A 113,075-nucleotide genomic window follows, 5' to 3' on the forward strand; every position below is an offset into this window, starting at 1 on the left:
TCGCGCTGGCGCTCGCGCAGGAGGTGCCCCGCTCGCGGGTGCACGCCGTCGAACTCGACGAGTCGGCCCTTGAGTGGGCCCGCAGGAACGTCGAGGGGTCCCGGGTGTCGCTCCACCACGGGGACGCGCGCTCCGCGCTGCGCGAACTGGACGGCCAGGTCGACCTGGTCATCTCCAACCCGCCCTACATTCCGCTCACCGAGTGGGAGTACGTGGCGCCCGAGGCCCGCGACCACGACCCCCAGCTGGCGTTGTTCTCGGGTGAGGACGGCCTGGACGTCATCCGCGGCCTGGAGCGCGCCGCACACCGGCTGCTGCGCCCCGGCGGCGTGGTGGTCATCGAGCACGCCGACACCCAGGGCGGCCAGGTGCCCTGGATCTTCACCGAGGACCGCGGCTGGGCGGACGCCGCGGACCACCCCGACCTCAACAACCGGCCCCGTTTTGCCACAGCACGCAGGGAGGTGCCGTGATGGCACGGCGTTACGACTGCTCCGACGCGACCGATCGCGCGACTGGACTGCGCGAGGCGGCCTCGGCCGTCAAGCGCGGAGAACTCGTCGTGCTGCCGACGGACACCGTCTACGGGATCGGTGCTGACGCCTTCAGCGCCGACGCCGTCGGCGATCTGCTGGAGGCCAAGGGCCGCGGCCGCGGCATGCCCTCACCTGTGCTGGTGGGTTCCCCGAACACGCTGCACGGCCTGGTCACGGACTTCTCCGAGCAGGCGTGGGAACTGGTGGACGCCTACTGGCCGGGTGCGCTGACCCTGGTGGCCAAACACCAGCCGTCGCTGACCTGGGATCTGGGGGAGACCCACGGCACCGTCGCGGTCCGCATGCCGCTGCACCCGGTCGCCATCGAGCTGCTGACCGAGTTCGGCCCCATGGCCGTCTCCTCGGCGAACCTGACGGGGCACGCGGCGCCCGCCACCTGTGACGAGGCGCAGGACATGCTCGGCGAGTCGGTCGCCGTCTACCTCGACGGCGGGCCCACCCAGGACAACGTGCCCTCCTCCATCGTCGACGTCTCAGGGCCCGTGCCGCTGCTGCTGCGCGCCGGTGCCCTCGACGCCGACGAGCTGCGCAAGGTGGTTCCCGACCTGGAGGTGGCCGGGTAGTGACCGCCCCACCCGGGCGTGGTGCGGCCGAGTCCGGCGGCATAAACGGCGCCGCCGGCGCGTTCCGCATCCTCCACGTCTCCACAGGCAACGTGTGCCGCTCGCCGATCACCGAGCGGCTCACCCGGCATGCCCTAGCCGAACGGCTCGGTGCCAGCCGCACCGGCGGTCTCGTGGTCGAGAGCGCGGGCACCTGGGGGCACGAGGGCGCGCCCATGGAGGAGAACGCGCTCGCGGTCCTGCTGGAGTACGGGGCGGACGCCGAGGGCTTCACGGGACGCGAGCTGCTGGACGAACACGTGGTCCGCGCCGACCTGGTACTGACCGCCACCCGCGACCACCGGGCCCAGGTCGTCTCCATGGGCCACTCGGCGGGACTGCGCACCTTCACGCTCAAGGAGTTCACCCGCCTGGTGCGGGCCATAGACCCCGCGACGCTGCCCGCCGCGCGCAGCCGCGAGGAAGTGGTCGAGCGGGCGCACGCGCTGGTCCAGGCGGCCGCGGCGCTGCGCGGCTGGCTGCTGGCGCCCAGCCCGGAGGCGGACGAGATCCACGATCCGTACGGGGCGCCGATCCCGTACTTCCGCAGCGTCGGCGAGGAGATCAGCCAGGCGCTGGACCCGGTGGTCACCGCGCTGACGGGGGTGCCGGCGGCGGCGGGCGCGGCCGGGCACGGCCCGCTGTACCGGTGACGGCCTGGAACCTGCCGCAGCAGCACTGGCGGCGGCCGCGGAGGGTTCGAGGCCGTCACCATGTGTCATAGGCTGTGGTCCGAGCAGTTCGACTCGTTGACGTTGGCCTATGGTGTGGGCCCGAGCAACCCGCGAGACCTCTGGGGAGTCCGTGCGTGAGTATCTGCTGACGCTGTGCGTCACAGCCGCGGTCACCTATCTGCTGACCGGCCCGGTGCGCAAGTTCGCCATCGCGGCGGGCGCGATGCCGCCCGTGCGGGCGCGGGACGTGCACCGGGAGCCCACACCGCGGCTCGGCGGCATCGCCATGTTCGGCGGCTTGTGCGCGGGCCTGCTGGTGGCCTCGCAACTCACCAACATCGGTGAGCTGTTCACCCTGTCCGACGAGCCGAGGGCCCTGTTGTCGGGGGCCGGGCTGATCTGGCTGATCGGCGTCCTGGACGACAAGTGGGGTGTCGACGCGCTGGTGAAGCTCGGCGGGCAGATGATCGCCGCCGGTGTGATGGTGCTCCAGGGCCTGACGATCCTGTGGATCCCGGTCCCGGGTGTCGGCAACGTGGCGCTCACACCGCTCCAGGGCACGCTGTTGACGGTCGCGCTGGTGGTCATCACCATCAACGCGGTCAACTTCGTGGACGGTCTGGACGGGCTGGCCTCTGGCATGGTCTGCATCGCCGCGCTCGCGTTCTTCATGTACGCCTACCGCATCTGGTACGGCTACGGCATCGAGGCGGCGGCTCCGGCGACGCTGTTCGCGGCGGTCCTCATGGGCATGTGCCTGGGCTTCCTGCCGCACAACATGCACCCCGCCCGGATCTTCATGGGCGACTCGGGATCCATGCTGATCGGCCTGGTGCTGGCCGCGGGCGCCGTCTCGATCACCGGCCAGGTGGACCCGGACCTGATGGTCGAGCACACCGGTTCGGTCAAGAACGCGGTGCACACGATGGTGCCCCTCTACATGCCACTGCTGCTGCCGCTCAGCATCATCGCCATCCCCGTCGCCGACCTGGTGATGGCGATCGTGCGGCGCACCTGGAACGGGCGCTCCCCGTTCGCGGCGGACCGCGGCCACCTGCATCACCGGCTGCTGGAGATCGGGCACTCGCACAGTCGCGCGGTGCTGATCATGTACTTCTGGGCCGCGTTGATCGCCTTCGGCGCCGTGGCCTTCTCCGTGCGTTCCTCCAGCCTGGCGATCGTGCTGGCCATCGTGCTGCTCAGCGCCGTGGGGCTGATCGTGCTGCTGCTGCCGCGCTACACCCCGCGCGTGCCGGCCTGGTCCCAGCGGGTGCTGCCGCCCCGCTACCGGCGCTCGTCCCAGGCGCAGGGTGCGGCGGGGGTGGACCCGACGCCGCCCGGCCCCGGGGAGGATCCCGAGCCGGCCGGCGAGGGCGCCGAGGAGGGGGAGCGGGCGCCCGCGTTGGCGGGTCTGGAGGGTGCGACGGCGCTGGGGGAGCGCCGGCAGTTCACCCGCCCGAAGAAGATCAACACCAGGGACTGACCTGCCCTGTTGGCTGCCGCGCCGCCGCGGAATGCGTCAATACCAGACATAGCAGTCGGCGTCAGCCTGGTGCGCGAGACTCATGCCTCTGTGTGACCGGGGGCACACGAAGTAGGTAAAGACCTCATCAAATAGTTTGTGATACCGTTCACGAAACCCGGTGACAACCGAAGTGCCGCGCTCGCGCAGGCGCTTCTGCGGGAGGTCGGTCCGCCCTCCGGGCCGGGCTACTCTCGTCACCCGACGACTCACATTTCCCCGAGTTACCCCCGGAGCACACCACATGCAGTCGAACGACGCACGCATGCTGCTGCACTGCGCCGTCCCGACCGCCGTAGCCGGTGTCGTGGCCGCAGCGATCAGCGGCGTGTTCGCAGGAGGTAAGGGAGCCATCGGCGGCGCAGCCGGAGCACTCGTCGTGATCCTCTTCATGGGACTCGGCCTTTACGTCCTCCAGCGGACGGCGCGCTCGTTCCCGCACCTCTTTCAGGCGATGGGCCTCCTGCTCTATACGACGCAGATTCTCCTGCTGTTCGTGGTGCTGGTGGTCTTCCGGGATACGACTCTTTTCGACACCAAGACCTTCGCGTTCACTCTGCTCGGCTCCACCGTCGTGTGGGTGGCCGCACAGGGCAGGGCGCACATGAAGGCGAAGATCCTGTATGTCGAGCCCTCCTCAGGTGGCAGCGAGAAGGCCAGTGCCACGTAGGGGCGGGATAAGCGCTCGTTCGAGCAACTGCTATCGTCCGTTGCCAACTGCGGCGCAGCAGACGGCGGCGGCAGAGCTTCGCTCCGTTCCGGCCCCAACGCCACGAAACGGACGCTCTGACGCCCTGATCAGCCGCCGCCCCCGATTCGTACGACCCAGACCAGTGCCGTTCCGTGGCAGCAGGCCGCGCCGACACAACGAGGTAGCCGTTTTCATGCGCCATGCAGAAGGAGCCCGCGGTGAGTGCTGACCAGATGCTCGCCTTTGAGACCGACTGCCACCTTTTCAGTGGTTGCGGCTTCGAGGCTCCCGGGCTCCACTCGTTCGTCTTCGAGCCGATGTTCAGCATCGGCGGATTCGACTTCAACAAGCCGATCCTGCTCGCCCTCGTCGGCACGCTCGCCATCGTGTGGTTCTTCTGGGCGGCCTTCGCCAAGCCGAAGATCGTCCCCGGAAAGCTCCAGATGATCGCGGAGGCCGGTTACGACTTCATCCGCCGCGGCGTCGTCTACGAGACCATCGGCAAGAAGGAAGGCGAGAAGTACGTCCCCTTCGTGGTGGCGCTCTTCTTCTTCGTGTGGGTGATGAACCTGTGGGCGGTCATCCCGCTCGCCCAGTTCCCCGTCACGTCCATCTTCTCGATTCCGCTCGGCCTCGCCCTGATCGTCTACGTCGTCTGGGTCGGGCTCACCTTCAAGCGGCAGGGCTGGACCGGCGCCTGGAAGAACTTCACCGGCTACGACAAGTCCCTCGGCCCGGTGCTGCCGATGGTCATGGTCATCGAGTTCTTCTCGAACCTGCTGGTGCGCCCCTTCACGCACTCCGTCCGGCTGTTCGCGAACATGTTCTCGGGCCACATGCTGGTGGCGCTGTTCACGATCGCGACCTGGTACATGCTCAACGGTATCGGGATCGCCTACTCGGCCGTCTCCTTCATCATGACCATCGTCATGATCGCGTTCGAGCTGTTCATCCAGGTCATCCAGGCCTACGTGTTCGTCCTGCTGACCTGCTCCTACATCCAGGGCGCGCTCGTCAAGGAACACTGAGCCGGCCCGCTCCCCGCACAACCCCCAGCTGTCCGGCGGCCAACCCCCGCCGGTCCGTACAGAGAAGGAAGTAACGGCATGTCCGCTGCTCTCGACATGGTCAACATCGCCGCCTCCGAAGGCGTCACCGGCAACCTCGGCTCCATCGGCTACGGTCTCGCCGCCATCGGCCCCGGCATCGGCGTCGGCATCGTCTTCGGTAACGGCACCCAGGCGCTGGCCCGCCAGCCCGAGGCCGCCGGTCTGATCCGTCAGAACCAGATCCTCGGCTTCGCCTTCTGTGAGGCGCTGGCCCTCATCGGCATCGTCATGGGCTTCATCTTCCGCTCCTGACGGCCGAGCGAACGACCCCTTTTTCCGACGGAAGGCACTGACGTGAACGCCCTGGTACCCATGGCGGAGACCGAGGTTCCGCAGAACCCGCTCATCCCGCCGATTCCAGAGTTCGTCATCGGCCTGATCGCATTCGCCATCGTCTTCTTCTTCCTGTGGAAGAAGCTCCTTCCGAGCATCAACAAGGTGCTGGAAGAGCGTCGTGAAGCCATTGAGGGCGGCATCGAGAAGGCCGAGGCGGCTCAGCAGGAGGCTGCCGACGTACTCCAGCAGTACAAGGACCAGCTTTCCGAGGCCCGCCACGAGGCCGCCCGACTGCGTGCCGAGGCACAGGAGCAGGGCGCGGCGCTCATCGCCGAGATGCGCGCCGAGGGCCAGCGGCAGCGTGAGGAGATCATCGCCGCGGGTCACTCCCAGATCGACGCCGATCGCAAGCAGGCCGCGGCCACGCTCCGCCAGGACGTGGGCAAGCTCGCCACCGACCTGGCAGGCAAGCTCGTCGGCGAGTCCCTGGAGGACCACGCCCGGCAGAGCCGCGTGATCGACCGCTTCCTCGACGGCCTCGAAGAGACCGCCGAGGCGGAGGCGAATGTCAACGGAGCCGCCCGATGAATGGAGCGAGCCGTGAGGCGCTCGCCGCCGCACGCGAGAGCCTGACCGCGCTGACCGACTCCACGTCGGCCGACGCCGCGGCCCTCGCCGACGAGCTCGCCGCCGTCACCGCGCTGCTGCAGCGCGAGGTCTCGCTGCGCCGGGTCCTCACCGACCCGGCGCAGGACGGGGAGGCCAAGGCCTCGCTGGTCCAGCGCGTGCTGGGCGGTCAGGTCAGCGGCCCCGCCGCCGACGTGGTCTCCGGCATGGTCCGCTCCCGGTGGTCCAGCCCGCGCGACCTGGTCGACGCGGTCGAGGAGCTGGCCGACCTGGCCGACCTGGTGGCGGCGGAGCGCGACGGCTCGCTCGACGACGTCGAGGACGAGCTGTTCAGGTTCGCCAGGACGGCGGCCTCCGCGCCCGACCTGCGCTCGGCCCTGACCAGCAGGACAGCGGCTCCGGAGGCGAAGAGCGCCCTGGTCAACACGCTGCTCGCCGGCCGGGTGCGCCCGGCCACCGAGCGGCTGGTGACCCGCCTGGTGATTCAGCCGCGGGGACGTAGCCTGGAGGCAGGGCTGGAAGCCCTGTCCAAGCTGGCAGCCGAGCGCCGCAACCGTTCGGTGGCCGTGGTGACGTCCGCGGTGCCGCTCAGCGACGAGCAGAAGCGGCGTCTGGGCGCGTCGCTGGCCAAGCTGTACGGCCGCCAGGTTCACCTCAACCTGGACGTGGACCCTCAGATCCTCGGCGGGATCAGGGTCCAGGTGGGCGACGAGGTGATCAACGGCTCGGTCGCCGACCGGCTGGAGCGGGCGCAGCGGCGGATGGCGGGCTGACGGGCACACCGAGCCCCCAGAGCGTGGCAGGACCCGGCGCGTGTGCGCCAACCAACTCAACAAGCACGAACGCGGCCCGAGTTGGGCCGTACATGGGAGCCGGGGGAGACGCCCCCCGGTGCCCGCAGCAACTTACGGGCCCAACAAGGAGAGCAGGGAACCCAGATGGCGGAGCTCACGATCCGGCCGGATGAGATCCGGGACGCGCTGGAGAACTTTGTCCAGTCGTACACGCCGGACGCGGCCTCGCGGGAAGAGGTCGGTACGGTCAGCGCTGCCAGCGATGGCATCGCGAAGGTCGAGGGGCTGCCCTCGGCCATGGCGAACGAGCTGCTGAAGTTCGAGGACGGCACCCTCGGCCTCGCCCTCAACCTCGAGGAGCGGGAGATCGGTGCGGTCGTCCTCGGTGAGTTCAGCGGCATCGAGGAGGGTCAGTCGGTGCAGCGCACCGGCGAGGTCCTGTCGGTCCCGGTCGGCGACGGCTACCTGGGCCGCGTCGTCGACCCGCTGGGTGCCCCGGTCGACGGTCTCGGCGAGATCGATCCTGAGGCCCGCCGCGCCCTGGAGCTCCAGGCGCCCACGGTCATGGACCGCAAGTCCGTGCACGAGCCGATGGCGACCGGCTACAAGGCCGTCGACACCATGACCCCGATCGGCCGCGGCCAGCGCCAGCTGGTCATCGGCGACCGCCAGACCGGCAAGACCGCGCTGTGCGTCGACACGATCATCAACCAGCGCGACAACTGGCGCTCCGGCGACCCGGACAAGCAGGTCCGCTGCATCTACGTCGCCGTCGGCCAGAAGGGCTCCACCATCGCGTCCGTGCGCGGCGCGCTGGAGGAGGCCGGTGCGCTGGAGTACACGACGATCGTCGCGGCCCCCGCGTCGGACCCGGCCGGCTTCAAGTACATCGCCCCCTACACCGGCTCGGCCATCGGCCAGCACTGGATGTACCAGGGCAAGCACGTCCTCGTCGTCTTCGACGACCTGTCCAAGCAGGCCGACGCCTACCGCGCCGTGTCCCTGCTGCTGCGCCGCCCGCCGGGCCGCGAGGCCTACCCGGGCGACGTCTTCTACCTGCACTCCCGGCTGCTGGAGCGCTGCGCGAAGCTCTCCGACGACATGGGCAAGGGCTCGATGACGGGTCTGCCGATCGTCGAGACCAAGGCGAACGACGTCTCGGCGTTCATTCCGACCAACGTCATCTCCATCACCGACGGCCAGTGCTTCTTGGAGTCCGACCTGTTCAACGCGGGCCAGCGCCCGGCGCTGAACGTCGGTATCTCCGTCTCCCGCGTCGGTGGCTCGGCGCAGCACAAGGCGGTCCGGCAGATCACCGGCTCGCTCCGGGTGAACCTGGCGCAGTACCGCGAGCTGGAGGCGTTCGCCGCCTTCGGTTCCGACCTGGACGACGCCTCGAAGTCCGCGCTGGAGCGCGGTAAGCGCATGACCGAGCTGCTCAAGCAGGCGCAGTACGCGCCGTTCTCCACCGAGGACCAGGTCGTCTCCATCTGGTCCGGCACCAACGGCAAGATGGACGACGTGCCGGTCGAGGACGTCCGCCGGTTCGAGCGCGAGCTGCTGGACTACATGCACCGCGAGGAGTCGGGCCTGCTGACCAGCATCCGCGAGGGTGCCAAGATGTCGGACGACACCATCCAGACGCTCGGCGACGCGGTCGACAAGTTCAAGAGCCAGTTCGAGACCTCGGACGGCAAGCTGCTGGGCGAGGGCTGAGCATGGGTGCCCAGCTCAGGGTCTACAAGCGGCGGATCAAGTCCGTCACTGCGACCAAGAAGATCACCCGGGCGATGGAGATGATCGCCGCCTCGCGCATCATCAAGGCGCAGCGCAGGGTGGCCGCGTCCGAGCCGTACGCCACGGAGCTGACCCGCGCGGTCACCGCCGTGGCGGGCGGTTCCGCCACCTCGCACCCGCTGTTGACCGAGGCCGAGCAGCCCAAGCGGGCCGCGGTCCTGCTCATCACGAGCGACCGCGGGCTCGCGGGCGGCTACAACTCCAACGCCATCAAGGCGGCAGAGCAGCTCAACGAGCGGCTGACCGCCGAGGGCAAGGAGATCGTCAGCTTCATCGTCGGCTCCAAGGGTGTGGCCTACTACGGTTTCCGCGACCGTCCGGTCAAGGAGTCGTTCACCGGCTTCACGGACAACCCGACCTACGCCGACGCCAAGACGGTGGCCGCCTCGCTGATCGAGGCGGTGCAGCAGGAGACCGCCGAGGGCGGCGTGGACGAGCTGCACATCGTCTACACCGAGTTCGTCTCGATGATGACGCAGACGCCGGTCCGCGACCGGATGCTGCCGCTCACCCTCGACGGCGACCAGGCGACGGAGGCGGCCGGCGGCAAGGGCGTCCTTCCGCTGTACGACTTCGAGCCCTCGGCCGAGGACGTGCTGGACGCGCTGCTGCCGCGGTACGTCGAGTCCCGGGTCTACAACGCTCTGCTCCAGGCGGCTGCCTCCAAGCACGCCGCCACCCGCCGGGCGATGAAGTCCGCGACCGACAACGCCGAGGAACTCATCAAGTCGCTGACGCGGCTTGCCAACGCGGCCCGCCAGGCCGACATCACCCAGGAAATCAGCGAGATCGTCGGTGGGGCGAGCGCGCTGGCTGACGCTAACGCGGGGAGTGACCGCTAACCATGACCACCACTGTTGAGACGGCCACCGCCACGGGCCGTGTTGCCCGGGTCATCGGCCCGGTCGTCGACGTGGAGTTCCCCGTCGACGCCATGCCGGACATCTACCAGGCGCTGACGGTCGAGGTTCTCGACCCGGCCGAGGACGGCAAGCGCAAGACCCTGACTCTGGAGGTCGCACAGCACCTCGGTGAGGGCGTGGTCCGCGCCATCTCCATGGAGCCGACCGACGGCCTGGTCCGCCAGGCTCCGGTGACCGACACCGGCGCGGGCATCACCGTGCCCGTCGGCGACGTCACCAAGGGCCGGGTCTTCAACACGCTCGGCAAGATCCTGAACGAGCCGGAGGCCGAGTCCGAGGTCACCGAGCGGTGGTCCATCCACCGCAAGGCGCCCGCGTTCGACCAGCTCGAGTCGAAGACCGAGATGTTCGAGACCGGTCTGAAGGTCGTCGACCTGCTGACCCCGTACGTCAAGGGCGGCAAGATCGGCCTGTTCGGCGGTGCGGGCGTCGGCAAGACGGTCCTCATCCAGGAAATGATCATGCGTGTGGCCAAGCTGCACGAGGGCGTTTCCGTGTTCGCCGGCGTCGGCGAGCGCACCCGTGAGGGCAACGACCTGATCGAGGAGATGGACGAGTCCGGCGTCCTTCCGCAGACCGCGCTGGTCTTCGGCCAGATGGACGAGCCGCCGGGGACCCGTCTCCGCGTCGCGCTGGCCGGTCTGACCATGGCGGAGTACTTCCGCGATGTGCAGAAGCAGGACGTGCTGTTCTTCATCGACAACATCTTCCGCTTCACGCAGGCCGGTTCCGAGGTCTCCACCCTGCTGGGCCGCATGCCCTCCGCGGTGGGTTACCAGCCGAACCTGGCGGACGAGATGGGTGTGCTCCAGGAGCGCATCACCTCGACCCGCGGCCACTCCATCACCTCCATGCAGGCGATCTACGTGCCCGCCGACGACCTGACGGACCCGGCCCCGGCGACGACGTTCGCGCACCTGGACGCCACCACGGTGCTCTCGCGTCCGATCTCGGAGAAGGGCATCTACCCCGCGGTGGACCCGCTGGACTCCACCTCCCGGATCCTGGACCCGCGCTTCGTCACCCAGGAGCACTACACCTGCGCCGAGCGCGTCAAGGGGATCCTGCAGAAGTACAAGGACCTGCAGGACATCATCTCCATCCTCGGCATCGACGAGCTGTCCGAGGAGGACAAGCTCACGGTGTCCCGCGCCCGCCGCATCGAGCGCTTCCTGTCGCAGAACACCCACGCGGCGAAGCAGTTCACCGGCCTGGACGGTTCGGACGTGCCGCTGGACGAGTCGATCGCGGCCTTCAACGCGATCGCCGACGGCGAGTTCGACCACTTCCCGGAGCAGGCGTTCTTCATGTGCGGTGGCCTTGACGACCTCAAGGCCAAGGCGAAGGAGCTCGGCGTCTCCTGACGCCGCTCCTCTCCCGTCCGGTCGGCCCCCGGGCTCCGGACGGGAGAGGCTTCGGCGCTCCTGCGTGCTTCCGCGCGCGGTCTCACGCACAGGTGCGCCGGTCGTGCTCCGCGGCGGGGCGGGTGGGCGTACCCGTCCCCGCACCGCACCCCTTATCCTTTCCCCATCCCAAGCTGAGGAGCCACAGTGGCTGAGCTGCACGTCGAGTTGGTCGCCGCCGACCGCAAGGTCTGGTCCGGCGAGGCCAGCCTGGTCGTCGCGCGCACCTCCTCGGGTGATATCGGTGTCATGCCCGGCCACCAGCCGCTGCTCGGCGTGCTGGAGTCCGGCCCTGTCACCATCCGCACGAGTGGTGAGAGCGGCGGCGGTACCGTCGTCGCCGCCGTGCACGGCGGATTCATCTCCTTCGCCGACGACCAGCTCTCCCTGCTCGCAGAGATCGCGGAGCTGACCGACGAGATCGATGTCGAGCGGGCGGAGCGCGCGTTGGAGGAGGCCAAGTCCAAGGCCGACGAGGGCGCCGAGCGGCGTGCCGACGTGCGGCTGCGAGCGGTGACGGCCGCTCGCTGACGTACGCCGCCCCGCAGCGGCGCACGGTGCAGGACGACACTCAGCCGCGGGTGGTCCCGGAATTTCTCCGGGGCCGTCCGCGGCTGAAGCCATACAGAAGCGTTTGAGAGACTTGCCGGCGGCAGGTCCCGGAGAGTGCGAGGAGGTCGATGAAGATGGTCCTCGCTCTGCTGCTGTGCGGCGTGGTCGTTCTGCTGGTGATCGCGGGGCTTTTCGCCTTCGGGGTACGCAGGCGGCTGATCCAGCGGTCCGGCGGAACGTTCGACTGCAACCTGCGGTGGGCGGTATCCGAGGAGGAGGCCGCCGAGCCGAAGGGAAAAGGGTGGGCGTACGGAATCGCCCGCTACAACGGCGACCGCATCGAGTGGTTCCGCGTCTTCTCCTATGCCCCCAGGCCCCGCCGCCATCTGGTGCGCGGGGCCATCGACGTTCTCGAGCGCCGTTCGCCGCAGGGCGACGAGGAGCAGGCGCTGCTGTCCGACTCCGTCGTGCTGGCGTGCGCGGTGGGGCCCGAACGGGTACGGGTCGAGCTGGCGCTCAGCGAGGACGCGCTGACGGGGTTCCTCGCCTGGCTGGAGGCCGCCCCTCCGGGCCAGCGCGTCAACGTGGCCTGAGCGGGAGGTCTCAGCCTGTCAGGGGCGTCAGCCGGGCAGCGCCGCGACCGGGCAGGGCTGTCAGCCGAGCAGCGCCGCGATCGTGAAGAGCACGGGCACCGCCAGTACGGTCGAGACGAGTATGGATTCGCGGGCCAGCCGCGTGGCGACCCCGTAGCGGCTCGCGTAGGCGAACAGGTTCTGCGCGGAGGGCAGCGCGGCCGTCACGACGACGGTGAACAGCGCCCGGCCCCCCAGGCCGAATACGAAGGTCCCCAGGGCCCAGGCGACGAGCGGCTGGCCGAGCGATTTGAGCAGCACCGAGAGCACCAGCGGCCCGCGCTCTCCGTCCCGCCCCGGCAGGGCGCTGCCGTGCAGCGAGATGCCGAAGGCCAGCAGTACGGCGGGCACGGACATCGCGCCGATGAGGTGGAAGGGCTCCATGACCGGTTCCGGCACCCGCCACCCGGACGCGGCGACGGCGACCCCGGCGAGCGAGCCGACGACGATGGGGTTGCGCAGGGGGCTGGTGAGGCGCCGCGGCAGGCTGTCGCCGCCGCCCGAGGTGGTGACGTCGAGGACGGTGAGTCCGACGGGTGTCATCACCAGCAGTTGGAAGAGCAGCACGGGGGCGACCAGCGAGGCGTCCCCCAGCACGTAGGCGGCGACGGGGATGCCGAGGTTGCCCGCGTTGACGTATCCGGAGCACAGCGCGCCGACCGTCGTCGGTGCGGCGGGCCAGCGGCGTGCCGCGCCGACGAGGGCGTAGCCGCCTGCCATCGCCGCGGCGGACAGCGCGGTGATGGCCAGGGGTGCGGAGGCGAGGACCGTCAGGTCGGCCTGCGAGAGGGTCTCGAACATCAGCGCGGGGCTGGCGACGTGGAAGGCGAGCTTGGTGAGGACCTCGCGGCCACCGTCGCCGAGGAGGGCGAAGCGGCCCAGGACGTAGCCGGTGCCGATGACGGCGGCGATGACGGCGAAGCCGGTGAGCACGCCGGACACGGCGGACCTCCCCCTGCACGGATCGGGACTCGCTCAATTGTCCGGATGTCGTCGAGGGGGCCGACCAGCGGGTCCCCGCCGGTCGGCCGGACCGTCACGGGGCGGTGATCCCCACCTCCTGCGCGAGGACCGCCGCCTGCGTCCTGCTGCGCAGCTCCAGCTTGGCCAGCAGCCTGCTGACGTGGGTCTTGACGGTGGCCTCCGCCATGGCGAGGCGGTCGGCGATCTCGACGTTGGAGAGGCCTTCGCCGAGGCAGCCGAGGACCTCGCGCTCGCGGCGGGTCAGTCCGCTCAGGCCGGGCGGAGGCTCCTGCGCGGCGCGTGCGGCCCGCGACGGTGCGCTCGCGAACTCGGCGATCAGCCTGCGGGTCACGGCGGGGGCGATCATGCCGTCGCCGCGGGCGACGGTGCGGACGGCCTCGACGAGTGCGGCGGCCTCGCTGTCCTTGAGCAGGAATCCGGCCGCGCCCGCGCGCAGCGCCCCGAAGACGTAGCTGTCGTGGTCGAAGGTGGTCAGCACCAGCACGTCCCCGACCCCGGCCTCGACGATGCGGCGGGTGGCGCTCACCCCGTCGAGCCGCGGCATCTGGATGTCCATCAGCACGACATCGGGCTCCAGCGTGTGCGCGAGCCTCACCGCCTCCTCGCCGTCGCCGGCCTCCCCGACGACGTCGATGCCGGGGGCGTGCCGGAGGATGAGGACGATGCCGGCGCGTACGGCCTGCTGGTCCTCGGCGACGAGGACGCGGAGGCGCGGGGCAGCGCCTGCCGCCTCCCGCGGCCGGTCCCCGCCGTGCTCCGCCGGTGCGGACCGGTCCGCCCCGTTCCCGGCGCCGGGCTGCGTCATTCTTCCGTCTCCCTGCGCTCGTTGCGGCGGTTTCCGCGTGCGGTCCCCGGCGCGCGGTCCGTCTTGTCCTGTGCGGGCAGCACGGCGTGGACGTCCCAGACGTGCCGGCCCCCGGGCGCCGTGCAAGGGCCCGCGGTCAGGGTGCCGTTCAGCAGCTCGACGCGCTCCCGCATGCCGGTCAGACCCGCCCCGGCACCCGGAGCGCGCGGGGGACCGCCGGGCTCTTCCCGGTCCGCCAGCGGGCTGGTGACGCGCAGGCACAGCCCGACGTGCGAACCGTCGTCGCGGTGCGGTGCGACGGCGACGGTGACCTCGCCGGGCGCTGCGTGCTTGAGCGCGTTGGTGACCGCCTCCTGGACGACCCGGTAGGCGGCCAGCTCCACGGGTGTCGGCAGCGGCGGGTCGCCCGGCGCGCGCCGGTCGGTGAGGACGAAGGTGCGGTCGTCGCCCGCCCTCGCACGGGCCCGCTCCAGCAGGGCGTCGAGGCCGTCGAGAGACGGCGTCGCGGTGGGCTCGTCGGCGCCGGTCGCGTTGCGCAGCAGGCCGATGAGGCGGCGCATCTCCGCCAGGCCCTGCACACTGTTCTCGCGGATGACGCCCAGCGCCTCACGGTTGGCGTCCTGGCTGCTCGGGCCGCTCTCGCCGGCGGTGAGGGAGAGCGCGGCCGTGGAGTGGATGGCGATGGCCGACAGGTGGTTGGCGACGACGTCGTGCAGTTCGCGTGCCATGCGCGTCCGCTCGGCGTTGATGGCCTGCTTGCGGTCCAACTCGGCGAGCAGCGCCGTCTGCTCGGCCCGCTGCCGCTCGGCCGCCGCCTTGTCCCGGTGGTTGCGGATCATCTCGCCCGAGGTCGTGGGCACCAGCAGGATGCCCGCGCAGGCGGCGACGAGCAGCAGCATCTCCGCACGGTGGAAGGCGAGCAGCAGCCAGGCGGAGAAGAGCACGGTGACGGCCACCGAGCCGCGCAGCACCGCGCGGGAGAAGCGGGCCGAACCGTAGAGCACCCCGGCGTAGAGCAGGTCCGTGAACAGCACGAGGGTGGCCAGCAGCGAGCCCGTCAACAGGTCGGCCACCTGCGCGGGCAGTCCGACGAGCAGCGCATAGGGCTGTGCGGTGCGGCGCACCAGTGCGGCCAGGCACATCACGGCGAGCGGCACCAGCACCAGCCAGCGGGGGCCGCGCGCCACGATCGGGTCACTGGCCAGACCGAGGACCCACAGCAGCAGGCCGCCGACGGCACCGCAGACCGCGATGAGCACGTCGTCGCGGTGGGGACGCCACGGGCGCGGCGCGCGGGTCGGCGCGGTGGCCGCGGCGGTGGTCATGGCCCCATTGTCCCGTGAGCGCCCCGTGTCAGGGCCTCCTCCGCCGGGCCGAGTGCCGGCCGGGTGCGACTGCATCTTTCGATGCAGTCGCACCCGGCCGGAATCGTCACGCCCGACGACGCCGCGCCGCCACCGCGTGGGCCACCGTGGTGGAGCACGTCCGCGCCGTGACAGCCGACTGGAGGACCCACCGTGATCGTGACGCTGATCGTCGTGAGCGAAGTCGGCTTCTGGGTGCTGCTGGCAGCCGGCCTCGCGCTGCGCTACCTGGCCAGGATGGAGAAGACGGGCGCCGCGGTGCTGCTGTGCGAGCCGCTGCTGGAGGTCGTGCTGCTGGTCGTCACCGCGATCGACCTGAAGAACGGCGCGGAGCCCGACTGGAAGCACGGGCTGGCCGCCGTCTACATCGGCTTCACCGCGACCCACGGTCACTACCTGGTGAAGTGGGCCGACGGCCATGCCGCGCACCGGCTCGGCCGCGGGCCGCGCCCGGTGAAGCCGCCCCGGTACGGGACGCCGCGGGCCGTGCACGAGTGGAAGATGGCCGCGCGCGGTGTCGGTGCGGCGGCCATCGCCGCGGCACTCCTCCAGCTGGCGGTCTGGTACGTCGGCGGGGGCGAGCAGGCCGACCCCCTGCACGCGTGGCAGGCCCGCATGGGGCTGGTGGCGGGGATCAGCCTGGTCATCGGGGCGAGCTACACGGTGTGGCCCAAGCGGGCTCCCGAGCGCGTCACGGACGGCGCGTCACACTGAGGGCCTCGCGCCGCCGCGTCGAGGGGGCGCGGCGGCGGGCCCGACGGCGGGTTCAGGCGCCGGGATCGCGGCCCGGTGCCTCCTTGGAGTCCGGCTTCTTCAGGGCCGCGAGGGTGGCACGCGTATCCGTCTTCATCCAGCCGAGCACGGTCTGCTCGGGCGGCGGCTCGAAGTCGTCGTCGGGGCTCCCGCCGAACCAGCTCCAGCTCATCTCGTACGTCATCCAGCCGGCGCGTACCTCGAGTTTCAGGCTGCCCAGACTGTTGGCGCGCTGCTCCTTGATGAGGTAGGCCTCGTCGCCGATCCCCTTCACGGGGGTCACCTTGTACTGGTAGGTCTCCGACTTCCGGTCCAGCCACGTGCGCTGCTCGGAGGCGAACTCCTTGGAGGGGTCCGCCTTCTTGTGCCATTCGATGTGCGTGGTCACGTACGTGGTCGGCGGTGTCCGCGAGGTCTCGCCGCGTTCGGTCATGGTGCGGCTGCAACTGCTCACGTCGAGCCCCTTCCGCTGCGAGGAGTACCCGTCGGGGTCGTCCGTCGCGGACGTGCTGAGCTCGTACTCCGCGACGAACGACTTCAGTTCGGCCGTCGCGCACATGTCGTGGTGGAAGAGGTGGCCCCGGTAGTCCGGCGTCGCTTCGTCGCCCTTGTCGAGCGCGCCGGTGGCCATGAGCGTCGCGGCCCAGGTGGCGGACGCGATCACCACGCCGCCCAGCGCCCACAGCCAGCGCGGTGCGCCGCGGCGCGGCGGCGTCCCCGGCGGTGGCCCGGGTGGTCCGGGCGGCCCGGCGGGTGGAGTGTGCGGCTGCGCGTACGGGTTGAACTGGTACGCGGGCATCGCGGTGGAGGTGGGTTGCTGTGAGTACGGCTGCTGCGGCTGCGCCCCCGGTATGGCCATGCGCGCACGTTACTCGGTGCCGTCGCCCTGCGAACCGGTGGCCTGGGGCAGGCGGGAGGCGAACGCGTCGAGCGCGGCGAGCGTGCCGGCGGAGTCGGTGTGCAGATGTACGTCCATCCCCAGCGCCCGCGCCGCCTCGACGTTGCGGGCCACGTCGTCGACGAACAGTGCCTTCGAGGCCTCGGCGCCCAGCAGGTCCAGGGTGTGCGTGTAGATGCGCGGATCCGGTTTGGCGTACCCCACCTCGCAGGAGAGCACGGCCACTTCCGCGGCCGGCAGCACCGCGCCGAGGTGGGGGCGGGCGTCGGGCCAGGCGTTGCTGATGAACGCGGTGGCTGCCCTGCCACGCAGCGCCGCCACCGCGTCGAGCAGCGCCCGGTCGTACACGGGGTCGGCCGCCAGGTCGGCTCGCAGCTCGGTGACGGCCTCCGCGTCCAGGTCCAGACGGTCGCGCACCACGGACCACCACTGGGGCCCGTCCATCCGGCCGACGAGCACTTCCGTGTCGTTGCCCGCGTAGACGGAGGTCACGAAGTCCTCTTCACAGATGTCCAGCCGCACCGCCCACTTGGCGGCGGCGGCAGGGAGTTTGTCCTCGACCACCACGCCGCCCAGGTCCATCAGCAGCGCGGGCCGGCCGCCCGCTGCGGGGCTCACCGCTCGCCCCCCGGCACCCACAGCACGTCGCCGACGGACTTGTTGGCCGTACGGGCGAGGATGAACAGCAGGTCGGAGAGGCGGTTGAGGTAGGTCGCGGTGAGCGGGTTCATCGTCTCGCCGTGTTCTTCCATGGCGGCCCAGGTGGAGCGCTCGGCGCGGCGGACGACGGTGCACGCTTGGTGCAGCAGCGCGGCGCCCGCCGTACCGCCCGGGAGGATGAAGGAGCGCAGCTTCTCCAGGTCCTCCAGGAACCGGTCGCAGTCGGCCTCCAGCTTGTCGATGTAGGCCTGTTCCACGCGCAGCGGCGGGAACTCGGGGTTGTCCACGACGGGGGTGGACAGGTCGGCGCCCACGTCGAACAGGTCGTTCTGGACGCGCAGCAAGGCGGTGCGGACCTCCTCGTCGAGGCCGCCGAGGGCCAGCGCGGTCCCGAGCGCGGCGTTCGCCTCGTTGGCGTCCGCGTACGCCGCGATGCGGGTGTCGGTCTTGGCCGTACGGCTCATGTCGCCGAGCGCCGTCGTGCCCTTGTCGCCGGTACGGGTGTAGATCCGCGTCAGGTTCACCATGCTGCGAGCGTAGCCCGCGTACCCGCACGTGGGAGGGTGCCCTCCGGCCTGTCGCCCGCAGCCGCGAGGAAGCGCGGCGGCGGTCGACAGGCCGGAGGGGGGAGGGGCGGCTACGCTCCGGCTTTCCTGAAGACCCGGGTGCCCAGGCCCAGCGAGGCGGCGGCGAGGGCGAGGGCGACCAGGGCGCCGAGGGCGAGCGTTCCCCCGTAGTGCCCCATGAAGGCGTCGCGCACGGCGTCGACGACGTACCGGAACGGTACGAAGTGCGACACCGCGTCCAGCCAGTCGGGCGCCAGCGCCATCGGCAGCAGGATGCCCGAGAGCAGTACGGCCGGCAGGTTGAGCGAGTTGATGACCGGCGCGAACTCCTGGGGGGAGGTGACCCGCATGGCCAGCGCGTACGACAGGGAGGCGAGTGAGGCGGCCAGGACGCCGACGAGGACGAAGCCGATCGCCACCCCCGCCACCGGGGAGCGCAGTCCGAAGGCGACGCCCACCAGCACGAGCAGGAGCGACTGGGCGAACAGCTGGAGCACGTCGCGCACCAGGCGCCCCAGCAGCAGGGCGAGCCTGCTGACGGGGGTGACGCGCAGCCGTTCCACCACGCCGTGCTGTTTCTCGATCAGGAGGGTGAACCCGGCGAACGCCGAGGAGAACAGCCCGAGCTGGACGAGGAGTCCCGGCACCAGTGTCTGCCAGGAGTCGCCGGCGCCGCCCAGGTCGATGTCGCGCAGCAGGGGGCCGAAGAAGACCAGGAACAGCAGCGGTTGGAGGAGTCCGAACAGCACGCCAAGGCGGGAGGCCAGGGTCTGCCGGACGTAGCGTCCGGCGATGATGCCGGTGTCGGTGAGCAGGTGGGACATGGGGTGTCTGTTCCTTCGGGGAGGGGCGTCTGCCGGAGGGGGTTCCTTCGGGCCGGGGGCGGGGTCACACGGCCACGGGTGCGCGCTCGGTCTCGCGCTTGGCCTCGCGTCCGGTCAGGGCGAGGAAGGCGTCCTGGAGGCCGGCTCGGGCCGAGCCGCCGTACTCCTCCTTGAGCTGGGCTGAGGTGCCCTGCGCGGCGACGCGGCCGTCGTCCACGACCACCAGCCGGTCGGCGAGTGCGTCGGCCTCGTCCAGGTAGTGCGTGGTCAGGAAGACGGTCATCCCGCGCTGTTCCCTCAGGCGCCGCACGAGCTGCCACAGGTCGGCGCGGCTGCCGGGATCGAGGCCGGTCGTCGGCTCGTCGAGGAAGAGCAGGCTGGGCTCGTGGGTGAGCGCCATGGCGATGTCCAGGCGCCGCCGCTGGCCGCCGGAGAGCGCACGGCAGGGCCTCTCCAGCAGGTCGGTCAGGTCCAGGTCCTGTGCCAACTCCTCCGTGCGGCGGGCGGCTTCCGGCTTGGTGAGGCGGTAGAGGCGGGCCTGGGTGGTGAGCTCTTCGCGGACGCTGACGACGGGGTCGACGCCGCCGGCCTGTGCGACGTACCCGATGCGTTTCCGCACGCCCCGCGGGTCGGCGATCAGGTCGTGGCCCGCGACGGTCGCGGCGCCCGAGGTGGGCGCGAGCAGCGTGGTCAGCATGCGGAGCGTGGTGGTCTTGCCCGCGCCGTTCGGGCCGAGGAAGCCGAGGATCTCGCCTTGTTCGACGGTCAGGTCGATGCCGCGCACGGCTTCGACGGTGCGGTTTTTGGTGTGGAAGGTCCGGGTCAGTCCGGCGGTGCGGATGGCTGCTGGCATGCCCACAGAAAAACAGAGTCACTTAAATTTTGCAACGCCTCCAAAAATTAACCGACCCCACTGAGGCGGTACGATGAGGCCATGGCCAGCACTGCACCGAACGCCGGCGCCGCGTCCGCGTCAGGCGCTCCACCGGACGCCGGCACGGCACCGAAAGAGGGCCGCAGAGAGCGGAAGAAGCGGGAGACCCGGACGCGGATCTCCGACATCGCCACGGGCCTGTTCCTGGCGCGCGGCTTCGACGCGGTGACCATCGCCGAGATCGCCGAGGCCGCCGACGTCTCGGTCAACACGGTCTACAACTACTTCCCCGCCAAGGAGGACCTCTTCTTCGACCGCGAGGAGGAGATGGTGGAGCGCACCTCCGCGCTGGTACGGGACCGCGCCCCGGGCCAGTCCGCCGCCGCTGCGGTGCTGGGAAGGCTGCGCGAGGACATCGCCGAGCGGAACCTGTACGCGGGCATCAAGGAGGGCTTCGGCGACTTCATGAGCGTCGTGCGGGAGTCGCCCGCGCTGGTCGCGCGCCTGATGGTGCTGCACCACCGCACCGCCGACCGGCTGCGGCAGACGCTGGTGGAGGAGACCGGCGCGGACCCCGGGGACCCGATGCCCGAACTCGTCGCCTACGAACTGGTGAACCTGATCGACCTCGTGACCCGGCGTGCCACGGTCAGCGTCGCCGACGGCGTCTCACCCGAACAGACCGCCCGGGAAGCGCTCGCCAGGCTGGACGCCCACGCGTTCCTGGTCACCGGCGCACTGCTCAACTACGCGACGAAGCCCGCCCGCTGAGCCCCGCCCCCGCTCAGCGGTCCCGCGGTGTGATGTCCGCCATGTGAGACGTGATGCGTGTCTCTATCCGGCCCACCGCACCCGAAGAAGCGCTAATGTCCGCCCAACAGGCGGACATTCACGGGGCGCGAAGCGTACGCACCGGCGCGGGCCGGACGCCCGGCGGGACGAAGTGAGGGGAAGAACGTGGCGAAGAAGCTCGCCGTCATCGGGGCCGGCCTCATGGGCTCCGGAATCGCGCAGGTCTCCGCTCAGGCGGGCTGGGACGTGACGCTCCGCGATGTGACGGACGAGGCGCTCGCCCGCGGTACCGACGGGATCAAGGCGTCCTACGACAAGTTCGTCTCCAAGGGCAAGCTGGCGGCGGCCGACGCCGAGGCGGCGCTGGCCCGCATCATCACCACCACGGACCTGGACGCGGTGGCCGACGCGGACGTCGTGGTGGAGGCCGTCTTCGAGAAGATCGAGGTCAAGCGGGAGATCTTCGCGGCGCTCGACAAGCTCGCCGGTGAGCACGCCGTCCTCGCCTCGAACACCTCCGCCATTCCGATCACCAAGATCGCGGCAGCCACGGAACGCCCCGAGCGGGTGGTGGGCACCCACTTCTTCTCGCCGGTGCCGATGATGGCGCTGTGCGAGCTGGTGCGCGGCCACAAGACCAGCGACGAGACGCTCGCCCTCGCACGGGAGTTCGCCGAGTCCGTCGGCAAGACGTGCGTCGTCGTCAACCGGGACGTCGCCGGCTTCGTCACCACCCGGCTCATCTCGGCGCTCGTGGTCGAGGCCGCCAAGCTGCACGAGTCGGGCGTCGCCTCGGCGGAGGACATCGACACCGCGTGCAGGCTCGGCTTCGGCCACGCCATGGGCCCGCTGGCCACCGCGGACCTGACCGGCGTCGACATCCTGCTGCACGCCACGGAGAACATCTACACCGAGTCCAGGGACGGCAAGTTCGCCCCGCCCGAGTCGATGCGGCGGATGGTCGACGCGGGAGACCTCGGACGCAAGAGCGGACAGGGCTTCTACGAGCACTGAGGTCCGTCGGCTCCCGGCCGCCTCACCGGCCGGGAGCGCCCCGCGGCCGGGACGCGCTCGCCCGCAAGGGTGAAACTCCGTATCGGTCGGGAAACGAACGGCAACGCGGCCGCACCGTAACCCGTCATCTCCAGTGGGGCCGCCGCGGAAGCGGACTCCGGGGCCGCCCCGGGTCCGCCCGTCCGACGGCGCACCACCGGCTCGTCGGACACACCGGCTCGTCGGACACACCGGCTCGCCTGCCTACCGGCCCCCCGGGGCGAGCGGGGGACCACCGCCGCGGTCCACCCGGCAGCGCTCATGGCTCGCCGCAGCACAGTTGAAGGATTCACGCCACGGACACCACTCCGGGAGCACATATGCACATCAGGGGCGACCACGCCGAGCTGGTCGTCGGAGGTCGTCTCGACGTCCGCAGCGCCGCGGACGCCCGCACGGTCCTGCACGCCGCTGTCGACGGGGGTGACGGCGATCTCGTGCTCGACCTCGCCGGGCTCGACTCGTGGGACGCCACGGGGCTCGGCGTGATCATGGGAGCGCACCGCCGCGCCGGGCGTTGCGGCAGGAGACTCGTGCTGCGGAAGGTCCCGCCGCAGATGCAGCGCGTGCTGGTGGCCACCCGGCTGCACCGGATCCTGGCCATCGAGCCCCGGCCGGTGAGCGGCCGCGGCGCAGGTCCGGAGGGGTCCGCCAGTACCGGCGTCCTGGCGAACCCATGACAATCCCGTCGGTCCCGGCTCCGCATCGCTCCGCTTCCTGGAGAATGGAGAGCGCGCGCCGGACCGACCCCGCTCGGGTGGCCGGTCGCGACATCTGTTCTTGGGAGACATGACCATGGATCGGCACGCCAGCGATCGACCCCCGCACGGGGACCAGCACGAGCCCACCGGCGACGCGCCCGGACCGGCCCCCGACGCCGGCGGCCCCAGCGGTGAGGCGGCCAGGGCCGTGCGGCTCGTCGCCGAGCAGTACCTCGTCACGGTCAATCCCGTCGACGGCAGCGAGGTCGAGCCCTGCCCGCCCGGCACCCGGCAGGAGACGCCGCCCAAGCTCGCCGCGCCCGACCGGCCGGTGGCCGAGACCCCCACCGCCGCCGCGAAGCTGCCGCCCGGCAGCCTCGTCGAGCGGGACGAGGAGCGCGAGCGGCTGGTACGGCTGCTCTCGCGGGGCCGCTCCGTGCGGCTGACCGGGCCCGCCGGGTCGGGCCGCAGCGTCCTGCTCGACGTCGTCGCCGAGGACGTCGCCCACCTCGCCCCCGACGGCGTCGTCCGCCTCAGCGGCCACCGCCGCACTCCGAGCGACCTGCTGTACGACCTGTTCGCGGCCGTGCACAGCGCCCCTCTCCACCGGCCGGGCAAGACCGAACTGGTGCGCGCCCTGGCCGGGATCGGCGCCATCGTGCTCGTCGACGACCTGGAGTTCGGCGGCGCGGCCCTCGACGAACTGCTGCGGGCCACCCCCGAGTGCGCCTTCCTCTTCGCCGCCACCCCCGGGGTGACCGCGCCGACCGCGGACTCCTGCGTCGAGGAGGTCTTCCTGGCGGGGCTGAGCCGCACCGCCTGCCTCGACCTGCTGGAGCGGGCCATCCACCGGCAGCTCACCGACGAGGAGGCCGACTGGGCGGCCGGACTCTGGTTCGACGCGGAGGGCCTGGCGCTGCGCTTCGTCCAGGCCGGCGCGCTGCTGCGGTTGCAGGCCGACGGCGGTGTCGTGCCAGGACTCGCCGGCGACGCCGCCCTCGCGCCCCCGCTGGCCGCCGCGCTTCCCGAGTCGGGCCGTGAGGCGCTGCGCCTCGCCCTCGCGCTCGACGGCGAGGTCCCGCACCCCACCCACCTGCCCGCGCTCACCGGCGACCCGAACGCCGGCGACAGCATCACGGAACTGCTGGCCTTCGGCCTGATCAGCCCGGCGGGCGACCACTTCAAGCTGGCCGCGGGCGTCGCCGGGCAGCTCGCCGAGGCCGGCTACGGCGAAGGCCGCGACGCCCACGCGCTCGCCGCCGCACAGCACTACACCTGGTGGACGGGGCATCCCTCCGTCAGCGCCGACCGGGTCACCCAGGAGGCCGACGCGGCTCTGGCCGCCGCCCGCGGCGCCCACCAGGGCGGCTGCTCCAGCGCCGCCGTGCTGCTCGCCCGCACCGCCGCACCCGTCCTCGCGGCAGGGATGCGCTGGAGCGCCTGGGAGCGGATGCTGCGCTGCGGACAGGAGTCGGCCCGCGCCTCGGGCGAGCTCGCCGAAGAGGCCTACTTCCACCACGAGCTGGGCGTCCTCGCGCTGGCCGCGGGCAACCCGGAGCGGGCGCGTACCGAGCTGGAGGCCGCGATCGCGCTGCGGGGCACCCTCGCGGAGCAGCGCGGCATGGTCGCGGGCCGCCGGGCGCTCGCTCTGGTGAACGACCGGCTCGCCTCTCCGGCGGCCGGTGCCGCGGGCGCGGCGGGAGCGGCCTTCGGGGCCTGGACCCGGCCGACACCGGCAGGCGGGCAGGCACCGGTGGACACGTCGAAGACCCCGGCCGACGCCACCCCCGTGGCGCCGCAGCCGGGGGCGGCGGCCACGCCGCCCGGCTCCACCGGCGCGACCACCGCGGTCGTCTCTTCCGCCGACTCCGCGGACCAGGCACCGGGCGGCACGCTGATCTCCCCGTCCGACCAGGCGTTCCCCTCCTCGGGCGCGGCCGGCGGCGACCCCGCGGGCGGACCGGGCCGCAGCGGCCGGCACGGCGCCCCGCGCGGCTGGCGCGCCTTCACCAGCAGCAAGCGGAACGTGGCGGCGGCGGGCGCCGGCGCCCTGCTCGCCGCCGTGCTCGGCACCGTGGTCACCCTGGGCACCGTCTCCGACGACAGCACACCCGACACCGTGCGGCCCGGCTCCTCCCCCTCCCAGGACGACCAGGACAACGCACCCGGTGACGAGGCGCCCGGGGACAGCGGCGACACCGGTGCCCCCGACCGCCGCCAACCGGCCGCAGGCACCCCGTCGCGGGACACGAAGGCCCCGGGCTCCGGCGAGCGCAAGAGCCAGGCGCCCACGCACGAGACCAGCCCCGGCAAGCACACCCCCAGCTCTCCCGAGGAGTCCTCCAGCGACCCCGGAGGGGACGACCCGCCCTCCTCGCCCGAGGACCCGCCCTCCTCCCCGGACGACCCGCCGTCGTCGCCGGACGACCCGCCCACCTCCGACGACCCTTCGGACCCGCCCACCGACGACCCGACCACGCAGGACCCGCCGTCCTCGCCCTCGTCGAGCGGTAACGGCGGCGGCGACGGCGGCGGCGACGGCGGTTCCTCCAGCGGCACACCCACAGGCCGGGCCCCCAGCGGCGGCAGCACGCAGCCGGGCACGCCGAGCGGGTCGGACCGGTAGCGGGAGCCGGCAGCGGGAGACCGCGACCGGGTCGTAGTCCCGGCATCAGCCGATCGGTTGATGCCAGGACGAGAGCGTTGGGCGATGTGCGCACGGTGGCCGCTGCGGCACGCTCGTGCCATGCCACTCATCGAAGTCAGCGGGCTGCGCAAGGAGTACGAGGGGCGCCCGGTCGTGGACGGCGTGAGCTTCTGTGTCGAGGAGGGCGAGATCTTCGGCGTCCTCGGCCCGAACGGCGCGGGGAAGACCACCACGGTCGAGTGCGTGGAGGGGCTGCGCACCCCTGATGCGGGACGGGTCCGCGTCGCGGGCCTCGACCCCGTCGCCGACCACGACGACGTCGCGCAACTCCTCGGCGCCCAGCTCCAGGAGAGCCGGCTCCAGCCCAAGATCACGGTGCGCGAGGCGCTGCGGATGTACTCCGCGTTCTACCGGCAGCCGGCCGACTGGCGCGCTCTCGCCGCGAAGCTGGGGCTCCAGGACCGCCTCGACGTACGGTTCGGCACGCTGTCGGGCGGCCAGAAGCAGCGGCTGTTCATCGCGCTGGCCCTCGTCGGCAGCCCCAGGGCCGTGGTGCTGGACGAGCTGACGACCGGCCTGGACCCCCGGGCCCGCCGGACGGTGTGGGAACTGGTCGAGGACATCCGCGACTCCGGTGTGACGGTGCTGCTGGTCACCCACCTCATGGAGGAGGCGCAGCGGCTCTGCGACCGGGTCGCCGTCATCGACGGGGGCCGGCTGGCCGCGCTGGGCACCCCGGCCGAGCTGATCAGCCAGAAGGCCGACCCCACGGTCATCGCCTTCACCCCCTCGCAGCCGCTGCCGGAAGGGGAGCTGAGCGCGCTTCCCGGCGCCCGCTCGGTACGGACCCAAGGGCCCCGCGTCACCCTGCACGGCACGGACGAGACGGTCGACGCCCTTTTGACCACCCTGGCGCGGCGCCGCATCACCGCGGGCCAACTCCGCGTCAAGGACGCCTCGCTGGACGACGCCTTCCTCGACCTGACCGGCAACGAGTCCGCGGCGCCCCGCCCGGCACACGCCCACCAGGAGAACCTGACATGACGACCGCGCACCTGTCCGGCACGGCCGCGCCCCCGCACGGCGCCAAACCGGCGGGCCCGTCCGCCCTGCTGTCCGTCCTGCGTACCGAGTTCCGGCTCTTCCTGCGCGAGCCGGGCGCGCTCTTCTGGGTCGTCGTCTTCCCGCCCGCGCTGCTGACGATCCTCGGCTGCATCCCCTCCTTCCGCGAGGCGTCCGCCGATCTCGGCGGACGGCGGACGGTGGACCTGTACGTTCCGGTGGCCGTCCTGCTGTCGATGATCGTCTCCGGCGTGCAGACGATGCCGAGCATCCTGACGGGCTACCGCGAACGCGGCATCCTGCGCAGGCTCCGCGCCACCCCCGCCAGACCCCACCACCTGCTGACCGCCCAGATCGTGCTCCACGGCTGCGCCAGCGCCGCCTCGGTACTCCTCGTCCTCGCCATCGGGCGGCTCGCCTTCGACGTCTCACTGCCCGGGCAGCTCGCCGGATACCTGGTGGCCGCCGCGCTGACGGCGGGCGCGGCTCTCTCGCTCGGCGCCGTGCTCAGTGCGATCGCCAGGACCACCAAGATCGCGCAGACGGTCGGCACCCTCGCCTTCTTCCCCATGATGTTCACCGCCGGAGTGTGGCTCCCGGTCCAGGCGATGCCCGACACCCTCCGCCACCTCGTCGAGTTCACCCCGTTCGGCGCCGCCTCCCAGGCCCTCGACCAAGCGGCGACGGGCAGCTGGCCCGGCTGGACGCATCTGGGGGTGACGGCGCTGTGGACAGCGGTCTTCGTGTGGACAGCGGTGCGCCGGTTCCGCTGGGAGTAGCCGACGTCCGCACGGCGCCGCGCGCGGGCGAGACTGGTGCGATGACCGAAGCCGGCGCGGTGGAGCCCGCACATCAGGAGGCGGCGGCCCCGCTCAGGGGAGGGGATCGCTTCTTCCGGTGGGGGCCCTACGGGCTGCTCGCCCTGAGCGCGGCCCTGACGGCGGCGACCCGGAGCGAGCTGATGACCGGGGGCGAGGCGGTGGCCGCCGCCGTGCTCGGCGCGGCGGCGCTCGTCCTCCAGCTCTGGTGGGGCCGCGCGGTGCGCACCGCACCCGGGCCAGGACCGCTCGGTGCCGTCTACTACGTCACCCGCACGGTGCTCGCCGGAGTACTGACGCTGCTCAACCCGTTCTGCGCGCTCTACGCGGTGGCAGGCTACTTCGACGCCGCCCGCCGGCTGCCGGAGCGCTGGGTGCGCGCCGGGCTCCTCACCACCGCGGCCACCATGGCCGGATCCCAGTCCGGAGGCCTGCCGCCCGGAGCTCCGGTGGGCTGGCTGATCTTCGCCGCGCTCTTCCTGCTGAACGCCTGGATGGTGCTCTACTTCGCCCGGCTGGCGCAGAAGGAGGACGAGAACGCCCGCGCCAGAGAGGACACCATCGCCGAACTGGGCCGCACCAACGCCCGGCTGGAACAGGCGCTGGAGGAGAACGCGGGCCTGCACGCCCAACTGCTCCTCCAGGCACGCGAAGCCGGTATCAGCGACGAGCGGCGCAGGCTCGCGGCGGAGATCCACGACACGCTCGCCCAGGGGCTGACCGGGATCATCACCCAGCTGAGGGCCGCCTCCGACAGCGAGTCGCACGAGGCCGCCCGCTCCCACCTGGGCCTGGCCGGCGAACTGGCCCGCGAGAGCCTCGCGCAGGCCCGCCGCTCGGTACAGAACCTCGCCCCCAGGGAGCTCGAACACGACGCGCTCCCCGCGGCGCTGGAGAAGGCCACCGACGCGTGGGCACGCTCCGCCGGAGTGCGGGCCGACTTCACCGTTACCGGAGCCGCCGAGCCGCTGCACGCCGAGGTGGAGGCCACCTTGCTGCGCATCGCCCAGGAGGCGCTCACCAACGTCGGCCGGCACGCCTGCGCCACCCGCGCGGGCGTCACGCTCTCGTACATGGGCGACGAGGTCACCCTGGATGTCCGCGACGACGGCCGGGGCTTCGACGCGCACGCGGTCCGCGAGCGCCCGGGGACGCACGGAGGGTTCGGGCTGGGCGGCATGCGCGCCAGAGCCGAACGCCTCGCCGGCACGGTCGAGGTCGAGACGGAGCCGGGCGGCGGGACGGCCGTCTGCGCTCGCGTACCGTTGGTCCGCCATGACGACTGAACAACCGCCGCCCGGGCCAGAGCTGGTCTCCGTGCTGCTCGTCGACGACCATCCGGTGGTCCGCGACGGGCTGCGCGCCATGTTCGAGCGCGGGCCTGGCTTCCGGGTGCTGGGGGAGGCGGCGGACGGGCGGGAAGGCGTGCGGCTTGCGGCCGAGCTCCGTCCCGACGTGGTGCTGATGGACCTGCGGATGCCGGGCGGCGGGGGAGTGGAGGCCATCGCGGGGATCGTCGCACGCGGGCTGCCGTGCAAGGTGCTCGTCCTGACCACGTACGACACCGACGCCGACACCCTGCCGGCCATCGAGGCCGGGGCGAGTGGCTACCTGCTCAAGGACGCGCCGCCGCACGAACTGTTCGCCGCCGTGCGGGACGTGGCCGCGGGCCGGACCGTGCTGTCACCCGCTGTCGCCTCCCGCCTGGTCGACCGCGTCCGGGCCCCGCGCCCGGACGCCGCCCGTAACGCGCTGAGCACCCGCGAGCGCGAGGTCCTCACCCTGGTGGCCAAGGGGACACCGAACCGGGAGATCGCCCGGCTGCTGTTCATCAGCGAGGCCACCGTCAAGACGCACCTCACCCACCTGTACGCGAAGCTCGGTGTGAGCGACCGCGCGGCAGCGGTGGCCACCGCGTACGGGCGCGGGATCCTCGGCCCCGGCGAGGACTGAGGCAGCCCCGCCCCGCGCCGCCTCCGCCGCCCGGGCCGGGCGGCGCGGGGAGCGTCAGAAGAGCCGGAGTTTGTCGTCCTCGATGCCGCGCAGGGCGTCGTAGTCGAGGGTGACGCAGTCGATACCGCGGTCGGAGGCCAGCACCCTGGCCTGCGGCTTGATCTCCTGCGCCGCGAAGACGCCCTTGACCGGCGACAGGTGGGGGTCGCGGTTGAGGAGCTCCAGATAGCGGGTGAGCTGTTCGACGCCGTCGATCTCACCGCGGCGCTTGATCTCGATGGCGACGGTGGCCCCGTCGCCGTCCCGGCACAGGATGTCGACGGGGCCGATGGCGGTGGGGAACTCGCGCCGGATCAGCGTCCATCCGTCGCCCAGCGTCTCCATCCGGTCCGCGAGAAGTTCCTGGAGGTGTGCTTCCACGCCATCCTTGATCAGCCCGGGGTCGACCCCCAACTCGTGCGAGGAGTCGTGCAGGATCTCCTCCATCGTGATGATCAGCTTCTCGCCGGCCTTGTTCTCCACCGTCCAGCGCTGATCGTCCCCCTCCTTGAGGGTGCACGGCGGGGACATCCAGTTGAGGGGCTTGTAGGCACGGTCGTCGGCGTGCACGGAGACCGATCCGTCGGCCTTGATCAGGATGAGTCTGGGCGCGGACGGAAGGTGCGCGGTGAGCCTGCCGGCGTAGTCGACAGAGCAGCGGGCGATGACGAGACGCATGGTCGGTCACGCTACTTGACGGCCGGGCCCGCGCGCGATTCGCCCCCGGATGGGGTGTTCGGCAGTGGCGCGAGTATTCCCATTCTCGTGCTGATTCGCCCCAGGAGCCGTACGGTAAGGCTGGGCGTCGCCGTCCGAGGTTGCGCGACTACACGGTGATGTCCTTTCACCCCCAAGAGATCCGGCTCCACGGGCCGGGTCGCGAGAGGAGAACCCCATGTCGCTCGACGTCCCACCTGCGCTGTTGGAACAGGCAGAGCGTGGCGAGGTGGATGAGGCGGCGTTCGTCGACTGCGTCCGCACGTCCCTCCCGTACGCGTGGGAGATGGTCAGTTCGCTCGTCGCGCAGTTGAAGGTGGACGGCGGTGAGTTCGCCGACAACCAGACGCCGCCCCCGGACGAGCAGCACCGCGGTCAGCTGCTCCGCGCACTGGCGAGCGATGCGATACGCGGCGCGCTGGAACGCCACTTCGGGGTACGGCTCGCGTTCCAGAACTGCCACCGGGTCGCGGTCTTCCCCCTCGACCCGTCGGCGGACGAGCGCCTCACCCGCTTCACCTCCCTCCGCGGCCAGCTGCTCAACCAGTCCCCGGAGCTGCGCGACTGCTGACCGCGCGGTCCCCGGCGGCCGAGGTGGCCGACGCGTCCTGCGGGGCGTGCGCCGTTGCGGCGGTGGTGGACACCGCCGCAACGGCATGCGGGCCCTTGCGGCACTTTTCGGCCGTTCCGCGAGGCGCGCTCCCGCCCCTCCCTCAGACGACGAGGCGCCTCTCTCTCAGGCGACGAGGGGCAGCACCTCGCCGGCCAGCCTGCGGATGTTCCGCACGGTGCCGTCGCGGTCCCCCGTGCCTTCCACCAGCAGAGCGAAGCGGCTGATGCCGGTGCGCTCGGTGCTCGCCGCGAGCCGGTCGGCGCACTCCCGCGGCGAGCCCACCGGATGCAGCTCGCACAGCAGTTCCGTGTAGCCGAGCGGGTCGCGCATGCGGCGGGGCCGCCCGTCGACGGTCACATGCTGGCCAAGACCCTCGCGCAGCCACCCCGGCATGGCCTTGAGCAGTGTCTCCCGCGCCTCGCCGCGCGAGTCGCCGACCTGGACCACGCCGGCCGAGACGTGCCGGGCCGCGGCGGCCTCGATCTCCTCGTGCGGATGGCCGGCGGCGCGTGCCTCACGGCGCCACATGCGCGTCATCTCCGCCTTCTCCTCGTCGCCGCAGTGCATGCCCAGCAGCATGGGCAGCAGCCGCGCGGCGGCCAGCCGCAGCGTCCCCGGCGAGGTGCAGGCGACGACCAGACCCGGTGCTGCGGTCCCGCCGGCCCGGCCCTCCCGCTCGCGGGGGGCGATCGCGCAGTCCGGGCGCGGCACCACCGGCACCTCACGGAAGCGGTACCGCTCCCCGTCCGCCGAGACCCGCGGCTCGCGCAGCCACCGCAGCAGCAGGTCGAGCGCCTCGGGGAAGCCCTCCTCGAACGCCGGCAGCCCACCGCCGAACACCTCCAGGTCCACCCACGGGCCGCCCCGGCCCACACCGAGGGTGAAGCGTCCTTCGGACAGCAGGTGCAGCAGCGCCGTCTGCTCACCGAGGGCGACCGGATGCGCGGCGGGCAGCACGCTGACGGCCGTTCCGACGCCGATCCGCCGTGTGCGCCCCAGCAGCAGCGCCGCGAGGGTCACGGCCGAGGGGCATACGCCGTAGGACACGAAGTGGTGCTCGGCCAGCCAGACGTCGGCGAGTCCTGCCGCCTCGGCTTCCTCACCGGCCCGGACCGCGCGGTCCAACGCCTCGCCCTGCCCCTGACCCGGGAACTGTGCGCCCAGGACGAAAGCTCCAACTCGCATTTCCCACCGCCCTCAGTGGGCCCGCGACCGACGGCTGGGTCCGGGCCGCGTGTCCGCAGGACCGGACACCTCATCAGCACTAACGCCTGACACGTGCCAAAGGCACGGCCCGTGATCCGATTCGTGTGATGAACGGCAACCCGGGCCTGCCTGTGGACAACCGGCAGCGGTGCTCCACGGCGTGCGTAGGCTGGAATGCACACGGCCACCGCCGGCCCGTGGCTCAAGCGTGCGGCCCCGGAGCGGCGAGGGGCCGTCCGCCGTCCACCGTCGCCGACCCACCGAGGTGCCCCACGTGTCCCCGCGTCGAAACCGCTCCCGCAGCGGTGCCGCCAAACCAGCAAAGGCCGCCCGCACCGGCGCCGGGGCGCGTCGTGACGAGGACGAGCGCGAGGGCCGCGAGCGCTTCGGCCTGGAGCGCACCGAGGACTGGCGGGGGGAGGAGTGGGCGGTCCGCCGGATAAGCGGAGGCGCGGCCCTCAAGCGCTACCGGTGCCCCGGTTGCGACCAGGAGATCACCCCCGGCGTCCCGCACGTCGTCGCCTGGCCGCTGCTCGGCGATGTCGCCGACCGGCGCCACTGGCACGGAGCCTGCTGGAACGCGCGGGACCGCCGGAGCGCCAGGCTCCAGCGGTCCCGTAACGCCCCCCGGTACTGAACCCCGGTGCTGAATCCTCGGTACTGAGTTCGGTATGGGGCCCTCGGTACGGAAGGGGGACGTCGGTGTCCGGACGGGGCGTTGGTCCTACACGTCGCGCTTGTTCAGCAGCGCGCACGCCCCCGCGAAGACGACGAGGGTGACGACTGCGAGTCCGCCCAGCAGCGGCCAGCCCGTGGCGTCCTGGTCGGTGGTCATCGGGATGCGGTAGAGGGAGGCCAGCCCGTTGAGCGGGGAGTACTCGATGAGGAAGTCCCGTACGTCCTGCAGCGCCTCGCCTGCCATGAACATCGCCATCAGCAGCGGCAGCAGCACCACGCCCAGCATGGCGGTGATGGCGCCCGCGGAGTGCCGCAGCAGCGCGCCCACCGCCAGCGACAGCAGACCCAGCAGGGCCACGTACAGCCCGGCGCCCACCGTCGCACCCAGCCACTCGCTGCCGGAGGCGACGAGTTTCCCTCCTTCGAAGGAGTCGGCGAGTTCGCTGCCCCTCTCGTACGGGGGAAGCGTCTGGTCGCTCAGCAGCGCGGAGTTGATCAGCGCGGTGAGGGCGCAGGCGAGCGTCGTCATCACGAAGGCCAGCAGGAAGAAGACCGTGGCCTTGGCCAGCAGGACCCTGGCGCGCTGCGGGCAGGCGGTGAGGGTCGTACGGATCATGCCGGTGCCGTACTCGGAGGTGACGACCAGCACGCCGAGCGTGATCACGCAGATCTGCCCGAGCATCAGCCCGAACAGGCCGCTGGAGAGCAGCGGCATCCCGGTGTAGTCGCCGCTCAGCCCGACGGCGGACAGCAGGCCGATGCCGACGACGAGAGCGAACATCACGCCGAGTGTCCACACGGTGGAGCGGACGGTGCGGATCTTCGTCCATTCCGAGACCAGCGCGTGCCCGAGGTTGGTGCGCGCCATCGGGATGGGGGAGCTGTAGGGGGCGATGCCGCCCGGCCAGTGCCCCTGGCCCGGCTGCCCTTGCCCTGGCTGCTGCCCGGCGCCGACGCCGGCGCCGACGCCGGCGGGTGGGACCGTTCCCGCGGGGGCGGGTGCGGGCATGTGCGCGGCCGCCTGCTGGGCGGGGGCCGCCTGGCCGTTGTGCTGCTGGGTGCTCATCGGGCGTCCTCGCCTTCGTTCGTGGCGCCGCCTGGCATGCCCTCAGCCGCGCCCGGGGCCGCGGGGCCCGCCGGGGGAGCGGTGGGTGCTGCCGGGGCGGCGGCGTACGGGTCGGTGCCGGGCCGCGGCGCGCGCATCTGCAGCGTGCCGCCGCCGGGCACGCCCGGCTGCGGGGCGTCCTGCGGCCCTCCCGGATACGCGGCGGCGCCGTGGGCGGGCGCGGGGGCCGCCTGCTGCCCTGGCGGCATCTGGGGCGCGGCGGCCATGCCGGGCACGGCCGCCTGCTGCGGTGCGGCGCCGGGCACGGCGGGGGCGACGGCGCCCGCCGTGCCCGGCGCACCTGCCATGGCGGGGGCCCCCGCGGGCTGCTGGAGACCCGCGCGCATGTCGGTCGTGGAGCGGTAGTCGACGGAGCCCTGGGTCAGCCGCATGTAGGCCTCTTCCAGTGAGGCCTGATGCGGGGAGAGTTCCCACAGCCGCACGTCGGCGCCGTGCGCGAGGTCGCTGATGCGGGGCAGCTCCAGGCCGGTGACGCGGAGCGCGCCGTCCTCTTCCGGCTGGGTCCGCCCGCCTGCCTCGTGCAGCGCGGCGACCAGTTTCTCGCGCTGCTGCGGCTCGCTGTCGGGCGTACGGACGCGGGCGAAGCCGATGGAGTTGCGCGCGATGAACTCCGTCACCGACATGTCGGCCATCAGCTGTCCGCGGCCGATGACGATGAGGTGCTCGGCGGTCTGCGCCATCTCGCTCATCAGGTGGCTGGAGACGAAGACCGTGCGGCCCTCGCTCGCGAGGCGCTTCATCAGGTTGCGGACCCACAGGATGCCCTCGGGGTCGAGGCCGTTGACCGGCTCGTCGAAGAGCAGCACCTGCGGGTCACCGAGCAGCGCGGCGGCGATGCCGAGGCGCTGCCCCATGCCGAGCGAGAAGCCCTTGCAGCGCTTCTTGCCGACCTCCTGGAGCCCGACGACGCCGAGCACCTCGTCGACGCGGCGCGCCGGGATGCCGGACAGCTGCGCGAGGGAGAGCAGGTGGTTGCGCGCGCTGCGGCCGCCGTGCACGGCTTTGGCGTCGAGCAGGGCGCCGACCTGGCGTGGGGCGTTGGGGAGGCCTCTGAAGGCGTGCCCGCCCACGGTGACCTGCCCGGACGTCGGTGCGTCCAGCCCCAGGATCATGCGCATGGTGGTCGATTTCCCTGAGCCGTTCGGCCCCAGGAATCCGGTGACGGCCCCCGGCCGTACCTGGAAGGACAGGTTGTACACGGCCGTCTTGGCGCCGTAGCGCTTCGTCAGGCCGTATGCCTCGATCATCCTTTGCCCCTGGACGCAGTTCGGGGCTCACGTGCCCCCGGACATGGCCTAGGAGGTCACGAGAGGCCTGTTCGGTTCCATGCGGCGGCCCCTCGGTCGTGGGCGGGGGCCGGACGCCCGGCCGTGGGCGGGGTCAGGCGTCGCGCTTCTTGAGGACGATGAAGCCGGCGATCAGTGCGGCCGCCGTCCACGCGGCCATGATCAGGAGCCCTTCCCAGGGGCCGTAGGGGCGGTCCAGCGCCTCGGGGACCACGGACATCACGGTGGTGCCGGCCTGGTCGGGGAGGTACTGGCCGACCTTCTTGGTGGCCTCCACCGAGCCGAGGATGTTCGAGACGAGGAAGAAGAACGGCATCAGGATGGCGAACGCGAGCAGCGGGCTGCGCAGCACGAAGGTGATGCCGACGGCGAACAGGGCGATCAGCGCCATGTAGAGACCGCCGCCGACCACCGCGCGCAGCACCCCGGGGTCGCCGATGCCCACCCCGTGCTCGCCGAGGAGCGCCTGGCCGAGGAAGAAGGTGCAGAAGCTCGTGATCAGGCCGACGACCAGCACGAGTGGCCCGGCGACCAGCACTTTGCACCACAGGAACGTGCCGCGTTGCGGTACGGCGGCCAGCGAGTTGCGGATCATGCCGGTGCTGTATTCGGCGGAGACGACGAGGACGCCGAATGCGATCATCGCCAGCTGTCCGAGGCTCATGCCGGCGAAGCTGGTGAAGGTCGCGTCGAACGTGCGCCGGCTGACGGTCGACATGTCGTCGAAGGTCGAGGCGGTCACCGCGCAGATCAGCGCGCCGAGCCCGATGGAGACGACGACCGCCGCGGCGAGGGTCCAGATCGTGGAGTGGACCGAGCGGACCTTCGTCCACTCGGATTTGAGGACGCGCGTGGTGTGACTCATCAGCGGCGCCTCCTGCGCTGCCAGTCCTCGCCCCAGGCGGGACCCTCCGGGGGCGGGCCCTGCGTGCCTGCCGGGGGCGGTGCCTGCCCAGTTCCCGGCGGCGGTGCCTGTGGGATGCCCGGCGGGGCCTGTGCGCCTCCTGGCGGGGCCTGGAGGCCTTCCGGTGGGGCCTGGGGGCCTTCCGGTGGGGGTTGGGGGGCTCCGGGCGGGACCTGTGCGCCTTCCGGCGGAGCCTGGGCGCCGCCGGGGGCGTGTCCGTGGTACTCGACGCTCTGTGCCGTCAGCCGCATGAACGCCTCCTCCAGCGAGGCCCGTTGCGGACTGAGTTCGTGCAGCACGATGCGGTGGGCCGCGGCGAGTTCGCCGATGCGGGCGGCGTCACCGCCGTCCACCTCCAGTGCTCCCCGCGTCCCGGCCGCGGGCCGCAGCCCCTCGGTGGTCAGGACGTCCAGCAGCCGCTCGGGTTCGGGCGTACGGACACGAACGTGTGTGCGGGAATTCTCCGCGATGAACTGCGACATCGAGGTGTCCGCCAGCAGCTTGCCCTGGCCGATGACGATCAGGTGCTCGGCGGTCTGCGCCATCTCGCTCATCAGGTGGCTGGAGACGAACACCGTCCTGCCCTCGCGGGCCAGATGCTGCATCAGCGTGCGGATCCAGTGGATGCCCTCCGGGTCGAGGCCGTTGACGGGCTCGTCGAACATCAGGATGCGCGGGTCACCCAGCAGGGCGCTCGCGATGCCGAGGCGCTGCCCCATGCCGAGCGAGAAGCCCTTCGGACGCTTGCGTGCCACGTCGTGCAGGCCCACCATCTCCAGCACCTCACCGACCCGGCGCTCGGGGATCCCGTTGGACTGCGCCATGCACAGCAGATGGTTGTAGGCGCTGCGGCCGCCGTGCACGCCCTTGGCCTCCAGGAGCGCGCCGATGCTGTTGAGCGGCTCCTTCAGTTCGCCGTAGCGCTTGCCCTCGATGCGCACGTCACCGCGGGTGGGGGCGTCGAGCCCCAGCACCATCCGCATGGTGGTGGACTTTCCCGCGCCGTTCGGGCCCAGGAAGCCGGTGACCGTACCAGGCCGTACGGTGAAGCTGAGACCGTCGACGGCTGTCTTGTCCCCGTACCGTTTGGTCAGGTCCCGCAGCTCGATCATTCTTCGACGCTACGGTGCGACCGACACGCTCGCCACTCGTGCGCAGGATCCGCACATCATTCACACATGCGAAACGCCCCGCACCATCCGGTGAGGGGCGTTTCGCATGTCCGGGAACCGCGTCTTCGCAAGCCGCGTGTCCGGGAGGGGGCCCGAGCGGCCTCAGCGCGACTGCTGGGCGGGGACCGAGCGGCCCGCCGACTCCTCGTCGGCCGCCTCGTCGCCCGCCTGCCCGCCGGCGGCCACGGCCGCACCGGTGAGGGTGGCCAGCATCTCGCGCACGTTGGTCAGCTGCGCGTTGATGCTGTCGCGGCGGTTGGTGAGAGCGGCCAGCTCGCGCTCGGACTCGCTGCGCACCCGGTCGGCCTTGGCGTTGGCGTCCGCGACGATGTCCTCGGCCTGACGCTGCGCCGTCTCGACGGTCTGACGGGCGCGGCGCTCCGCGTCCGTGCGCAGCTTCTCGGCCTCCAGGCGCAGCTGCTCGGCACGGTGCTCGATCTCCGCGAGCCGCTTCTCCGCCTTCGCCTGACGGGAGGCCAGATCGCGCTCGGACTGCTCGCGCCGCTTGGCGAGGTTGGTCTCGAAGTCGGCGGCAGCCTGGGCGGCCTTCGCGCGGGTGTCCTCGAAGAGCGAGTCGGCTTCCTCGCGCTTGGACTGGGCGTCCTTCTCCGCGTCGCTGCGCAGCGTGGTGGCCTCGCCCTTGGCCTTCTCGACGATGCGGGCGCCCTCGTCCTCCGCCTTCTGCTTGCGCTCGGCGGCGAACTGCTCGGCGTCGTTGCGTACCTGCTGGGCCGCGCCCTCGGCGAGCTCGCGGTGCTGCTCGGCGGCGCGACGGGCCTCCTCGCGCAGGTCCTTGGCCTCCTCCTCGGCGAGGCGGAGGATCTTCTCGACACGGGCGCCGAGGCCGGCGTACGACGGCTCCGCGTCGTTGACCTGAGCCTGGGCGTTCTGCGTTTCGAGGTGGAGCTCCTCGATGCGCTTTTCCAGAGAGGTGATCCGGCCCAGGGCGCTGTCACGGTCGGCGACGAGCTTCGCGATGCGGTCGTCAACCTGTCCGCGGTCGTAGCCACGCCGCACGAGCTCGAAGCCGTAGGGGGAGGAAGTGTCGCTCATGGGGTTCCTGTCGAGTCAGACGGGTTATCAGACGGGGGGAGTGATAGAGGGAATCCTAGGGGTCCAAGCGGCGTGTCATCGAGCTTATGCGCGTTTGATCTGGAGAATGTGCCCTCGTTCGAGTGGCTAACCCTCCGAACCCTTGCCATTCGAACGAGTTGTACCAGCGCCAACGCCCGCTGTCACACCACCGTTCGCGCCGGAGGCGCGCCCGCCCTTCTTGCCGGACCCCGAGCCGCGTCCCGAGCCGCCACCGGACCCCGAACCGCCGCCCGAACCCGAACCGGAACCCGAACCGGAATCCGCACCGGCAGTCGACTCCGCGTCCGCCTCCGCACCGTCCTTGCCGCCTGACGACGCGGCACCCGGCGCCTCGAACGACTCGAGCGCCTCCAACACGTCCTGCACGCGGGAGATCTCCGCGTTGATGTCCTCCTGGCGCCGCATCAGCAGGTCCAGCTCGTGCTGCCCGGCCTCGACCGTGCGCTGCGCCTCCTCGGTGGCCTCCTCGCGCAACTGCTGGGCCTCGCGCTCCATCGCCGCCTGCTTGAGCTCCGCCTCCTTCAGCAGGCCCTCCGCCTTCTTCACGGCGGCGATGCGCACCTTGCCGGCCTCCGCGTTGGCCTCCGAACGCAACTCCTCGGCCTTCTCCCGCGCTTCGGCCAGCTGCTCCTCGGCGGCCTGGACGAGCTTGTCGCAGCGCTCCCCGGCCGACTGCATCGCCTCGGCCGCCTCCCGGCGCGCCCGCTCGTGCAGCTCCTCGACCTCCGCCTCGATGCGGGTGCGCAGCTCCTCGGCGCGCTCGCGGATGGCGCCGGAGTCGCTACGGGCCTCCTCCAGCAGCGTGTCGGCGTCCGAGCGTGCCTTCTCGACCAGCTCGCGGCCCTCGTCCCTGGCCTCGGTGACCAGCCGATCCGACTCGCCACGGGCGGCGCCCACCATGGCGTCCGCCTGTTCCTCGGCGGTGGCCTGGGCGCGCAGCGCCTCCTCCTGGGCCTGGGCCATGAGTTGGTCGGCCTGCTCGGCCGCCTCCGTGCGCTTGGCCGCGGCGTCCTCCCTGGCCTCGTCGCGCAGCCGGTCGGCCTCGGCGCGCATCTCCTCCGCGTACCGCTCGGCCGCGGCACGGGTTTCCTGGTCGAACTGCTGGGCGGCCGCCCTGGTCTCCTGGTCGTAGTGCTCCGCCGCCGCGCGGGTCTGCTGGTCGTACCGCTCGGCCTCGGCGCGCGTCTCACGGTCGAACCGCTCGGCCTCCGTGCGCAGCGCCCCGCTGACCCGCTCGGCCTCGGCCCGCGTCTCCTCGCCGGCCTGCTCGGCCTCGGCGCGCACCCGCTCGCCGAACTGCTCGGCGTCCACGCGCGTCCGGTCCCGGTACTGCTCGGCCTCCGTGCGGGTCTGCGCGCCGTACTGCTCGGCGGCGGACCGCGTCTCCTGGTCGAACTGCTGTGCGGCCGACCGGGTTTCCCGATCGAAGAGCTGAGCCGCTTCCCTGGTCTCCCGGTCGAAGCGCTCGGCCTCGGAGCGGGTCTCCGCTCCCGCGCGCTCCGCCTCCTCGCGGGTGCGGTCGGCCTCCTCCTGGGCCTTGGCCATGAGTTGGTCGGCCTGCTCGGCGGCCTCGGTGCGCTTCTTGGCGCCTTCCTCGCGGGCCTCGTCCAGGAGACGGTCGGCCTCCGTGCGGGCCTCTTCGCTGACGCGCTGCGCTTCCGCACGGGTCCGCTCGGCCTCGGTCACCGCTTCCGAGACGGTCTGCTCCGCCAGCGACCTGGCGGCGTCCGCCTCCTCCCGGGCCTCCCTGCGCACCGTCTGCGCCGCGTGCTCCGCGGCCGACCGCAGCCCGGCGATCTCCTCCTCGGCCTCCTCGCGCAGCCCCGCGACCGAGTCCCTGACCTGCTGAGCCGTCTCCTCGGCCGCGGCCACCAGCTCCGCCGCGCGGCGCTCGGCCTCCTCCGTCAGCCGCTCGGCCTCCGCCTGCGCCTCGGCGACCCGCTTGCGCGCGGACGCCAGCAGCTCCTCGCTCTGCTCGCGGGCCTGCGTGCGCTCCTGATGCGCCTCCTCGCGGGCCTCGGCCAGCAGCTCCTCGGCCTCGCGCCGGCGCCGGGCGGCCTCCTCCTGGGCGGCGCCCAGCGCCTCGGCGGCCTCCGCGTTCGTCCGCTCCGCCGCCGCGTCGGCCTCCGCGCGCACCCGGTCGGCCGTCGCCTGCGCCTCCTCGCGCAGCCGCTCGGCCTCCGCCGTCGCCTCGCCGCGCAACTGGACGGCGACCGACTCGCCCTCCGCACGCGCCTGCGAGGCGTCCGAGGCCGCCTCCGTGCGCAGCCGCTCCGCTTCCTCCTCGGCCTGCTCACGCAGGGTGCGCGCGCGCTCCGCCGCCTCCGTGCGCAGCCGCTCGCTCTCCGCCCTGGCCTCGTCGCGCAGCCGCTCCGCCTCGGTGCGGGCCTCGGTCAGCCCCGACTCGGCCTCGGCCAGCTTCGCCTCGGCCTCCTCGCGGAGCCTGGTCAACTCCGTCTCGGCCTCGGCCTTCCGCTGCGAGGCGGCCTCCTCGGCCTCCTCGCGGGTCTTGCGAGCCGCCTCGTCCGCCTCGGTCCTGGTCTGCTCCGCCGCCTCCTCGGCCAGCGAGTTCAGCTCCTCGGCCTCCGTGCGGGCCCGCTCCAACGCCTCCTCGGCCTGCTTGCGCAGCGATGTGGCGCGCTCGATCGCCTCAGTGCGCACCCGCTCGCTCTCCGTGGCGGCGTCGGTGCGGGTCTCCTCCGCGTCGGCCTTGGCCTTGCCCAGCAGCTCCTCGGCGCGGTTGGCGGCCTCCTCGATCTGCTGGACGGCGTCGCGGCGGGCCTCGCCGCGGAGCTTCTCGCCCTCCTCGACGGCCTCCGCCCGCAGCTGCTCGGCCTCGCCGCGCAGCCTGCGCGCCTCCTCCTGGAGCTCGACCGTCTTGGCGCGGTAGTCCTTCGTGTCGTCCTTCGCGGCGCCCTTGAGCTGCTCGGCCACGTCGTGGGCCTCGGCCCGCAGCCGGTCGGCCTCCTCCTCGGCCTCCCGGCGCAGCCGCTCGGCCTCCTCGGACGCGGTCTTCGTGGTGGCCTTGGCCTCCTCGGACGCCTTGGTCAGCACGTCCTCGGCGGTGCGGGCCGCCTGCGCCAGCTGGTTCGCCGACTCCTCGGCCGTGGTGGTGCGCGCCTTCTCGCGGGCCTCGGCGATCAGCCGCTCGCCCTCCGCCTTGGCGTCCTCGCGCACCTGCTCGGCCTCGGCCCTGATGGCCTCCGACTCCTTGGTGGCCTGGCCCACCAGCCGCGCCACCTCCGCCTTCGCGGTACGGGTGCGCTGCTCGTTCTCCGACTCGGCGTCCGCGAGCCGCCTGCCCGCCTCGTCCTCGGCCTCCCTGAGCTTGTCCGAGGCCTGCTCACCGGCCTCGCGCAGGGCCTCCTCGGCCTGCCGCATCTGCTCCTCGGCGCGCCGCACCAGCTCGCCCGACTCGCGCCGGCTGCTCTCCGCCTCGCCCGCGGTGGTGGTACGCAGCTGCTCGGCGTGCTCGGTGGCCTCCTGGGCCTGCGTGGAGGCGGCGTTCAGCAGCCGCTCGGCGTCGGCACGGGCCCGGCGCAGGATCGACTCGGCCTCGCTGCGGGCGTTCTCCGCCTCGGAGCTGAGCCGCTGCCGCGCCTCCTCGGTCAGCCGCTGGGCCTCGGCACGGGCCCGCGCCAGCGACTGCTCCGACTCCGCCCTGGTCTCCTCCATGAGCCGCCGGGCCTGCTGCTCGGTGCGGGAGCGCAGCTGCTCGGCCCAGGCGATGTTGTCGTTGACGTGCGTCTCGACCGTGGCGCGGCGCTCGGACAGCTCCTGGTCGAGCTGCTGGCGGCGGCGCACGGCCTCGGTGTGCAGCTCGGACTCCAGCCGGGACTGCGCCTCGGCCTGGTCCTGCAGCAGCCGCTGGGTCTGGGCCCGCGCGTCGCGCAGCTCACGCTCCGCGTCGGCGCGCATCTGGTCGGCCTGGAGCTGGGCGTTGCGGAGCAACTGCTCGGCCTGCTGGGAGAGGTTGTCGTACCCCGCAGGGCGCGTGGCCAGCGCGCGGCGCGCCTCGTGCAGCTTGGCGCGCAGCACTTCGACCTGGTAGCCGAGGTCGTCGGCATGCTCGACGGCCCTCTCCCGCTCCTTCTTCAGCCGGTCCATCTCGGCCTCGAACTGCGAGAGGTGGTCGTCAGCCTCGTAGCGGTCGTAGCCCCGCACTGCGCGGTCCCATCCGTCCCCTGGTAGTCGTGGAGATGATCCGAACCCTCTCCCCGGACTTGATGACACGTCCCGACGGAAATGGTGTCAGATCGTCGGCGGAACGTGGACCGAGCCCCCAACCCGGAGACCTCGTCGGGTGGGGAGGGCCCGCCCCGGCCGTCAGGCCACTCTACCGGGCTCGGAAGCGGACGTCAGTGGTCCGTTGGTGCGGCGGGGGTTTCCCGCCGTACGGACCCCTGGGCGGGGTTCACCGCTCCTGGTCGCCGGCGTGGCCGAGGTCACCAGTTCGGGCCGTGCTTTTCCTGGGGACGGCCCCCGGATTCCCAGCCGGGCCTGGTCGCCTGGTCAGTGCGGTCCGCTCTGGGATTCGGCCGAGGTCACCAGTTCGGTGAGCACTCCGTGGCAGTCCTTCGGGTGCAGGCTGTGTTTTCCCGGGGGATGACCCCCGGGCCCCCAGCCGGGCCTGGTCCCCTGGTCAGTGCGGTCCGCTCTGGGATTCGGCGGAGGTCACCAGTTCGGTGAGCACTCCGTGGCAGTCCTTCGGGTGCAGGAAGGTGATGCGGGAGTCCATGGAGCCGCGGCGGGGCTCGTCGTAGAGGACGCGGACGCCCTTGTCGCGGATGGCCGCCGCGTCGCCGTCGACGTCGGCGGTGCCGAAGGCGATGTGGTGGACGCCCTCCCCGTTCTTGGCCAGCCACTTGGCGACCGCGGAGTCCTCCCGGATGGGTTCGAGCAGCTGGAGGTAGGAGGAGCCTCCGTCGTCCGTCCCGTTGATCCGCAGCATGGCTTCCCGGACGCCTTGTTCCTGGTTCACCTCGGTGTGGAACACCTCGAAGCCGTAGGTGCGGGAGTAGAAGCCGACGGTGGCTTCCAGGTCCCGGCAGGCGATTCCGATGTGGTCGATACGCGTCAGCATGGGCAACAGTGCAGCGCTCCTCACCCGGTTACGCAACGTGCGCACGGTCACACTCACCGACCGGTGACCCGGACAGGTACCGCTCAGTATCTTGAGTGGTAACCCTCGTTAACTTCCCCGCCGGAAGGGAACCTCATGACTGCCACTCCCAGCAGCTCCACCTCCGTGATCGTCGCGGGCGCCCGTACGCCCATGGGACGGCTCCTCGGCTCGCTGAAGTCGTTCTCCGGAGCCGACTTGGGCGGCTTCGCCATCAAGGCGGCGCTGGAGCGGGCCGGAATCGGGCCGGATCAGGTGGAATACGTGATCATGGGCCAGGTGCTGCAGGCCGGGGCCGGGCAGATCCCGGCGCGCCAGGCGGCGGTCAAGGCGGGCATCCCCATGAACGTGCCGGCACTGACCGTGAACAAGGTCTGCCTCTCCGGGCTCGACGCGATCGCGCTGGCCGACCAGTTGGTGCGCGCGGGTGAGTTCGACGTCGTCGTCGCCGGCGGCCAGGAGTCCATGACGAACGCCCCCCACCTGCTGCCCAAGTCGCGCGAGGGCTACAAGTACGGCGCTCTCGAAGTGCTCGACTCCATGGCGCACGACGGGCTCACCGACTCCTTCGAGAACATCGCCATGGGCGCCTCCACCGAGAAGCACAACACCCGCCTGGGCATCCCGCGCGACGTGCAGGACGAGATCGCCGCCCGCTCCCACCAGCGCGCCGCCGCCGCCCAGCGCGACGGGCTCTTCGCGGCGGAGATCACCCCGGTGGAGGTTCCGCAGCGCAAGGGCGATGCGGTGCTCGTCTCCGAGGACGAGGGCATCCGCGGCGACTCGACCGCCGAGTCGCTGGGCAAACTGCGCCCCGCCTTCGCCAAGGACGGGACGATCACGGCAGGTTCGTCCTCGCAGATCTCCGACGGCGCCGCGGCCGTCGTCGTGATGAGCAAGGCCAAGGCCGAGGAGCTGGGCGTCTCCTGGATCGCGGAGATCGGCGCGCACGGGAACGTGGCGGGCCCGGACAACTCGCTCCAGTCGCAGCCCTCCAACGCCATCGCGCACGCGCTCAAGAAGGAGGGCGGCTCCGTCGGGGACCTCGACCTGATCGAGATCAACGAGGCGTTCGCCGCGGTGGCCCACCAGTCGATGAAGGACCTGGGAGTTGGCCCCGAAAAGGTGAACGTGAACGGCGGAGCGATTGCCCTGGGACACCCGATCGGGATGTCCGGGGCGCGGATCGTGCTGCATCTCGCGCTGGAGCTGAAGCGGCGCGGGGGCGGTCTCGGCGCCGCGGCCCTGTGCGGGGGCGGCGGTCAGGGTGACGCGCTGCTCGTCCGCGTGCCGTAGGAAGGTCCCCTCCCCGCGCCTTCGGGTGCCGGTCCCCATGTCTCCGGGTATCTCCGGGTATCTCCGGGTTCCGGTCCCCGCACTTCCGGTTGCCGACCCGGTTGCCTCCGGGTCGGGAGGGCGGGACTGGGGGAGAATGCCTGGTCACAGCCACAGGAACGGAGCTGTAGGAGCAATGGTGGATGTCGCAGCGTTGGTGGCGGGGGCCCGTGAGGGGGCGCCGCGCGCGGTGGCGCGGCTGATCTCCCTGGTGGAGGGCGCCTCCCCGCAGCTCCGCGAGGTCATGGCCGCCCTCGCCCCGCACTGCGGCAACGCGTACGTGGTCGGGCTCACCGGGTCGCCGGGTGTCGGCAAGTCGACGACGACCTCCGCGCTGGTGACCGCCTACCGCGCGCAGGGCAGGCGCGTGGGCGTGCTCGCCGTGGACCCGTCCTCGCCGTTCTCGGGCGGAGCCCTGCTCGGGGACCGGGTACGGATGGGGGAGCACGCCTCGGACCCGGGGGTCTACATCCGCTCCATGGCCACCCGCGGCCATCTGGGGGGCCTGGCGTGGGCGGCGCCGCAGGCGATCCGGGTGCTGGACGCGGCGGGCTGCGACGTCGTCCTGGTCGAGACGGTGGGGGTCGGCCAGTCGGAGGTGGAGATCGCCGCGCAGGCCGACACCAGCGTGGTGCTGCTGGCGCCCGGCATGGGGGACGGCATCCAGGCGGCGAAGGCCGGGATCCTGGAGATCGGTGACGCGTACGTCGTCAACAAGGCCGACCGGGACGGCGCGGGCGCCACCGTCCGCGAGCTCAACCACATGCTGGGCCTGGGCGAGGCCCGTCGTCCGGGCGACTGGCGGCCGCCGGTGGTCAAGGCGGTGGCCGCGCGCGGTGAGGGCGTGGAGGAGATGGTCGCGGCGCTGGACAAGCACCGCGGCTGGATGGAGGAGCACGGGGTGCTCGCCGAGCGCCGGGCCGCGCGGGCCGCGAAGGAGATCGAGAACATCGCGCTGACGGCGCTGCGGGAGCGCATGGGCGAGCTGCGGGGCGGCAAGCGGCTGGACGCGCTGGCCGCACGGGTGGTCGAGGGTTCGCTGGACCCGTACGCGGCCGCCGACGCACTGGTCGAGGGCGTCACCGAGGGGTGAGGCCCTGGCCGGCCCGACGGCGCGGATACGGCAGGGCGGGCGGGTGACCTGATGTCACCCGCCCGCCCTCGTCCGTCCGTGTGACCTGCCGGGGTCCGGCGGATCAGTCGTCGTCGCCCTGGTCGCTCTCGTGGTCGAGCACCTTGCCGGAGGCGCCGTCGAGGACGAGTTCGTGCTCGGTGCCCTGCTTGTCGACGGTCTCGGCCTCCCAGTGGCCCTTGGCGGCGCCGTCGTCGGCGTCGTCCTCCAGGCTGACGGAGGTGACCGTGCCGCCCTTGCCCGCGTCCGCGGCCTTCTTGCCCACCTCGGCGGCGTCGAGCTTGGCGGCACGGGCGACGGAGCGGTCGTCGTCCTTGTGGGTGTCCACGCGGTTGGTGACGACGTCGCCCTTGGTGGCGTCGATCTTCACCTCGTGCCACTTGTTGTCCTTGCCGAGGACGTCGGCCTCCCACACGAGCGTGTTGTGGTCGGTGTCCAGCTCCAGCTCGGTGATGCTGCCGGGGACCTCCTTGAGCACGGACTGGGCCGCGCGGGCGAAGGAGACGTCCGCGGCGCCGGTGTCCTCGGCCTTGTCTGCGCGGTCGCCGTCCTTGCCGTCGGCGGCGCGGTCGTCCCGGTCACCGCGGTCGTCGTCGTGACCGTCGCCCCGGTCGTCGTCGTGTTCGGCCGAGCGGGTGTGCGACTGCGACGAGGAGGCCGGCTTGCCTTCGGCGCTGTCGCCGCCGCTGCCCGCGACCCCGAAGGCGGTCGCCGTACCACCTCCGACCAGCGCGGCCGCGGTGACGGTGGCGATGATGACCTTGCGCTTCATGACGTTCGACTCCTCGGTTCGTGGGCTGCTCTCGCTTTCGATGACTCCACGGTGGCCGACCGTTGCTGAACGTGAGCTGAAGCTACCTGAAGCCCTCTTCAGCCGCGATTTGGCAGGCTGGGCGCATGCGCCTGCTGATCGTGGAGGACGAGCGGCGACTGGCCCGGTCGCTCGCCGGGGGCCTGACGGCCGAGGGCTTCGCCGTGGACGTCGTGCACGACGGCGCGGAAGGCCTGCACATGGCCGTCGAACACGAGTACGACCTGATCGTGCTCGACATCATGCTCCCCGGCATGAACGGCTACCGGGTCTGCGGTGCGCTGCGCGCCGCGGGCGACGAGACGCCGGTGCTGATGCTCACCGCCAAGGACGGCGAGTACGACGAGGCCGAAGGCCTCGACACCGGCGCCGACGACTACCTCACCAAGCCGTTCTCCTACGTCGTGCTGCTGGCCAGGGTCCGCGCGCTGCTGCGCCGCCGCACCCGGGGCGCCAGGGTCGCGCTGCGGATCGGCGAGCTGACCGTCGACCCGGCGGCGCAGCGGGTGACCGTGGGCGAGCGCGAGGCCGAGCTGACGGCCAAGGAGTTCGCCGTGCTCGAATACCTGGCCACCCGCGCGGGGGAGGTCGTCTCCAAGGCGGAGATCCTCGAACACGTGTGGGACTTCGCCTACGAGGGCGACGTCAACATCGTCGAGGTGTACGTGAGCGCGCTGCGGCGGAAGCTGGGCGCCGGCTGGATCACCACCGTGCGCGGCGCCGGCTACCGGCTCCAGAGCGAGGCGGCCGGCGGCCGCAGGGACGGCGGGCGACGCGATGCGTAGGGCGTCCGTACGCCTGCGCGCGGCGCTGGGCGCCACGCTGGTGGTGGCGCTCGCCCTCATCGCCGCCGGCTTCTTCGTCGTCTCGGCGCTGCGGGGCGGGCTCGCCGACACCGCCCGCCTGAACGCGGAGAATTCCGCTCGCGGCACGGCGGCGCAGCTCGCGGGCGTACCCGAAGGCGGCATCCCGGACGTCGACGGCCTCGACGGCGACGACCCCGTGCAGGTCGTCGACGCGGACGGAAAGGTGCTCGGCGCCAGCGACCCCCTCAAGGGCCGCGGCCCCGTGGCCGACTTCGCCCGCGCGGACAAGCCCGGGAGCCACTCCGACGGCGGCTCGTCGGACGCGGACGGCGGCGTTGAAGGCGACTCCGACGGAGACGAGGTCGACACCGACAGCGAGGATGAGACCCGCACCTTCCCCGTGGACGACGACGGCGAGGTCACCTACGACAAGGACGACATCACCGGCTCACAGGAGTTCAGTCTCGCCGCCGTCCAGGGCCGCACCCGGGCAGGCACCCCCGTGACCGTCTACGCCGGTGTCTCCCTCGGCGCCCAGCAGGAAGCCGTCTCCACGGTGACCCGCTCCATGCTGTTCGGGCTGCCCGTGCTGCTCGTGGTCGTCGGCGGCGTCACCTGGCTCGTCACCCGGCGCGCGCTGCGGCCCGTGGAGGGCATCAGGCGGGAGATGAGCGCCATCACCGCCAGCACCGACCTGACGCGCCGCGTGCCGGAGCCCGACGCGCGGGACGAGGTCGCCCGCCTCGCTCGCACCACCAACGAGACGCTCGCGGCGCTGGAGGGGTCCATCGAGCGCCAGCGGCGGTTCGTCGCCGACGCCTCCCACGAACTGCGCAGCCCCATCGCCTCCCTGCGCACCCAACTGGAGGTCGCCGCCGCGCACCCCGAACTCCTCGACGTCGACGGCGCTGTCGAGGACACCGTACGGCTCCAGGCCCTCGCGGCCGACCTGTTGCTGCTCGCCCGGCTGGACGCGGGCGAGCGGCCCGCCGAAGGGCGCGTCTCCCTGGCCGCGTTGGTGCGCGAGCAGGTGGGGCAGCGGCCCCGCGACCCGCACCCGCTGCGCGTCGCCGCCCTCGACGAGGGGGAAGTGCGCGGCTCGGCGGCCCAGTTGGGGCGCGTGCTGGGCAACCTGCTGGACAACGGGCAGCGGCACGCCGCCGCGCGGGTCACCGTCGAGGTGCGGCGGGAGGGCGGGGACCTCGCGCTGGCCGTCAGCGACGACGGGGAAGGGGTGCCCGAAGCCGAGCGGGAGCGGATCTTCGAGCGGTTCGTGCGGCTGGACTCGGCGCGGTCACGGGACGAGGGCGGCGCGGGGCTGGGGCTGGCCATCGCCGCGGACGTCGCCGAGCGGCACGGCGGCACGCTCGGGGTGGACAGCGCGCCAGGCGGGGGCGCCAGGTTCGTGCTGAGGCTGCCCGCGGCGGACGACTGAGACGGAAGGAGCGGCGCCGCCACGCCGCCGCCTCGTCACCGTGTCACCGCTTCAGCCGGGCCAGACCGCGAGAATCGGCGACAGGGGCGGGCCGGGGTCCTCACACGCGGCCGCGGCCGGCTCGCAGCTTCTCCGTCAGGGGCCGGAGCGTGCGCTCCAGGTGGGCGAGGTCGGCCGGGTCCACCCCGTCGATGAAGTGCCGGCGCACGGAGGCGACGTGGTGGGGTGCGACGCGCCGCATGGTCTTCCAGCCGTGGTCGGTGAGGACGGCGAAGAGGCCCCGCTTGTCGGACTCGCAGGACTCGCGCCGCACGAGTTCGGCTTTCTCCATCCGGGTGATCTGGTGGGACAGCCGGCTCTTGGACTGGAGGGTGGCGGCGGCGAGGTCGGTCATCCGCATGCGGTGCTCGGCCGACTCCGAGAGGTTGACGAGGATCTCGTAGTCGTTGAGTGTCAGCCCGAACGGCTGGAGATCGCGCTCGAGCTGGTAGCTGAGGAGCCTGCTGACATCCAGGTGGGTGCGCCAGGCGCGCTGCTCGTCCTCGGTGAGCCAGCGGGTGCCGTCGTCGGTGTCCATGTCGTGAGACTCTACCGAGCGTCGTACACACGTGCTTACGCGGTGTGGCGTGAAGATGTCGCAGCGTTGTCGCGTGGTGGCGTGTGCGCGGTGGGTGACGGTCAGAGGCCGAACCGCCGCTGGAGCCCGCCCAGCTGGCCGGGCAGCTGCGGGAGCTGCTGGCCACCGGGCCCGCCCGCGCCTCCGCTTCCGCCGTCGCCCGGCACCCCGGCCTGCTGCGGCACCTGGCCGGTGGAGCGGTCCGCCAGAAGCGTCTCGGTCGACTGGATCAGTACGGTCCCCGCCCCGACGAACTCGAACTGGTGCTCCTCGCCGGAGGCCCCTCCCAGCCCCGTCACGGCCCGCATGCCACCCAGGACGCCCCTCATGTACTGGTGGTCGTAGTGGTGGCAGGGGGAGGGGCAGTCCGCCCAGCCGACGAGCGCCTGGGGATCCACCCGCACCGGCGGCTCGACGAAGTGGACCTCGCCGTTGGAGGCGGCGACGAACTTCCCCGTTCCGATCAGGGTGAGGAAGCCGGGGATGATCGACTGCTTCAGCGTCAGCGCGGGATCGAAGGCGAGCAGATTGCCGGAGCGGACGGTCAGGTTGCCGTCCTCCAGATCGAAGGAGTTGATGTCGAAGGCCCGGTCGGCGAGCAGCAGCTTGCCGCGCCCCTCGGCCACGACCCAGTCGGCGGCGTGGAGCGGCGAGTGGAAGCTGCCGGCGACGAGCCCGTCGAGCCGCCCGTGGCCGATGCCCTGGAAGTCGATCTGCCCGTAGTAGGCGATCATCTTCCCCTTCTGCAAGAACCACTGCCCGTCCAGGTCCACGGAGAAGGCGTACGGGTTGACGTTGTCGTTCGCGGGCAGGGTCGCCGCGTCGAAGACCTGGTAGCCCTGCGGCACGGAGCCGTGCGGTGTCTGCGACGTCACAGTTTCTCCTCACTCGCCTGCACGAACACGGCTCCGCTCCCGTTCAGTTCCAGCTGGAAGGCCTCTCCGGAGCCGCGCCCCACCATGTCGCGCCAGCCCAGCGCGGAGGACAGCTTGTTGCGCACGTCACCGAAGTGGGCGACGTAGGCCTGCGGGTCGACGTGGACCGGGTGGCCCGGGGTGAGCGGGAGCTGGAGGATGCCGCCGTGGGCCATCACGGCCACCGAGCCCCTGCCCGTCAGCGTCGTGGTGAACAGGCCCTGGCCCGACACCTGGCCGCGCACCATGCCCATGACGCCGCCGTCCCGGCCGAGGAAGAGGGTGCCCTGCTGGAGGCTGCCGTCGAAGGCGAGCAGCCGGTCGGCCTCCACGCACAGCGTGTCGCCGTCCAGGTTGATCACCTCGACGTGGTGGCCGCCGTGCCCGAACATCACCGTGCCGTTGCCCTCGACGGTCATCAGCGGGGTCGCCTCACCCGCCACCCGCCGCCCGATCATGGACATCAGGCCGCCCTGACCGCCCTGGACGTTGGGCGTGAAGGTGACCTCGCCCCGGTAGCCGACCATGGCACCGCGCTGACTGAACAGCCGCTGCCCGGGTACGACCTGCGCCTCGACGAGCTTGCCGGACAGCTCACGGAACGGCATCAGACGTCACCCCCCAGGGTGTTGCGCTCGCTGGGCTGCACGTACACCACGCCGTCCCCCTCGAATCTGACCTGGAACGACTCGCCCGAACCCTCGCCCATGAACGTGCGGAAGTTCACACCGGACTGGAAGCTTCGCCGCAGATCGCCCTGGTGCGCGACGTAGGCGCCCGGGTCGACCTGGAGCGGGGTGTCCCGCGTGACGCGCAGCAGCACCGCGGGCCCGTCCGACATGACGGCCGCCCATCCGGTGCCCTCGACCGAGGTCGTGAACAGGCCGTTGCCCTGGGAGGCTCCGCGCAGCCCGGTGAAGGTCGTGCCGGTGCGCAGGCCGCCGTCCGTGCACAGCAGGTTGCTGGCCTCCACGTGCAGCTTCTCGCCCGCCAACCGCACGAGGTTGATGTCGCTCGCCCGGTCGGCGAAGTAGCACGTGCCCTGCCCCTTCACCTCCATGACCGTCATCTGCTCGCCGGTCAGCCTGCGGGTGACCATGCCGCGGACGCCGTCTCCGCCGCCGCTCAATTTCTTGAACGTCATCTCGCCGTCGTAGGCGACCATCGAGCCGTTCTTCGCCTTGACCGTGTCGCCGCCTCCGCCGAGCGTGGCGGCCAGCACCTTGGTGCCCTGTAGTCGCAACTGAGCCACCCTTCGAACCTACCCTGAGGCCGGGGACGGTCGGCAGAGCTGCCACAATGGCAGAGCTTGTGCTTGGCTTCACAAGCGATCTCGTCGCCGATCCCGCAAACGATCTGAGGACCTGCCGTGGCCATACTGGAAACTCCTAGCGGCCTGCCGCCCAAGTCGGTCTCCGCGCTGCGCCGCCTGCGACTCACCTCGGTGCCCGAGGGAGTCTCCTTCCTCCTCCTGCTGGTCTGCTCGGTGCTGAAGCGGACCACGGACTTCAACGCCGTCCCGGTCATGGGCGCCGTCCACGGCGTCCTCTTCATCCTGTACGTGCTCTTCTGGGCCGACGCCTGGAACCGCATCAAGTGGCCGTTCGGCCGCGCCGCCCTCTACTTCGTCCTCTCCGTGCTGCCGACCGGCGGCTTCTTCGCGGACCGGATGCTGCGCGAGGAGGAGAAGGCCGGTGTCATCGCCGCCCGCGCCCGCAAGGAGCAGACGGGCACCGTGAGCGCGGGCGGAAGCGCGGTCAACTCGTGATCGTCGCGTTCTCCGTCACACCGCTCGGCGTCGGCGAGGACGTGGGCGAGTACGTGGCCGACGCCGTGCGGATCGTCCGCGAGTCGGGACTGCCGCACCGCACGGACGCCATGTTCACCTCGCTGGAGGGCGAGTGGGAGGAGTGCATGGACGTCGTACGCCGGGCCGTCGCCGCGGTCGAGGCGCGCGCCCCGCGCGTCTCGCTCGTCCTCAAGGCCGACATCCGCCCCGGTGTCGTCGACGGCCTCACCGCCAAGGTCGCCACCGTGGACCGGTACCTGGACGAGGGCTGACCCGCCCCGGCCAGGCACCGAGCCGACCCGCCCGGCCAGCAACCGGACTGATCCGCCCGGCCGGACTCCGGCTGCGGTGACCCGCAGACCGCCTGCTCAGCCACCCGCGGGCGGCCCCGGCGGCTCCTGCGCCCGCCCCGCCAGCACGGCCGCGCCGAGGGCCGTACGGGAGTACAGCACCTGGTGTCCGACACGGCAGGACTCCAGCAGCCCGGCGCCGCGCAGCACCGACAGGTGCGCGGAGACGGACGAGGGCGCCAGCCGCAGCCGGAGCGCGAGCGCGCTCGTGGAGGCGGGCTCGTCCAGCGCCCTCAGGACGGCCGCGCGACCCCGCCCGAGCAGCCGCACCAGCGCCCGCGGCGGATCCAGGGGCGCGCTCGGCGCCCACAGGTGCCCGACGCCGCGCGCCGGGTACATCACCGCGGCCGGCGCGGGCGGCTCGAACCCCGCCGCCACCCCGGGCCACACGAACGCGCTCGGCACCAGCGTCACCCCCTCGCCGCCGGTCAGGACGCGGGAGTGCCCGGGACGGCGCGCGATCCGCAGTGCGCCGTCCCGCCATGTGACCTGCGGGTGCAGCGCGGTGAGTACCCGGCCGAGCCCGCCGTCGGCCAGCCGCCGCGCCCGGAAGGCGATGTCCGCCTCCAGCAGCGCCCGCAGCCGGGGCCAGCAGGGGGCGAGGAGGCCCTCCCAGGCGCGGACCACGGCGCGCGCCAGCGTCTCGACGGCGGCGGCCGGATCCGCCAGCAGGCCGCGCCCCACCGCCGTGCGGGCGGCGCCGGGCGTTCCGGCCAGCGCCCGGGTGAGCTGCGCGTGCGCGCAGGCGGGGTCCGTGGCGCGGATGCGGGCCGCCTCCTCCGCGACGGTTGCCGCGGGCGCGGCCGGTGGGGGGAAGAGGAAGTCGGGGGTGTAGCCGCGGGCGGGCAGGACCGCCCACAGCGGATCCAGCGCCAAGGAGCGCGCGAGCGGCAGCGTGCGCCGCACCCAGCCGCCGTGCGGTGTTCCGTGGGGCGCGTGCGCCAGCGCCCGTAACGCCGCCTGCGTCTCCCACCCGGGGGAGAGGGCGAAGCGGCAGTTGAGCGGGTCCGCGGGCCCGAACCGGATCGTGATCGTCACCCAGGCTCCCCGCAGCTGGAAGATTCGGCCGAGCCCGAAACACTATGCGGCGCCCGCCGCCCCCGCCAGGCTCGGCGCATGCCGGAACGAGAGCAGCACGAAACCGCCCCCGGCGCCGGACCCGGGGACCGGGCCGACGGGGCCGGAGCCGACACGACCGGGGGCGACGGGAGTGGATCCGACGGGACAGCCTGCTCTGGCGGCCAGACGGACGGGCGGGCCGCCCGCGTACCGGCGCCCGCACCGGCACCGGCGTCCGCACCGGCACCGGCGTCCGCGCCCGCATCCCCAGGCGAGGCGGCGGCCGCCGTCGGTTACGGATCCCTCTTCCGCGTGCGCGAGTTCCGCGCCGTGTTCGCCGCGCACGTGCTCTCCCTCCTCGGCACGGTGGTGGCGGGCCTCGCACTGCCCGTGATGATCTACGCGCAGACCTCCTCGCCTCTGCTGACCGCCCTCACCTTCGCGCTCGGTTTCCTTCCCAACGCGGTGGGCGGGGCGCTCCTGGCCCCCGTGGCGGACCGGTTTCCGGCCCGGCCCGTCCTGGTCGCCTGCGACCTGTTCAGCGCCGCCTGTGTCGCGGTGATGCTGCTGCCGCAGGCCCATGTGGCGCTGCTGCTCGCTCTCCGCGCGGCCGCCGCGTTCGTGCAGCCCCTCTTCACCGGCGTACGGGCCGCGAGCCTGGGCGCGATCCTGCCGGACGAGGACTCCTTCGTACTGGGCCGCTCCCTCATCCGCGTCGTCGCCCAGAGCGCGCAGATCGTCGGCAACGCGGCGACGGGTCTCCTGCTGGTGCTCGTCGCCCCGCGTACCGCGCTGGTGGGGACCGTCGCCGGGTTCCTCGCCTCGGCGCTGATCCTCAGGGCGGGGACCCGGCTGCGCCCCGCGCTCGCCGGGGCCGCCACCCGCACCCGCGGCGGCACCCGCACCCGTGGCGGCGTCCGCACCCGTGGCGGCGTCCGCGCGCTGCTGGCCGATCGGAGGGTCCGCTCCCTGCTGCTGCTGTGCTGGCTGCCGCCGACCTTCGCGGTCGTCCCCGAGGGGCTGGCCGCGCCGTACGCCGACGACCTCGGTGCCGGTCCGGTCGCCGTCGGGCTGCTGCTGGCGGCGGGCCCGGTCGGCAGCGTCGCGGGCGAGCTGGCGGTCGGCACGCTGCTGCGTCCCGCCGCCAGGGAACGCCTCGTGCTGCCGCTGGCCTCGGCGCTCCTTCTGCCGCTGCTCGTCTTCGCGCTGCGCCCCGCGCTGCCGTTGGCACTGGCCGCGCTGTGCGCGTCGGGGCTCGGCATGGGCTACACCCTCGGGCTGGACCGCTGGTTCTTCGACGCCGCGCCTCCTGGGCTGCGCGGCAGGGCGCTGACGGTGATGTCGGCGGGGCTGATGAGCGCCCAGGGCCTGGGCATGGCCGTCGGCGGCGGGGTGGCCGAGTTCCTTCCCGCACACGCGGCGGTGGCGCTGACGGGCGCCGTGGGAACGGTGTGCGTCGTGGCGGTCGCCCGGAACGTGAGACGGCTTCAGACCGTCCCTGACCGGCCGGTAGGGTCGGAGCGTGCCGAAGCCTCTCAGCCTGTCGTTCGACCCGATCGCCCGTGCCGATGAGCACTGGAAGCAGCGATGGGGCTCTGTGCCGTCCATGGCCGCCATCACCTCGATCATGCGCGCCCAGCAGATCCTGCTGTCCGAGGTCGACGCGGTGGTCAAGCCGTACGGGCTGACCTTCGCGCGGTACGAGGCGCTGGTACTGCTCACCTTCTCGCAGCGGGGCGCGCTGCCGATGTCGAAGATAGGCGAGCGCCTGATGGTGCATCCGACCTCGGTGACCAACACCGTCGACCGGCTCCAGGCGGCGGGCCTCGTCGAGAAGCAGCCCAACCCCAACGACGGCCGCGGCACGCTCGCCGCGATCACCGGCAAGGGGCGCGAGGTGTGCGATGCGGCCACCGAGAAGCTGATGGCGATGGACTTCGGCCTCGGTGTCTACGACGCCGGGGAGCTGGACGAGATCTTCACCCTGCTGCGCCCGCTGCGAGTGGCGGCGGGCGACTTCCCCGACGGCCCGGCGGACTAGCTTTCCTGCGGATTGGGCTCCGGAGAGAGGGGTGCCGCTGCCCGTAGCGTGCGGTTCGCGGGCCGGCGGTGGCTTGTCGCGCGGTTCCCCGCGCCCCCGCGGGGCGCGTACACGCTCCGCCTGCTGCCCTCGGGCACGCCCCCGGCCCGCCGGCCCGAGGCCCGGCGCGGGGAGAGGGGGGCGGGAAGATCTCCCCGGCGCGCGGGCTACGCTCGGTGCCATGAAACGAAGCGTGCTGACCCGCTACCGCGTCATGGCGTACGTCACCGCCGTGCTCCTCGTGCTGCTGACCCTCGGTGTGATCGGCAAGTACCTGCTGGGCATGGACGGCGCGGCGGGCTTCACCAGCATGGTCGGCATCGCGCACGGCTGGCTCTACATCCTGTACCTGATCTTCGCGTTCGACCTCGGCCAGAAGGCGAAGTGGCCGCTCGGCAAGCAGCTGTGGGTGCTGCTCGCGGGCACCGTTCCGACCGCGGCGTTCTTCGTCGAGCGGAAGGTCACCCGTCAGGTCGAACCGCTGATCAAGGAGCGGGAAGCCACGCCTGTCGGCGTCTGACCGGTCCCCCGCCTTGGTGGCGGGGGCCACATCGGGCCTGTTGCCATCGACTTTTACTTGGACGTCCTAGTAAATTCGGTGGTATGGATGCTGACGCCATCGCACAGGGCCGCCGCCGCTGGCAGGAGCGCTACGACTCCGCACGCAAGCGCGACGCCGACTTCACCACGCTCAGCGGCGACCCCGTCGAGCCGGTCTACGGACCCCGGGACGGCGACTCCGTGGAGGGGTTCGAGCGCATCGGCTGGCCGGGCGAGTTCCCCTTCACCCGCGGGCTCTACCCGACCGGCTACCGGGGCAGGACGTGGACCATCCGCCAGTTCGCCGGGTTCGGCAACGCCGAGCAGACGAACGAGCGGTACAAGATGATCCTCGAAGCCGGCGGCGGCGGGCTCTCCGTCGCCTTCGACATGCCCACCCTCATGGGCCGCGACTCCGACGACCCGCGCTCCCTGGGCGAGGTCGGCCACTGCGGCGTCGCCATCGACTCGGCCGCCGACATGGAAACCCTCTTCTCCGGCATCCCTCTCGGCGACGTCACCACCTCGATGACGATCTCCGGGCCCGCCGTCCCGGTCTTCTGCATGTACCTGGTCGCCGCCGAACGGCAGGGCGTGGACCCCGCCGTCCTCAACGGCACGCTCCAGACCGACATCTTCAAGGAGTACATCGCGCAGAAGGAGTGGCTCTTCCAGCCGGAGCCCCACCTGCGGCTCATCGGCGACCTGATGGAGCACTGCGCGCACGGCATCCCCGCCTACAAGCCGCTCTCCGTCTCCGGCTACCACATCCGCGAGGCGGGCGCGACGGCGGCGCAGGAGCTGGCCTACACGCTGGCCGACGGCTTCGGCTACGTCGAACTCGGCCTCTCCAGAGGACTGGACGTCAACACGTTCGCGCCGGGGCTGTCCTTCTTCTTCGACGCCCACCTCGACTTCTTCGAGGAGATCGCCAAGTTCCGCGCCGCCCGCCGCATCTGGGCCCGCTGGATGCGCGACGTCTACGGAGCGACCAGCGACAAGGCCCAGTGGCTCCGCTTCCACACGCAGACGGCCGGCGTCTCGCTGACCGCCCAGCAGCCCTACAACAACGTCGTACGCACCGCTGTGGAAGCCCTCTCGGCCGTCCTGGGAGGCACCAACTCGCTGCACACCAACGCGCTCGACGAGACGCTGGCGCTGCCCAGCGAGCAGGCCGCCGAGATCGCCCTGCGCACCCAGCAGGTCCTCATGGAGGAGACCGGCGTCACAGGTGTCGCCGACCCGCTCGGCGGCTCCTGGTACGTCGAGGCGCTGACCGACCGCATCGAGGCCGACGCGGAGAAGATCTTCGACCAGATCCGCGAGCGCGGCCGCCGCGCCGTCCCCGACGACCAGCACCCCATCGGCCCGATCACCTCCGGGATCCTGCGCGGCATCGAGGACGGCTGGTTCACCGGTGAGATCGCCGAGTCCGCCTTCACCTACCAGCGGGCGCTGGAGAAGAACGACAAGAAGGTCGTCGGCGTCAACTGCCACACCGGCTCGGTGACCGGCGACCTGGAGATTCTGCGGGTCAGCCACGAGGTCGAACGCGACCAGGTCAGCGCACTGGCGGACCGTCGCGCGGCACGGGACGACGCCGCCGTGAGCGCGGCGCTCACCGCCATGGTCGAGGCCGCGCGGGGGACCGGCAACATGATCGAGCCGATGCTCGAGGCCGTGCGGGCCGAGGCGACGTTGGGCGAGATCTGCGGCGTGCTGCGCGACGAGTGGGGCGACTACACGGAGCCCCCGGTGTTCTGACCCCGCCCCGCCCTTTCACCGCCTCCTGGGGGCCGCCCTCCCCGGGGCCCCCGGACCTCAAGCGCCGGACAGGCCGCTGGCGCGGCCTGTCCGGCGCTTGAGGACGAGCGAAGCGACAACCCGGGGGCGTGCGGGGCCCCGCAGAAAAGGTGAAACGGGGCCCGGACGCAGTCCGGGGGAGGGGCCGGGGCCGAGCGCGCCCGGCCGCTGTCCCAGGCCGCGTGGCCGCTATCCGGCGGCCGCTCCCGGCGCGCCGGACGGCAGCGGTTCGACGCCCACCACGTGCCGGACGCGGGTGGGCTCGATGAACACGGTGACCCGCTCCTCGCCGGGGAACAGCCACTCGTAGGCGGTGCCCAGGTAGGACTGGGCCAGCCGGTCCATGGTGCGGTCGGCCTCGGCGCCCTCCACGAAGCGGACGGCGCGGCCGCGGATCTGCACCCGGTCGAAGGGGTTGTCCGTGTCCGCGTGGGAGAGGAACACCCGGGGCTCGCGGCGCAGGTTGCGCTCCTTCATCCGTCCCCTCGAGGTGTTGAACAGCACCAGGTCCCCGTCGAGCCCCACCCACATGGGGCTCACGTGCGGCGAGCCGTCGGGATTCACGGTCCCGACGTGCCAGATGTGCGGCGCTCCGACGCGGGAGCGCAGGTCGTGCGGAATCTCGATCATGCCGGGGTCCTGCCCGGCAGGAAAGCCCGCATGCCGGTGGGCCCACGGTGAGCCGGCTCACGCCCGTACCGCCGGGTCAGCGGGGCCGGCAGGCACCCGTATCGCCGGTCGGCGGGGGGCTCGTACCCGTGGGGCCGCCAGGTCAGCGGGGAGCCGACGCGGAGCCCAGACCTTCCAGCAGCAGCGTGGTGAAGGTGGCCGCCCAGGCGCCGTCCACCGGGCAGTCGCTCACCAGCGACCTGTGCACCACGGCCCCGGCGATCACGTCGAAGATGAGGTCGACGACCCGCTCGGTCTCGGCGGGGTCGGCGGAGTCGGGGGGCAGTTCACCCCGCTGCTGCGCCCTGGCCCGGCCGTCCAGGACCAGGCGCTTTTGGCGGTCGACGATGGCCGCCCGGATCCGCCTGCGCAGCGCCTCGTCGGTGGTGGACTCGGCGAGGACGGCCATCAGCGCCGTTTTGGCCTCGGGGCGGCGCAGCAGGGCGGCGAAGGAGAGGACGACGCCCTCGATATCGGCCCGCAGGCTGCCGCCGTCGGGGAGTTCGAGCTCGTCGAAGAGGACGGCGACGGCGTCGACGACGAGTTCACTCTTGGCCGCCCAGCGCCGGTAGAGCGTGGTCTTGGCGACACCGGCGCGGCGGGCGACCTCTCCCATGGTCAGCTTCGACCAGCCGACCTCGACGAGCGCGGTGCGCGTGGCGTCGAGGATCGCGCGGTCCGCCGCGGCGCTGCGGGGGCGTCCGCGTCGGGGAGCGGGGCAACCTGCCATGCGCCGACCATACCGAGCGGTACGGAGGCTCTTGGAGAGCGCGGAAGGCGCCGTGAGGCGGATCACCGGGCAGCGCCCGTGGCCGCCCTTGCGGAGCGGTTGCCCCTTCGAGTTACGCTACGGGGCGTAGCGGAATGGGTGGCGGACCGACCACCGCGACCCTCGCGACAACCACCCGCCAGGTGGGGACCTGGCGACCACTGCACACGCGCCCGCGGATAAGGGGGAGACTGGTGCCATGCAGCCACGCAACATGTCCATGAGCGGAGTGGTCGACCTCGCCGCGGTGAAGGCGGCCGGAGAGGCCAAGCAGAAGGCGGAGCAGGCGCGGGCCGACGCCGCCGAGGGCCACGGCGCCCCGGCCCCGGCCGGCCTGGTGATCGAAGTCAGTGAGGCGACGTTCGAGGCGGAGGTGCTCCAGCGCTCCGCCGAGGTCCCGGTCGTCATCGACTTCTGGGCCGAATGGTGCGAGCCGTGCAAGCAGCTCTCGCCGGTTCTCGAACGCGTCACCCAGGAGTACGCGGGCCGCGTGCTGCTGGCGAAGATCGACGTCGACCAGAACCAGATGCTGATGCAGCAGTTCGGCGTCCAGGGCATCCCGGCGGTGTTCGCCGTGGTGGCCGGGCAGGCGCTGCCGCTGTTCCAGGGGGCGGCCCCCGAGCAGCAGATCCGCGCGACGCTGGACCAGCTGATCGAGGTGGCCGAACAGCGCTTCGGCATCACGGGCCTCCAGGGCGTTGCCCAGGAGCCCGCGCAGGAGGAGCCCGTCGAGCCCGAGGTGCCGGAGGATCCGGTGCTGGCCGCGGCCCAGCAGGCGCTGGACGCCGGCGACCTGTCGGGCGCCATCCAGGCCTACCGCAACAAGCTGACCGACGAGCCGGCCAACGTCGAGGCGAAGGTCGGCCTGGCCATGGCCGAACTCCTGGCCAGGGTGCAGGAGTTGGACGCGCGCCAGGTCCGCAAGGACGCGGCCGACCGGCCCGGCGACGCGGCCGCGCAGCTGCGGGTCGCGGATCTGGACATGGCGGGCGGCCACGTCGAGGACGCGTTCAGCCGGCTGGTGGACACGGTGCGCGGCTCGGCGGGGGAGGACCGGGACGCGGCGCGGGTGCGTCTGCTGGAGCTGTTCGAGGTGATCGGTCCGGAGGATCCGCGCGTCGTCACCGCGCGTGCGGCACTCGCTCGCGCGCTGTTCTGACCTGCTCGTACCGACGGTCACACGGACGTCGGCACGCGCCGTAATTCATCGACTCAGCGACAACAGCGGCCGCACTTTGCCAAAACTTGGCAATTGCGGCCGCTGTTACTCGTCGTAACGAAATCTCGCGGAAACCTTCCGCGATGCCCGGTTGTTCCGCATGCGTTCCCGTCCGGTGTCCTGACCCTGTGTCGTTGCGGACACCCATCGGGCGGCCTTCCGGTTATCCAGCCGTTACTCGTAAGTAACGAACCCCCTTGTGTCACGGGCTCAGATGCACCACGATCGGCCAGGCTCGGTCCATTGCCCGCAGCCCGGCAACCATTCGGCGCCCCGCAGGCGATGGGTCCCCACCGAGCGGACCGGCACCGCACCATCCGCACCCGTACCACCCCGTCCCAACCGCCGGTCCGCAAGGACAGGGGGGTCCCTGCTCCACGGCAGGGCCTGTCCTCACAAAGCAAGGTTGCGCGAGAGCGTGGCCCGTGGTTGTCGCTCGGGGGTGATCGTCGACAGCTCGGACGTGTCGTACCAAGAACGCCGCGTGCGGGCGACGTTGGCGCTCTCCGTTCCGAGGACGTAGCTCTTCTCCCTCCCCAGCCCCGTGGCCGGGAGGTACCCCCACGGCAGGAGCGGCCCGCTGAGTACAGGCGGCACGGCTCTCCGAGCCGGAGATGTACGTCCGAGAAGGAGGAAAGTCATGGAGTCCCTGGCTCGTGGCGGGACCAGATGGAAGCGGTTCGCCGTCGTCATGGTGCCGAGCGTCGCCGCTACGGCAGCGATCGGCGTGGCCCTGTCGCAGGGCGCGTTGGCGGCGTCGTTCAGCGTCTCCGGCCAGCAGTTCAAGGTGACCGCCGACAAGCTGGATGGCACCGGCTTCGTTCAGTACGGCGCGATCGACACCACCCAGAAGGGTAAGAAGGCCGTCGCCGTCGTCGGCATGGACTCGGCGAAGATCACCAATCTCTGCCAGTCCGTCGTCGTCCCCGTCCCGGTCTTCGGCGACATATCGATGAAGCTCAGCGCCGGCGGCGAGGGCGGCCCCCGCGTCGAGGCGAAGAAGCTCTACATCGATGCCGACGACCTGAACGCCAACGCGACGTTCAAGAACATCGACATCGGCGTCAACGTGGACAAGACCACCAAGGGTCCCGGTCCGCACAACGGCGACGACTACCCCAAGGGCTCCTTCTCCCAGCAGGCGGAGAGCGTCGAGTTCACCGACGTCAAGCAGCGCGCGTGGGCCACCACCGCCGGCACCTTCAAGCTCAGCGGCCTGCACCTGGCCGTCAAGAAGGGCAAGAGCGAGTGCTACTGACGTGAGCGCCCCGCGGGTCCGGAGGAAACAGGGGCGCCCGCTCCGCTTCGCCCTCCGGGCCCGTAGGGTCCGCTGCACCCAGCAAGATTTGTGCCAGTTCCGAGGAGCCCGTACCCATGAGTGCCGACACGCCAGCGAGGACGACGACCGGATTCGGCCACAGGCGGCAGGCCTTCCGTAACTGGCGCGGCCAGCGCCCGTTCTGGGGCGGGATGCTGACGCTGCTGGCCGGCATCCCGATCATGTACGTCCCCTACCAGAACCTCACTCTGGGGTCCCTGACCATCCGGATGTCGACGACCGCGGGCGCCGGCTCGCTGATCATCGGCGTACTGCTGGTGGTCCTCGGGCTGACCATGTGGTTCCAGCCCCACTCGCGGGTCTTCGCCGGCATCGCCGCGATCCTGCTCGCGCTGGTCTCCCTCGTCGTGTCCAACTTCGGCGCCTTCCTGATCGGCTTCCTGCTCGGACTGATCGGTGGCGCGCTGGGCGTCTCCTGGGCCCCCGCCAAGCCGGCACGGGCCGAACGCGGCGCCAAGGACACGACCGGAACGGCGAGTGCCCCGGCGACCGCCGCCGACGAAGAGGCACCGCCCGCACAGGACCCGGCCGCCCCCCAGCAGGGCCCCCGGGACGACACTGCAGTCTCTGAGGCGTCCCCCGCAGCCGGGGCCGACGCGCATGACGGGAACGGGAGGCACCGTGCCGGGTGACGAGGTCCACGAGGGGGAGGGCGCGCGCGGGGTCTCCGCGCCCGGCGCCCGGGGGAGAATCGGTCCCCGGCACGCGGCGCCCAGAAAACCGCTGCTGACCCGGCTCCACCTGCCGGCGGGCAAGGCCGTGGCCATCGCCGCGATGCCCTCCGCCGTCCTGATGGGCATGGGGCTCACCCCCCAGCTCGCCAACGCCAAGCCCCTGCCCAAGAACCCCTTCAAGGGCGACTCCTGCGTCTCCATCACCGAGCAGCAGGAGACCGAGAAGGAGAAGCAGGAGCGCAAGGAGCGCGGCGAGAAACTCAAACGCGACCTCGCCAAGGCGCAGGCCGAGCGGGAGAAGGACGCCAAGGAGGCCAAGGAGGCCGAGGAGGCCGAGGAGGCCAAGGAGAAGGCCGAGGGTGACAAGGGGGGCTCCTCGGACGAGGGCTCGTCGAAGAAGCCCTCCGGCTCAAACGAGAGCTCCTCCACCCCCTCGGACGCCCCCTCCGGCTCCGACGAGCCCTCCACGCAGCCGGAGGACTCCGCGGGTTCCTCCTCCTCGTCGTCCTCCTCCGAGGAGGAGAAGAAGGAGAACCCTTGGTACGACCCGCTGGGGCTCGGCCAGAAGCTCGAGGACACCTTCAACCCGAACAAGGGCGGGGACAAGGACGAGGACAAGGACGAGCCCGCCGACGAGCCGGAGACCTCGCCCAGCCCCGACCCGACACCCTCCTCGCCGTCGCAGGACGACGACTCCGGCTCCGGTAAGCAGCGCAAGTCCCCGGCGCCGGGTGACAGCTCCGGCGGCGACCGGTCCGACGCGTCCGAGTCCGGGAAGCCGTCCGGGTCCGGGGCGGACGAGGACTCCCCGTCCAAGAGGGACACCGAGAAGGACTCCCCGTCCAAGAAGGACGCCAAGGACGACAAGGACGCCAAGGACGACAAGGCCTCCGACAAGGAGACCGGCGTCGACAAGAAGGACGGCACCGTCCGGGACTACGACCCGGACAAGGACGCGGGCAAGCCGTTCCCCTGCCCGGAGAAGAAGGACGTCGAGGGCACCGCCGAGCAGACCCCCGCCCAGGTCGCCAACGACCCCTGGTTCCTGGAGGCCTCCTCCCTCACCCTCAAGGGCCTCGACTACAAGGGCGTCGTCAACATCACCACGCCCGACGGCAAGACCAAGCAGGCCCTCAAGTTCACCTCCAGCGGCCTCGACATCGGCGACCTCCACCAGACGGTGAAGGGCCCCGACGGCCTCACCTACCACGTCCAGGCCGCCGAGGGATCGACCTCCACCATCCGCGACGGCGAGGTCACGATGTACACGGAGGAGCTGAAGGGCAACCTCTTCGGGATTATCCCCATCACGTTCAGCCCGGACACCCCGCCGCCGATCAACGTCCCCTTCGCCTACTTCACCGACGTCTCGGTCAAGCAGGCAGGCCAGTTCGGCGGCACGCTCACCATCCCGGGCCTGCACCAGTACGTGACGAAGTAGCCCGCGCCACTTCTCCGGACTCCGCAACATCCGAGCACCGGGCGAGCCGCTACCGAGCTCGCCCGGCGCTCGGCTCTGTGCCGCACGGGGAGAGGGCCCCCGCCGCTTCGGTACCGTGGCGTCGTATGACCGACTCCGAGATCGTGATCACCGCGGGTCTGGTCCGCGACCTGTTGCGGGAGCAGCATCCCGACCTCGCGGAGCTGGCCCTTCGCGAGGTGGCGGGCGGCTGGGGCAATCAGATGTGGCGGCTCGGGGACGAGTTGGCCGTACGTGTGCAACGCATGGACCTCACCCCGGATCCCCAGCTCAAGGAGCGGCGGTGGCTCCCCGTGCTGGCCCCGCGGCTGCCGCTGCCCGTACCGACTCCGGTGCGGTGCGGGGAACCGTCCGCGCGTTTCCCCAAGCACTGGACCGTGATGACGTGGGTGCACGGCGAGCCGCTGGACCACGGCGCGATCAGCCGCGGCGCCCACGCGGCCGACACGCTGGCGGGCTTCCTCCGGGCGCTCCATGTTCAGGCGCCCGCGCAGGCGCCGACCGCGGGGGACCGCGGAGTCCACCCCAGGAGTTGCACGGACGGCTTCGAGACGTTCGTCCAGGCCGTCGCCCCCGACGACGCGGCCGATGTCCGGGCCGTCTGGGACGACGCCGTCGCGGCCCGCGCGTGGGAGGGCCCGCCGGTGTGGGTGCACGGCGACCTCCATCCCGCGAACGTCCTCGTCGCGGAGGGCACGCTCTCGGGCGTCGTCGACTTCGGCGACATGTGCGCCGGCGACCCGGCGTGGGACCTCGCCGCCGCGTGGGTGCTGCTTCCGGAGGGAGCGGCCGCACGGTTCTTCGAGGCCTACGCCCGCGCGGACGAGGCGGCGATCCGCCGCGCCCGCGGCCTGGCCGCCCTCAAGAGCCTCTTCCTGATGCTCATGGGACGCAACGGAGACCGGGGCCTTCCCGGTGGCAAGCCCCACTGGGGGCCGGCAGGCCGGGCGGCACTCGACCGCGTCCTGAAGGGCGTGTGACGCGCGCTTCGGGGAAGTCCGGGAAGGTGCCGGGTGCGGTCCGCGCACGCGAACGGGCGCCCGGCCGGAGGGACCGGTCGGGCGCCCGTTCGCGTGCGGAGGGGATCAGGCCGAGGGGTTGCCCAGGTGGTGGACGCGGACCATGTTGGTGGTGCCGGGGACGCCGGGGGGCGAGCCGGCCGTGATGAGCATGGTGTCGCCGGCCTCGTAGCGCTGGAGCTTGGAGAGCTCGGCGTCGACCAGCTCGACCATCTCGTCCGTGTGGTCGACGTGCTTGACGACGAACGTCTCGACGCCCCAGCTGAGTGCCAGCTGGTTGCGGGTGGCGACGTCCGTGGTGAAGGCGAGGATCGGCTGCCTGACCCGGTACCTGGACAGGCGGCGCGCGGTGTCGCCCGACTTGGTGAAGGCGACCAGGGCCCTGCCGTCGAGGAAGTCGGCCATCTCGCAGGCGGCGCGGGCGACCGAGCCGCCCTGGGTGCGGGGCTTCTTGCCCGGCACCAGCGGCTGGAGACCGCGGCTGAGCAGCTCTTCCTCGGCGGCCTGCACGATCTTCGACATCGTCTTGACGGTCTCGATCGGGTACTGGCCCACGGACGATTCCGCCGAGAGCATCACCGCGTCGGCGCCGTCGAGCACCGCGTTGGCGACGTCGCTCGCCTCGGCGCGGGTGGGCCGCGAGTTGGTGATCATGGACTCCATCATCTGGGTCGCCACGATCACCGGCTTGGCGTTGCGGCGGCACATCTCCACCAGCCGCTTCTGCACCATCGGGACCTTCTCCAGCGGGTACTCGACCGCCAGGTCGCCGCGGGCCACCATGACGCCGTCGAAGGCCATGACGACCTCCTCCATGTTGGAGACGGCCTGCGGCTTCTCGACCTTGGCGATGACCGGTACGCGCCGCCCGACCTCGTCCATCACGCGGTGCACGTCACGCACGTCGGAGGCGCTCCGCACGAAGGAGAGCGCCACCATGTCGCAGCCCATGCCGAGCGCGAACTTCAGGTCCTCGATGTCCTTCTCGCTCAGCGCGGGCACGTTCACCGCGGCGCCGGGCAGGTTGATGCCCTTGTGGTCGGAGATGACACCGCCCTCGATGACGATGGTGCGCACCCGCGGGCCCTCGACCTCCACGACCTGGAGCGCGACGTTCCCGTCGTTGATCAGCACCGGGTCGCCCTTGGAGACGTCGCCCGGCAGACCCTTGTAGGTGGTGCCGCAGATGGTCTTGTCGCCGGCCACGTCCTCGGTGGTGATGGTGAACTCCTCACCGCGCACCAGCTCGACGGGGCCCTCGGCGAAGGTCTCCAGCCGGATCTTCGGACCCTGGAGGTCGGCGAGCACGCCGATGGCGCGGCCGGTCTCCTCGGCGGCCTTGCGGACGCGGTGGTACCGCTCCTCGTGTTCGGCGTGGGAGCCGTGGCTCATGTTGAAGCGGGCCACGTTCATGCCCGCCTCGATCAGCGTCTTGAGCTGGTCGTAGGAGTCGACGGCGGGACCGAGGGTGCAGACGATTTTGGAACGGCGCATGGGGGCGATCCTATCGTTTTGTTTACGTACTGAACGATTCGGGGCGGCGGGCTCAGCCGGCGCCGCCCTCGGGCCCGGGGCCCGGTGAGGCGGTGACCAGCGCGTAGCTCTGCTCTGCGATCTCCAGTTCCTCGTCGGTCGGTACGACGGCCACCTTGACCCGCGCGGACGCGGGCGAGATCAGCCGTGCTTCCTTGCCGCCCGCCGCGTTCAGGTCGCCGTCCACGGCCAGGCCCAGTTCTTCCAGGCCCGCCACGGCGGCCTCCCGCACGGGCGCGGCGTTCTCTCCGACGCCCGCGGTGAAGACCACGGCGTCCACCCTTCCCAGTACGGCGTAGTAGGCGCCGATGTACTTCCGCAGCCGGTGGATGTAGATGTCGAACGCGAGCCGGGCGGCCGCGTCGCCCGCGTCCATCCGGCGGCGGATCTCCCGCATGTCGTTGGCGCCGCACAGCCCCAGCAGGCCGCTGCGCTTGTTGAGCAGGTCGTCCACCTCGTCGGCGCTCATCCCGGCGACCCTGCCCAGGTGGAAGACGACCGCCGGGTCGATGTCGCCCGAGCGGGTGCCCATCACCAGGCCCTCCAGCGGGGTCAGCCCCATCGAGGTGTCCTCGCAGCGGCCCGCGCGTACCGCGGAGGCGGAGGCGCCGTTGCCCAGGTGCAGCACGATCAGGTTGATGTCGGCTGCGTCCTTGCCGTCCCTGCCCAGCAGTTCGGCGGCCTTGCGCGAGACGTAGGCGTGCGAGGTGCCGTGGAAGCCGTAGCGCCGCACCCGGTGGGCGTCGGCGGTCTCGACGTCGATGGCGTAGCGGGCCGCGTGCTCCGGCATGGAGGAGTGGAAGGCGGTGTCGAAGACGGCGACCTGCGGCAGGTCGGGGCGCAGCCGCTGCGCGGTGCGGATGCCGGTGACGTTCGCCGGGTTGTGCAGCGGCGCCACCGGAACGAGCCGTTCGATCTCCGCGAGGACGGCGTCGTCGATGACCGTCGGCTCGGTGAGCTTCAGACCGCCGTGCACCACCCGGTGGCCGATCGCCGCCAGCTCGGGCGAGTCCAGGCCGAGCCCGTCGGCGGCCAGCTCCTGCGCGATGGCGGCCAGCGCCGCGTCGTGGTCGGCCAGCTCGCCCTGCCACTCGCGTTTCTCGCCGCCGGTGGACAGCGGCTGGTGGGACACCGCCGAGGTCTCCTCGCCGATCCGCTCGGCGAGGCCTGCGGCCAGCCGCGCGCGGTCGGCCATGTCGATGAGCTGGTATTTCACCGACGAGGAGCCCGAGTTGAGGACGAGGACACGGGTGGGGGCGGGGCTGGGGCCGGTCGGGGTGGTCACGTCGCGAGAGCCTTCTTCAACGGGGGCGGGGGGTGGAGGCGGGAGCAGGGGTCAGGCGCCGGGGCCGGGGGCGTCGGCCTGCGCCTGGACGGCCGTGATCGCGACGGTGTTGACGATGTCCTGCACCAGCGCGCCGCGGCTCAGGTCGTTGACGGGCTTGCGCAGGCCCTGGAGGACGGGGCCCACGGCGACGGCCCCGGCCGAGCGCTGCACGGCCTTGTAGGTGTTGTTGCCGGTGTTCAGGTCGGGGAAGACCAGCACGGTCGCCCGCCCCGCCACCTTCGAGTCGGGCAGCTTCGTGGCGGCGACCGAGGGGTCCACGGCGGCGTCGTACTGGATGGGGCCCTCCGTCAGCAGGTCGGGGCGGCGCTCGCGGACCAGTTCCGTGGCCCGCCGCACCTTGTCCACGTCGGCGCCGGAGCCCGAGGTGCCCGTCGAGTACGACAGCATCGCGATCCTGGGCTCCACCCCGAACCTGGCCGCGGTGGTGGCCGACTGGATCGCGATGTCCGCGAGCTGTTCGGCGTCGGGATCGGGTACCACGGCGCAGTCGCCGTAGACCAGCACGCGGTCGGCCAGGCACATGAAGAAGACGGAGGAGACGGTCGAGGCGCCAGGATCGGTGCGGATGATCTCGAAGGCCGGACGGATCGTCGCCGCAGTGGAGTGCACGGCGCCGGAGACCATGCCGTCGGCCAGCCCTTCCTGGACCATCATCGTGCCGAAGTAGGACACGTCGGCGACCACGTCGTGGGCCAGCTCGTGGGTCACGCCCTTGTGGGCGCGCAGCTTCGCGTACGACTCGGCGAACCGTTCCCGCAGCGGCGAGGTCTGCGGGTCGACGATCCTGGCGGTGGCCGCACCGCCGGTCGCGGGCGCCTCTCCGTCGGCCAACAGGTCGAGGCCGACGCTCAGCTCGGCGGCGCGTTTGCGGACGGTCACCGGGTCGCCGAGCAGCGTCAGGTCGCAGATGTTGCGCCGCAGCAGCACCTCGGCCGCGCGCAGCACCCGCTCCTCCTCGCCCTCGGGCAGCACGATGTGCTGCCGCCGGGCGGCCCCGGTCCGTGAGCGCTCCACCAGCTCGTGCTCGAACATCATGGGCGTGACGCGTGCGCTGCGCTCCACGGCCAGCCGCTCGGACAGGCGCGCGGCGTCCACGTGCGTCTCGAACAGGCCCAGCGCGATCTCGGCCTTGCGCGGGGTGGCGGCGGTGAGCTTGCCCTCCAGCGACAGGAGGGCGTCCGCGGTCTCCATGGAGCCCTCGGTGACGACGAGCACGGGCGTGCCCGGCGCCAGCCGGGAGGCCAGCGCGAGCGTCTGCTCCCCGGGGTGCTCGTCCAGGGTGAGCAGGACCCCGGCGATGGCGGGGGAGCCGGCCGAGTGCGCGGCCAGCGCGCCGATGATCAGGTCGGAGCGGTCGCCGGGCGTGATCACCATGCAGCCTTCGGTGAGCGCCGGCAGGAAGGCGGGCAGGTGGGCGCCGCCGAAGACGAGGTGGCGGACGTCGCGGGAGAGGCCCGCGTGGTCCCCGAGCAGCACCTCGGCGCCGGTGGCCTCCTTGATCTGGGTCACGGTCGGCGCGGCCAGCGCGGGCTCCTCGGGCAGCACGTACACCGGTTCGGGCAGCCGCTCGGCCAGGCCCCGCACGGCCTCGGCGGCCGCCGGCTCCGCGACCCGGTTGGCGACCATCGCGATCAGGTCGGCGCCGAGGGAGGCGTAGGCGTGGTGGGCGTTGCGCACCTCGGCGACCACCGCGTCCGGTGCCTGGTCACGGGCCGCGACGACGGGCAGCACGGCGGCCCCGAACTCGTTGGCGAGCCGCGCGTTGAGGGCGAGCTCGGCGGGCAGCCCCGTGTCGGCGAAGTCGGTGCCCAGCACGAGGACCGCCTCGTAGGAGTCGGCGACCCGGTGGTAGCGCTCCAGCAGGCGCGATATCAGCTCGTCCGTGCCCTGCTCGGCCTGGAGCGTGGCCGCCTCCTCGTAGCTCATGCCGAAGACCGAGGAGGCGGGCTGGGAGAGCCGGTAGCGGCTGCGCAGCAGGTCGTAGAGGCGGTCGGGACCTTCGTGCACCAGCGGCCTGAACACCCCCACGCGGTCCACCTGCCGCGTGAGCAGTTCCATGACGCCCAGCTCGACGACCTGGCGGCCGTCGCTGCGTCCGATGCCGGTCACGTACACGCTGCGCGTCACGCGCTGTCTCCTCCGGGTCGCGGTCCGCTTGGTTTCGCGTCGCTTCTTGTGGCAGCCGTTTCCGCCGGCAGGCGCTTCTTCCCGAATCCACGGGTCTTCCGGAGACCACCGACAAGGGTACGGCTTTACCCTTGACAGTACCTGCGCTCGTCGCTATACCGCTCGCCAGGCCGGCGCCGGTGCCCGGCACGCCGAAGCCCGGTGCCGGGCGCCGCGACGGCGGCCCGGGCACGGGTCCGCATGCTGGGCGGGGCCCATGCCCGCGTCTTCAAGACGTGAAACAATCGCACCGGCTCACATGGACCAGTGGCACCGGACAGTGAGGTCCGATCGTGCCCCAAGCGGCCCGCCCCCAGGCGGGCGCCCGTTCCCAGGCGGGCATCTACGGAGCAGGAGAAGCGAACCCCATGCGCATCGGAGTCCTCACCGCAGGCGGAGACTGCCCCGGTCTCAACGCCGTGATCCGATCCGTCGTGCACCGTGCCGTGCACGACCGCGGCGACGAGGTCATCGGCTTCGAAGACGGTTTCAAGGGCCTGCTGGAGGGCCGCTACCGCCCCCTCGACATAAACTCCGTCAGCGGCATCCTCGCCCGCGGCGGCACCATCCTCGGCTCGGCCCGCCTGGAGCGCGCCCGGCTCCAGGAGGCGTGCAACGACTCCGAGGAGCTGATCGAGCGCCTCGGCCTCGACGCGCTCATCCCCATCGGCGGCGAGGGCACGCTGACCGCGGCCCGCATGCTCGCGGAGATCGGCCTGCCGGTGGTCGGCGTCCCCAAGACGATCGACAACGACATCTCCGCCACCGACCGCACCTTCGGCTTCGACACCGCCGTCACCGTGGCCACCGAGGCCATGGACCGCCTCAAGACCACCGCCGAGTCGCACCAGCGCGTCATGGTCGTGGAGGTCATGGGCCGGCACGCGGGATGGATCGCCCTGGAGGCGGGCATGGCGGGCGGCGCGCACGCCATCTGCGTCCCCGAACGCAACTTCGAGGTCGACGACCTGGTGAAGATGGTCGAGGAACGGTTCTCGCGCGACAAGAAGTTCGCGATCATCTGCGTCGCCGAGGGCGCCCACCCGGCCGAGGGCTCCATGCCGTACGAGAAGGGCGTGATCGACCAGTACGGGCACGAGCGCTTCGCCGGCATCGGCAACCGGCTCGCGGTCGAACTGGAGCACCGCCTCGGCAAGGAGGCCCGCCCCGTCATCCTCGGCCACATCCAGCGCGGCGGCACCCCCACCGCCTACGACCGGGTGCTCGCCACCCGCTTCGGCTGGCACGCCGTCGAGGCCGCGCACCGCGGCGACTTCGGCCACATGACCGCGCTGCGCGGCACGGAGATCGTCATGGCGCCGCTCGCCGACGCGGTGACCGAACTCAAGCGGGTGCCGCAGAACCGCATGGACGAGACCGAAGCGGTCTTCTGAGCCGAGGCCCGCGGGCGCCACGGCCCGCGGGCTGACGCGGCCCCTCCGGTCCCGGCGCACATCGCGGCGGGCGGCTACTTCGGCGCAGTGGAGAGCGTGCGTACCCGGTGCCATGCGCCGTCCTTCCGCTCGTCGACCCAGACGGGGCGGTCCGCGACCTGGCCGTCGGCCAGCCGGTAGGGGCCCAGCAGGCCGTCCGCCGAAGCGCCGGCCAGCTTCGTGCGCACGCGGTCACGGGCCTGGCCGACGGTCGGCTCGCCGTCCAGCACGGGCCCCAGCTGCTCGGCGGCCAGCAGCGTCGCGTCGTACAGCTCGGCGGCGCCGCGCAGCCGCAGCAGCTTCTTCAGGGAGGCGGGCACGGAGCACAGTTTCGGCGTGTGCGCGCAGTCCGGCTTCTGCGTCTCGTCGCGGAAGGAGCGGAAACGCAGCGTTCCGTCGGGAAGGTGCCGGTCCCTGCGCGCGTCCTCCGCGACGTCGTCGGAAGGGTCGCAGGCCGCGTACCTGCCGCCGTGGAGCACGATCTGCTTCCCTTCCGCGCGGGCCGCCCGCGCCCACGCCGCCGTCTTCCCGTCGTCCGCCGACACGTCGTTGGGCAGCACCACGCCGTCCGCGTCGTACCGCCGGATCGCTCGGCGCACGTCGGGCTCGCTCTCCAGCGGCTCGTCGGGCGCGACGGCCTCGACGCCCGAGGAGTTGAAGTCCGCTGCCTCCACAGCGGCCTCGTCGGAGACGAGGAGCGCGCGAACGCCGTGCTCTCGGCGCAGCTCGTCGGCCTCGACGCCGGCGAGACCGGCCTCGGACACCGAGAGGGACGCGCCACTCACCGGCCAGTCGGCACGGCAGGAGTCCAGCGTGGGAACCCTGGCGTCGGGGTGGTCGGCGTCACCGGACAGAGAGGCGGTCTTGCCGACCAGCGCCACCATGGAGGGGTGCTGGCGCAGCACGTCGGAGCCGGTGGAAGTGTTCGTGTCGACCGGTACGACGCGCAGCGGGACCTTCTCGCCTCGCCGGCGCTCCACCTCGTCGACCGCGGCCCTGGCCACCCGGGCGAGCTGATCGGACGCCGCCTGCGGGTCCTGGAGGGGCAGCGCGACACCGACGCCCAGTTCGTAGGTGTCGGGGGTCAGCCTCTCCGCGATGTCGAGGGCGGAGCTGCCGTTGCGTGCCGGGGCGTCGTCGTTCGCGCCGAGGACGAAGGACGAGCCGAAGACGAGGGCCGTCGCGGCGACGTAGGCAGCCCGCCGCCACAGCACCTTCTTCTCGCGGGCCGTCCTGCGGACCGGCGGGCGAAGCCGCGGCTCACGGCCGTTCCGCCACCCGTACGGGTCTGCGGGGCCGGTCCGAGCCGGGACCGGGACCTGGCCGCGCCCCGCACCGGCCACCGTGCCCGCCGCACTTGACGGCTGCACCGGGGCTGCTGGGGCCGCCGGGGCTGCTGGGGCCGCCGGTGCGGCCTTGCGGGGTACCTCCGGCTCGCGGAAGGCCGTGGGCGCGGCACGCTTCGGCTGCCGCTCGCCGGAACCGGCGGTGGAAGGGGACGCGCTCGCCTGCGAAGCGCCCGGTGCCGCCCCCGGGCCCCCTTCGCGCGCCTCCGTGCGCGGCTCGTGCTCTGCCGCCGGGGGCGGCGTCCTGCGGTCCGGTACGCGGGGTGTACGCAAGACCGTGCCAGGGCGGCCCTCCTGCTCCGGTCCGGCAGCGGCGTCGCCGCGCGCCTGCGCACCGGAGCCGGCGACCTCCCGGATGCGCGCCAGCGCCTCGGACGCGTCCGCCGGGCGGTCGACGGAGTCGCGGGCCATCAGGTCCAGGACCAGCCGGTCGACGCCCGGGGGCAGGGCCGCGCGTGCGCGACTGGGGCGCAGGGGCACGTCGTTGAGGTGGTTGTACATGACGCCGGCCGCCGAGCCGGTGTACGGCGGGCGCCCGACGAGGAGTTCGTAGAGCACGCAGCCGAGCGCGTACAGGTCGGTGCGCCCGTCCACGCCGGACTGCCGGAACTGCTCGGGGGCCATGTACAGGACGCTGCCGAACGGCATCTGGCCGGTCGCCGTCAGCTGCGGATCGCTCGACCGCGCCTCGGTGAACTTGGCGATGCCGAAGTCGACGACCTTCGCGCGGCTGCGCCCCTCCTCGCCCTCGACCATGATGTTGGCCGGTTTGATGTCGCGGTGGACGACGCCCGCCGCGTGCGCGGTCTCCAGCGCGCGGCACACGTCCGCGCTCCAGCGCAGCGCGTCGGCGAGCGGGACGCGTCCCGCCTCACGCAGCACCTCGTGCAGGGAGGGGCCGTGCACGAGTGCCATGACGAGGAACGGGGTGGCGGCCCCGTCCGAGGTGTCGGTGCCGTGGTCGTGGACGGCGGCGATGTGCGGGCTGTCCAGCGCGGCGGCCGAGCGGGCCTCGCGCCGGAAGCGGCCCAGCAGTTCCTCGTGCCCGGTGTCCTCGGCGGTGCCCTCCTGCGGCCTGAACACCTTGACGGCGACCTCGCGGTCGAGCGTGGTGTCGCGGGCCCGCCACACCTGCCCCATGCCGCCGGAGCCGAGCGGTGCGATCAGCTCGTAACGGTCGTTCAGCCGGCGCCCTCGCATGGGCACATGTTAGAGCGTCTTCTCGAACGCCTGCCCGCCCGGCGCCTGTGCGGGCGCCGCCCGCAACTGGTCCCCGTACCGGAAGATCATCACAGGTGGCTCGCCCACGCCCCGCTGCTCCAGCAGCACCCGGTAGATGAACGGTGCGGGCCCGGTCACCTGTACGACGCGGCCCGCCTTGCCGGTCCTGGCGTCCCGCACCCGGTCGCCCTCCGACCACATCTCACACGCTCCGCAAGGGCCGCGTGACGGTGGTCGGTTCGCCGTGTGTGCGGCGCAGGTGGGCGCCGTAGAGCGCCTCCAGATCGGCCCTCGGTCGGGGGTCGCCGGCCGCCCGCCTGATCATCGTCCGGTACCACGCGCAGTCGGCGCAGTCCGGTTGTGCGCTTTCCTGTTCCTCGGATTCCGGTTCGGCCTGTGTCATGACTACTCCCGCCCATCCGCTGCGAGTTGGTGACTTTCTGTGGTGAGAACAACACGGAGAGGGCTAACGTGGTGCGGAGTGAACGCCGTCCTTCACATGTGCGGAGCATGCGCAAGGCGGTCTCGGCGGCTCTGTGGGCAGGTCAGCGGCTATGAAGAGGCAGCAACGTGCTGTGAATGTGAGTTCCCCGAGTGGCGGCACTCTCGGCGACGACATCCGGCAAGTACGCGAAGCGCGTCGGCTCACCCAGCGTGCGCTGGGGGCGGCGGCCGGTTATTCGGTGAGCTACGTGACCAAGGTGGAGACGGGGGTGGTGTTCCCGGCCCTGCGCTTCGTGGAGGGCTGCGACCGCGCCTTCGGCACGGGCGACCTGTTCGTCCGACAGCGGCGGCGGTTGGTGGAGGGCGAGAACCCGGCCTGGTTCACGCCCTACCTGGAGGCGGAGAAGGTGGCTACCAGTATCCGAGACTTCTCAACCGTGCTGATCAGTGGCCTACTTCAGCACGAGGAGTACGCGCGGGCTGTGCTTCAGAGCGGTCGTGCGGTCGCGCCGCAACTGGACCGCGACGCCCTGCTCGTCACGCGCCTGCGCCGCAGAGAGATCATGGAGCGCTCCGCACCCCCGCGGGTCTGGGTGATTCTCCATGAGGCATGCCTTCGTGCTGAGGTGGGATCGGCGCGGGTGATGGTGCGGCAAATGGTGCACCTCCTCACGGAGATCCGACAGCACCCCACGCTTACGGTGCAGGTCCTGCCGTACTCCGCAGCGAAGGACGCGACCGGCACTCCATACGTACTGATGGAGATCCCTGACAGCGCCCCGCACGTGTTCATCGAACACCCACATGGCAGCCAGCCGTACAGCGCCCCGGCGAAAGTGGCTCATGCCTCGGCCCTTTTCGACTACTTGCGGGCCTGCTCCCTGAGCCCGGATGATTCCACCGCATGCATCAGAGCGATCAGGGATGACCATGAGCGAAACGCAGTGGATGAAGTCCAGCTACAGCGATCACCAAGGCGGCAATTGCGTGGAGTGGGCGCCGGGGCTCGCGTTCGGCGGCGGTCTGGTCCCGGTGCGGGACAGTAAGGACACTGGTCGTGCGCCGTTGTCGTTTCCGTCGGCGGCGTGGTCGGCGTTCGTCGAAGGTGTGAAGCGCGGCCGCGTCTGAAAGGCAGGTCACATGAGCGCCAGGCCCGTTTGGATCAGGTCCAGCTACAGCGACGGCACCGGCGGCAACTGCGTCGAGTGGGCGCCGGGGGTCGCCTCCCGCACCGGCGTCGTCCCGGTGCGGGACAGCAAGGACGTCCGCAGGGCGCCGCTGTCGTTCTCGTCCGCCGCCTGGGCCGCCTTCCTCGGAGGCGTGAAGCACTCTGCGGACTCGTGAGCGCGGCCGGCCATCGGCCGCGCTACTCGCCGGCTGACGCCAAAGAGGTGGCCGCTTCCGCCACGCTGCTTTGGTAGAGGCCCATCGTGGGGTTGACGACTCGCGCGTCGCCGCCGAGCGGGAAGTTCCGGGTGGCCGCGAGAGGCATGTTGGTGCCCTCCTGGTCGGCCAGCACGTTGAGTTCGTCGACGTCGGCGGCACCGCCGCCGCGGGCGCCGCTCGGGTTGAGGTCGATCACCGTGTAGGCGCTTCGGCCCGCCGGGACCGGGAAGCGCGAGGTGCCGCTGGCGAGTATCGGCTTGATGTTCTTGCTCTGGTCCGGGGAGCCTGAGTTGCCCAGGTCGACCCCGGGGGAGGAGCTCAGGCTGCACGCGGCCGCGCCGGTGTTGCGCGTCTCGATGACCCGCTGGCTGGGCGCACCGGCACGTGCCGTCACGTTGATCGTGAGGTTCTGGCTGTCGCACGGGTGGGCTGCCGCGCCGTCGTCCGACGAGCCGGAGCCGGGCTTCCCGCCCGAGGCCCCGCCGGTGCCGCGTCCGCCCGAGCCGGACGTGCTCAGGGCGTCCTCGTTGTCTCCGCCGCCTTTCCCGGTCTGCGACGACGAGGGTGAGGCGCTCCCCTTCTCCGAGGAGCTGTGGGAGGGATCGCCCGGCGCGGGTGCCGCTTTGCCGGCCACCGTCTTGGGGGCGTCGGCCGTGTCGTCCTGCGCACCGCACCCGGTCAGCAGGGCCGCCGCGAGTCCCGCACCGACGGCCGTCGCGAGGCACATCCGCGTGGTGAGCCGTCGCCGGGCGCCCCGGGCCTGTTCGGGTCGTCCGCCCGCACGCGCCGCCCCAGGCTGCTGTTCTCCCACTACCGTCACTCCCTGGCCGCCCTCCGGCGCGTAGAGGCCTTACGGGGTCACACACGGCCTGCGGGGCCGGGCTACCGCCCCGTCTTCACTGTTCCTGCATGCTCCGATGATCGGTACGGCGAAAAGGTTCACGGAAGGGCCCTTGTTGTTCGAGTCTCCGGCAGGCTCCGCCGGTGGCCCTCTGGGGCGTGTTGCCAGGGTGGTTCGGCCACGAGGTCGCCGGACGGCCCGAGAGCGCGGCTACCGGCGCCTCAGCGGGTGTGGGCCCCGCGCCGCCCCGAAGCGCCTACGCCACGTCGTCACCGTGCCCGGGCGAACCCGCAGATCCGCTGCGCGCCGCACACCGGGCTCCGGAGCGGGAGCGGACGGCGGGGTGGAGTGCCAGCAACACGACGGCGGTTGCCGCCAGTGCCGCGCCCGCCCAGAGGACGGCGGGAAGGGGCGCCGTGTCCGCGACGCGGCCGCCCGCCAGGGCGCCGAGGGCGATCGAGGCGTTGAAGACCGCGGCGAACAGCGCGCCCGCCGCCTCCCGGGTCCTCGCGGCCGTCGCCAGCACGTATGCCTGACTGCTGACCGAGACCCCGCCGTAGAACACGCCCCACAGCAGCAGAACGCCGATCGCCGCGGGGGCGTGCCCGCCCAGCAGTGCCAGGGCGGCCATCGTCGCGGCCATGCCGCTGCCGAGTACCAGCAGGACGCGGCGCGGGGTGCGTGAGGCCGTCGTTCCGGCAGCGAAGTTGCCGGCGATGCCCGCCGCGCCGTAGCCCAGGAGCAGGACGCCGATCAGGCCGGGGGCGACACCGGAGACCTGTTCCAGGAAGGGGCGGACGTAGGTGTAGGCGGTGAAGTGGCCGACCACCAGCAGGGCCAGGAACAGCATGCCGGTGCGCAGCGGCACGTTGCGCCGGAGTCCGGCGAGTTCGCGCGGGCGTACCGCTCGTTCGGCCGGGAGCGCGGGCAGCGCCAGCACCAGGGCCAGGGCGACGAGCGCGGTGAGGGCGGCAGCGCCGAAGAACGCGGCCCGCCAGTCCAGGAGCTGTCCGAGCATGGTGCCGGCCGGGACGGCGAGCACCGAGGCGGTGCCGATCCCGGCGAACACGGCGGACAGCGCCCGGCCGACCCGTGCGGCGGGCACGAGGCGTACCGCGAGGCTCGCCGCCACTGCCCACACGCCGCCGTGCGCCACCCCCGCCGCGACGCGGGCGAGCAGCAGCACGAGGAGCGAGGGGGCCAGCGCCGAGAGGAGGTTGGCGGCCGCCATCACGGCCATCAGCGCCGCCAGCAGGAGGCGCCGGTCCACGCGGCCGGCGAGCAGCGGCAGGGTGGGCGCCGCGACGGCCGCCGTCAGGCCCATGAGGGTGACGGTGAGGCCCGCCGAGCCCTCGGAGACGTCCAGTGCGCCGCCCATCGGGGTGAGCAGGCCGACGGGCAGCATCTCGGTCGCGGTGATGGAGAACGTGGCGCCGGTGAGGGAGAGGACGGCGAGCCAGGAGCGGAGCGGCGTCCTGTCGGCTGCCCGGCCGGAGGCGGAGGCGGTGGCGGTTTCGGTCATGGACCCAGCCAACGCCGCGCGACCTGCGGGAACAACGGCGGACTTCTCATCCTTCCATGAGCGGGACTCATCGATGGGCGAGGGGAGCGGGGACGGTGCCACGGGAGGACGGGGTGCGGCCGGGCGGCGAGGGGCCGAGGTCGCTGGAGACACGCGAGCTGGAGTGCTTCCTCGTGCTGGCCGAGGAGCTGCACTTCGGCCGGGCGGGGGAGCGGCTGTACGTGTCGCAGAGCAGGGTGAGCCAACTGCTGCGCGCGCTGGAGGGCCGGATCGGGGCGCGCCTGGTGGAGCGCACCAGCAGGCGGGTGGCGCTGACGCCGCTCGGGGAGCGGTTCCGCGCCGAACTGGAGCCGGCTTACGGGCGGCTGGCCGCTGTGGTCGAGGAGGCGCGCTCCGCGGCCCGCTGCGTGCGGGGCAGCGTCCGGCTGGGCTTCCTGGGCAGCGCCCACCACCGGATGACGGCGGCGCTCGGGCTCTTCCACGCGCGGCATCCGGGCGTGACGACCAGCGTCGTGGAGGTCACCATGGCGGACCCGTTCGGGCCCGTGCGGCGGGGCGAGGTGGACGCGGCGGTGCTTCTGCTGCCCGTCGACGAACCCGACCTGGTGACGGGACCGCACTTCGAACGGCAGCCGTGGCGGCTGGCGGTGAGCATCCGGCACCCGTTCGCCGCGCGTACCGGGATCGACGCGGAGGAGTTGGTGGGGACCCCGCTGATCCACTCCGCGCCGCCCGCGCCCGCCTACTGGCGGGACCATCAGGCCCCGCTGCGTACCCCCGGCGGCCTCGCGGTGCCGCGCGGGCCCGCCGTGACCACGCTCCAGGAAGGGCTGGCGACGGCCGCGGCGGGCGGTGGCGGCATGCTGCTGTGCCGGCCGACGGCCGAGACGCACGTCCGCTCGGACCTGGCCTTCGTACCGGTCGCCGGACTCGGCTCCTCCGAACTGACCCTGGTGCGGGCCCGCGACGGTGAGACCGCCGTGGTCCGCGCCTTCGTGCAAGCCGTCACGGAGACGGCTTCGGGCACTGGCTCGGACACCGTCTCGGTCCCGCGGGCGCGCGCGGCGGTCGGCCTCTGACCGCGCCGCCGCCAGCGCACCTGACGGGCGCTCACCCGCCTCGCGGAAACCTGCCGTGCGGCGTGCCGTCGGGCCGCCGCACGGCACGGGGGACGGATCACATCGGTGCGCCGCGGACCGTCATCGAACCGCAACGTTGCCGGACGCGGCGTGCGGCCACAGCTGCGACCTGGGCTCCTGCGGCTGTGCCGGAGCGGTGCGGAACTGCTCGCTCCGGAGGAAGAGTTGAATATACCGGGGCGGGTGTGTCCCGGGTTGTGGAGGCGAGTACCGTGCTGTCACCCGCCGTGTGGGTTTTGTGCGCGGCGTGGCCCTACCGGAAGGAAAACGATGACAGCACTGCGCCTCAGATGGCAGCGGTCGATCGCCATCGCGGCGACCGGTGCCGCGGCGTTCGTCGGCACCGCCATAGCGGCCGCCCCCGCCCAGGCACACACCCCCGGCTGGTCGGTCACCTGTGACTCGGTCTCCATCGACCTGAAGGCCTACGCCCAGAGCGGCAACAAGGTCACGGTCAAGGCCGGTGACGAGGTCCTGATCAGCGAGAACTTCGGCGCTTCCTTCAACAAGAAGGTCGACCTGCCCGAGCACAGCAAGCCGCTGACGGTGACGGCCCAGGTCGTCGCCTCGGACGGCGACCAGTACAGCTGGGGCCCGGAGACGAAGACGTCGCCGGTGTGCGACACCCCGGCACCGACCCCCAGCGAGTCGGAGTCCACCGAGCCCTCGCCCAGCGCCAGCCCCTCCCAGAGCGCGAGTGAGAAGCCGGAGCCGAGCGCGCCCGAGAGCAGCTCCAGCGCCCCGGCGGCCAAGCCGCAGAGCGGTGGCGAGGACCTGGCGGAGACCGGTTCCTCCAGCAACACCCCGATGATCGCCGGGATCGCGGCCGCCGTGGTCGTGGCCGGTGGCGGTCTCGTGTTCTTCGCGCGCAAGCGCCGTTCGTCCCACAGCTGAGGACGGACCCCGTAACGCCGCCCGGCGGCCCGTCCCCTCGGGCCGCCGGGCACCTTTTTCTCGCCGCACCGCCGCACCGCCGCGGAACGCGAAGGGCGCTGTGTGCGAAGGCCCCGGCCACGCGAAGGCCCCGCCACGGTGTCGCACCGTGACGGGGCCGGACGGCGGAGCTCACCCGGGCGGGTGCCGCCGGATCAGGTGTGGGCTCAACCGCCGTACCCGGCGAGGATCTTGGAGAACTCCCACTCCTGCTGGTCGACGCCGCTGCACGAGTCGCCCGGGCTGCCGCCGCCCGCGCACGCGCGGTCGCGGTTGACGGCCCAGAAGCTCACCCGCGACAGGCCCTTGTCCTTCGCGTAGTCGACGATCTGCTGGAAGTCGCCGGGGGAGACCTGTTCGCCCTGCACGTCGGTGGTGCCGTTCATCGAGGAGAGCCCCGACTTGCCGTAGGCCTCCGCGTCGGACAGCCCGTAGGCGGCCTTGACCTCGTTCTTGAGCCCGTCGACGGCGGACTTGGTGGCGGCGACCATGTCCGTGGTGCCGTCGCCGAAGTCGAACGGCATCACCGTCCAGCCGTCCACGTCCAGCCCGGCCGCCGCGCCCTTGGCGATGAGGTCCTTGCCGTCGGCGGTCGGCCCCTGCGGGGTGGTGCCGAAGGTGACGTAGACCTTGATGCCCGCGTTCTGCTCCTTGACGATCTTGAGGGCGTCGACGACGCGCTGGCGGACCTCGGCGTTCTCCACCTCGCTCGCCTCGATGTCGATGTCGATCGACTTCAGGCCGTAGGCGTCGATGACCTCCTGGTACGCCGCCGCCAGGTCCTCGGCGCTGGAACAGGCCTCGCCCAGCTTGTTGCCGCTCCAGCCGCCGACGGACGGGGTGACGTCGCCGCCCGCCTGCTGGATGGCCTTGATGGCCTGCTCGTCCTGGCCGCCGGCCAGCGGGCGCTGGCCGTCCCAGGCGGGGGAGCAGCCGCCGTCGGAGAGGATGAACGCCATGGTGAGCTGCTTGGTGCCGGTCGCCTCCATGAAGGAGACCGGGTCGGGCGGGTTGCCCCAGCCCAGGTAGAGGTAGGGGCCGTTCGTGCCGCTGGGCGCCGCTGTGGCGTTCGCGTGCTGCCCGCTCGCCTGTGCGGTGACGGACGGCAGACAGACGGCCAGGAGTGCGGCCGTCGCACCGAGGCCGGCCGCGACTCTGCGGTGGGCCCTGCGGCGGTGGCGGCGTGAGAGGTGGGGGGACACGCAACTCTCCCTTCGGGGGAACCGGTTGCTGATGCCGTGCTCGTTGCCGCCGCACGCTAGCCCCGCGGCATTGGTATAGACAATAGGGCGGCAGGAATCGGCGCGGAACGCCCGTGCGGAAGGCTCAACTCCCGCTCGTCGCGCCGGGCCCGGGTCCGCGCCACGCGTAGTGGTGCTCGGGGCGCCCCACCTGCCCGTACCGCTGCCGCCTGTCCGCGTCGCCGGTGGTGACCAGGTGCTCCAGGTAGCGGCGGGCCGTGATCCGGTTGATGCCCAGCGCGGTCGCCGTCTCGCTCGCGGTCAGCCCCCGGGCCGCGGCCTCCCGCAGGTGCGCGGTCACCCTGGCGAGGGTCGGCGCGCTGAGCCCCTTGGGCAGCGCGGACGACGCCGGGGCCGCCCGCAGGTCCGACAGCGCGCGGTCCACCTCGTCCTGGCTGGCCGCTTCGCCGTGCGCCTCGGCGGCCGTACGGAAGTCCCGGTACCGCAGCAGCCGGTCGCTGAGGGTGCGGAACGTGAACGGCTTCAGCACGTGCTGCACGACGCCGAGGGACACGCCCTCCCTGATGACGGCGAGGTCCCGCGCCGAGGTCACGGCGAACACGTCCTGGGTGTGGCCGGCGGCGCGCAGCCGGCGCAGGAGTTCGAGGCCGTTGCCGTCGGACAGGTAGAGGTCGAGGAGGATCAGGTCGATGCGCGCCTCCTCGTCCAGGGCGCGGACGGCCTCGGCGCGCGAGTGGACGGTCGCCGCGACGGTGAAGCCCGGGACGCGGCCGACGTAGAGGGCGTGGGCGTCCGCCGCCACGGGGTCGTCCTCGACGACGAGGACCCGGAGTGTCACGAGCGTGCTCCTTCCTGCGCGCACGGCAGCCGCACGGTGAACTCCGCGCCGGCGGGCCGCAGATCGCGCGCGTGGACGTCGCCTCCGTGCCTGCGGGCCGTCTGCCTCACGAGCGCCAGACCGATGCCGCCGCCACCGCTCTTGGTGGTCCAGCCGCGCTCGAACAGGGCCCCACCGGCCCCGCTCGGCAGGCCGGGACCGTTGTCCGCGACGCGGAGCAGCAGCCGGCGCGTGGGGGTCTCCTCGACGGCGACGGTGACGGTGACGCGGGGGGTCCCGCCTGCGGGCCCCGCCTTTCCACGTGCGCCGGGTGCCGCACCCGGCTCCGACTCCGGGGCCCCCGCGCCGCCCGGTGCGGCGGCCTCGACCGCGTTGTCGATCAGATTGCCCAGGACGGTGACCAGGTCCCTGGCCGGCAGCCCCGAGGTGTCGTCCACGTGGCTGTCCTCGGAGAGCGTGAGGTCGACACCGCGTTCGTGCGCCTGGGCGGCCTTGCCCAACAGCAGGGCGGCCAGGACGGGCTCGGCGACCGCGCTGACCACGCGGTCCGTCAGCGCCTGCGCGAGCTCCAGCTCCTCGGTGGCGAAGTCCACCGCGTCCCGCACGCGGCCCAGTTCGATGAGCGAGACGACCGTGTGGAGCCGGTTGGCCGCCTCGTGGGCCTGCGAGCGGAGGGCTTCGGCGAAACCGCGCACCGAGTCGAGTTCGCCCGTCAGCGCGCGCAGCTCGGTGTGGTCGCGGAGGGTGACGACGGTGCCGCGTCCCGCGATCGGAGAGGTGTTGACGACGATCACCCGCTGGTCGGTGAGGTGGACCTCGTCCACGCGGGCCTCGGCGCCCGAGAGCGCGTCCGTCAGCTCCCGGGGCAGGCCCAGCGCGGTGACGGGCGAGCCGACCACCTCGCCTCGCTCGGTGAGGCCCAGCAGGGTGCGGGCACCGTCGTTGACGAGGGCCACCCTGGCGTGTCCGTCGAGCAGCAGCAGCCCCTCCCGCACGGCGTGCAGCGTCGCCTGGTGGTAGTCGTACAGGCGGCTCAGTTCGGCCGCGTTCATGCCGTGGGTGTGGCGGCGCAACCGGGCGTTGACGACGTAGGTGCCCAGGCCGCCCAGCGCCAGGGCGCCGCCCGCGACCGCGAGCAGCGCTGCCAGCTGGTCGCTGACCTGCTCGCTGATGGTGTCGACGGCGATGCCCGCGCTGACCAGCCCGACGATGCGGCCGCCGTCGCGGACCGGGGTGACCACGCGCACCGAGGGCCCCAGTGTGCCGGTGTACGTCTCGTCGAACGTGCGTCCTTCGAGAGCGGGGCCGATGTGCCCCACGAAGCGTTCGCCGATCCGGTCCGGCTCGGGGTGGGTCCAGCGGGTGCCGTCGGTGTCCATGATCGTGATGAAGGTGACGCCGGTGTCGCGCCGGGTCTCCTCGGCGTACGGCTGGAGCCGCCGTGAGGGGTGGGGAGAGCGGATCGCGTCCCGGACGGAGGGGGAATCGGCCACCGCCTGCGTGGTCGCCCTCGCACGGTGCGTAGCGGACTGACTGGCCTGCGCCTTGCCGGACAGGTAGGCGAACAGCGCGCACCCGGCGACGACCACCGTGACCAGCACCACCTGCATGGCGAACAGCTGCCCCGCCAGGCTGCGCGGGCGGGACCGCACGGCAGGACGGGGGCGGGGGACACGCATGGTGACAGTTTGCCGTGGCTTGTTTCATGCACGTAATGCACGTAAGGGTGACGCCCGTCGCACCGTGGTGCATAGTCACCGGGACTCAACACGATATGGATCCGCGATGAACGTACCCCACCAGGGGCGTTACGCGGTGAGCAACGTGACGTGACCCATGGACGAGGAGCCGCCGACGTGTCGAAGAAGACACCGCAGCAGGCCGCAGCAGGCGCTGCGCCGGACGCACCACGGGTGAAGCGGGATCGCACCCACTACCTCTACATCGCGGTGATCGGCGCGGTGGTGCTGGGCGTGATCCTCGGCCTCACGGCACCCGGAGTGGCCACCGAGCTCAAGCCGCTGGGCGAGGGGTTCGTCAACCTCATCAAGATGATGATCTCGCCGATCATCTTCTGCACGATCGTGCTGGGCATCGGCTCCGTGCGCAAAGCGGCCAAGGTCGGCGCCGTCGGCGGGCTGGCACTCGGCTACTTCCTGACGATGTCGCTGGTCGCGCTGGCCATCGGGCTGGTCGTCGGCAACGTGCTGGAGCCGGGCCACGGGCTGCACCTGAGCGAGGCGGACCGCGAGGCGGGCGCCTCCCAGGCCGAGGGCGGGGAGGGCATGACCGACTTCCTGCTCGGCATGATCCCCAAGACCATGGTCTCGGCCTTCACCGAGGGCGAGGTCCTGCAGACGCTGCTGATCGCCCTGCTCGTCGGCTTCGCGCTGCAGGCCATGGGCAAGGCGGGTGAGCCGGTGCTGCGCGGCATCGGGCACCTGCAGAAGCTGGTCTTCCGGGTGCTGGCGATGGTGATGTGGGCGGCGCCCGTCGGCGCGTTCGGCGCGATGGCCGCCGTGGTCGGCGAGACGGGCGTCGACGCGCTGAAGTCGCTGGCCGTCATCATGATCGGCTTCTACGTCACCTGTTTCCTGTTCGTCTTCGTCGTGCTCGGGCTGATCCTGCGGCTGGTCGCCGGCGTCAACATCTTCGCCCTGCTGAAGTACCTGGCCCGCGAGTTCCTGCTGATCCTGTCCACCTCCTCGTCCGAGTCGGCGCTGCCGCGGCTGATCGCGAAGATGGAGCACCTGGGCGTCAGCAAGCCCGTCGTCGGCATCACCGTGCCGACCGGCTACTCCTTCAACCTCGACGGCACGATGATCTACCTGACGATGGCCTCGATCTTCGTCGCCGAGGCCATGGGCGACCCGCTCAGCCTCGGCCAGCAGATCTCGCTGCTCATCTTCATGTTCATCGCCTCCAAGGGCGCCGCGGGCGTCACCGGCGCCGGGCTGGCCACCCTCGCGGGCGGACTCCAGTCGCACCGCCCCGAACTCGTGGACGGCGTCGGGCTGATCGTCGGCATCGACCGCTTCATGAGCGAGGCCCGCGCCCTGACCAACTTCGCGGGCAACGCGGTGGCCACCGTGCTGGTCGGCACCTGGACGAAGGAGATCGACAAGTCGCGGGTCGCCGAGGTCCTCGCCGGGCACGTGCCCTTCGACGAGAGCACCCTGGCGGCGGACAGCGCACCCGCGGACCGCACCGGCGACGACGCGGGCCAGGTTCCCGCCCAGGAGGAGCGCCCCCAGGTCGCCACCAAGGCGTGAGCACCCCCTCGCGCCGCACGAGACGGCAAGGACCGCCCCCGACCCGCCCCCGACCCGTCCCGGGCCGGGGGCGGTCCCGGCTCAGGCGGCGGAGGAGGACGGCTTCCGCAGCCGGAACCAGTAGAAGCCGTGCCCCGCGAGCGTCAGCAGGTACGGCAGCTTCCCGACCGCCGGGAAGCGGACACCGCCGATGAGCTCCGCGGGAACGCGCCCCTCCCACTCGCGCAGGTCCAGCTCCGTCGGCTGCGGGAAGCGCGAGAAGTTGTGCACGCACAGCACCAGTTCTTCGCCCCCTTCGGCGGTCTTCAGCTCCCGCAGGAAGGCCAGCACGGAGGGATTGGAGGAGGACAACTCCTCGTACGAGCCCAGCCCGAAGGCCGGGTTCTGCTTGCGGACCTGGATCACCCGCCGGGTCCAGTGCAGCAGGGAGCTGGGTGAGCTCATCGCGGCCTCGACGTTGGTGACCTGGTAGCCGTGGACGGGGTCCATGACGGCGGGCAGGAAGAGCCGGCCCGGATCGCAGGAGGAGAACCCGGCGTTGCGGTCCGGCGTCCACTGCATGGGGGTGCGCACGGCGTCGCGGTCGCCGAGCCAGATGTTGTCCCCCATGCCGATCTCGTCGCCGTAGTAGAGGATCGGCGATCCGGGCAGCGACAGCAGCAGGGCGGTGAACAGCTCGATCTGTTTGCGGTCGTTGTCCAGGAGCGGGGCGAGGCGCCGCCTGATGCCGATATTGGCCCGCATGCGCGGGTCCTTGGCGTACTCCGCGTACATGTAGTCGCGCTCCTCGTCGGTGACCATCTCCAGCGTCAGCTCGTCGTGGTTGCGCAGGAAGATCCCCCACTGGCAGCCGGACGGGATGTGCGGCGTCTTGGCCAGGATCTCCGAGACCGGATAGCGGGACTCGCGCCGCACCGCCATGAAGATGCGCGGCATGACGGGGAAGTGGAAGGCCATGTGGCACTCGTCGCCGCCCACCGCGTAGTCGCCGAAGTAGTCGACGACGTCCTCCGGCCACTGGTTGGCCTCGGCCAGCAGCACCGTGTCCGAGTAGTTGGCGTCGACGACGGTGCGCACGCGCTTGAGGAAGGCGTGCGAGCGCGGAAGGTTCTCGCAGGTGGTGCCCTCTTCGGCGTAGAGGTAGGGCACGGCGTCCAGCCGGAATCCGTCGATGCCCATCTCCAGCCAGAAGCGCAACGCGGAGAGCATCTCGTCCTGCACGCGGGGGTTGTCGTAGTTGAGGTCGGGTTGGTGGGAGAAGAAGCGGTGCCAGTAGTACTGCCGGCGCACGGGGTCGAAGGTCCAGTTGGAGGCCTCGGTGTCGACGAAGATGACGCGCGCCTCCCGGTACCGCTGGTCGTCGTCGGCCCAGACGTAGTAGTCCCCGAAGGCGCCTTGGGGGTCGCGGCGCGAGGCGAGGAACCACGGGTGCTGGTCGCTGGTGTGGTTCATGACGAAGTCGATGACGACCCGCATGCCGCGCCGGTGCGCCGCGTCGACGAACTCGACGAAGTCCGCGAGGTCGCCGAACTCGGGGAGCACGGAGGTGTAGTCGGCGACGTCGTAGCCGCCGTCCCTGAGCGGGGAGGGGAAGATCGGCGGGAGCCACAGGCAGTCGACGCCGAGCCACTGGAGGTAGTCCAGCCGGGCGGTGAGCCCCCGCAGGTCGCCGATGCCGTCGCCGTCGCTGTCCTGGAAGGAGCGCACGAGCACTTCGTAGAAGACCGCACGCTTGAACCAGTCGGGGTCGCGCTCCTGGGCGGGGGTGTCCCCGAACGTGTCGGGAACGGGCTCGTTGACGGACATCGGGTGCTGGCGCTCCGGTGGGTGAGGGCGGTCGGTCGTCCCGCCCCGGTGGTCGGACTCCTCGGCGCGCTCGCCGTGGCACCCGCGACGGCCTCCGCTCCGCTCACCTGAGCGGAGCTCGGCCCGGATGGGGCGAGCCGCGTCCTGTCCAACGACACCGTCGCCCCGGGGGTGTGGTGCGCGTCGGGCCGAAGCGCACGGCCACGGCGTCCTCAACCCCGCCACGGCGCCCCGGGGACACCGGGCAGCGCAAGGGCCCCGCCCCCGGGAGGGGGCGGGGCCCGTCAACGCCCGTGCTCAGTTGCCGGGTGCCGGGTGCCGGCGGTCAGCCGCCGGTGACGTTCACCGCGGTCCAGGCGGCCTCGACCGTCTTGACCTCGGCGCTGTCGGCACCGTACAGGTCGGTGGCCGACGCGACGGTGGCCTTGCGCGCGTCCGCGTAGTCCGTCGTCGACGTCATCTGCTCGGTGAGCGCCTTGAACCAGATCTGCTCGGCCTTCTCGATGCCGATGCCGTCGACCTTCGAGCCGTCCTTGGTGGGCGAGTTGTACTGCACGCCGTTCACCTCGCGCTCCCCGCTGCCCACCGACAGCAGGAAGAAGAAGTGGTTGGCGATGCCGGAGGAGTAGTGGACGTCCACGTCACCGGCGTTCGAGTCCCAGTAGTCCAGCGACTGGCCGTCCTTGCTGGGCTCGTCCATGTAGCGCAGCGGGGTGCCGTCGCCGTTGATGTCGATCTTCTCGCCGACCATGTAGTCCGGCGTGTCCTCCGGGCTGTCGGCGTGGAACTCCACGGCCGCGGCGAAGATGTCGGAGGTCGCCTCGTTCAGGCCGCCCGACTCGCCCGCGTAGTTGAGGTTGGCCGTGGTCGAGGTGACGCCGTGCGACATCTCGTGCGCCGCGACGTCCAGCGCCGTCAGCGGGTGCTCGTTGTTCTGCCCGTCCCCGTAGGTCATGCAGAAGCAGGAGTCGTCCCAGAACGCGTTGACGTAGTTGTCGCCGTAGTGGACCCGGCTGACCGCGCCCTTGCCGTCGCCCGCGATGCCCTCGCGGCCGTGCACGTCCTTGTAGTAGTCCCACGTCTGGCCCGCGCCGTAGTGGGCGTCGACCCCCGCGGTCGCCGGGTCGTTGACCGTCCCGTCGCCCCAGGTGTCGTCCTCGTCCGTGAACAGCTCGCCGTCGCCGCTGGAGCCGTTGTTCAGGTTGGTGGTCTTGTTGCCGCCCCGCGCCTCGTCGGTCATCGTGAACTTGCCCGAGGAGCCTGAGGTGCCGATCTCGACCTTGCCGCTGTACTGGCTGTTGCCGGTACCTTCCTTGATGCCCTGGAACTCGAAGAGCTTCTCGCCGGTCTTCGCGTCCGTGATGACGTGCAGCTGGTTGGGCGCGCCCGACTTCTGGACACCGCCGACGACGGTCTCCCACGCCAGTACGGGCTTGCCCTCGGCGGCCCACACGACCTTGCGGGGCGCCTCGCTGCCCTTCGCCTTGGCGAGCGAGGGCTTGTGCGCGGACGACGCCTCGGTCTTCACGGCGATCTTCGCGGTGGTGGCCTTCGTGGTGCCGGTGCGCTTGCCGCTCGCGGACTTGTGGACGACCAGGTCGCCACCGAGCACGGGCAGCCCGTCGTAGGTCCGCTCGTAGCGGACGTGTGTGGACCCGTCCTTGTTCTTGACGACGTCCTTGACGTGGAGCTTCTCCTTGGCGCCGAGGCCCAGCGCGTGGGCGTCGGCCGACTTGGCCGCCTCTGTGTTCGCGGACTTGACCAGCTTGCTGTGCTGGGTCGCGCTCAGCTGCGCGGGAAGCGCGCCGTTCGCCGAGGTCTCCCCGCTGGGGGCCGCGCCGGCGGTTCCGGCGGTGACACCCGCCGCTACCAGGGCCGCGGTGGCGGCGAGGGCGGATATCCGCTGCTTCGAGGTGAGGGGTCTCACGTCAGTGGCTCCTTCTGCCGTGGGGACCGGACGGCATGGGTGGTCAGCCGCCCGGGCAGAACTTCACGTGCGAGGCACCGTGCGGAAGTCCGACCGAGGGCCGTTCTGGCGTACGAATGCCGCACCGTGCGGTCGGCAGCCTGCCACCAATTGCATGTACATGTCACCAGTGCGTCACGCGTTGACCAGAGGTTGGCCGGATTCTGTTCGTTGCTACGAAAGCGACGCCCGCATAGCGGACGCGCGCGCTCCGGCTCCCGCGTCCGGCGCCGCGCTCCTTCGTGCGCGGTGGCCACACCGCGCACGTCGGCCGCGCGGAAGGGGGGAAGGCGCGGGAGCGCGGGTCAGGCGCCGCGGTCGGGCACCCGGTCGCCGGCGGCGCGGGTGTCTCCCGTGGACGAGGCGAGTGCCGTACCCGGTGTCACCGCGCGCAGGTTGCGGATCGCGGGGACCGCGAGCAGGGCCGCGCTCACCCCGATCATGAGGAAGCCGCCCGTGAGGAGCACCGTACGGCCGCCGAACAACTGCGCGGCGGGCCCGGCGAGCGCCTGGCCGACCGGCATCATCGCCAACGAGCCCGCCACCTCGTAGGCGTGGATGCGGTTGAGGATCTCTCCCGGCACCTGCGTCTGCACGCTCGTCGACCACATCACGGCCCAGACGCCGCCACCCAGGCCCCACAGGGCTGCGGCCGCCATCATGGCGGCCGGAGGCAGCGCCAGACCCACGGCGGCCGGGTAGAGGCAGCAGCCGAGCAGGGCGTAGGAGCCCGCGCGCAACTGCCGCACGGGACGGAAGCGCAGGGCCAGCAGCCCGCCGAGCGCCGTGCCCCCGCCGAGCGCCGAGTTGACCAGTCCGAACACACCGGGGCCGTCGGCCGGGATGATCTCGGACGCGGTCAGCGGCACCAGCGGCCCCGAGACCGTGACCATGTAGACCATCCAGATGACGATGACGCTCCACATCCAGGTGCGCGCCCGAAACTCCCGCCAGCCCTCGGCCAGGTCGGCCCGGTAGGTGGGGCGCTCGGCCCGCGGCGCCTGTGCGGGCAGCCGCAGCAGCGCCAGGCAGACCGCGCTGAGCGCGTACGTGGCGGCGTGCGCGACGAACACCCCGCCGGGCGAGAAGGAGCCCACCAGCGCACCGGCCGCCGCGGGCCCCAGCAGCATCGCCAGCGACTCGGCGGTACGGACCAGTCCGTTGGCGCCCTGCACGTCGGAGGCGACGCGCGGGATGGTGCTGGCGACGCCGGGCTGGAAGAGGCCCGCGCAGATGCCGTTGACCGCGCCGATCGCGCACACCTGCCACAGCACCACGTGCCCCGTCAGGAACAGCGCGGCCATCAGCCCCTGCGTGCACACCCGCGCCAGGTCCGAGCCGATCATCAGGGCGCGGGTGTTGAACCGGTCGCAGAAGACGCCGCCGAAGATGACGAAGCCCGCCAGGAAGACCGTCAGCGAGGCCAGCGCCGCACCGATCGCTCCCGGGCCGTGGCCCTGTTGGATCAGACCGGCCGACAGCGCCAGGGGCAGCATCGCGTCACCGAGCTTGGCGACGGCCCGACCGGTGAAGAACAGGACGAAGTTACGGGAGCGCAGGGAGGCCGTCTGGGCACCGGGAGAGGTCACGGGCCCCCAGTCTGGTCCGGCCCCTCGCACCCGGCGAGTGATTTTCGCTCCCGGGGCCGGGGCCTCACCGAAAGGGAAACTCGTTCACTCGCGTGGTCGTGGTGTCCCCTTCGCACGCGCTTCGTTGGTCCAAACGTCCGTGGGGGTCGGACAGCAGCCAACGCGCCGGAACGGTTACACAGGAACGGGGACGCACCATGTCACGGGGCGCACGCAGTACGACGGACGCAGGCGCCGGGGCACCGTGCGCCACGGCGGGGCGCGCGGCGCGGTGGGCACGCGCGCCCCGGATGGTGCGCGCCCTCGTGGCGGGGCTCGCGCTGCTGTGTGCGGCACCCGCGGGGTGCGGCCCCATGGACGACGGGAAGCCGCCCGAGGACGCCATCCAGGTGAAGCCGGCCGACGGAGCGGACGACGTACCGACCGACGCCCGCGTCGAGGTGTCCGTGCCCGAGGGGAAGCTGCACAGCGTGCGCATGGAGCGCAAGGGCAAGGACGCGGGACGGCCCGTCGCCGGGCGGTTCTCACCCGACCGGCGCAGCTGGCGCCCCGTGCCCGCCACCGACGCGGACACCGCCGAACACCCGGACGGACAGCGCTCCGGCACGGTGCTGGAACTGGCCAGCACCTATGTGGTGGACGTGGTGGCCGTCGACGGGCAGGGGGACCGGGTGATCCGGCACGCCACCTTCTCCACCCGGGTGCCGCCGCACCGCTTCGTCGGCTACTTCCGCCCCGAGGACGACCAGACCGTCGGCACCGCGATGATCGTCTCGCTGGACTTCAACCGCTCCATCGCCGACAAGGCGGCCGTCGAGCGCGCGATCAGCGTCACCTCGCAGCCCCAGGTGCCAATCGCCGCCCACTGGTTCGGCGACAACCGCCTCGACTTCCGGCCGCGCACCTACTGGCAACCCGGCACGGAGGTCACCCTCGACCTGCGGCTGCGGGACGTGCGGGCGGCTCCCGGCGTCTACGGCACGCAGCGCAAGAAGGTGCGGTTCACCATCGGCCGCGACCAGCGCAGCGTCGTGGACGTGGAGCGCCGCACGCTGACGGTGCGGCGCGCCGGCCGTACCGTCGAGAAGCTGAAGATCACGGCGGGGACGAAGAAGAACCCCACCTACAACGGCAAGATGGTCGTCAGCGAGAAGTTCGCCGAAACGCGGATGAACGGGGACACCGTCGGCTTCGGCGACGAGTACGACATCAAAGACGTGCCCCACGCCATGCGGCTGACCCGCAGCGGCACCTTCCTGCACGGCAACTACTGGGCACCCAAACGCACGTTCGGCCAGAAGAACACCAGCCACGGGTGCATCGGGCTGGCGGACAAGCGCGGCGGTGACGACAAGTCGCCCGCCGGGCGGTTCTTCGGCCAGTCGCTCGTCGGAGACCTGGTGACCGTGCGCAACTCCCACGACAGCACCGTCAAGCCGGACAACGGGCTCGGCGGCTGGAACATGCCCTGGAACGCGTGGGTGGCCGGCTCGGTGCTGAAGTAGCCGCCCGGCCCTTCTTGGTCCTCCTTTCCACCTCCCCAAAACCGCGACCGAACGGTGACCCGCCGGGGCACGTGCCGCCTCGCCCCGGTGTGGTTATCTAACAGGACGCGCGCACGCCGTCGTTCAGGAGCCGCCACGGCCCGACGGCCGCGCTGACGTGTTCGGGGGCGCACACGGGTGCGCGGAGCCGTGTGAGGACATGAGGGATGGGGCCGTCTTGGACCTGAAGAACCTGGCCAAGAGCAAGCTGTCATGGGAGTCGATACGCGGGGACGGCCGCGCACAGGTCGTCGGCGGTTCCGCCGTCGGCCTCGTGGTGCTGCTCGTCGTCCTGCTGCTGACGCTGACCACCTGCGGGGGCGGCGGCGGTTCCGGGGCCCGCGCCAAGGACAAGGACGGCGGCGAGAAGGTGCCCAAGGGCCCCTCCGAGGCCGTGGTCGCCATCACGCCCGAGGACGGCGCCGACGACGTGAAGACCTCCGGCGCGCTCAAGGTGACGGCAGCCAAGGGCAAGCTGACGAAGGTGAGCGTCAAGGACGGCAAGGACAACCCGGTCAAGGGCTCCCTCACCGCGGACGGCTCGGCCTGGAAGCCCGCCACCCACCTGGCCGCGGGGACGAAGTACACGGTCGACGCGGTGGCCGAGGACACCGAGGGCCGCGCCTCTGCCAAGCACGCCGCGTTCACCACGTTCGTGCCGCAGAACACCTTCGTCGGCTACTTCACTCCGGAGAACGGCGACAAGGTCGGCGCGGGCATGCCGGTCTCGGTCAAGTTCAACCGCCCCGTCTCCGACAGGGAGGCGGTGGAGAAGGCGATATCCGTCACCGCGGACCCGAAGGTCGAGGTGGAGGGGCACTGGTTCGGCGACCAGCGTCTGGACTTCCGCCCCGAGGAGTACTGGAAGTCCGGCACGAAGGTCACCCTCGATCTGAACCTCAGCGGAGTCGAGGGCTCCGAGGGGGTCTACGGCACACAGCGCAAGACGGTGGAGTTCACCGTCGGCAGGCAGCAGGTCAGCGTCGTGGACGCGGAGAAGAAGTCCATGACGGTGACCAGGGACGGCAAGAAGATCAAGACCATCCCGATCACGTCGGGCAGCCCGGCCCACCCCACCTACAACGGCAAGATGGTCATCAGCGAGAAGCACCCGGTCACCCGGATGAACGGGGAGACCGTCGGCTTCGGCGGCGAGTACGACATCAAGGACGTGCCGCACGCGATGCGCCTGAGCACCTCGGGCACCTTCATCCACGGGAACTACTGGACGCCCAAGCCGCAGTTCGGCCAGGTCAACGCCAGTCACGGCTGTGTCGGCCTGTTCGACCTGCGCGGCGGCGGGGACAACGGCTCGCCGGGCGCCTGGTTCTTCGAGAACTCGATGGTCGGCGACGTCGTCGAGGTCAAGAACTCCAAGGACGAGACCATCGACCCGGACAACGGCCTCAACGGCTGGAACATGTCCTGGGAGAAGTGGACGGCGCCGCAGTAGTCCCGCGCTCCTCGGGGACGGTGCGCTCCTCGGAGCGCCGGCGCCCTCCTCGGGGCGCGTAACGGCCGTTAACCTTCCCTCCATGACGATTGACGAACCCAGCGGCGCGACCGCACGCCTCGAGGTCACAGGCGGCGTCGGCACCATCCGACTCGACCGGCCCAAGATGAACGCCCTCGACATCGCGACCCAGGACCTGTTGCGGGTACTCGCCGAGGAGGCGGCCCGCCGCGACGACGTGCGGGCCGTCGTGCTCTACGGCGGTGAGAAGGTGTTCGCCGCCGGAGCGGACATCAAGGAGATGCAGGAGATGGACCACGCCGCGATGGTCCTGCGCTCCCGCGGGCTCCAGGAGGCGTTCACCGCCGTCGCACGGATCCCGAAACCCGTGGCGGCCGCCGTCACCGGGTACGCGCTCGGCGGCGGATGCGAGCTGGCGCTCTGTGCGGACGTGCGGTTCGCCGGGGAGGGTGCCAAGCTCGGCCAGCCGGAGATCCTGCTCGGGCTCATTCCGGGTGCGGGCGGGACCCAGCGGCTCTCCCGGCTGGTCGGCCCCGCCAAGGCCAAGGACCTGATCTTCACGGGGCGGACGGTCGAGGCGGCCGAGGCCCACCGGATCGGCCTGGTCGACCACGTGGTGCCGGACGCGGAGGTCTACGAGCGTGCCCACGCCTGGGCGGCCCGGCTCGCGCGCGGTCCCGCGCTGGCGCTGCGCGCGGCCAAGGAGTCCGTCGACTTCGGTCTGGAGGCCGACATCGAGACGGGGCTCGCGCTCGAACGCAACTGGTTCGCAGGGCTGTTCGCCACCGAGGACCGCGAGACGGGCATGCGCAGCTTCGTCGAGGAGGGCCCGGGCAAGGCGAACTTCCGCTGAGCCCCGGCCCGCACGGGCGCCGGCCGACGGCCTGGCTGCTGGGAGCGGCCGGGGTGGTGGGGGGTGGCGTAAAGCGTGGCGTCACCAACCACCGCACCGTGCGGGGGATCGCGGGGCGCCACTCTGCGGGGCGACGCCGCCCGCTCGTGGCGCCTTGTGATCACTTGAACACCGGTTGTCGTGCCAGCTCAGAGCGCGGGTGCCCGGAACAGGGCGCGCTGCGGACCGCCGCGTGCCCGCCCGGACGCTCCGCCGCCGCCGTCCCGGAAACCGCCGAACCGCCCACGACGGGTCGCGCCTGCCGTCATGATGGGGGCCATGGCGGGTCAGGGAGATGTGGCGAGCGTGACCGAACGGGTTCCGGAAGACCTCGCGCGGATGTGGGACGCCGAGCCGTTGAGCACCGTCCTCGACCGTGCGGGCGATCCGACCGTGCGGGAGGTGCCGCTGGTGAACCTCCCCGAGTCCGCGCGGCGCGCGCGCCGGCTCGCCCAGGCCGTCCTCCAGCAGCGCTGGGCCGTCTCCGCACAGATCACCGAGCACACGGTGCTGCTCGTCTCCGAGCTCGTCGGCAACGCCGTCCGGCACACCGGCGCGCACACCATCGGCATCCGCATGCTGCGGCGCTCCGGCTGGATCCGCGTGGAGATCCGCGACCCTTCGCGCGGGCTGCCCTGTCTGCTGCCGGTCGGTGAGCTGGACGTCAGCGGCCGCGGCCTCTTCCTCGTGGACACGCTCGCCGAACGCTGGGGCGTGGACCTGCTGCCCCGCGGGAAGACCACCTGGTTCGAGATGCGGGCCGCGGACTGACGCGGCGCGCACGGCTGGCGAGCTTCCCCGCGTGGCGCCACCCCACCAGTGGTGTCACCCCCTGCGCGGGGGCTGCGCCGCGCCCTGCCGGTGGGCGTGACGGAACTCCACCAGCAGCCGGTCCGCGTCCGTGAGCAGGACCCCGTGGCTGGGCCAGGCCTCGCCCTCCGCCCTCTCGCGCAGCCGCGCGTACCGCTCGCGGCACTGCCGCAAGGCGCGGCGCAGGGGATCGTCCCCCTCGTCGTCCTCCAGGGAGCCGATCAGCCCGGCCGCCTCGGAGATGCTCTCCAGCAGTTCCCCGTAGGCGGACAGGAAGTCGTCGCCCGGCCGGGTGGCGTCCTCGCCGTGGAACCGCACGAACCCGTAGCTGATGCTGCGGATCTGCTCACCGGCCCGGCCCAGCGACTCCATCAGCGTGCGGTACCCCTGGAAACTCCGGGAGTTCGTACGGCGGTGCAGCCAGCTACGCGGGTTGTAGACGACGCTCTCCGCGCCCATCTCGACGGCCTCGCGCGCCGCGCCGAGCGTGCCGTCCAACTGGCGTGCGCGGTGCAGCCAGTCCTCCGCCGTCTCCTCGCTGGGCAGCCCCTTCTTGAGGCCGTCGGCCATGTCGCTCAACAGGAGCTGGGTGGCCTGGCTGATCTCCTCGATGCCCCGTTCGGCGGTGCGGTAGCGCAGCGGGGGGAAGACCAGCATGGCGACGACGATGCCGATGGCCGCGCCCAGCAGCGCCATCTGGATGATCTCCCACAGCATCTGGAGGTGGGTGCCCGAGAGCGCGTGGTAGGCGAAGGCGCCGGCGATCGAGACCTGGATGCCCTGGCTGCCCAGGTGGCGCCAGCGGCCTGACGGACAGCATCGCCGCGAACGCGAGCGTGTTCTCGCCGATCAGCGGCCCCACCAGCCCCGCCGCCAGGACGCCGAGCACGACGGCCACCACGTACCGCAGTGACTGCATCAGGGAGCGGTACGCCGTGGACTGCACCACCAGCAGGGCGGTGAAGGGCGCGTAGGTGGGCTGCGGTGAGGCGATCACGTAGGCGCCGAGTGCCCACGCCAGCACGCCCGCGGCGCCGCTCTTGGCGAGCAGGAGCGCTGTCTCGCGCTCCGGCCCCGCCTGCTGCCGCGCCCGGTGCGCGGCTCGGCGCACGCGAGCGACCACCGTCGGACGCCATCCACTGTCCTTCGTGCTCACCTGGACCGGTTCCTTCCGTGTTCGTGCGAGGTGATCCACCGGTCGTGCGAAGTGATCCACCGGTCGTACGAGGTCGCCGCCCCGCGGCGCGGACCCGGCTCGGGTGCTCCGGTGGACGGTGCCGATGCCGGGTTCCACGTGTGGTGCGTTCCGCACGTGGAACCCGGCCGGGGCGCGCGCCGGTGCGGTCGCCGTCCGGCGCGCGAGGGCGGACCATAAAAACAACAAAAGGCATGAAACGGATTAACGAGTACGCGCACAGAGTACGGAGGAACCATGCCTGCCGGATCGAACGCCAAGCGCGAACGCCAGTACGAGCACGTCAAGGAGGGGGCCAAGAAACGCGGTACCTCCACGGGCCGCGCCAAGGAGATCGCCTCCCGCACGGTCAACAAGGAGCGCGCCCAGAAGGGCGAGGCCAAGACCGCCAGCCGCACCTCCGTACGCGACAAGCCCGCACCCAAGCGCGGTGGCGAGCGGTCCCACAGCGGCCCCGGCGGCCCCACCCGCGACCAGCTCTACAACGAGGCCAGGCAGAAGGGCGTCGAGGGCCGGTCCCACATGAACAAGCGGGAACTCAGGCGGGCACTCGGCCGCTGAGCACCCCGCGAAGGACGTCGCCGCACGGGCCCCCGGCCGCCGCGGGCGTCTCGCCGGCGGGCGTTTCACCGCCCGCGGCCGGGGAACCCCGTGGCGCACGTTTTGGGAGGTAACGCTGTATGCCGGGTAAACCGCGTACGCCCCGCGAGGTCGTACAAGAACACGAGCACCGCTACGCACCGGACGCCGACCGCCCGCTCGGCGGCTACCTGGCCGTGCTCTCGTCGTTCGGTACCGGCGCCGTGGGTGCCGCCCTCGCGGCCCGCTGCGCCGGACGCCGGGCGCCGCAGGACCTCAGCCCCCGCGAACTGGTACTGCTGACCCTGGCCACGCACAAGCTGTCCAGGATGGTGTCCAAGGACGCGGTGGCCAGCCCCTTCAGGGCCCCCTTCACCCGCTACGCGGGTACCAGCGCCCCGGCGGAGGTCGCGGAGGAAGTGCGCGGCAAGGGGCTCAAGCACGCCGTGGGCGAGCTGATCACCTGCCCGTTCTGCCTGGCTCCGTGGGTGGCCTCCGCACTGCTCGTGCTGCGCGCGGCGTCCCCGGCGACCGCACGTACCTGCTACAGCGGCCTGGCGGCCGTCGCGGGCTCGGACTTCCTGCAGTTCGCGTACGCCGCCGCCCAGGAGCGGCACTCGCCGCGAGACTGACGGGCACGCGGCCCCGGCCGTGGTCCCGCACCCCTCGGCGGAGACCCCCTCGCCCTCCGGTCCGCCCCGCCCGCCGCCGCAGGCCGGCGGCGCCCCGGACCACCACCTCCGGTTCACCGCTGACGATTCCGAAGAATTTCCACGGATCCCAAGGATTCACACGATTGGAGTGCACCGTGGCAGCCAACGCTTCGCGCAACGGGTCCAACCCCTCGTACACCGTCCCCGGCATGTCCACGCGTGACGGCGGCGACGTCATCCGGCTCCTGCGGATGCGCCTGCACGCCCTCAACGACCTGGCGTTGACGCTCAAGCACGTGCACTGGAACGTGATCGGACCGCACTTCATCGCCGTCCACGAAATGCTCGACCCGCAGGTCGAGGCCGTACGCGAGATGATCGACAACACGGCCGAGCGCATCTCCACGCTCGGCGGCTCGCCCTGGGGCACTCCCGGCGTGCTGGTCTCCGAGCGCACCTGGGAGGACTACTCGCTCGGCAGGGCCGAGGCCATCGAACACCTCGGCGCCCTCGACGTCGTCTACACCGGCGTCATCGAGGACCACCGCAAGGCCGTGGAGGCCACCGACACCTCGGACCTGGTCACCCAGGACCTGCTGATCGAGCACCTGCGCCAGCTGGAGCTCTTCCAGTGGTTCGTACGCGCCCACATCGAAAGCTCCGGCGGCAAGCTGTCCACCGGCCCGCACGACTCCGAGGAGGCGGCCGCGGGCAAGGCAGCCCAGGGGGCCCGCGGCAAGCCCTGACCGGCACACGACCGGTTCGGCCCCGGCAGGCGAACGGTGCCCTGACCAGGTCAGGAACGCCCGGCCCGCCCGGCGCCGGGCAGCGGTACCGCACACGGCAGGCAGCCGCCGGATGCGCCCCCGACAGTGGCGCATCCGGCGGCTGCCTGCCGACTGTCTGCCGTCTGCCTGCTGCGCCGCACCCGCGGGGCGGCAGCGGCGTCCGAGCAGGACACGGCGGCCGGCGGCACGGATGGCCTTCCCGGCAGGCGGCTGCCGCGGCTCGGCCGCATGATGGGGAAGCGGCCTTGCCAAGGAAGCCGTGGCCGCTGCCGGCCCCGCCCGGCGGGCCGACCCCGGGAGAGAGCGATGCACCGCTTCCGCGAACCGAACAGGGCGCACGGGCTGCACGGCGACCCACCGGTCGCCCCGCACGTGGCTCTGGCCCTCAACGGGATGGGGAGCTTCGCCTGGGACCTGGCCAGCGGCGAGATGCGCTACGACGACGCCGGGCTCGCCGTGATGGGCTTCCGCCCCGAGGAGTACGACAACCGGACCGCGACCCTCGCCCAGCGGATGCTCGGCGAGGAACTCCCCGAGATCCAGGCGCGGGTGGACCGTGCGCTGAAGGAGCACACGGGCTACAGCCTCTACTTCCGGGTACGCCACCGTGACGGGTCGCTGCGCTGGACCCACTCCCAGGGCACCGTCGTCTGCGACGAGCACGGGGAGCCCGCGCACGTCATCGGGATCATCCGCGACGCCAGCCAGGAACTGCGCGCCGTCGACCAGACGCGGGAACTGCGGCAGGCCAAGAGCGACCGCCGCAGGCAGGCCGACATCGTCGGCCACGTCAACGAGGCCCTCGCGCCGACCGTCACCGTCGGCGACGTGGCCGAGGCGCTGAGCACCGACCTGCTGCTGCGACGGCTCGGCGCCTCCAGCATCCTGCTCGGGCTGGCGGAAGGCGGCCGCATGGGACTCGTCGGCGCCAACGGTGTGCCCGAGGGGCTGATCCGCGACTTCCACCTGGCCCGGATCGCCGAACCGCTGCCGCTGAGCGAGGCCGTCCGCACCCGCAAGCCCGTCTTCGTGACCGACCGCCAGGAATTCGCCCGGCGCTACCCCGGACTGGGCGCCTACCTGAGCGCCGTACCGGAGTCCACCGCCGCCGTCTACCTGCCGCTGATCGCGCACGACACCCCCATCGGCGCCCTCGGCCTCACCTACGACGGCAAGACCCGCTTCACCCACGACGAGCGGACCGTACTGACCGCGCTGAGCAGCACCATCGCCCAGTCGCTCCAGCGCGCCCTGCTCTACGACCAGGAACACGAACTGGCCACGGGGCTCCAGACGGCGATGCTGCCGGGGCACATCCCGCACGTGCCGGGCCTGTCCATGGCCACCCGCTACCGCCCGGCCCGCGCCAGAGGCGGGATCGGCGGCGACTGGTACGACGCCGTCACCCTCCCCGACGGGCGGATCGCCGCCGTCGTCGGCGACGTGCAGGGACACGACGTGACGGCCGCCGCCGTGATGGGCCAACTGCGCATCGCCCTGCGCGCCTACGCCGCCGAGGGGCACCCGCCCACAACCGTGATGGCACGCGCCTCGGCCTTCCTCGCCGAACTGGACACCGACAGGTTCGCCACCTGCCTCGTCGTCCTGCTCGACCCGCACACCGGACACGCGGTCAGCGTCCGCGCCGGCCACCTGGACCCGGTACTGCGCCGCCCCGACGGCAGCTGCGTCTGGCTCAACACCCCGGGCGGTCTGCCGCTCGGGCTGACCGCACCGTCGACCCAACCCCCCTACACGACCGCGGAGACGGTACTGGACCCCGGATCCACCCTGCTGCTGTGCACCGACGGCCTCATCGAGTCCCGCACCAAGGACATCGACCAGGGCCGCGACCAGCTCATCGACGCCGTCAGAACCGGGCCACTGCGCCCCGACCCGCTGGCCGACCACCTGCTGCACACGATGGGCGCGTTCACCGGCCAGGAGGACGACGTCGCACTGCTGCTGCTCAGACGCGCCGCCGGCAGGCGCCACACCGCACCCCAGATGGCCGTCACCATCACCACCAACGACCCGCACTCGCTCCAGGCCGCCCGCCAGGCCCTGCGCACCGCGCTGCACCGCTGGTCACTGGACGACCTCAGCGACACCGCCCAGCTCCTCGCCAGCGAGATGGCCACCAACGCGCTGCTGCACACCGGGGGCGACGCCACACTGACGGCCAGGCCGGTGCGCGCCGGGGGCCGCGCCCTGCGCATCGCCGTCACCGACACCTCACCCGCCTCCCCGCAGCGCCGCGCCGCCACCGAACAGTCCACGTCGGGCCGCGGCCTCGTCCTCATCGAGGAGCTGGCCACCGACTGGGGCGTCGAACCACGCGGCAACGGCAAGCGCGTCTGGTGCGAGATCCCGCTCGACGTGCGCTAGGCCTCCTTTCCTGTGAGGCCGGGGACGCGGCCGGCGGGAGCGGAGCGGGGCGGGACTGGCGGGGATTCGGCAGCGTGGCGCCGGGCACCCGCCCCGCGGACGTCACACGCAGCGATGTCACACGCAGGGACGTCACAAGCTAGGGAGGTCACACGCAGGGATGTCAGCGACCCGGAAGGCGGCAGTGCACACCACAGCGCGCACCTCAGCGCACACAGCTCCCGACACCGGCCGGCAGCCGGTCAAGGTCAGCATCGTCGTGCCCACCCACGACACGGGTGAGACGGTGCTCACCGGGCTCCGTTCCTTCCTGGCACAGAGCATGCCGCGCTCCGAGTTCGAGATCATCTACGTGGACGACGAGTCCAGCGACGACACCGTCGCGCTGCTCGAGGCCGAGATAGCCAGGCAGGACGCCCAGGAGACGGCCCGCGTGCTGCGGATCGACCACTCGGGCTGGCCGGGACGGCCACGCAACGTCGGTACCGACGCGGCACGCGGCGAGTTCGTCCACTACGTGGACGACGACGACTGGCTGGCCCCCCAAGCGCTGGAGCGCACCTACGCGCGGGCGCGCGAGACCGGCGCCGACATCGTGATCGGCCGGATGGCAGGGCACGGGCGGCAGGCACCGCGCGCCCTGTTCGAGCAGCCGATGGCCTCCTGCGACCTGCGCGAGGACACCACGCTGCTGGCCTCGATGACGGTGCACAAGCTCTTCAGGACGGACTTCCTGCGGGCACACGGACTGAGCTTCCCCGAGGGGAGGGTGCGCCTGGAGGACCACATGTTCACCCTGCGGGCCTTCCTCCTCACCGACCGGGTCGCCACCGTCCACGATTACACCTGCTACCACTGGGTGCGGCACGCCGACGGCAAGCACAACGTCAGCTACGAGCGGATCGACCCGGCCCCCTACATCGACAGCGTCCGCAAGGTCCTCGCGATCCTCGACGCACCGGACACCCACGTCCCCGCGGGCCGCCACCGCAACCGGCTGACGGCCAAGTGGTACGGCAAGAAGGCGCTGGAGAGGATCGCCGGACGGCGCCTGCTCGACCAGCCCGCCGAGCGCAGGGCCGCCTGGTTCGAGGCGGTCGGCGCCCTGGCAGCCGAGCTGCCCGAGGAGGCCGACACGGCGCTGCCCACGCGGCTGCGCGTCGTCGCGGCCCTGGCCCGCCACGGCGACCTGGCACTGGCCGAGGAACAGGCGGCCTTCGAGACCGGCGTCGTCCAGCGGCCGCGGGTGGAGTCGACCCGGTCGCAAGGCGCTGCGCTGCGGATGCGGTGCACCTCCTCGCTGGTGCGGGAGCGCGGCAGGGGGCGGACCGCCGCACCGCTCGTCTTCCTGCGGCCCGACGAACGCCGCCTCCGGCTGTGCCTGCCGCCCCGCGTCGCGGACGTGGAGACGGCGGCCGAGGTGGCCGACTTCGCCAAGGCGGTCCGGCGCAGCAACGTGCGCGGCCAACTGCGGCACCGCGAGGGCGGCACCGTGCTGAGCGTCCCCACCACCTGGCAGGTCGCCGAGGTGCCGGCCGAACGGGCCGCGGCAGACAGCGGCCCCTACAGCCGTCTGCACAACCTGTGCGCGAAGGCCGCAGCCCGGCTGCGGGGCCGGACCGGGGAACCGGACGCGCGCACCCTGCGCTACACGGCGGAGTTCACCCTCGACCCCGCCACGGCCGACCACGGCGCTCCCCTCGCCCCCGGCACCTGGGACGTCCACTTCCAACTCGGGGTCGGCGGCTGGCGCACCTCCAAGCCCCTGCGGGGGCACACCCTCCGGGTGCCGGACGACGCGGCCTCCGCCCCGCCGCCGGGGAAGCGGACACCGCACGGCCGCCGCGAGTTGGAGAGCGCCGCCGCGTCCTGAGGGCGCGACGCCGTCTTCCGTACCTCCAGCGCGAAAGGAAAGGGAACGGAGTACGCGGCAGGTGTCATGGGGCGGCACCGCGCCGCCTATCCGGATCTGCGCCGTGAGGTGCTGGACACCGTGGAGTCCGGAGCCGTCCAGCCCTTCCGCGCGGTTCCGCCCTTCACCCGCCCTGTCGCCCTGACCGCCGGGCCCGCGTGCGGTCGGGCCGGCGCAGCCGACACCGGCACGGCAGGTACCCGGGTGGAGGGGGTGGGGTTGGCGGTGACAAGTCTGTGGCGTCCACGTCTGCGGGCAGCCGCTCGGTCGTGACGGTGGCCGTACGTGTCGCGTTCCCCGTGAGGTGTACCGGCTCTCAGGCCTCGTTCCACCGGTCCCGTGCCGTGGCGAACGTCTCGGCGAACAGCGGGTCGGCGACCGCTCCTTGTTCGTGCCGCTTGCCGTACCGCTGTTCGTAGGCGGCGAACCATTCGGGGTCGGAGTCGAGGAAGAGGACGTCGTGGAGTGCCATCCGGCGCATGGCCAGCATCGGCACCGGGGCCCGGGCGACCTGGAAGTCTGGGTTGCGGGCGGCGCGTTCGTCGCAGTGCGGGTGGAACTGGGCCAGCATCAGCCCGCGGTCGACGAGTTCGGGCTTGACCAGCCGGTGTGCCTCGTCGAGCAGGCGGTAGCGCTCTTCGGGGAGGCCGGAGAGGACCAGCACCAGTGTGTGCAGGAAGCGGTTGCGGCCCTCCCAGTCCGTGTTCTCGAAGGCGTCGGCCATCCGGCGCGCCACCTCGACCAGGCCCTCGGCGTCGGTGTCCGGATCGACTTCCCACTCCTCCAGCAGAAAGGTCTGCGCCTTCATCGCGGACTCCACGAACGGGCAGACCGCGCCGTCCCGGTTGGTGCCCTCGTGCGGGCGCATGACGAACTCGTCCACCCACCGGCGCCCCGCCTCCGTCAGCGGCGAGGGCGCGTGGCCCGCCGCGCCGGTTCTCTCACGCGAGGGCGGGAGGGAAGATAGAGGTATTTGCATGGATATTCCTCCTCGCTCAAGAACGCACTGAACCGCCGCCCGGCCCGTGCGACAGGGGGTGCGGTCGCTCGGCGACCGGGCGGTCCAGTGGTTCAGTTCTGACCGTTCAGTTCCGGCTCAGCGGCGTCACTGCTCGGTTCCGGCGGAGCAGCGCCACCGCGTCGGCGCCGGTGCTCCGGCGACGGCGGTGCGGCGCACCTGAGTGGTGACTTCGGCGGCGCGTCTCCCGTGGCCGTGCCGTCAGTAGGTGTCGCCGAACGCGGCGCGCCGGTTCTTCTCCAGCCAGCCGCTGAACAGCCGTCCGATCGGTGCGCCGGGGACGCCGCCGCGCTCCGCAGGGGTTGCCACCGACAGCAGCCAGGCCGGCATGAACCGCAGTGTCCAGCCCGGGGCCGTCTTGCGCATATGGGTCGCGAAACCCTTCCAGACGCCCTTGTCGAGGGCGGGGGCCAGCCGCCCCGTCAGCTCCCGCTCCTCGTCGTCGGCGTGCTGGGCGAGCTGCTCGCGCAACTCGTCCGTCTGGGCGGCCAGCTCGGCCGGGGCCGCCTCGTCGCTGCCGAGCCGGCGGCTCGTGGCGTGCCAGGCGTGCAGGACCTTGGTGAGTTCCTCGTGCTCGGCGGTCATCAGCGCCAGCGCCTCCTCGTCGGCGCCGCGTTCGCGCAGCTTGGGCCAGAGGAAGTCGTCCTCGCCCTCGTGGTGGTGCTCGATGAGCTGGGAGATTCTGTCCACGTAGCCGCGCAGGGCGGTGGCGCGCTCGGTGTTCCCGGCCGGCAGCTCTCGCGCGGCGCGGCCGATGCGCTCCAGGTCGCGCACCATGGCGCGGTGGGCCAGCAGCATCGTCTGGTGTCCCGGGGCGAGTGCGGCGGTCGAAGACTCGGTCACAAGTGGCTCCTTACAGGCTCGACGGTCGGAGGGACCCTGGGGGTCGGTGCTTCACATGCGCCGGGCTCGCGCACCGCGGGGGCCCGGCGCGGGGCGGTCACCAGGCGTCGTCCGGCAGCTCCATCAGGATGCTGTCGTGACGCTCCGCGAGGGCCCGTTCGGTGGTGATCAACGGAAGTACCTCCTGGGCGAAGAACCTGGCCGTCGCTATCTTGCCCAGACGAAAGGCGCGTCCGGCAGCGTTCCGGCCATCCCCGCCCGCATGTGACTGCTTCTGCGCCACGGCGGCCTGACGCAGCAGCAGCCAGCCGAGCAGCAGGTCACCGGTGGCCATCAGCAGCCGCGTGGTGTTCCGTCCCACCTGGTGCACCGCCGCGGGCTCCTCCAGCGAACGGAGCAGATACGCGCCCAGGGCGTCCGCCATCGCGCGCACCTGCGTCACCGCCTCCGCGAGGAGCGCGCGCTCCGCCGCCAGGGCGCCGTCCGCCTCCTGGCGCGCCTCTTTCTCCACCTCGGTGAGCAGGCCGTCGAGGGCCGCGCCCTGGTCCCGCGCGATCTTGCGGAAGAAGAAGTCCTGCCCCTGGATGGCGGTGGTGCCCTCGTACAAGGTGTCGATCTTGGTGTCGCGGATGTACTGCTCCAGCGGGAAGTCCTTCATGTAGCCCGCCCCGCCCAGGATCTGCAGGGCGTGGTTGAGCTGCTCGCAGGCGCGCTCGGAGCTGTAGCCCTTGACGACGGGCAGCAGCAGGTCGTTGCGTGCCGTCGCCTCTTCGTCGGTGCGCCCCTCCGCCTGCGCGGCGGCGATCCGGTCCTGCAGCGTCGCCGTGTAGAGGACCAGGGCGCGCAGCCCCTCCGCGTATCCCTTCTGGAGCAGCAGGGAGCGCCGTACCTCGGGATGCCGGGTGATGGGCACCTTGGGGGCTGAGCGGTCACCGAGTGCGGCCAGGTCGGTGCCCTGGATCCGCTCCTTGGCGTACTCGACCGCGTTGAGGTATCCGGTGGACAAGGTGGCCGCGGACTTGGTGCCGACGATCATCCGGGCCTGCTCGATGATCTGGAACATCTGCCGGATGCCGTTGTGCTCCTCGCCGAGCAGCATGCCGACGGCCGGTTCCTCGGCGCCGAAGGTGAGTTCGCAGGTGGCCGAGGCCTTGAGGCCCATCTTGTCCTCGAGCGCGGTGGCGTGCACCCCGTTGCGTGCCCCCAGCCTGCCGGTCGCGGGGTCGGCGATCCGGAACTTCGGCACCAGGAACAGTGACAGCCCCTTGGTGCCTGGCCCGTGCCCGTCGGGCCGGGCGAGCACGAAGTGGACGATGTTCTCGGCCAGGTCGTGCTCGCCGGAGGTGATGAACCGCTTGACGCCCTCCAGGTGCCACGTCCCGTCCGGCTGCTGCCGTGCCCTGGTCCGGCAGGCCCCTACGTCGCTGCCCGCCTCGGGCTCGGTCAGCACCATCGTGGCGCCCCACTGCCGGTCGACCATCAGCCGGGCGAGCCGCCGCTGTTCGCCGGTGCCGAGGCGGTCGAGGACCCGCGCGAAGCCGGTGAACCCCTGGTAGAGGTAGAGGGCCGGGTTGGCGCCCAGGGCCAGCTCCGCCACCGCCCAGCGCAGTGACGGCGGCGCGTCGGCCCCGCCGAGCGACGCCGGCAGGTCGAGCAGGTGCCAGCCGCCGTCCGTCCAGGCCCGGTAGGCGCGTTTGAAGGAGTCGGGCAGCGTGACGGAGCGGGCCTGGGGGTCGTGGACCGGCGGGGTGCGGTCCGCCGCGACGGAGGCGTCCGCCAGCTGGTGCACCGCCAGGCGTTCGACTTCGGCCAGCACCGCGCGGGCGGTGTCCTGGCCGGTCCCGGCGAACGCCCCTGTGCCGTACACGTCGTCACGGCCCAGCACATCGAAGAGGGTGAACTCCAGGTCCCGCAGGTTCGACTTGTAGTGGCCCATGGCCTCCGGCTGCTCCTTGCGTGAGAGATGTCGGCCCGGCGCCCCGGTCCCGGACCGGGCGGTGGGTGGCGCCGGGGTGGATCAGTGGCGGCCGAGCAGGTGGGCGAGGGCCGCGGCGAGGCGCTCGACCTCCGCCTCCGTACCGACCGAGACGCGCAGCCGGCCGGGCAGCCCGAGGAGGGTCAGATCGCGGACGAGGATGTGGTGTTCCTCGGCGAGCCGGGCCGCGAAGCGGGTGCTGTCGCCGGGTCCGGTGCCCTGCCCCGGGACCTCGACCATCACGAAGTTCGCCGCCGAGGGGGAGTGGCCAAGGCCCAGCGAGTCCAGGGTCTTGAACAGCAGCTCCCGGACACGGGCGTTGTCCGCGCGCACCCGGTCCAGGTGGGCGGGGGCCTCCAGGGCGCGCAGCACGGCGCGCTGGGCGGGGCGGTTGACGTTGAAGGGCAGTGCCCTCGCGGTCGCGGCGATCTGTTCCACCAGCTGAGGCGGGCCGAGGGCGAGGCCAGCCCGTACCGAGGCGAGGCCCCACGCCTTGGAGAAGGTGCGGGTCACCAGTACCCGACGCCCCTCGCGCACCGCTTCGAGCGCGAACTCGTGTGCGGGGCCCGCGAAGTCGAGGTACGCCTCGTCGAAGACCAGCACGGTGCCGCTGGACTCGGCGGCGTCGATCAGCTCGGTGACCTCGTCGCGGTCCAGCAGCGCCCCGGTCGGGTTCAGCGGGTTGCAGACGAAGGCGAGGGCGGCGCCCTGCCGCACGGCGGCCGTGAGGCCGGCGACCGGGAGGGCCGCGCCCGCCAGCGGAACGACGTGGGCGGGTGCGCCCACGGCCGCCGCCGAGGTCACGTAGCCGGGGAAGGTGGAATCGGTGGTGACGACGCGGCTGCCGGGCTCGCGCAGGAACGTCATCGAGGCGAGCAGCACCAGCTCGTCGGTGCCGTTGCCGATGGCGATCATCTCGGGGGCGACGCGGAAGTGCTCGGCCAGGCGCTCCCGCAGGAGACCGCACTCGCTGTCCGGATAGCGGTTGAGGTGCTGTGCCGCCTCCGTGTGCACGGCCTCGACGGTGCCGGGCGGTGGTCCGTACGGGTTCTCGTTGAGGTGGAGGCGCAGGTAGTCCTCCATGCCGATGATCTCGGTGGCGGTGAAGAAGCCCGGCTGTGCCGGGCGGCCCTGGAGCATGGGGTGTCCCTCTCTCGAACGGTGGCTGCGGGGCGGGTCAGCCCAGGGGAATCCGGGCGAGGGTCTTCAGCGCGCCCCCGTCCGGTCCCAGGGCGGCCCGGCAGCGGAAGCGCTGGATCTTCCCGCTGGGGGTCCGGGGCAGGTGGCCGCGCTCCACGAAGACGCACTCGGCGAGCGCGAGGCCCGACTTCTCCCGGGCGACGGTGGCGGCCCGGTCGGCGATCACGTGGAAGTCGTCGCTGCGGCGCCTGGGTTCGAGCAGCAGGACCAGCCGGGAGATGCCGCCGTCGGCCACGTCCACCAGGGCCGAGCAGCCCTCGCGGACCGGGCCGAGCGCCTCGACGGCCGATTCGATCTCGCTCGTGTACACGTTCCGCCCGCCCACCGAGATCAGGTCGTCGGCACGGCCCACGAAGTACACCTCGCCCTGGTGGACGAAGCCCAGGTCGCCGGTGTGCAGTACGCCGTCCCTGAACCGCTCGGCCGTGCGTGCGGGGTCCCCGAGGTAGCCGGAGGCCAGGCTCGGGGAGGAGACCAGCAGCTGCGAGACCCGGCCCGGCTCCTGGGTGGTCACCGTGACCCCGGGCAGCGGCGGGCCGTTGGAGACCAGCCGGGTGGCGCCGGGGGTGTCCTCGGCGACCTCGACGATCTCCCCGTCCCGCAGCGCCGCCCCGTCGAAACTGCGGGCGACCGGGTGCGCTCCCGTCGGGCTGCTGGCGACCGCCAGCGTCGCCTCGGCCATGCCGTAGGCGGGCATGAACGCGGCCCGGCTCAGGCCCGAGGGACCGAACGCGGTCATGGCCGTCTCCAGCGTCGCCGCGTCCACCCGTTCGGCGCCCACCACGAAGACCTTGAGGGCGAGCGGGTTCGGCAGCGGGGTGCGGCCCTGCGCCCGGGCGGCCAGGTACAGGGCGGTGTTCGTGCCCGCGGACATGGTGGCGCCGAAGTCGGACATGTCCCGGAACCAGGTGCGCGGCGCCATCCCGAAGCGCTCGGGGGAGGAGAGGACGAAGTCGTAGTCGAACGCCCAGGCGTTCAGCAGCGTTCCGAAGACGCCCATGTCGTGGGAGAGCGGCAGCCAGGAGACGATCGTCTCGGCACCGACGCGCCCGTCCGCCAGGTCGTAGAGCATGTGCAGGTGGGTGGCGATGGCGCGGGAGGTGAGGGCGCACCCCTTGGGCAGGCTCGTGCTGCCGGACGAGTACTGGACGAAGGCGATGTCCTGCGGCCCCGGCGGCGACGGGTCCAGGTGCCCGCCGCCGTACAGCGAGGTCCAGGTGCGGACCGGGAACCGCGCGGTCAGCCCGGCCGGCACCAGCGGCAGTATCGACTCGTCCGTCAGCAGCATCGCCGCGTCGAGCCGTTCGGTCAGCCGCGTCAACTGGCTCCCGTACTCCTCGGGGGCCTGTCCGCGGGCCGGCAGCGGGAAGGAGGCGACGGCGCCGCCGGCCAGCCAGACCGCGAGCAGCCCGCGCACGGTGTGCGCCGAGTTGGTGAGGACGGTGGCGACCCGCGTCCCCGGCCGCACGCCCGCCGCGCGGAGTGCGGCCGCCATGCCGTGGGCCTCCCGTACGACCTGGCGCCAGGGGGTGTGCCCGAAGCCCTCGCCGTCCCAGTGGTGCAGGACCCCCTTCGACTCGTCGCGCAGCAGCAGGTCCCACAGTTCGGTGCCGGTGGCTGCCATGGCTACTCCACGTCCACGAGGGAGACGTCGGAACCGTCGCGCGAGCGGTCCGCCATGGGGGCGATGCGCTGCTGGGCGACGAGCAGTTCCTGCCGGTCGAGCTTGGCGCCGTCGACCCGGCTGATCCCGGCCTCGCGCATCGTCATCCGCTCCGGGTCGATCCGGATGACCTTCCAGGCCAGCCGTGTGCGCTCCAGGCTCCAGATGAAGACGGCCGACAGGTCGACCTCGTACCACTTCATCCCGTGCCGCGCCGAGCGCGGGAAGGCGTGGTGGTTGTTGTGCCAGGCCTCACCGAAGGACGGCACGGCCAGCCAGGCGACGTTGCGGGACTCGTCGGTGGTGGTGAACCGCCGGCGGCCGAAGTAGTGGCCGATGGAGTTCACCGCGTACGTCATGTGGTTGATCAGGAAGATCCGCACCAGGCCGCCCCACAGCACGCCGGTCAGCAGCGCCTGGACCGAGCCGCCGGTGATCGCGAAGGCCAGCAGGCCGGGCAGCAGGATGCCGGCGGCAACGACGAGGATGAACTTCTCGCTGAGCCAGCGCAGCGGCTTCTCCCGCACCAGGTCGGGGCAGTAGCGGATGGGGTCGGACTTGAGGCCTTCGTCGAAGAGCCAGCCCAGGTGCGCGTGCCACATCCCGGCGATCGCGCCCTTGAAGCCGGGCTCGAAGCCGAGGTGCGGGCTGTGCGGGTCGCCTTCCTTGTCGGCGACCCGGTGGTGCTTGCGGTGGTGGGCCGCCCAGATGATCGGCGGGCCCTGTCCCGCCATCACCCCGGCGGTGGCGAGCGCGACGCGGATGGGCTTGTACGTCTCGAAGGCGCGGTGCGTCAGCATCCGGTGGTAGCCGGTGGAGATGCCGAGGCCGGAGATGGCGTACATGATCAGCGTGACCAGCACGTCGGTCCAGCCGAAGATGTGGTTCCAGGCCAGCACCATGGCCGCGCCGAGTGCGAGCAGCGGTAGCAGTGACGCGACGAGCATGTACCAGCGGTGTTCTCTGCCGTCCATATCCCTGTTGTCCTCTTCTGTGGTTTCTGGCCGTGCGGGTCAGACGCCCGAGGTGGTCTCCGGGTCGAACTCGGTGCGCAGCGCGGGCAGGGCCAGCGACAGCAGCGCGGCGCACGCGGTGAGCACCGTGCCGACCAGGAACGCCGAGTGGAAGCTGGTCAGCAACGCGTCCGGCACGGCGGTGCCGGAGGAGATCTCGTCGTCCAGCCGGTTGCTCGCCAGGGTGGCCAGGATCGCGAGTCCGATCGCGCCGCCGATCTGCTGGCCGGTGTTGAGCACCCCGGAGGCCGCTCCGGAGTCGGCCTTGGGCACTCCGCTGACGGCCGCCACCACCAGCGGCACCATCGCCAGTCCGTAACCCGCCGCGCACAGCAGCAGGGTGGGCAGCAGGTCGGTGGGGTAGGAGGCGTCCAGCGGTGTCCTGAGCAGCAGGCCGAGCCCGAGGGTGGCCGAACCGAGGCCGACCAGGCACAGGGCCCGGCTGCCCACCTTGGGCAGGAGTTGGATCGCGATACCGGAGAAGGCCGCCATCGTGACGCCGAACGGCGCCCAGGAGATGCCCGCCTTCAGCGGCGACCAGTGCAGCAGGTTCTGCATGTACTGGGTCAGGAAGAAGAAGATGCCGTACAGCCCCGAGGCGGCGAGCAGCATCATCACGTTGGCGGTGGAGATCTGCCGGCTGGCGAACAGGCCGAGCCGGATCAGCGGTTCGTCGGCGCGCTGTTCCCGCACCACGAACGCGGCCAGCAGCACCGCGGAGCCGACGAGCCCGGCCACCGTGGCCGCCGACCCCCACGGGCGGTGGTTGGTGCTGATGACGGTGTAGACGAGCAGCAGCAGCGCCCCGGTGATCAGGACGGCCCCCGTGCCGTCGGTCGCGGGCCGCTTGGCGGGCCCCTCGGTGCGGTCGGCGAGCGCGGGCCGCAGCGTGAGGGTGAACAGCAGCGCGCCGATGGGGATGTTGACGAAGAACACCCACCGCCAGTCGATGAGGTCGGTGATGAGGCCGCCCAGCAGCACGCCGGAGACCCCGGAGATGCCGGTGAGACCGCCCCAGATGCCCAGCGCCTTGCGGCGCTCCTTCGCCTCCGTGAAGACGGTGATGAGGATGGCCAGGGCGGACGGACTCAGCAGCGCCGCCCCGAATCCCTGGGCGCCGCGGGAGACGATCAGCATCTCGGACGTGGTGGCGAGCCCGCAGGCGAGCGAGGCGACGGTGAAGACGCCCAGGCCGGTGAGGAACACCCGGCGGCGGCCGAACAGGTCGGCGCAGCGGCCACCGAGCACCAGGAAACCGCCGAACAGCAGCATGTAGGCGTCGACGACCCAGGCCAGCGAGGCCCGGTCGAAGTCGAGGCTGCTGCGGATGCTCGGCAGCGCCATGGCGACGACGGTGTCGTCGATGATGACCATGAACTGCGCACCGCAGGTCACCGCGAGCGCGAGGCCGGCAGCCTTGGGTACCGCGCCGGAGGGGGCCTTCTCGGTGGACCGGGCTGTTCCCCTGCCCATACGGGATCTCCTGTTCGTCGTGCTGCGTGGGAACACAGCGTGGGGGTGGTTGCCGGGGCTCTTCGTCCCGCCCCGGGGAGCACGTGCAGGGCACCCGGGGGCGGGACACGGCGGTTCCCGTGCCGGCCCGCTCCCGGGCGGATCAGGAGGTGCCGGCCTGGGCGACGACCCGGTTGAGCCGGTCCATGCGGGTGGCGAGACTCATCCGGCCCTCCAGACGGAAGGCGGGCAGCCGCCGCCCGTCGGTGTCGTTGAAGCCGTACTCCTCGGCCAGGTCACCGGTCGAGAGGATCTGCCCTGCGCGGCCTTGCACCTGCGGGTCGGCGGCCAGGTGGACGATCGCCCGGCCGACGTACTCGGGGGAGTGGACGACCGCGGCGGGTCCGTCCCCCAGCGCCTCCCAGGCGGCCTCCACCCGCTCGGTGCGCACGAAGCCGGGGTGCACGGACAGGGCCGTGACCTGCTGCTTGCGCAGGTCCGCCGCGAACGCCTTGCTGAGCCGGTCGCTCGCCGACTTGAACACGTCGTACGCGGCCTGCCCGAGGTAGGTGTCGCCGTCGGTGAAGCCGATGCCGACGATCAGCCCGCCCTGCCGCTCGATCATCAGCGGCGTGAGCAGCCTGGTGACGTCGTACTGGGCGCGCAGCGAGCTCTCGCACAGCTCGTACCGCCACATCGGCTGCTTCCAGTAGGGGGCGTCGAAGCGGACGTCGGCGGAGCGTTCGTACCCGGCCCAGGCGTTGTTCACCAGCAGGTCCACACAGCCGTGCTCGGCCGCGATCCGGTCGGCCAGCGCCTGGTTGTCGTCGCTGGAGCGGTGGTCGCAGCGCACCGCGATGCCGGTGCCGCCGCGCGCGGTGACCTCCTGCGCGGTGTCGTCCACCGTGCCCGGCAGATCCTCGGTGCGTCCCGTGGTGCGGCTGCTGCGCCCGGTGACGTAGACCGTGGCGCCGGCGCTGC

104 protein-coding genes and 1 pseudogene (2 of these 105 only partly in view) are annotated in these 113,075 nt (G+C 72.1%); 56 read left to right on the top strand and 49 right to left on the bottom strand.

Annotated features, from left to right (window positions below; translation table 11 throughout):
• From prmC to DTL70_RS23450, 14 genes are all read left to right on the top strand, one after another.
• Positions 1 to 473: the 3' portion of a peptide chain release factor N(5)-glutamine methyltransferase gene (gene prmC, locus DTL70_RS23385; RefSeq protein WP_114023930.1), read on the top strand. Its footprint begins 373 nt before the window's first position; 473 of the gene's 846 nt are visible here — the last part of the coding sequence; its start codon lies off the left edge, out of view; the stop codon is at positions 471 to 473.
• Positions 473 to 1,120: an L-threonylcarbamoyladenylate synthase gene (locus DTL70_RS23390; RefSeq protein WP_114023931.1), complete on the top strand. Its 648-nt coding sequence runs from the start codon at positions 473 to 475 to the stop codon at positions 1,118 to 1,120. The genes prmC and DTL70_RS23390 overlap by 1 nt, the downstream gene beginning before the upstream one ends.
• Entirely contained in the window at positions 1,120 to 1,812 is a 693-nt protein-coding gene (locus DTL70_RS23395; protein ID WP_181861050.1) for an arsenate reductase/protein-tyrosine-phosphatase family protein, read from the top strand. Before DTL70_RS23390 ends, DTL70_RS23395 begins: the two co-directional genes overlap by 1 nt.
• A 151-nt stretch (positions 1,813 to 1,963) precedes the next feature.
• Positions 1,964 to 3,316 (top strand): MraY family glycosyltransferase, encoded by a 1,353-nt coding sequence (locus DTL70_RS23400; protein ID WP_114023932.1) that lies wholly within the window; start codon positions 1,964 to 1,966, stop codon positions 3,314 to 3,316.
• A gap of 283 nt (positions 3,317 to 3,599) precedes the next feature.
• Positions 3,600 to 4,025, top strand: coding sequence for a Cg1360 family ATP-synthase-associated protein (locus DTL70_RS23405; RefSeq protein ID WP_114023933.1), 426 nt, complete (start codon positions 3,600 to 3,602; stop codon positions 4,023 to 4,025).
• 221 nt (positions 4,026 to 4,246) lie between these two features.
• Positions 4,247 to 5,074 (top strand): F0F1 ATP synthase subunit A, encoded by an 828-nt coding sequence (gene atpB, locus DTL70_RS23410; RefSeq protein WP_114023934.1) that lies wholly within the window; start codon positions 4,247 to 4,249, stop codon positions 5,072 to 5,074.
• A 78-nt stretch (positions 5,075 to 5,152) separates the two neighbouring features.
• A complete protein-coding gene (atpE, locus tag DTL70_RS23415; protein WP_114014038.1) occupies positions 5,153 to 5,407 on the top strand; it encodes an ATP synthase F0 subunit C in 255 nt (84 codons plus the stop codon).
• A gap of 60 nt (positions 5,408 to 5,467) precedes the next feature.
• Positions 5,468 to 6,019 carry a F0F1 ATP synthase subunit B gene (locus DTL70_RS23420; protein WP_114024270.1) on the top strand — a complete coding sequence of 184 codons (552 nt, stop codon included), beginning with the start codon at positions 5,468 to 5,470 and terminating at the stop codon, positions 6,017 to 6,019.
• Positions 6,016 to 6,831 (top strand): F0F1 ATP synthase subunit delta, encoded by an 816-nt coding sequence (locus tag DTL70_RS23425; RefSeq protein WP_114023935.1) that lies wholly within the window; start codon positions 6,016 to 6,018, stop codon positions 6,829 to 6,831. Before DTL70_RS23420 ends, DTL70_RS23425 begins: the two co-directional genes overlap by 4 nt.
• A 165-nt stretch (positions 6,832 to 6,996) precedes the next feature.
• Complete coding sequence (gene atpA, locus DTL70_RS23430; RefSeq protein ID WP_114023936.1) at positions 6,997 to 8,568, top strand: F0F1 ATP synthase subunit alpha; 1,572 nt, start codon at positions 6,997 to 6,999, stop codon at positions 8,566 to 8,568.
• 2 nt (positions 8,569 to 8,570) lie between these two features.
• On the top strand, positions 8,571 to 9,491 hold the full coding sequence (locus tag DTL70_RS23435) for a F0F1 ATP synthase subunit gamma (RefSeq protein ID WP_114014041.1): 921 nt from the start codon (positions 8,571 to 8,573) through the stop codon (positions 9,489 to 9,491).
• A gap of 2 nt (positions 9,492 to 9,493) precedes the next feature.
• Positions 9,494 to 10,936 carry a F0F1 ATP synthase subunit beta gene (atpD, locus tag DTL70_RS23440; protein WP_114023937.1) on the top strand — a complete coding sequence of 481 codons (1,443 nt, stop codon included), beginning with the start codon at positions 9,494 to 9,496 and terminating at the stop codon, positions 10,934 to 10,936.
• 186 nt (positions 10,937 to 11,122) lie between these two features.
• Positions 11,123 to 11,506 (top strand): F0F1 ATP synthase subunit epsilon, encoded by a 384-nt coding sequence (locus DTL70_RS23445; RefSeq protein ID WP_114023938.1) that lies wholly within the window; start codon positions 11,123 to 11,125, stop codon positions 11,504 to 11,506.
• Positions 11,507 to 11,661: 155 nt separating this feature from the next.
• Positions 11,662 to 12,120 carry a DUF2550 domain-containing protein gene (locus tag DTL70_RS23450; RefSeq protein ID WP_114024271.1) on the top strand — a complete coding sequence of 153 codons (459 nt, stop codon included), beginning with the start codon at positions 11,662 to 11,664 and terminating at the stop codon, positions 12,118 to 12,120.
• Positions 12,121 to 12,180: 60 nt separating this feature from the next.
• Here DTL70_RS23450 and DTL70_RS23455 read toward each other — a convergent pair whose 3' ends face one another.
• From DTL70_RS23455 to DTL70_RS23465, 3 genes are all read right to left on the bottom strand, one after another.
• A complete protein-coding gene (locus DTL70_RS23455) occupies positions 12,181 to 13,101 on the bottom strand; it encodes an AEC family transporter (protein ID WP_114023939.1) in 921 nt (306 codons plus the stop codon).
• 94 nt (positions 13,102 to 13,195) lie between these two features.
• Complete coding sequence (locus DTL70_RS23460) at positions 13,196 to 13,948, bottom strand: response regulator (RefSeq protein WP_114023940.1); 753 nt, start codon at positions 13,946 to 13,948, stop codon at positions 13,196 to 13,198.
• Entirely contained in the window at positions 13,945 to 15,273 is a 1,329-nt protein-coding gene (locus DTL70_RS23465) for a sensor histidine kinase (RefSeq protein ID WP_114023941.1), read from the bottom strand. The genes DTL70_RS23460 and DTL70_RS23465 overlap by 4 nt, the downstream gene beginning before the upstream one ends.
• A 192-nt stretch (positions 15,274 to 15,465) precedes the next feature.
• Between DTL70_RS23465 and DTL70_RS23470 the strand changes: the two genes are divergently transcribed.
• Positions 15,466 to 16,026: a hypothetical protein gene (locus tag DTL70_RS23470; protein ID WP_114023942.1), complete on the top strand. Its 561-nt coding sequence runs from the start codon at positions 15,466 to 15,468 to the stop codon at positions 16,024 to 16,026.
• 52 nt (positions 16,027 to 16,078) lie between these two features.
• Here DTL70_RS23470 and DTL70_RS23475 read toward each other — a convergent pair whose 3' ends face one another.
• From DTL70_RS23475 to DTL70_RS23495, 5 genes are all read right to left on the bottom strand, one after another.
• Positions 16,079 to 16,924, bottom strand: a complete 846-nt coding sequence (locus DTL70_RS23475; protein ID WP_245979575.1) for a hypothetical protein — start codon at positions 16,922 to 16,924, stop codon at positions 16,079 to 16,081.
• Positions 16,925 to 16,933: 9 nt separating this feature from the next.
• Positions 16,934 to 17,581, bottom strand: a complete 648-nt coding sequence (locus tag DTL70_RS23480) for an HAD family hydrolase (RefSeq protein WP_245979577.1) — start codon at positions 17,579 to 17,581, stop codon at positions 16,934 to 16,936.
• A complete protein-coding gene (locus DTL70_RS23485; RefSeq protein ID WP_114023944.1) occupies positions 17,578 to 18,150 on the bottom strand; it encodes a cob(I)yrinic acid a,c-diamide adenosyltransferase in 573 nt (190 codons plus the stop codon). Before DTL70_RS23485 ends, DTL70_RS23480 begins: the two co-directional genes overlap by 4 nt.
• Positions 18,151 to 18,260: 110 nt before the next feature.
• Entirely contained in the window at positions 18,261 to 19,013 is a 753-nt protein-coding gene (locus DTL70_RS23490) for an ABC transporter permease (protein ID WP_114023945.1), read from the bottom strand.
• A gap of 64 nt (positions 19,014 to 19,077) precedes the next feature.
• Positions 19,078 to 19,866 carry an ABC transporter ATP-binding protein gene (locus tag DTL70_RS23495; protein WP_114024273.1) on the bottom strand — a complete coding sequence of 263 codons (789 nt, stop codon included), beginning with the start codon at positions 19,864 to 19,866 and terminating at the stop codon, positions 19,078 to 19,080.
• An 81-nt stretch (positions 19,867 to 19,947) separates the two neighbouring features.
• Here DTL70_RS23495 and DTL70_RS23500 point away from each other — a divergent pair, with 81 nt between their 5' ends.
• The 8 genes from DTL70_RS23500 (at position 19,948) to DTL70_RS23535 (ending at position 28,913) form a co-directional block, all read left to right on the top strand.
• Positions 19,948 to 20,658 (top strand): TetR/AcrR family transcriptional regulator, encoded by a 711-nt coding sequence (locus DTL70_RS23500; RefSeq protein WP_114023946.1) that lies wholly within the window; start codon positions 19,948 to 19,950, stop codon positions 20,656 to 20,658.
• A 186-nt stretch (positions 20,659 to 20,844) separates the two neighbouring features.
• Positions 20,845 to 21,693, top strand: a complete 849-nt coding sequence (locus tag DTL70_RS23505; protein WP_114023947.1) for a 3-hydroxyacyl-CoA dehydrogenase family protein — start codon at positions 20,845 to 20,847, stop codon at positions 21,691 to 21,693.
• Positions 21,694 to 22,052: 359 nt separating this feature from the next.
• On the top strand, positions 22,053 to 22,412 hold the full coding sequence (locus DTL70_RS23510) for an STAS domain-containing protein (RefSeq protein ID WP_242757726.1): 360 nt from the start codon (positions 22,053 to 22,055) through the stop codon (positions 22,410 to 22,412).
• Positions 22,413 to 22,527: 115 nt separating this feature from the next.
• Positions 22,528 to 25,059 carry an ATP-binding protein gene (locus DTL70_RS23515; protein WP_245979578.1) on the top strand — a complete coding sequence of 844 codons (2,532 nt, stop codon included), beginning with the start codon at positions 22,528 to 22,530 and terminating at the stop codon, positions 25,057 to 25,059.
• Between the two features lie 120 nt (positions 25,060 to 25,179).
• Entirely contained in the window at positions 25,180 to 26,124 is a 945-nt protein-coding gene (locus DTL70_RS23520) for an ABC transporter ATP-binding protein (RefSeq protein ID WP_114023949.1), read from the top strand.
• Positions 26,121 to 26,921: an ABC transporter permease gene (locus DTL70_RS23525; RefSeq protein WP_114023950.1), complete on the top strand. Its 801-nt coding sequence runs from the start codon at positions 26,121 to 26,123 to the stop codon at positions 26,919 to 26,921. The genes DTL70_RS23520 and DTL70_RS23525 overlap by 4 nt, the downstream gene beginning before the upstream one ends.
• Before the next feature lie 41 nt (positions 26,922 to 26,962).
• Positions 26,963 to 28,246 carry a sensor histidine kinase gene (locus tag DTL70_RS23530; RefSeq protein WP_114023951.1) on the top strand — a complete coding sequence of 428 codons (1,284 nt, stop codon included), beginning with the start codon at positions 26,963 to 26,965 and terminating at the stop codon, positions 28,244 to 28,246.
• The gene (locus tag DTL70_RS23535) at positions 28,236 to 28,913 is read left to right on the top strand and encodes a response regulator (protein WP_114023952.1); all 678 of its coding nucleotides are present in this window, start codon (positions 28,236 to 28,238) and stop codon (positions 28,911 to 28,913) included. Before DTL70_RS23530 ends, DTL70_RS23535 begins: the two co-directional genes overlap by 11 nt.
• A 54-nt stretch (positions 28,914 to 28,967) precedes the next feature.
• Here DTL70_RS23535 and nucS read toward each other — a convergent pair whose 3' ends face one another.
• Complete coding sequence (gene nucS / locus DTL70_RS23540; RefSeq protein WP_114014059.1) at positions 28,968 to 29,630, bottom strand: endonuclease NucS; 663 nt, start codon at positions 29,628 to 29,630, stop codon at positions 28,968 to 28,970.
• Between the two features lie 217 nt (positions 29,631 to 29,847).
• Between nucS and DTL70_RS23545 the strand changes: the two genes are divergently transcribed.
• Positions 29,848 to 30,240, top strand: coding sequence for an SCO5389 family protein (locus tag DTL70_RS23545; RefSeq protein ID WP_114023953.1), 393 nt, complete (start codon positions 29,848 to 29,850; stop codon positions 30,238 to 30,240).
• Between the two features lie 165 nt (positions 30,241 to 30,405).
• On the opposite strand, the gene DTL70_RS23550 is transcribed toward DTL70_RS23545, so the two are convergent.
• Complete coding sequence (locus DTL70_RS23550) at positions 30,406 to 31,467, bottom strand: LLM class flavin-dependent oxidoreductase (RefSeq protein WP_114023954.1); 1,062 nt, start codon at positions 31,465 to 31,467, stop codon at positions 30,406 to 30,408.
• Between the two features lie 295 nt (positions 31,468 to 31,762).
• Here DTL70_RS23550 and DTL70_RS23555 point away from each other — a divergent pair, with 295 nt between their 5' ends.
• Entirely contained in the window at positions 31,763 to 32,125 is a 363-nt protein-coding gene (locus tag DTL70_RS23555; RefSeq protein ID WP_114023955.1) for an ATP/GTP-binding protein, read from the top strand.
• 87 nt (positions 32,126 to 32,212) lie between these two features.
• On the opposite strand, the gene DTL70_RS23560 is transcribed toward DTL70_RS23555, so the two are convergent.
• The 7 genes from DTL70_RS23560 to mce all read right to left on the bottom strand — a co-directional run bounded on the left by DTL70_RS23560 (position 32,213) and on the right by mce (position 42,832).
• Positions 32,213 to 33,232 carry an ABC transporter permease subunit gene (locus DTL70_RS23560; protein WP_181861051.1) on the bottom strand — a complete coding sequence of 340 codons (1,020 nt, stop codon included), beginning with the start codon at positions 33,230 to 33,232 and terminating at the stop codon, positions 32,213 to 32,215.
• Positions 33,229 to 34,539, bottom strand: a complete 1,311-nt coding sequence (locus tag DTL70_RS23565) for an ABC transporter ATP-binding protein (protein WP_114023956.1) — start codon at positions 34,537 to 34,539, stop codon at positions 33,229 to 33,231. Before DTL70_RS23565 ends, DTL70_RS23560 begins: the two co-directional genes overlap by 4 nt.
• Positions 34,540 to 34,672: 133 nt before the next feature.
• Positions 34,673 to 35,443 (bottom strand): ABC transporter permease, encoded by a 771-nt coding sequence (locus tag DTL70_RS23570; protein WP_114023957.1) that lies wholly within the window; start codon positions 35,441 to 35,443, stop codon positions 34,673 to 34,675.
• Positions 35,443 to 36,594 carry an ABC transporter ATP-binding protein gene (locus DTL70_RS23575; protein WP_114023958.1) on the bottom strand — a complete coding sequence of 384 codons (1,152 nt, stop codon included), beginning with the start codon at positions 36,592 to 36,594 and terminating at the stop codon, positions 35,443 to 35,445. Before DTL70_RS23575 ends, DTL70_RS23570 begins: the two co-directional genes overlap by 1 nt.
• A gap of 162 nt (positions 36,595 to 36,756) precedes the next feature.
• Positions 36,757 to 37,707: a coiled-coil domain-containing protein gene (locus DTL70_RS23580; protein ID WP_114023959.1), complete on the bottom strand. Its 951-nt coding sequence runs from the start codon at positions 37,705 to 37,707 to the stop codon at positions 36,757 to 36,759.
• A 126-nt stretch (positions 37,708 to 37,833) separates the two neighbouring features.
• Positions 37,834 to 41,913 (bottom strand): polarized growth protein Scy, encoded by a 4,080-nt coding sequence (gene scy, locus DTL70_RS23585; RefSeq protein ID WP_114023960.1) that lies wholly within the window; start codon positions 41,911 to 41,913, stop codon positions 37,834 to 37,836.
• A 478-nt stretch (positions 41,914 to 42,391) separates the two neighbouring features.
• A complete protein-coding gene (gene mce, locus DTL70_RS23590; protein ID WP_114023961.1) occupies positions 42,392 to 42,832 on the bottom strand; it encodes a methylmalonyl-CoA epimerase in 441 nt (146 codons plus the stop codon).
• Positions 42,833 to 42,967: 135 nt separating this feature from the next.
• Between mce and DTL70_RS23595 the strand changes: the two genes are divergently transcribed.
• Together DTL70_RS23595 and meaB are read left to right on the top strand one after the other, a co-directional pair.
• Positions 42,968 to 44,167: an acetyl-CoA C-acetyltransferase gene (locus DTL70_RS23595; RefSeq protein WP_114023962.1), complete on the top strand. Its 1,200-nt coding sequence runs from the start codon at positions 42,968 to 42,970 to the stop codon at positions 44,165 to 44,167.
• 175 nt (positions 44,168 to 44,342) lie between these two features.
• On the top strand, positions 44,343 to 45,299 hold the full coding sequence (gene meaB, locus DTL70_RS23600) for a methylmalonyl Co-A mutase-associated GTPase MeaB (RefSeq protein ID WP_114023963.1): 957 nt from the start codon (positions 44,343 to 44,345) through the stop codon (positions 45,297 to 45,299).
• 103 nt (positions 45,300 to 45,402) lie between these two features.
• Here the strand turns inward: meaB and DTL70_RS23605 are convergent, their stop codons facing one another.
• A complete protein-coding gene (locus DTL70_RS23605) occupies positions 45,403 to 46,110 on the bottom strand; it encodes a PepSY domain-containing protein (RefSeq protein ID WP_114023964.1) in 708 nt (235 codons plus the stop codon).
• A 125-nt stretch (positions 46,111 to 46,235) separates the two neighbouring features.
• On the opposite strand from DTL70_RS23605, the gene DTL70_RS23610 reads away from it, so the two are divergent.
• A complete protein-coding gene (locus DTL70_RS23610; protein ID WP_114023965.1) occupies positions 46,236 to 46,934 on the top strand; it encodes a response regulator transcription factor in 699 nt (232 codons plus the stop codon).
• Entirely contained in the window at positions 46,927 to 48,390 is a 1,464-nt protein-coding gene (locus DTL70_RS23615; RefSeq protein ID WP_114023966.1) for a sensor histidine kinase, read from the top strand. The genes DTL70_RS23610 and DTL70_RS23615 overlap by 8 nt, the downstream gene beginning before the upstream one ends.
• Before the next feature lie 100 nt (positions 48,391 to 48,490).
• Here the strand turns inward: DTL70_RS23615 and DTL70_RS23620 are convergent, their stop codons facing one another.
• The 4 genes from DTL70_RS23620 to DTL70_RS23635 form a co-directional block, all read right to left on the bottom strand.
• Positions 48,491 to 48,967 (bottom strand): MarR family winged helix-turn-helix transcriptional regulator, encoded by a 477-nt coding sequence (locus DTL70_RS23620; protein ID WP_114023967.1) that lies wholly within the window; start codon positions 48,965 to 48,967, stop codon positions 48,491 to 48,493.
• Between the two features lie 101 nt (positions 48,968 to 49,068).
• Positions 49,069 to 49,881, bottom strand: a complete 813-nt coding sequence (locus DTL70_RS23625; protein ID WP_245979581.1) for an AIM24 family protein — start codon at positions 49,879 to 49,881, stop codon at positions 49,069 to 49,071.
• A complete protein-coding gene (locus tag DTL70_RS23630) occupies positions 49,878 to 50,528 on the bottom strand; it encodes an AIM24 family protein (protein ID WP_114023968.1) in 651 nt (216 codons plus the stop codon). Before DTL70_RS23630 ends, DTL70_RS23625 begins: the two co-directional genes overlap by 4 nt.
• Positions 50,528 to 51,172, bottom strand: a complete 645-nt coding sequence (locus tag DTL70_RS23635; protein ID WP_114023969.1) for an AIM24 family protein — start codon at positions 51,170 to 51,172, stop codon at positions 50,528 to 50,530. Before DTL70_RS23635 ends, DTL70_RS23630 begins: the two co-directional genes overlap by 1 nt.
• A gap of 117 nt (positions 51,173 to 51,289) precedes the next feature.
• Between DTL70_RS23635 and DTL70_RS23640 the strand changes: the two genes are divergently transcribed.
• Positions 51,290 to 51,688, top strand: coding sequence for a DUF3817 domain-containing protein (locus tag DTL70_RS23640; protein ID WP_425470399.1), 399 nt, complete (start codon positions 51,290 to 51,292; stop codon positions 51,686 to 51,688).
• Positions 51,685 to 51,981 (top strand): MTH1187 family thiamine-binding protein, encoded by a 297-nt coding sequence (locus DTL70_RS23645; protein WP_114023970.1) that lies wholly within the window; start codon positions 51,685 to 51,687, stop codon positions 51,979 to 51,981. Before DTL70_RS23640 ends, DTL70_RS23645 begins: the two co-directional genes overlap by 4 nt.
• A gap of 96 nt (positions 51,982 to 52,077) precedes the next feature.
• On the opposite strand, the gene DTL70_RS23650 is transcribed toward DTL70_RS23645, so the two are convergent.
• Entirely contained in the window at positions 52,078 to 53,097 is a 1,020-nt protein-coding gene (locus tag DTL70_RS23650) for an ArsR/SmtB family transcription factor (protein WP_114023971.1), read from the bottom strand.
• 78 nt (positions 53,098 to 53,175) lie between these two features.
• On the opposite strand from DTL70_RS23650, the gene DTL70_RS23655 reads away from it, so the two are divergent.
• From DTL70_RS23655 to icmA, 4 genes are all read left to right on the top strand, one after another.
• Entirely contained in the window at positions 53,176 to 54,690 is a 1,515-nt protein-coding gene (locus DTL70_RS23655; RefSeq protein WP_114023972.1) for an MFS transporter, read from the top strand.
• The gene (locus DTL70_RS23660; RefSeq protein WP_114023973.1) at positions 54,641 to 55,159 is read left to right on the top strand and encodes a MarR family winged helix-turn-helix transcriptional regulator; all 519 of its coding nucleotides are present in this window, start codon (positions 54,641 to 54,643) and stop codon (positions 55,157 to 55,159) included. The genes DTL70_RS23655 and DTL70_RS23660 overlap by 50 nt, the downstream gene beginning before the upstream one ends.
• A 220-nt stretch (positions 55,160 to 55,379) precedes the next feature.
• Entirely contained in the window at positions 55,380 to 55,718 is a 339-nt protein-coding gene (locus tag DTL70_RS23665; RefSeq protein WP_114014082.1) for a DUF3817 domain-containing protein, read from the top strand.
• A gap of 83 nt (positions 55,719 to 55,801) precedes the next feature.
• On the top strand, positions 55,802 to 57,502 hold the full coding sequence (gene icmA / locus DTL70_RS23670) for a coenzyme B12-dependent isobutyryl-CoA mutase large subunit (protein ID WP_114023974.1): 1,701 nt from the start codon (positions 55,802 to 55,804) through the stop codon (positions 57,500 to 57,502).
• Positions 57,503 to 57,730: 228 nt separating this feature from the next.
• Here icmA and DTL70_RS23675 read toward each other — a convergent pair whose 3' ends face one another.
• A complete protein-coding gene (locus DTL70_RS23675) occupies positions 57,731 to 58,171 on the bottom strand; it encodes a PPOX class F420-dependent oxidoreductase (RefSeq protein ID WP_114023975.1) in 441 nt (146 codons plus the stop codon).
• A gap of 142 nt (positions 58,172 to 58,313) precedes the next feature.
• The gene (locus DTL70_RS23680; RefSeq protein WP_114023976.1) at positions 58,314 to 58,940 is read right to left on the bottom strand and encodes a TetR/AcrR family transcriptional regulator; all 627 of its coding nucleotides are present in this window, start codon (positions 58,938 to 58,940) and stop codon (positions 58,314 to 58,316) included.
• Positions 58,941 to 59,178: 238 nt separating this feature from the next.
• Here DTL70_RS23680 and DTL70_RS23685 point away from each other — a divergent pair, with 238 nt between their 5' ends.
• The 5 genes from DTL70_RS23685 to DTL70_RS23710 all read left to right on the top strand — a co-directional run bounded on the left by DTL70_RS23685 (position 59,179) and on the right by DTL70_RS23710 (position 64,671).
• Positions 59,179 to 60,138, top strand: a complete 960-nt coding sequence (locus DTL70_RS23685) for a tetratricopeptide repeat protein (RefSeq protein WP_114023977.1) — start codon at positions 59,179 to 59,181, stop codon at positions 60,136 to 60,138.
• A 700-nt stretch (positions 60,139 to 60,838) separates the two neighbouring features.
• Positions 60,839 to 61,456, top strand: coding sequence for a DUF6230 family protein (locus tag DTL70_RS23695; RefSeq protein WP_114023978.1), 618 nt, complete (start codon positions 60,839 to 60,841; stop codon positions 61,454 to 61,456).
• Between the two features lie 116 nt (positions 61,457 to 61,572).
• Positions 61,573 to 62,169, top strand: a complete 597-nt coding sequence (locus tag DTL70_RS23700) for a DUF6114 domain-containing protein (RefSeq protein ID WP_114023979.1) — start codon at positions 61,573 to 61,575, stop codon at positions 62,167 to 62,169.
• Complete coding sequence (locus tag DTL70_RS23705; protein WP_114023980.1) at positions 62,159 to 63,652, top strand: hypothetical protein; 1,494 nt, start codon at positions 62,159 to 62,161, stop codon at positions 63,650 to 63,652. Before DTL70_RS23700 ends, DTL70_RS23705 begins: the two co-directional genes overlap by 11 nt.
• A 125-nt stretch (positions 63,653 to 63,777) precedes the next feature.
• Positions 63,778 to 64,671 (top strand): aminoglycoside phosphotransferase family protein, encoded by an 894-nt coding sequence (locus tag DTL70_RS23710; protein WP_114023981.1) that lies wholly within the window; start codon positions 63,778 to 63,780, stop codon positions 64,669 to 64,671.
• A gap of 105 nt (positions 64,672 to 64,776) precedes the next feature.
• Here the strand turns inward: DTL70_RS23710 and pyk are convergent, their stop codons facing one another.
• The 3 genes from pyk to pta are packed head-to-tail and all read right to left on the bottom strand — an operon-like array spanning position 64,777 to position 69,718.
• Positions 64,777 to 66,204 carry a pyruvate kinase gene (pyk, locus tag DTL70_RS23715; RefSeq protein ID WP_114023982.1) on the bottom strand — a complete coding sequence of 476 codons (1,428 nt, stop codon included), beginning with the start codon at positions 66,202 to 66,204 and terminating at the stop codon, positions 64,777 to 64,779.
• A gap of 52 nt (positions 66,205 to 66,256) precedes the next feature.
• Positions 66,257 to 67,528, bottom strand: coding sequence for an acetate kinase (locus DTL70_RS23720; protein WP_114023983.1), 1,272 nt, complete (start codon positions 67,526 to 67,528; stop codon positions 66,257 to 66,259).
• Between the two features lie 51 nt (positions 67,529 to 67,579).
• On the bottom strand, positions 67,580 to 69,718 hold the full coding sequence (gene pta, locus DTL70_RS23725) for a phosphate acetyltransferase (RefSeq protein WP_114023984.1): 2,139 nt from the start codon (positions 69,716 to 69,718) through the stop codon (positions 67,580 to 67,582).
• Between the two features lie 407 nt (positions 69,719 to 70,125).
• Between pta and DTL70_RS23730 the strand changes: the two genes are divergently transcribed.
• Positions 70,126 to 71,151, top strand: a complete 1,026-nt coding sequence (locus DTL70_RS23730) for a 6-phosphofructokinase (RefSeq protein ID WP_114023985.1) — start codon at positions 70,126 to 70,128, stop codon at positions 71,149 to 71,151.
• 74 nt (positions 71,152 to 71,225) lie between these two features.
• On the opposite strand, the gene DTL70_RS23735 is transcribed toward DTL70_RS23730, so the two are convergent.
• Genes DTL70_RS23735 through DTL70_RS23745 form a run of 3 tightly spaced genes read right to left on the bottom strand, consistent with a single transcriptional unit; the run spans position 71,226 to position 74,160 of the window.
• On the bottom strand, positions 71,226 to 73,736 hold the full coding sequence (locus DTL70_RS23735; protein WP_114023986.1) for a protein kinase domain-containing protein: 2,511 nt from the start codon (positions 73,734 to 73,736) through the stop codon (positions 71,226 to 71,228).
• Positions 73,737 to 73,745: 9 nt separating this feature from the next.
• Entirely contained in the window at positions 73,746 to 73,958 is a 213-nt protein-coding gene (locus DTL70_RS23740) for a hypothetical protein (protein ID WP_114023987.1), read from the bottom strand.
• A gap of 1 nt (position 73,959) precedes the next feature.
• Positions 73,960 to 74,160: a hypothetical protein gene (locus DTL70_RS23745; RefSeq protein ID WP_114023988.1), complete on the bottom strand. Its 201-nt coding sequence runs from the start codon at positions 74,158 to 74,160 to the stop codon at positions 73,960 to 73,962.
• Positions 74,161 to 74,311: 151 nt separating this feature from the next.
• On the opposite strand from DTL70_RS23745, the gene DTL70_RS23750 reads away from it, so the two are divergent.
• The 3 genes from DTL70_RS23750 to DTL70_RS23760 are packed head-to-tail and all read left to right on the top strand — an operon-like array spanning position 74,312 to position 75,545.
• Positions 74,312 to 75,247 (top strand): helix-turn-helix domain-containing protein, encoded by a 936-nt coding sequence (locus tag DTL70_RS23750; protein ID WP_114023989.1) that lies wholly within the window; start codon positions 74,312 to 74,314, stop codon positions 75,245 to 75,247.
• Complete coding sequence (locus DTL70_RS34410; RefSeq protein WP_342776508.1) at positions 75,189 to 75,329, top strand: DUF397 domain-containing protein; 141 nt, start codon at positions 75,189 to 75,191, stop codon at positions 75,327 to 75,329. Before DTL70_RS23750 ends, DTL70_RS34410 begins: the two co-directional genes overlap by 59 nt.
• 12 nt (positions 75,330 to 75,341) lie before the next feature.
• Complete coding sequence (locus tag DTL70_RS23760) at positions 75,342 to 75,545, top strand: DUF397 domain-containing protein (protein WP_114023991.1); 204 nt, start codon at positions 75,342 to 75,344, stop codon at positions 75,543 to 75,545.
• Between the two features lie 22 nt (positions 75,546 to 75,567).
• Here DTL70_RS23760 and DTL70_RS23765 read toward each other — a convergent pair whose 3' ends face one another.
• Together DTL70_RS23765 and DTL70_RS23770 are read right to left on the bottom strand one after the other, a co-directional pair.
• Complete coding sequence (locus DTL70_RS23765) at positions 75,568 to 76,398, bottom strand: DUF4232 domain-containing protein (RefSeq protein ID WP_147266809.1); 831 nt, start codon at positions 76,396 to 76,398, stop codon at positions 75,568 to 75,570.
• A gap of 286 nt (positions 76,399 to 76,684) precedes the next feature.
• Positions 76,685 to 77,950: an MFS transporter gene (locus DTL70_RS23770; protein ID WP_114023993.1), complete on the bottom strand. Its 1,266-nt coding sequence runs from the start codon at positions 77,948 to 77,950 to the stop codon at positions 76,685 to 76,687.
• A 95-nt stretch (positions 77,951 to 78,045) separates the two neighbouring features.
• Between DTL70_RS23770 and DTL70_RS23775 the strand changes: the two genes are divergently transcribed.
• Together DTL70_RS23775 and DTL70_RS23780 are read left to right on the top strand one after the other, a co-directional pair.
• Positions 78,046 to 79,029 (top strand): LysR family transcriptional regulator, encoded by a 984-nt coding sequence (locus DTL70_RS23775; RefSeq protein WP_245979585.1) that lies wholly within the window; start codon positions 78,046 to 78,048, stop codon positions 79,027 to 79,029.
• 330 nt (positions 79,030 to 79,359) lie between these two features.
• Positions 79,360 to 79,983 (top strand): LAETG motif-containing sortase-dependent surface protein, encoded by a 624-nt coding sequence (locus DTL70_RS23780; protein WP_114023995.1) that lies wholly within the window; start codon positions 79,360 to 79,362, stop codon positions 79,981 to 79,983.
• A 206-nt stretch (positions 79,984 to 80,189) separates the two neighbouring features.
• On the opposite strand, the gene DTL70_RS23785 is transcribed toward DTL70_RS23780, so the two are convergent.
• The 3 genes from DTL70_RS23785 to DTL70_RS23795 all read right to left on the bottom strand — a co-directional run bounded on the left by DTL70_RS23785 (position 80,190) and on the right by DTL70_RS23795 (position 83,741).
• Complete coding sequence (locus DTL70_RS23785; protein WP_114023996.1) at positions 80,190 to 81,224, bottom strand: chitinase; 1,035 nt, start codon at positions 81,222 to 81,224, stop codon at positions 80,190 to 80,192.
• A gap of 124 nt (positions 81,225 to 81,348) precedes the next feature.
• Complete coding sequence (locus tag DTL70_RS23790) at positions 81,349 to 82,062, bottom strand: response regulator (RefSeq protein ID WP_114023997.1); 714 nt, start codon at positions 82,060 to 82,062, stop codon at positions 81,349 to 81,351.
• Positions 82,059 to 83,741 (bottom strand): sensor histidine kinase, encoded by a 1,683-nt coding sequence (locus DTL70_RS23795; RefSeq protein ID WP_114023998.1) that lies wholly within the window; start codon positions 83,739 to 83,741, stop codon positions 82,059 to 82,061. The genes DTL70_RS23790 and DTL70_RS23795 overlap by 4 nt, the downstream gene beginning before the upstream one ends.
• Before the next feature lie 177 nt (positions 83,742 to 83,918).
• On the opposite strand from DTL70_RS23795, the gene DTL70_RS23800 reads away from it, so the two are divergent.
• Entirely contained in the window at positions 83,919 to 85,334 is a 1,416-nt protein-coding gene (locus DTL70_RS23800) for a cation:dicarboxylate symporter family transporter (RefSeq protein ID WP_181861052.1), read from the top strand.
• A gap of 81 nt (positions 85,335 to 85,415) precedes the next feature.
• Here DTL70_RS23800 and treS read toward each other — a convergent pair whose 3' ends face one another.
• The 3 genes from treS to DTL70_RS23815 all read right to left on the bottom strand — a co-directional run bounded on the left by treS (position 85,416) and on the right by DTL70_RS23815 (position 90,695).
• Positions 85,416 to 87,140, bottom strand: coding sequence for a maltose alpha-D-glucosyltransferase (treS, locus tag DTL70_RS23805; RefSeq protein WP_114023999.1), 1,725 nt, complete (start codon positions 87,138 to 87,140; stop codon positions 85,416 to 85,418).
• Between the two features lie 325 nt (positions 87,141 to 87,465).
• A complete protein-coding gene (locus DTL70_RS23810) occupies positions 87,466 to 89,067 on the bottom strand; it encodes a M4 family metallopeptidase (protein ID WP_114024000.1) in 1,602 nt (533 codons plus the stop codon).
• Between the two features lie 344 nt (positions 89,068 to 89,411).
• Entirely contained in the window at positions 89,412 to 90,695 is a 1,284-nt protein-coding gene (locus DTL70_RS23815; protein ID WP_114024001.1) for an MFS transporter, read from the bottom strand.
• Between the two features lie 197 nt (positions 90,696 to 90,892).
• Between DTL70_RS23815 and DTL70_RS23820 the strand changes: the two genes are divergently transcribed.
• The 4 genes from DTL70_RS23820 (at position 90,893) to DTL70_RS23835 (ending at position 95,376) form a co-directional block, all read left to right on the top strand.
• Entirely contained in the window at positions 90,893 to 92,200 is a 1,308-nt protein-coding gene (locus tag DTL70_RS23820; RefSeq protein ID WP_425470400.1) for a L,D-transpeptidase, read from the top strand.
• Between the two features lie 217 nt (positions 92,201 to 92,417).
• Complete coding sequence (locus DTL70_RS23825) at positions 92,418 to 93,692, top strand: L,D-transpeptidase (RefSeq protein ID WP_245979589.1); 1,275 nt, start codon at positions 92,418 to 92,420, stop codon at positions 93,690 to 93,692.
• An 82-nt stretch (positions 93,693 to 93,774) separates the two neighbouring features.
• The gene (locus tag DTL70_RS23830; RefSeq protein WP_114024004.1) at positions 93,775 to 94,566 is read left to right on the top strand and encodes an enoyl-CoA hydratase/isomerase family protein; all 792 of its coding nucleotides are present in this window, start codon (positions 93,775 to 93,777) and stop codon (positions 94,564 to 94,566) included.
• 309 nt (positions 94,567 to 94,875) lie between these two features.
• Entirely contained in the window at positions 94,876 to 95,376 is a 501-nt protein-coding gene (locus tag DTL70_RS23835; protein WP_114024278.1) for an ATP-binding protein, read from the top strand.
• A gap of 54 nt (positions 95,377 to 95,430) precedes the next feature.
• Here the strand turns inward: DTL70_RS23835 and DTL70_RS34415 are convergent, their stop codons facing one another.
• Positions 95,431 to 96,132, bottom strand: coding sequence for an aromatic acid exporter family protein (locus tag DTL70_RS34415; protein WP_245979591.1), 702 nt, complete (start codon positions 96,130 to 96,132; stop codon positions 95,431 to 95,433).
• A 157-nt stretch (positions 96,133 to 96,289) separates the two neighbouring features.
• Positions 96,290 to 96,727: pseudogene (locus tag DTL70_RS35170) on the bottom strand (hypothetical protein); the annotation flags it as partial.
• A 120-nt stretch (positions 96,728 to 96,847) separates the two neighbouring features.
• Here DTL70_RS35170 and DTL70_RS23850 point away from each other — a divergent pair.
• The 5 genes from DTL70_RS23850 (at position 96,848) to DTL70_RS23870 (ending at position 102,891) form a co-directional block, all read left to right on the top strand.
• Positions 96,848 to 97,171: a plasmid stabilization protein gene (locus DTL70_RS23850; protein WP_114024007.1), complete on the top strand. Its 324-nt coding sequence runs from the start codon at positions 96,848 to 96,850 to the stop codon at positions 97,169 to 97,171.
• Between the two features lie 119 nt (positions 97,172 to 97,290).
• Complete coding sequence (locus DTL70_RS23855) at positions 97,291 to 97,821, top strand: DUF1360 domain-containing protein (protein WP_114024008.1); 531 nt, start codon at positions 97,291 to 97,293, stop codon at positions 97,819 to 97,821.
• 230 nt (positions 97,822 to 98,051) lie between these two features.
• On the top strand, positions 98,052 to 98,588 hold the full coding sequence (locus tag DTL70_RS23860; protein ID WP_114024279.1) for a Dps family protein: 537 nt from the start codon (positions 98,052 to 98,054) through the stop codon (positions 98,586 to 98,588).
• 348 nt (positions 98,589 to 98,936) lie between these two features.
• Positions 98,937 to 101,018, top strand: coding sequence for a SpoIIE family protein phosphatase (locus tag DTL70_RS23865; protein ID WP_114024009.1), 2,082 nt, complete (start codon positions 98,937 to 98,939; stop codon positions 101,016 to 101,018).
• 160 nt (positions 101,019 to 101,178) lie between these two features.
• On the top strand, positions 101,179 to 102,891 hold the full coding sequence (locus DTL70_RS23870) for a glycosyltransferase family A protein (RefSeq protein WP_114024010.1): 1,713 nt from the start codon (positions 101,179 to 101,181) through the stop codon (positions 102,889 to 102,891).
• 355 nt (positions 102,892 to 103,246) lie between these two features.
• Here the strand turns inward: DTL70_RS23870 and DTL70_RS23880 are convergent, their stop codons facing one another.
• The 8 genes from DTL70_RS23880 to DTL70_RS23915 all read right to left on the bottom strand — a co-directional run.
• Positions 103,247 to 103,909: a DUF6875 domain-containing protein gene (locus tag DTL70_RS23880; protein WP_147266810.1), complete on the bottom strand. Its 663-nt coding sequence runs from the start codon at positions 103,907 to 103,909 to the stop codon at positions 103,247 to 103,249.
• A 240-nt stretch (positions 103,910 to 104,149) separates the two neighbouring features.
• Positions 104,150 to 104,791 carry a hemerythrin domain-containing protein gene (locus tag DTL70_RS23885; RefSeq protein WP_245979594.1) on the bottom strand — a complete coding sequence of 214 codons (642 nt, stop codon included), beginning with the start codon at positions 104,789 to 104,791 and terminating at the stop codon, positions 104,150 to 104,152.
• Between the two features lie 97 nt (positions 104,792 to 104,888).
• Positions 104,889 to 106,727 (bottom strand): acyl-CoA dehydrogenase, encoded by a 1,839-nt coding sequence (locus DTL70_RS23890; protein WP_114024013.1) that lies wholly within the window; start codon positions 106,725 to 106,727, stop codon positions 104,889 to 104,891.
• Between the two features lie 81 nt (positions 106,728 to 106,808).
• On the bottom strand, positions 106,809 to 107,906 hold the full coding sequence (locus DTL70_RS23895; RefSeq protein ID WP_114024014.1) for a pyridoxal phosphate-dependent aminotransferase: 1,098 nt from the start codon (positions 107,904 to 107,906) through the stop codon (positions 106,809 to 106,811).
• 37 nt (positions 107,907 to 107,943) lie between these two features.
• Positions 107,944 to 109,590 (bottom strand): AMP-binding protein, encoded by a 1,647-nt coding sequence (locus DTL70_RS23900; RefSeq protein WP_114024015.1) that lies wholly within the window; start codon positions 109,588 to 109,590, stop codon positions 107,944 to 107,946.
• A gap of 2 nt (positions 109,591 to 109,592) precedes the next feature.
• The gene (locus DTL70_RS23905) at positions 109,593 to 110,603 is read right to left on the bottom strand and encodes an acyl-CoA desaturase (RefSeq protein WP_114024016.1); all 1,011 of its coding nucleotides are present in this window, start codon (positions 110,601 to 110,603) and stop codon (positions 109,593 to 109,595) included.
• Positions 110,604 to 110,642: 39 nt separating this feature from the next.
• A complete protein-coding gene (locus tag DTL70_RS23910) occupies positions 110,643 to 112,115 on the bottom strand; it encodes an MFS transporter (RefSeq protein ID WP_114024017.1) in 1,473 nt (490 codons plus the stop codon).
• Positions 112,116 to 112,257: 142 nt separating this feature from the next.
• Positions 112,258 to 113,075, bottom strand: the 3' portion of a protein-coding gene (locus DTL70_RS23915) for an SDR family NAD(P)-dependent oxidoreductase (protein WP_114024018.1). The gene runs 109 nt beyond the window's last position; only the last 818 of its 927 coding nucleotides appear in the window; its start codon lies beyond the right edge, outside the window; it ends in the stop codon at positions 112,258 to 112,260.

This window comes from Streptomyces diacarni (assembly GCF_003323715.1).
GTDB lineage: Bacteria > Actinomycetota > Actinomycetes > Streptomycetales > Streptomycetaceae > Streptomyces > Streptomyces diacarni.

Coding starts and splice junctions, on each gene's coding strand:
- DTL70_RS23390 (WP_114023931.1), top strand. CDS start 473: ATGGCACGGCGTTACGACTGCTCCGACGCGACCGATCGCGCGACTGGA.
- DTL70_RS23405 (WP_114023933.1), top strand. CDS start 3,600: ATGCAGTCGAACGACGCACGCATGCTGCTGCACTGCGCCGTCCCGACC.
- atpB (WP_114023934.1), top strand. CDS start 4,247: ATGCAGAAGGAGCCCGCGGTGAGTGCTGACCAGATGCTCGCCTTTGAG.
- atpE (WP_114014038.1), top strand. CDS start 5,153: ATGTCCGCTGCTCTCGACATGGTCAACATCGCCGCCTCCGAAGGCGTC.
- DTL70_RS23420 (WP_114024270.1), top strand. CDS start 5,468: ATGGCGGAGACCGAGGTTCCGCAGAACCCGCTCATCCCGCCGATTCCA.
- DTL70_RS23425 (WP_114023935.1), top strand. CDS start 6,016: ATGAATGGAGCGAGCCGTGAGGCGCTCGCCGCCGCACGCGAGAGCCTG.
- atpA (WP_114023936.1), top strand. CDS start 6,997: ATGGCGGAGCTCACGATCCGGCCGGATGAGATCCGGGACGCGCTGGAG.
- DTL70_RS23435 (WP_114014041.1), top strand. CDS start 8,571: ATGGGTGCCCAGCTCAGGGTCTACAAGCGGCGGATCAAGTCCGTCACT.
- atpD (WP_114023937.1), top strand. CDS start 9,494: ATGACCACCACTGTTGAGACGGCCACCGCCACGGGCCGTGTTGCCCGG.
- DTL70_RS23450 (WP_114024271.1), top strand. CDS start 11,662: ATGGTCCTCGCTCTGCTGCTGTGCGGCGTGGTCGTTCTGCTGGTGATC.
- DTL70_RS23460 (WP_114023940.1), bottom strand. CDS start 13,948: ATGACGCAGCCCGGCGCCGGGAACGGGGCGGACCGGTCCGCACCGGCG.
- DTL70_RS23465 (WP_114023941.1), bottom strand. CDS start 15,273: ATGACCACCGCCGCGGCCACCGCGCCGACCCGCGCGCCGCGCCCGTGG.
- DTL70_RS23475 (WP_245979575.1), bottom strand. CDS start 16,924: ATGGCCATACCGGGGGCGCAGCCGCAGCAGCCGTACTCACAGCAACCC.
- DTL70_RS23485 (WP_114023944.1), bottom strand. CDS start 18,150: ATGGTGAACCTGACGCGGATCTACACCCGTACCGGCGACAAGGGCACG.
- DTL70_RS23490 (WP_114023945.1), bottom strand. CDS start 19,013: ATGTCCCACCTGCTCACCGACACCGGCATCATCGCCGGACGCTACGTC.
- DTL70_RS23495 (WP_114024273.1), bottom strand. CDS start 19,866: ATGCCAGCAGCCATCCGCACCGCCGGACTGACCCGGACCTTCCACACC.
- DTL70_RS23500 (WP_114023946.1), top strand. CDS start 19,948: ATGGCCAGCACTGCACCGAACGCCGGCGCCGCGTCCGCGTCAGGCGCT.
- DTL70_RS23510 (WP_242757726.1), top strand. CDS start 22,053: ATGCACATCAGGGGCGACCACGCCGAGCTGGTCGTCGGAGGTCGTCTC.
- DTL70_RS23515 (WP_245979578.1), top strand. CDS start 22,528: ATGGATCGGCACGCCAGCGATCGACCCCCGCACGGGGACCAGCACGAG.
- DTL70_RS23520 (WP_114023949.1), top strand. CDS start 25,180: ATGCCACTCATCGAAGTCAGCGGGCTGCGCAAGGAGTACGAGGGGCGC.
- DTL70_RS23525 (WP_114023950.1), top strand. CDS start 26,121: ATGACGACCGCGCACCTGTCCGGCACGGCCGCGCCCCCGCACGGCGCC.
- DTL70_RS23530 (WP_114023951.1), top strand. CDS start 26,963: ATGACCGAAGCCGGCGCGGTGGAGCCCGCACATCAGGAGGCGGCGGCC.
- DTL70_RS23535 (WP_114023952.1), top strand. CDS start 28,236: ATGACGACTGAACAACCGCCGCCCGGGCCAGAGCTGGTCTCCGTGCTG.
- nucS (WP_114014059.1), bottom strand. CDS start 29,630: ATGCGTCTCGTCATCGCCCGCTGCTCTGTCGACTACGCCGGCAGGCTC.
- DTL70_RS23545 (WP_114023953.1), top strand. CDS start 29,848: ATGTCGCTCGACGTCCCACCTGCGCTGTTGGAACAGGCAGAGCGTGGC.
- DTL70_RS23550 (WP_114023954.1), bottom strand. CDS start 31,467: ATGCGAGTTGGAGCTTTCGTCCTGGGCGCACAGTTCCCGGGTCAGGGG.
- DTL70_RS23560 (WP_181861051.1), bottom strand. CDS start 33,232: ATGAGCACCCAGCAGCACAACGGCCAGGCGGCCCCCGCCCAGCAGGCG.
- DTL70_RS23565 (WP_114023956.1), bottom strand. CDS start 34,539: ATGATCGAGGCATACGGCCTGACGAAGCGCTACGGCGCCAAGACGGCC.
- DTL70_RS23570 (WP_114023957.1), bottom strand. CDS start 35,443: ATGAGTCACACCACGCGCGTCCTCAAATCCGAGTGGACGAAGGTCCGC.
- DTL70_RS23575 (WP_114023958.1), bottom strand. CDS start 36,594: ATGATCGAGCTGCGGGACCTGACCAAACGGTACGGGGACAAGACAGCC.
- DTL70_RS23580 (WP_114023959.1), bottom strand. CDS start 37,707: ATGAGCGACACTTCCTCCCCCTACGGCTTCGAGCTCGTGCGGCGTGGC.
- mce (WP_114023961.1), bottom strand. CDS start 42,832: ATGCTGACGCGTATCGACCACATCGGAATCGCCTGCCGGGACCTGGAA.
- DTL70_RS23595 (WP_114023962.1), top strand. CDS start 42,968: ATGACTGCCACTCCCAGCAGCTCCACCTCCGTGATCGTCGCGGGCGCC.
- meaB (WP_114023963.1), top strand. CDS start 44,343: ATGGTGGATGTCGCAGCGTTGGTGGCGGGGGCCCGTGAGGGGGCGCCG.
- DTL70_RS23605 (WP_114023964.1), bottom strand. CDS start 46,110: ATGAAGCGCAAGGTCATCATCGCCACCGTCACCGCGGCCGCGCTGGTC.
- DTL70_RS23610 (WP_114023965.1), top strand. CDS start 46,236: ATGCGCCTGCTGATCGTGGAGGACGAGCGGCGACTGGCCCGGTCGCTC.
- DTL70_RS23615 (WP_114023966.1), top strand. CDS start 46,927: ATGCGTAGGGCGTCCGTACGCCTGCGCGCGGCGCTGGGCGCCACGCTG.
- DTL70_RS23620 (WP_114023967.1), bottom strand. CDS start 48,967: ATGGACACCGACGACGGCACCCGCTGGCTCACCGAGGACGAGCAGCGC.
- DTL70_RS23630 (WP_114023968.1), bottom strand. CDS start 50,528: ATGCCGTTCCGTGAGCTGTCCGGCAAGCTCGTCGAGGCGCAGGTCGTA.
- DTL70_RS23655 (WP_114023972.1), top strand. CDS start 53,176: ATGCCGGAACGAGAGCAGCACGAAACCGCCCCCGGCGCCGGACCCGGG.
- DTL70_RS23665 (WP_114014082.1), top strand. CDS start 55,380: ATGAAACGAAGCGTGCTGACCCGCTACCGCGTCATGGCGTACGTCACC.
- icmA (WP_114023974.1), top strand. CDS start 55,802: ATGGATGCTGACGCCATCGCACAGGGCCGCCGCCGCTGGCAGGAGCGC.
- DTL70_RS23675 (WP_114023975.1), bottom strand. CDS start 58,171: ATGATCGAGATTCCGCACGACCTGCGCTCCCGCGTCGGAGCGCCGCAC.
- DTL70_RS23680 (WP_114023976.1), bottom strand. CDS start 58,940: ATGGCAGGTTGCCCCGCTCCCCGACGCGGACGCCCCCGCAGCGCCGCG.
- DTL70_RS23685 (WP_114023977.1), top strand. CDS start 59,179: ATGCAGCCACGCAACATGTCCATGAGCGGAGTGGTCGACCTCGCCGCG.
- DTL70_RS23695 (WP_114023978.1), top strand. CDS start 60,839: ATGGAGTCCCTGGCTCGTGGCGGGACCAGATGGAAGCGGTTCGCCGTC.
- DTL70_RS23700 (WP_114023979.1), top strand. CDS start 61,573: ATGAGTGCCGACACGCCAGCGAGGACGACGACCGGATTCGGCCACAGG.
- DTL70_RS23710 (WP_114023981.1), top strand. CDS start 63,778: ATGACCGACTCCGAGATCGTGATCACCGCGGGTCTGGTCCGCGACCTG.
- pyk (WP_114023982.1), bottom strand. CDS start 66,204: ATGCGCCGTTCCAAAATCGTCTGCACCCTCGGTCCCGCCGTCGACTCC.
- DTL70_RS23730 (WP_114023985.1), top strand. CDS start 70,126: ATGCGCATCGGAGTCCTCACCGCAGGCGGAGACTGCCCCGGTCTCAAC.
- DTL70_RS23735 (WP_114023986.1), bottom strand. CDS start 73,736: ATGCGAGGGCGCCGGCTGAACGACCGTTACGAGCTGATCGCACCGCTC.
- DTL70_RS23740 (WP_114023987.1), bottom strand. CDS start 73,958: ATGTGGTCGGAGGGCGACCGGGTGCGGGACGCCAGGACCGGCAAGGCG.
- DTL70_RS23745 (WP_114023988.1), bottom strand. CDS start 74,160: ATGACACAGGCCGAACCGGAATCCGAGGAACAGGAAAGCGCACAACCG.
- DTL70_RS23750 (WP_114023989.1), top strand. CDS start 74,312: ATGAAGAGGCAGCAACGTGCTGTGAATGTGAGTTCCCCGAGTGGCGGC.
- DTL70_RS23760 (WP_114023991.1), top strand. CDS start 75,342: ATGAGCGCCAGGCCCGTTTGGATCAGGTCCAGCTACAGCGACGGCACC.
- DTL70_RS23770 (WP_114023993.1), bottom strand. CDS start 77,950: ATGACCGAAACCGCCACCGCCTCCGCCTCCGGCCGGGCAGCCGACAGG.
- DTL70_RS23780 (WP_114023995.1), top strand. CDS start 79,360: ATGACAGCACTGCGCCTCAGATGGCAGCGGTCGATCGCCATCGCGGCG.
- DTL70_RS23795 (WP_114023998.1), bottom strand. CDS start 83,741: ATGCGTGTCCCCCGCCCCCGTCCTGCCGTGCGGTCCCGCCCGCGCAGC.
- treS (WP_114023999.1), bottom strand. CDS start 87,140: ATGTCCGTCAACGAGCCCGTTCCCGACACGTTCGGGGACACCCCCGCC.
- DTL70_RS23820 (WP_425470400.1), top strand. CDS start 90,893: ATGTCACGGGGCGCACGCAGTACGACGGACGCAGGCGCCGGGGCACCG.
- DTL70_RS23830 (WP_114024004.1), top strand. CDS start 93,775: ATGACGATTGACGAACCCAGCGGCGCGACCGCACGCCTCGAGGTCACA.
- DTL70_RS23835 (WP_114024278.1), top strand. CDS start 94,876: ATGGGGGCCATGGCGGGTCAGGGAGATGTGGCGAGCGTGACCGAACGG.
- DTL70_RS34415 (WP_245979591.1), bottom strand. CDS start 96,132: ATGCTGTGGGAGATCATCCAGATGGCGCTGCTGGGCGCGGCCATCGGC.
- DTL70_RS23850 (WP_114024007.1), top strand. CDS start 96,848: ATGCCTGCCGGATCGAACGCCAAGCGCGAACGCCAGTACGAGCACGTC.
- DTL70_RS23855 (WP_114024008.1), top strand. CDS start 97,291: ATGCCGGGTAAACCGCGTACGCCCCGCGAGGTCGTACAAGAACACGAG.
- DTL70_RS23860 (WP_114024279.1), top strand. CDS start 98,052: ATGTCCACGCGTGACGGCGGCGACGTCATCCGGCTCCTGCGGATGCGC.
- DTL70_RS23865 (WP_114024009.1), top strand. CDS start 98,937: ATGCACCGCTTCCGCGAACCGAACAGGGCGCACGGGCTGCACGGCGAC.
- DTL70_RS23870 (WP_114024010.1), top strand. CDS start 101,179: ATGTCAGCGACCCGGAAGGCGGCAGTGCACACCACAGCGCGCACCTCA.
- DTL70_RS23880 (WP_147266810.1), bottom strand. CDS start 103,909: ATGCAAATACCTCTATCTTCCCTCCCGCCCTCGCGTGAGAGAACCGGC.
- DTL70_RS23890 (WP_114024013.1), bottom strand. CDS start 106,727: ATGGGCCACTACAAGTCGAACCTGCGGGACCTGGAGTTCACCCTCTTC.
- DTL70_RS23895 (WP_114024014.1), bottom strand. CDS start 107,906: ATGCTCCAGGGCCGCCCGGCACAGCCGGGCTTCTTCACCGCCACCGAG.
- DTL70_RS23900 (WP_114024015.1), bottom strand. CDS start 109,590: ATGGCAGCCACCGGCACCGAACTGTGGGACCTGCTGCTGCGCGACGAG.
- DTL70_RS23905 (WP_114024016.1), bottom strand. CDS start 110,603: ATGGACGGCAGAGAACACCGCTGGTACATGCTCGTCGCGTCACTGCTA.
- DTL70_RS23910 (WP_114024017.1), bottom strand. CDS start 112,115: ATGGGCAGGGGAACAGCCCGGTCCACCGAGAAGGCCCCCTCCGGCGCG.